The sequence below is a fragment of the Glycomyces tritici genome, assembly GCF_030403505.1.
Genome location: NZ_JAUEMJ010000006.1, coordinates 60,552 through 175,147, shown reverse-complemented (window position 1 = coordinate 175,147; position 114,596 = coordinate 60,552). Strand labels below are relative to the sequence as shown.

Genomic DNA, 114,596 nt, shown 5'->3' with positions numbered 1-114,596 from the left:
GCTCGCCGTCGAGGTCCCGCACATCGCAGACGAAGCCCTGGCGCTGCAGGGCGTCGGCCGCCCGGCGGCCCGACTTCAGCGAGACCTCGTGCTCGTACGACATGCCTCCGGCGAGGATGAGGACCCGGATGTCCGAGGCTGCGGCGCTCTCCTTCATGCGGCGCCTCCGGCGAAGGTGTCGCGCAGGTCGATGTCGCCGGCGACCACCCCGGCGAGGCGTCGCACGCCCTCGCGGATGGTCTCGGAGGTCTGGGTCGAGAAGTTCAAGCGCATCTCCCTGCGGCCGTTGCCGTCAGCGTAGAAACCGGTGCCCGGGACGTACGCCACGCGCTCTTGCAGCGCCCGCGGCAGCATCGCCTTCGAGTCGAGCCCTTCGGGCAGCGTGGCCCAGATGAACAGGCCGCCGCCCGGCCGCGTCCAGGTCATGCCCTCGGGCATGTAGTCGCCGAGCGCGCCGAGCAGCGCGTCGCGCCGCTCCCGGTACAGCGTGTTGAAGACCTTGACCTGCTGGCGCCACTCCATCTCGGTGAGGAAGCGGAGCGTGGCCTCCTGGGTGAGCCCGGACGGGCACAGGATCGAGGCCTCGATCGCCAGCAGCAGCTTGTCGCGCACCGCGGGCGGGGCGAGGACCCAGCCGAGGCGCAGGCCCGCCGCGAAGATCTTGGAGACCGTGCCGAGGTAGATGACGCCGCGTTCGGCGCGGGCGCGCAGCGGCGCGGGCGGGGCGCCCTCGAAGTTGATCATCGAGTACGGGTCGTCCTCGATGACGAGGAGGCCGTGCCGCTCGGCGATCCGAAGGATCTCCTCGCGCCGCTCCTCGGTGAGGGTGACGCCGGCCGGATTCTGGTACGTCGGGATCGTGTACAGGAACTTCGCCTGGCGCCCTTCGCGGGCGAGCGCGGCGATGCCCTCTTCGAGGCCGGCGGGGATGAGCCCGTCGTCGTCCATCGGCAGGTGCCGGACGTCGGCCTGCGCGGCCTGGAAGGCCCCGAGCGCGCCGACGTAGGTCGGGCCCTCGGCGAGGACGATGTCGCCCGGGTCGAGGAAGGTGCGGGCGAGCAGGTCGAGGCCCTGCTGGGCGCCCGTGGTGAGGACGAGGTCGTCGGCCGAGGCGCGGATGCCCGAGAGCTCCAGGACCCCGCAGAGCGCCTCGCGGAGCGCGACGCTGCCCTGCCCGGGGCAGTAGCCGAGCGCTTCGGCGCCGACCTGGGAGAGGAGGCGGGTGAACATCTCGCCGAGCTCGTCCATGGGAAGTGCGGCCGTGTACGGGTTCCCTCCGGCGAGGGAGACGACCTCAGGGCGCGATGCGACCGAGAACAGTGCGCGGATCTCCGACTGTGCCATCCCGTGAACCCGGGATGCGTAGCGACCGGTGTAATCGTCGAGTGTTGTACCGGACACGCGGAGACCTCCTCTGATGGTCCTCGTTGCCCGCGATCCGTGGTCGCGGGTCGGTGCGGCGGTGTCGCTCAAGAGTGAAGTCTCGGACGGCGCCCGCTCGCGCGGGATCTCGTATGGACACGTCCGGCCACCGTCCGCGGTTGACCCGCGGGGGCCGAAACGCTGTTCCGACCAGCGTACGGGACCTGGCACGTGATCGACCCACTCTACTAGCACGCAGAGCGAAGGCCCCGCGTGTTTTCCGTCATGTGGACGCTCGGACGACGTAGTGTGGACGGGTGCACAGGCGCATGGTCAACCTCACACTCGACTCCCTGGAAGCGATTCCGGGGCGTTGCCGCGCCTGCGTGTTCTGGGAGCTCTCACCCCTGTGCGCGGAGGCCGCCCGCGACGTCGGCGAACCCGCCCTCGAAAAGGAGGCGTGGCTGTCGCACACGCTGCTCGAGTGGGGCGGGTGCGGCCGGATCGCCTACGAGGGCGACGACGTGGCCGGGTACGTCACCTACGCGTCGCCGAAGTTCGTGCCGCGCTCGATGGAGTTCCCCTCAGGGCCGGTCTCGCCGGACGCGGCGCTCCTGATGACCGCGTTCGTGCACCCCACCTATGCGGGCACGGGCCTGGGCCGCCAGCTCGTGCAGACCGTCGCGGCCGACGTGGCGCGGCGGGGGATCTACGCGATCGAGACGTTCGGCGACGCCCGCGGTGAGGCCCGCGCGTGCCTGGTCCCGGCGGACTTCTACCGCTCGGTGGGCTTCAAGACCGTGCGCAGCGACCCGCGCTACCCGCGGCTGCGCCTCGAACTGCGCTCGGCGATCGACCGGAGCGTCGAAGCGGAGGAGTCGTCGGTGTTCACCGACTCGGTGGAGTGGTTCAAACTCGACGACATCGAGCTGGAGCAGTTCTTCGGCGAGCCGACGACCGGCGGCCGCTCCCGGATCGACCGCCCCGGGACGCAGCGCGGCGGCGAACCCTTCGACTGACACCCGATGACATGGCAAGGGGCGCGGCGCCATCGGCGCCGCGCCCCTCGCACTACCGGGCTACTGGCCCAGGAACTTGCGGATGGCGGCCTTGGGCTGCGCGCCGATGAGCTGCTTGGCGGGCTTGCCGCCCTCGAACAGGATCATCGTCGGGACGCTCATGACCTGGTACTCGCGGGTGATCTCGGGGTTCGCGTCCGTGTCGAGCTTGCGGATCTCGAACGCGTCGGTCTCCGCCGCCAGCTCCTCGAGGACGGGGGCGACCTTCTTGCAAGGCCCGCACCATTCGGCCCAGAAGTCGACGAGCACCGGCTTGTCGGCCTCCAGCACCTCAGCCTGGAACTCGGCCTGGCCGTTAACTGCTTTGATGGCGCCCATGGGCATCCTCCTGTGTGTCGATGAGAGAGCGGTGGGTCAGTCGTTCAGCGCGGTGAGGTAGCGCTCGGCGTCGAGCGCGGCCGCGCAACCGGTGCCGGCGGCCGTGACCGCCTGCTGGTAGGTGTGGTCGACGAGGTCGCCCGCGGCGAACACGCCCGTCAGGTTGGTCTTCGTCGAAGGGGCGGCCACCTTCACGTAGCCGGACTCGTCGAGCTCGACCTGGCCCTTGAACAGCTCCGAGCGCGGGTCGTGGCCGATCGCGATGAACAGGCCCGTCGCGGGCAGGACCCGGGCCTCGCCGGTCACGGTGTCGACCAGGTCGACGCTCGAGACCTTGCCGTCGGTGCCGTTCACCTGGGTGACCGCGGAGTTCCAGGCGACCTCGATCTTCGGGTTGGCCAAAGCGCGCTCGGCCATCACCTTGGAGGCGCGGAACTCGTCGCGGCGGTGCACGATGGTGACCTTCGCGGCGAACTTGGTGAGGAACGTGGCCTCCTCCATCGCCGTGTCGCCGCCGCCGACCACCGCGATGTGCTGGTCGCGGAAGAAGAAGCCGTCGCAGGTGGCGCATGCCGAGACGCCGCGTCCCATGAGCTCGTTCTCGCCGGGCACGTTGAGCGGGCGGAACGCCGAACCGGTCGCGAGGATCACGGCCTTGGCCTGGTACTCGCGGTCCTCGACCCAGACCTTCTTGATGTCGCCGGAGAGGTCGACGCGGGTGACGTCGTCCGAGACGAGCTCGGCGCCGAAGCGCTCGGCCTGCTTGCGCCAGGAGTCCATGAGCTCGGGGCCCATGATGCCCTCGGGGAAGCCGGGGTAGTTCTCGACCTCGGTGGTCTGCATGAGCGCGCCGCCGAACTGGAAGCCCTCGAACACGAGCGGGTGCAGATCGGCGCGGGCGGTGTACAGCGCGGCGGTGTAGCCGGCGGGGCCCGAGCCGATGATGATGACGTCGCGGATTTCGCTCACCGGGTTCGCTCCTGTGGATGGTTCGGCGCTCCAGGGACGGCTCCCTGAACTGACTGCTTCAACGCCATCTTATTGACCCGAAATTCCGCCCCCGGGAGCTGTGGCGGGCTTGTGACAGGCGAATATCCCGATGGTGGGGAACCTCACCCGTCCGCCGGCCGCGAACAGGGCGGCGGCGGTGCCCGAATCAGCGCCCGGACGTCAGGGCGACGCCGCCGGAGCGGCGCCGCTCAGGGCTGCTCGGCGAGCGGTTCGATGACGCCGTCCGCGCAGGCCGGGGTCAGGGCCACCGCGACGTCGCCGTCGTCGCCGGCCACGAGCACCATGATCGCCGGCTTCGAGTCGTAGCGGGCGAAGTCGACCGCCACGAGCAGGCCGGGGTAGTGCGTGGCGATGGCCTCTTCGCAGTGGTCCCAGAAGTCGCCGCCCGCGGCCAGTTCGGCCAGCTCGGGGGGGACCTCGCCTGTGAAACTGCCGGCGGCGAGCTCGTGCATGACCGCGATCAGGTCGGTGCTCTGGCTGTGGTTGCTGCCGCTCGCGTACGTCGCGATCTCACCGAGGCCGCTGACGCCGGCCTCGTCCTCACCGGACTCGTTCTGGCTCGCCTCGGTCTCGAGCGGCGACTCCGCCGCGCCGGGCGCGCCCTCTTCGTCGTTCCGGTCGTGCTGGTCCTCGGCGAGGACCTCGGCGGAGGACGCGCCGCCGTCCTGGTTCGCGCCGGTCGTGAACTGGATCGCGGTCGCGACGCCGCCGACGGTGACCAGCACGGCCGCCGCCGCACTGGCGATCGCGTACCGGACCCGCTTGGGCCGCAGGCGTTCCGCCCAGCGGTCGGCCCAGGTCTCGCGCGTGCCCGCGCTCCCGCCGGCGTGCAGCGTGTCGGCCGCGGGGAGGGAGTCGAGGACGCGGTCGAGGCGGTCCCCGACCTCCTCGGGAAGGTCGCCGTAGCCGCTGGACGCCTGCCACAGGATGCGGCTGACGTCGGCCTCGGCGCTCTGGGCGTCGTTCGGGCGCTGCGGGCTCACAGGTTCCCCTCCTCTCGACCGGTCTGGTACGTCGCTCCTGGTTCGACGCCCTGCTGCCGCGGCGGGTTCCCCGTCGCGGCGGCGGCACCGCCGCCGGGGGGCGTGTCGTCGCGCACGCCGTCCAAGGCGCTGTGACCGGTCGCGGGATCGAACTCGGGGAGCCGCGCGGCCAGGCGCTTGCGCGCCCGTGACGCCCGCGACTTCACGGTTCCGGGCCGCACCTTGAGGATCGCGGCGACCTCCTCGACCGGGTAGCCGAGCATGTCGACGTAGACGAGCACCGCCCGCTGGTCGAACGGCAGCTCCGCGAGCGCCCGGTGCACGGCCAGCCGGAGCCCGGCCTGCGCCGGGTCCTGGGCCGCGTCCGTGGCCGGCAGCGCGAGCGCGTCGTCGTCGGCGAGCGGCACCGTGGGGCGCCGCCCTGAAGCGCGGATGCGGTCGAGGCAGGCGTTCACCACGATGCGGTGCAGCCAGGTGGTCACCGCGGAGCCGCCGCGGAAGCCCCCGGCGCCCTGGTAGGCCTTGATCATCGCGTCCTGCACCGCCTCGGCGGCGTCCTCCGGATCGCCCAGGGTGCGCACCGCGACCGCCCACAGCCGCCCGCGGTGGCGGCGGAACAGCTCGCCGAACGCCTCCCGCTCGCCGCCCACATGGCGGCGCAGCAGGTCGGCGTCGGTCGCGCCGCCCAGGTCGGGGGCGGGGCCCGGTCCGACCGGGCCCCGGCCTGGCGGGAGAGGGGCGGGCATGACCGGTCCCGCTACCGGACGAAGACGTTGATGTCGCTGATGGTGATCTTGTAGCCGTCGGAGACCTGCGGCAGCTCGGTCACCCACACGACGATGTAGCGGACCTTCTCGCCGCTGGCCTTCAGCTCGATGTTGGTGTCCGCGTCCGGGACCTGTTCGGCCAGGACGGCGAAGTCGTCCACGATGGCCTGGTCGCCGTCGCTGGAGTCACCGGGGTCCTCGGCGCCGCCGAGCAGGCCCACGGTGGCGCCGGCGCTGGTCATCTGGACCCGCACGGACGCGACCTCCTGCTCTTCGCCGAGGTCGATGAGGATGCCCATGCCCGGCTTGAGGTTCCCGAAGTTGGCGTCGCCGCGGTACGTGTTCGTGGTCCAGCCGGTGGAGGCGTTGTCGTCGATGACGTTCTCGACGCCCTCGGTCTGGTCGCGGTCCCCGTCCGGCGGGTCGACCACGCGGACCGAGTCGCCCGTGAGCGCGACCTCGGTGGGCGCGGCGGCGTCCGGGGACTCCTCCGCGGCGTCGGAGGTGTCGGCCCCGGTGTCCTCGCCGGTGACCCGGTCCTCGGCGCCCACGGGGTCGTCGTCGCCGCCGAAGACGACGGCGCTGGTGACCACGCCCGCGAAGATGACCGCGGCGATGACGGCCGCGACCACCGCGAGCCGCTTCATCCCGGCGGGAGGCGCGTCGGCCGACCCGCCGCCGCTGCTGCGGCGGCCGAGGCTGATCGCGCCGAGGACGCTGGTGGGCGTCGCGGCCGCGGCGGCCGGTTCGGCCCCGCCGGTCTCGGCGAGGCGGCGCAGGTCGACCGCGAGTTCGGCCGCGGACGGCGGCGTCTGCGAGTGGTCGAGCAGGTCGGCGGTGAGTTTGGCGATCGCCGCGGGAAGGCCGGGGACGACCTTGTCGACGTCGAGGACGCGGCCCCACTCGTCGGTCGCGGCGTCGGGGAGGCCGGTGTTCTCCGCGGGGACGACTCGCGGCCATGTCCCGGTGAGGCAGGCGTAGAGCGTCGCGCCGAGGGCCCGCACGTCCTCGACCGGGGTGTTGCCGGGTTCGTTGCGCGGCTCGGTGACCATGACGCGGTCGTCCTCGGAGAGGAGGATCGTGCCCGGGTGCAGGTCCGCGTGGGTGACGCCGCCTTCGTGGAGGGCGGCGACCGCGTCGGCGACGGAGGCGACCAGTTCGAGGGCGTGCGCGGGATCGAGGTGGTGCTTCTCGAGGACGCCGCGCAGCGAGGAGCCGTTGACCCATTCGCGCACGACGTACGCGAAGCGCCCCTCGTCGACGGCGTCGTACACGTCGACCATCGAGTCGACGTGCGCGCGCGAGGCGGCGACGGCGGCGGTCATGGTGGGGGCGGCGTCTTCGCCGCCGGGGGAGCGGAGCACGACCGCTACGGAGCGGTGGAGCAGGACGTCGACGCCCCGCCACAGCTGGCGGTAGCCGTTCGCGCCTCCGACGTGCTCTTCGAGGCGGTACCGCTCGGCGAGCAGATCGCCCACGGACGGCACTTCGGCGGTGGTCATGATGCGGGGTCCTCCCCTCTCAACGCGACCCCGCGAGGGGGTCCCGGCCGGGGCCTTTGTGGGCCGGTTCGGTCATGGTGCGGTCCAAGTGGCTCTGCGGGATCCGGCCAGAGTGCACGTATGGATCGTACTTGCCTCATCGTCGCAGCTTTGCGCGCACCGTTGCCTGGAGCGACGCCGTCTCAGTGACGCGGAATACCAGGCAGGCCGCGAAGTACACGCCCAGCAGGAGCAGTCCGAGGACGATCGAGGAGGCGAACTGGCCCAGCTTCGCCATGCCGCCGTCGGCCGGCAGCTCGGGCCACAGCAGCCACCCGCCGTACGCGACCGCGCCCGCGATCGCGGCCGCCGCACCCGTGCGGACCAGGCCGTTCGCGGTCTTGCGCATGTCGAGCAGGCCGATCCGCTTGCGCAGCAAGCTCATCGAAAGGAGCAGGCTCACCAGGTAGGAGACGCCGTTGGAGGCGAACAGACCGACCACGACCCACTGGGCGGGCAGGAACGCGAAGGCCAGGAGGTACCCGCCGATGCGGATCGCGATCACCGGCAGGTTGAACATGGCCACCGTGCGGGTGTCCGTCTGCGCGTAGAACGCGTAGATCTGCAGCTGGCTGATCGAGAACGGCAGCAGCACGATCCCCGCCATGAGCAGCACCTGCCCGGTGGCGAGGGCCTCGGCGGGCGTGTACGCGCCCCACTGGAAGATCATCAGGCCGATCGGCTCGTGGAGCGCGATGAACGCGGCCGCGATGGGCACCAGCAGGAACGAGGCGAGGCGGATGCCGCTGGAGAGGTGGTCGGCCAGCTCGGGCCAGCGGCGGTCGTCGGCGGCGCGGGTCATCCGCGGCATGAGCGCGGTGATGACGGAGACCGCGACGATGCCGTGGGCCATCATCATCATCAGGTACGCGTTGTTGTAGACCGTGACGCCGGGCACGAACGGGGAGCCCTCGGGAAGGCGGTCCGGGTCGCTCGCGAGGTTGGCGACCTTGATGACGGCCATGACCGCGATCTGGTTGGCGGCCACGAACAGGAGCGTCCATGCGGCGAGGCGGCGGATGTCGCCCAGGGGCAGCCGCTTGAAGTCGAAGCGCAGCCGCCAGTGGAACCCGGCCTTGCGCAGGGCCGGGGCGAGGCACAGCACCTGGATGAGGACGCCGGCGGTGGTGCCCGCGCCGAGGAGCACGATCATGCCGGTGGTGACCTGGTCGGCGCTGTTGAAGAGGGCGCCGTCCGCATCGGGCACGGCGTCGCGCGTGTAGACCACGTAGAAGACCGCGCCGACGGTGATGACGACGAGGTTGTTGATGATCGGCACCCACATGGGGGCGCCGAAGTGCTCGCGGGAGTTGAGGACGCCGGAGAGGATCGCGAACAGCCCGTACAGGAGCAGGGCCGGGAGCATGTAGTAGGAGAACTCGGTGACGAGGTCGCGCTGGTCCGGGCTCGCCATGAACAGGGAGATGATCGGGGCGCAGGCGGTGACGAGGATCGCGGCGCCGCCGAGGACGAGGGCGGCGAGGGTGAGGAGGCGCTGGGCGAAGGCGTCGCCGCCGTCGGGGTCGTTCTTGTGGGCTTTCACGAACAGCGGCATGATGATGCTCGCGAACACGCCGCCGAGGACGAGCTCGTAGACCATCTGGGGGAAGTACTGCGCGGTCGTGTAGGAGTTGCCGAGGAGGCCGGCGCCGATCGCGGCGGAGATGACGACGGTGCGGCCGAACCCGGTCACCCGGGAGACGAGGGAGCCCGCGCCCATGAGGAGGCTGGAGCGGACGACGTTCTTGCCCTGGGGCCTCGGTGCGGCCGGTTGGGGGACCGGGGCGCCGATGGGGGTGTAGCCGTTGCCGGTCTGGGGTCCCGGCGGGGGGTACGCGTTCGGGGGGTTGCCGTGAGGGTTGCCATGGGGTCCTCGGACGGGCCCAGTCGGCGAGTGCCCGGGGCCCGGTCTCGCGCTAGGTTCGGCCATTCTCGCACTCTCCGCTAAGCTTGCCCGGCGATGTCTGACAACAGTAGCGGTAAGGAAATCACGGTCCCGCCCATAGCCGATGAACTGGGTCGGGTGTTCGCGGACGGCGGCTTCGAGCTGCATCTGGTCGGCGGCCCGGTCCGGGACGCGGTGCTGCGCCGGAGCGTGAGCGACCTCGATTTCACGACGGACGCGCGTCCGGAGGCGACCGAGGCGATCCTGCGGGCGCACTGCTCGACGGTGTGGACCACGGGGGCGGACTTCGGGACGATCGGGGGGTTGTTCCGGGGCGAGCAGGTCGAGGTGACGACCTTCCGCGCGGACGCCTACGACCGGGTGAGCCGCAATCCGATCGTCCGGTACGGGGACAACCTCGTCGACGATCTGGAGCGGCGCGACTTCACGGTGAACGCGATGGCGGTCTCGGTGCCGGGCCACGAGTTCACGGACCCCTTCGGGGGCCTGGCGGACATCGCCCGGCAGACGATCCGGACGCCGGCGTCGCCGGAGTCCTCGTTCGCCGACGACCCGCTGCGGATGCTGCGGGCGGCGCGGTTCGCCGCGCAGCTGGGGTTCGGGATCGACCCCCAGACGCTGGACGCGATGCGGCGCATGGCGCCCGAGCTCGGCCGGATCACCGCCGAGCGCATCCGCGACGAGTTCGTGAAGCTCTTGACGGCGCCCGACCCGGTGGTGGGCCTGCGCATCCTGGTCGACACGGGCCTGGCCGAGCATTTCCTGCCGGAGCTTCCGGCGCTGCGCATGGAGATCGACGAGCACGCCCAGCACAAGGACGTCTACGAGCATTCGCTGCAGGTGCTGCGCAACGCGATCGCGCTCGAGCAGGACGGCCCGGACCTGCTGCTGCGGCTCGCGGCCCTGCTGCACGACATCGGCAAGCCCGAGACCAAGGATGTGGCCGAAGGCGGCGGGGTCACCTTCCACCACCACGATGTGGCCGGGGCCCGCCTGGCGCGCAGGCGCATGCGGGAGCTGAAGTTCCCGAAGGCCGACGTGCAGGCCGTCTCGCTGCTCATCTCGCTGCACCTGCGCTTCTACGGCTACGGCGACGCCGGCTGGACCGACTCGGCCGTGCGCCGGTACGTGACCGACGCGGAGGCGCAGCTCGACCGGCTGCACCTGCTGGTGCGGTCGGACTGCACGACCCGCAACCGCCGCAAGGCCGAGCGGCTGCGCCGCGACTACGACGCGTTCGAGGACCGGATCGCGCGCATCCGCGCCGAGGAGGACCTGCGCGCGGTGCGCCCGGACCTCGACGGCAACGCGATCATGGAGCTCCTGGGCCTCCCGCCCGGCCCGCAGGTGGGCCGGGCGTGGGCCTATCTCAAGGAGCTGCGGCTGGAGCGGGGTCCGATGTCTCGCGAGGAGGCGGAGTCGCAGCTGCGGGCCTGGGCCGCGGCCGAAGGCCTCGCACCGAGTCCAGACGCGGGATGAGCACCTCCTGCACGATGAGGGCGCACATCACCGCGACCATGATCCAGCGTGAGGCGGCGGCGGTGAGGAACAGGAACTCGGGGATGCCCCGGTCCTCGCCGTCGGCGGAGACCTGCAGCATCTTGCCGTAGAACGAGAAGAAGTAGAACAGCTCGGCGGCCTGCCAGAGCAGGAACGCGCCCCACTTGGGGCGGGCGAGGACCGCGAGCGGCAGGAGCCACAGCACGTACTGCTGCGACCAGACCTTGCCGAAGAGCAGGAACGCGGCCACGACGAGGAAGCACAGCTGCGCGAGGCGCGGCATGAGGTCGTCGGCGGTCGCGATGCCGCGCAGGCCGGGGATGCCGGGCCTGCGGCCCGCGAAGAGCCCGAGCAGGGCGATCCCGATGCACGACAAGGCGAACAGCACCAGGTACAGGTCGTTGACGTACTCGGAGTCCCAGAGCTTCTCCCAGCCGGTGACGCCGCGCAGGACGTACCAGCCGGTGCCCCAGTCGACGGGGCGTTCGGAGTTGAGCTCGAAGAACCGCATCCACGAGTCGCGCCAGAAGTACGCGACGGGCGCGTTGATCACGGCCCACACGACGGCGGCGGTCGCGGTGGCCTGCAGCGCGGGCAGGAGCTTGCGCTGGCGGAACGCGAGGATGAGCAGCGGGCCGATGAACAGGAGCGCGTAGAACTTCGCGGCGACGGCGAGGCCGAGGAACAGCCCGGCCATGATCGGGCGGCTGCGCTGCCAGTACAGGAAGAACGGCATCGACAGGGCGATGGCGAACAGGTCCCAGTTGACGGTGGCGGTGACGAGGACGATCGGCGCGGCGGCGAGCATCATCGCGTCCCAGGGCCTCGAGGGCCGGGAGTGGACGAGCGCCGGGTCCGGGTTCGGGCCGGGGAGGTCGGTGCGGCGGTTGTCCTCGCGAATCCTGTGCAGGATCGCGATGGCGGCGGCGCCGCAGATGAAGAGCACGATCGCGTTGAGGTGGTAGAAGATCGGGCCGCCGTCGGTGCCGAAGATGTTGCCGAGGCGGAAGGCGATCTGCCCGAGGACGCCCATGAACCAGCCGGTCAGTACCGGGTATTCGACCGGATGGTCACGGTAGGGGATCGCGCCTTCGTTGAGCCGCTCGGCGCCCCACAGCGCGCGGATGTCGGTGTAGCAGGCGTTCGTGTACTGGGCCCAGTCGGTCCAGCCGCCCGATGCGCACGGGTACTTCTGCAGCCAGCTGATCGCGAAGGCGACGAGTCCGGTGAGGAGGACGACCCGCACGGGCGTCCAGTAGCGGCGCCGCGGCGGGTCGACGGCGTGGTCGCCGAAGGGTCCGCCGATCAGGCCGGAGGCGAAGCGGGCGAGGCGGTCGGTGCGGGTGGGGGCGACCGAGGGGCGCTCGTTCGAACGCGGTTGCTCAGTGAAAGACGGCGGCATGGGCCCTATTGTGGCCCATGCCGCCGTCCTGGCGCTATCGGTGGTTCGTCGCGTTCACGCGAGGTCAACCGTTGTCGTTGCGGTTCCCGTCCTCATCAGGAGTGGAGCTGGTCTCCTCCGTCGGCGGCGAGGAGGTCTCCTCTTCGCAGCTGGGGGGCGGGAAGAACCCGTCGCACTCGTCTTCGCTCGGGGTCTCCGTCGGGTCCGCGGTCGGCGACGTGCCCTCCTCAGGAGTGGTCTCGCACTCCTGGTCGTTGCCGTTGCCGTTCCCGTTGTTCCCGCCTTCGCCGTCCTCGCATTGCGGCTCTTCCTCTTCCTCCTGCTGGCCGGCGCACAGTTCGTTCTCGGGCTTGGCGGCGCAGAACTCACCGCCCTCGTTGGCCCCCGCGGCTTCGATGTCCCAGTAGGTCTCGTTGCCCGCGTTGGCCTTGCCCGCCCAGGACTCCTCTTCCCACCCGGTCTCATCGAGGATCCGCTCCATGGCCTTGAACCACACCGGGTAGGCGGTGTTGGAGCCGAACACGCTGTCCTTGTCGCCGCCGGGGGCGGCGATCGGCATGGACTCGGAGGTCACGTTGCCGACCCACGCGGCGATCGAGAGCTGCGGGATCGCGCCGACGTACCAGGCGTGGGCGTTCCAGCTGGACTCGCAGTCGTCGCAGGTCGCCTCCCAGGTGCCGGTCTTGCCGAAGTAGTCGCGGGGGAGCTGGTCGGTTTCGGACTCGCCGCCGATCTCCGAGCCGACCCACTGCAGGTCCTGGGCGACTTCCGTGTCGATGGCCTGGTCGCTTTCGAGCTTGCGGACCTCGGGGACCGGGTTGCCCTCGTTGTCGGTGACAGAGGCGACGAAGTGCGACTCGTTGTAGAGGCCGTCGTTGGCGATGGTGGCGTAGACGGAGGCCATGTCGCGCACGCTCGTGGGGTACTGGCCGAACGCGATGTGGTTGTAGAAGGGGTCGGTGTCGCCCTTGTCGCCGATCTTGCAGGGCACCGGCTTCTCGTCCTCGGTGACGAGGAACTGGCCTTCGGTGTTCACGATCGGGTTGCAGTCGCTGTCGACCTGGACCGGCGCCATCGGGTCCCAGTTGCCGGAGTCGTCGGTGACCGGGTCGCCCGCGGCGTCGACGGCCTGGCCGTACTGCGTGTAGGTCTCGTTGTCGTGGAACTGGTAGTTGACGCTGCGGCCGTCCCAGGTCTTGCCGGAGGAGTCCTCGAGCGTGCGGGCCTGGTTCATCATGCTCAGGCCCATCCTGTCGGCGTAGTCCAGGATGGTGTCGGCGCCGTACTTCTCGGCGATCGTGTACATCGGGGTGTTCTTCGAGTCGCGCACCGCGTCGGTGAGCGTCAGCTCGAGGTCCTTCTGCTGGCTGCCGTTGCGCAGCGTGCAGTTCGGCCATTCGCCGCCGCCGATGCAGGTCTCGCTCTCGTCGTCGGTGAGGCTGTCGAACTTCCGCGGCGAGTCCGCGTTGAACCAGGAGTCGATCGAGTCGCCCTCGGAGATCGCGGTGGCGGCGGTGATCATCTTGAACGTCGAGGACGACGGGTGCGGCGACTCGGGTCCGGCCTTGTCGACGCCGAAGCCGTTGTCACCGCCGTAGTAGCCGAGGATCGCGCCGGTCTCGGGATCGATGGCGACCATGGCCGTCATCATGTACTCCTCGTAGTCCTTCAGCGCGGCCTTGTCGTTGTCGTTCTCGAACTGGGCGTAGTCCTCCTCGGTGAGGTCCTTCTCGGCCTCTTCGATGGTCTGGACGACCTCGTCGTTCTCGTTGAGGTACTCGCCCTTGTCGTTCTTCTTGACCTTGATGTCGCCGCGCGAGCCGGTGAGGGCGAGCTGGTCCTGGATCGTCGGGTCGATCGTGAGGTTGACCGAGTACCCGCCGGTCTCCTCCTTGCCGCCGTACAGCTCGGTCTTGGTGAGGCCGTACCGGCTCTCGAGCTCGTCGAAGACGTACCCGTCGAGCTCGTTGATGATGAAGCCCACGTTGGTGTTGCCGCCCCACGAGCCCGCGGAGTTGAAGTCGTTGGTCGGTACGGGCAGCTCCTCGGCGTCGCGCTCCGCCTGGGAGATGTAGCCCTCTTCGAGCATGGCGTCCATCGAGTAGTCCCAGCGGGCCTGGGTGGCCTCCGCGTCGAACACGTCCCCGTTGCCCTCGCCGTAGTACGGGTCGTAGGTGCCGTCGGGGGACTTGACCTGCATGACGATGTAGGCCGCCTCGCCCGGTGTCAGGTCTTGGAGGCCCTTGTTGAAGTAGACCTTCGCCGCGGCCTCGACGCCGGTGGCGCCGCGTCCGTACCAGGCCAGGTTGAGGTAGGCCGAGATGATCTGGTCCTTGTCGTACTTCTGCTCGATCTTGAACGCCATGGCCGCTTCCTTGGCCTTGCGGTCGTAGGAGATCTCGTCGCGGATGGCCATGACCATGCCCGCGTACTGCTGGGTGATCGTCGAGGCGCCCTGCGTGTCGCCGCCGGAGATGTTGTTGACGACCGCGCGCATCGTGCCGGCGAAGTCGACGCCGCTGTGGTCGTAGAACTTGCGGTCCTCGGTCGCGACGAGCGCGTCCTTCACGATCTGGGGGATCTCGTCGTCCTCGGCCTGCAGGCGCAGTGTGTCGCCGTAGCCGCCCGCCTGGGTCCCGTCCGAGAAGTAGAAGCTGGTCGACTCGCCCGCGCGGGAGATGTCGCTGGGGTCGTCCACGGTGACGAAGAAGTAGGAGCCGACGATCGTCACACCGGTCACGAAGAGGACGCCGAGGGCGATCATGGCGGCGAGCATCTTGCGGCCGAGGCGCTTGCGCTTCTTCTTGCCGCCTTCGAGGTCGCTCTTGTCCTTCGGGCCCTTGCCGGCGCGGCGCGCGCCGGCGACGCTGGCGCGCCCGGTCCGGTCGCCGGGGCCGGCCGGGCTCACGGGCCGGACCGAGGCCGAACCGACTGAGGCCGATCCCACAGCGGCGGAGCCGACCGAAGCCGAACCGACGGAGGCCGAGCCGACGCTGGCGCGGCCGGTGCGGCCCGTGCCGGGCTGACCCCCGACCGAGGCGCTCCCGGAGGCGCCGCCCACAGAGGCCGAGCCGGTGGGGCGGCCGACCGAGGCGGAGCCGCGCGGCGGGACGGCGCCGCGGCCGACCGCGGCGCTGCCCGAGGCGGGGGTGCCGTACGGCTGCTGGCGCGGTCGCGGGGACTGGCCCGGGCCTTGGCCCGGACCTTGGCCCTGGCCTCCCTGCTGCTGGCCGCCCCAGCCGTAGTCGCCCTGGCGGTCCCCGGAGCCGCCGTTGCCGTTGGCACTGCCGTAGGCGCGGCCGTCCGGTCGTCCGCCGCGGCCCTGGGGCCTGCCGTCCTCAGGGGGCGGGGCGGGACGATAACCGTAGTCGCTCATGCTCAACCATCCACGTGCTGTGTAACCCGGGCATTTTTCCGGGTTTTGCCGGTCGGCCCGGTGCACCCGGCGTGCGGCGTTCCGAGGGGAACACGCGCCCGGCGGACCGGCGGTCGCAAAGGTCTACTCCCGGCATGGGGGGTGGCCGGTCGTCTCGCAGTTTCGCACATTGAATCTGCGAGAACTCTGCTAGATCGCTTGGTGGGCCAGCCTATCGGAACAAAGCCCCTCTGAACAGGGCGCGGACGTGCGCCTTGACGTGATTTGCGCCTGCCGCTATGGTTAACGCTGATGTATCGACCCGATACATCAAAGCGTTAGATCGCCGTGTGAGAGGAGGGACGCGATGCTCGAGCTGGCCATTCTGGGACTCCTGCACGAAACCCCCATGCACGGCTACGAGCTGCGCAAACGCCTCCTGGCCCTGCTCGGGGCCATCAGAGCCGCGTTCAGCTACGGCTCCCTCTACCCCACCCTCAAGCGCATGCGTCAACGCGGACTCATCGCCGAGGAGACCCCACGAGAGGGTGCGGCAGAGACACCGCTGCTCACCGGGCGCCGGGCCCGCAAGGTCTACCGGCTCACACCCGAAGGCAAAGAGCACTTCGCTCAGCTCATGGCCGACGCCGGCCCCGAATCGGCCGACGAGGCCCTCTTCGGCGTGCACTTCGCGTTCTTCTCCCGCACCGACCCGGCCACGCGACTGCGGATCCTCGAGGCCCGCCGCCGCCGCGTCGAAGAGCGGCGCGAACGCATGCGCGAGGCCCTCAGCCGCACCGCCGAGCGGCTCGACGCCTACGGGCTCGAGCTCCAGCGGCACGGACTGGAGACCGCCGAGCGGGAGGTGCGCTGGCTCAACGAGCTCATCGCCTCCGAGGAGAGCCGCCGCCCCGAGCAGCGCAACGACTTCGGCGAGCCATTCGCCGGACCGGGACGGCACCAGGCCGTCACGGAACAGGGAACACCCGATCCGGCTGCGAGCGCCGGTGACCCAAATAAACAAGGCAAAGGAGGCATGCGCGATGGGTAAGCTCCGCGTAGCCATTGTCGGCGTGGGCAACTGCGCCAACTCACTGGTCCAAGGCGTCGAGTACTACCGCGACGCCAAGCCCGAGGACCGGGTGCCCGGCCTCATGCACGTGCAGTTCGGCGACTATCACATCAGCGACATCGAGTTCGTCGCCGCGTTCGACGTGGATGCCAAGAAGGTCGGCCAAGACCTGGCCAGCGCGATCTTCTCCTCGGAGAACAACACCATCAAGTTCGCGGACGTGCCTCCCACGGGCGTGCAGGTGCTGCGCGGTCCGACGCACGACGGTTTGGGCGAGTACTACACCGAGATGGTCACCGAGTCCTCCGAGGAGCCGGTCGACGTCGTCGCCGCGCTCAAGGCGGCGAAGACGGACGTCGTGGTGTGCTACCTGCCGGTGGGCAGCGAGCAGGCCGCGAAGTTCTACGCGCAGGCCGCGATCGACGCGGGCGCCGCGTTCGTGAACGCCCTCCCCGTGTTCATCGCCTCCGACCCCGAATGGGCCAAGAAGTTCACCGATGCCGGTATCCCGATCGTGGGCGACGACATCAAGTCGCAGGTCGGCGCCACCATCGTGCACCGCGTGCTGGCGAAGCTGTTCGAAGACCGGGGCGTGCGGCTGGACCGCACGTACCAGCTGAACTTCGGCGGCAACATGGACTTCATGAACATGCTCGAGCGCACCCGCCTCAAGAGCAAGAAGATCTCCAAGACCCAGGCCGTGACCTCGCAGATCCCCCACGAGATGCTCGGTGCGGACGTGCACATCGGCCCGTCGGACCACGTCCCGTGGCTCACGGACCGCAAGTGGGCGTACATCCGCCTGGAGGGCACCACCTTCGGCGACGTGCCGCTCAACGCCGAGCTCAAGCTCGAGGTGTGGGACTCGCCGAACTCGGCGGGCGTCATCATCGACGCGGTCCGCGCGGCGAAGATCGCCCTCGACCGCGGCCAAGGCGGCCCGGTCGAATCGGCCTCCAGCTACTTCATGAAGTCGCCGGCCAAGCAGTTCTCCGACGAGGAAGCCCGCATCTCCGTCGAGAACTTCATCGCAGGCCAGTAAGGCACCGCAATCCCTCAAGGGGGACCCGGAGGCGAGGTCCGAGCCGTTCTGCGGTTCGGTGCTCCACCAGCTCGAGCCGGTCTACGGCTCGCAGGCTTCGCCTCATGGGTCCCCCTTGGCATTCACCGGAGTTATCCTCGGACAATGCGCACCGACGGGCACGTTCGGAACCTCGCGAGCAACCGCCGATTCCGGCACCTGCTGGCGGTGCGCCTGACGTCCCAGGCGGCCGACGGCATGTTCCAGGCCTCGCTCGCCCTCTCCGTCTTCTTCAATCCGGCCCTCGGCGAAGCGAGCGACCCGTTCCGCTACGCCGCCGGAGTCGCGATCCTCCTCGGCCCGTACTCGCTGCTCGGGCCCTATGTAGGCACCGTGCTGGACCGGTTCAGCCGGCGCAATCTCATCGGCGGCGCGAACCTCGTGCGGGCCGCGCTGATGATCGTCATCTGCCTGACCCTCCCCGGCGGTTTCAACTGGTCGTGGGTGCTGTGCGCGATGATCGTGCTGGCCGCGAACCGCTTCGTGCTCGCCGGGCTCGGCGCGGCCCACCCGCAGGTGGTGCCGGAGAAGGACCTGGTGACCGCGAACTCGCTGGCCTCGACGCTGGGCGCGCTCGCCTACGGGCTGGGCCTGGCGACGACGGGGATCGCGAAGCTCATGGACTCGGGCGTCTCGTACTCGATGCTGGCGCTGGCCGCCGGGTGCGGCTACCTGGTCTCGGCGTTCGTCGTCGGCGCCTCGTTCCGGCGGTCCGATCTGGGCCCGCCGGTGGACGACGACGCCGCGACGGGGTTGTGGCGGGGGATCGCCCAGACGAGCTCGGGCATGTGGGAGGGGTTCAAGCACCTGGGCCGCCGCAAGGGGCCGGCGCTGGTGATGGCGGTGCAGGGGCTGCACCGGTTCCTGTACGGGATCGTGTTCATCATCGCGATCGCGCTGTTCATGGGGTTCTTCTGGGATGTCGAGTCGGATCCGACTCGGACCACGACGATCTCGTGGCTGCTGGTGCTGGCGGTGCTGGGGAACGTGGGCGTGCTCGCGGCGGCGATCGCGACGCCGCGTGCGACGCGCGTGTGGGGCCCGAAGAACTGGATCGTGGTCCTCATGGCGCTGTGCGCGCTGGTGGTGGCCGCGCTCTCGGGCACGATGAAGCCGGTGATGTTCGCGGTCGCGGTCCTGCTGGTGAACATCGCGTCGCAGGGTCTGAAGATCACGGTGGACACGAGCATCCAGCGGGGGGTCGAGGACGCGTACCGGGGGCGGGTCTTCAGCGTCAACGACACGATCTACAACGTGGGGTATCTCGCGGGGCTGTTCGCGGCCGCGTTCGTGGTCCCAGAGAACGGTTACGCGCCGGGGACGCTGGTCGGCGTGGCGCTTTCCTACGGTCTGATCTGCGTCGGATACGCCTATCTCGCGCGAGACGAGGCACCGTACGATGCTCAGACATGGAGCCCCGCCGCGACCGAAGCGAGACCGACCACGAGCCAGTAGCGTCGAACCCCTACCGCGGTACGGCCCCTTGGCAGCGTGAAGGCACCGGCAGTTGGAGGCGCGGGCTCGCCGGGCTCGGCGCGGTGGCGCTCACGGCCGGTTCGATCGCCGCGGTCACGTGGCTGGCCTTCCGCGACGACGGCGGCGGTGACGGGGCGGCGGGCGAACTCATCGCAGAGCAGTGCACCATCACCGAAGCGGACGACGCCGGGCAGGGCGCCGATCCGATGGAGCCGGGCGCGCCCGCCGAGCGCTCCCTCGCCACGGTCCAGACCAACTACGGGGAGATCGTCGTGCTCCTGTGGGGCGACCTCGCGCCGTGCGGCGTGCAGGCCTTCACGCATCTCGCCCAGACCCAGTTCTACGCCTCGCACGAATGCGACCGGCTCACCACGCAGGCGATCGACCCGACCGCGATCCTGCGCTGCGGCAGCCCCGGCCTCGACCCGGAGACCGAGGAGTCGTACGGCCCGGGCTGGCGCTTCCAGGCCGAGACGGGCATGGCCGGGAACGACGTGGCCGACGTGCTGGCCCTCATCACCGACGACAAGGGCCGGGCGGGCAGTTCGTTCGCGCTCATCCGCGGCGCGGCCGTCCCGACCGCGGGTGTCAGCGTCATCGGCGGGATCGTCGACGGCTACGACGTGCTCGACCAGATCGCGGCCCTCACGGAGACCGTCGAGTTCGACGGGCCGCCGCCGGTGCCGGTCGAGATCTGGGGTGTGACGATCAGCGGCGTCGAAGGCCTGCCGATCGAGACCGCAACGCTCCCAACGGGAACCGCCACGCCGCCGTTGGGCACTGCGACGCCGACGACGCCGGCGACCACTCCGGGCGGCACCCCCACGGGCACGGCGACCCCTACCGGGACGGCGACGCCCACGGGCACCGCCGGCCCTACGGGGCCTTAGTCGTCGCCTTCGCCTTTGCCGGCGCCGTTGCGCTTGGCGTACTTGTCCACGTACTCCTGGCCGGTCAACCGGCGGATCGCGTCCATCACCTCGTCGGTGACGGCCCGGATCACCACTCGGTCGTTCTCCATGCCCTTGTACCGCGTGAAATCGAGCGGCTTGCCCACGCGCACGCCCACCGGCGCCACGCGCGGCCGCGACTCGCCGATCGGCAGCACCTTCTCCGTCCCGATCAGCCCGATCGGGATCACCGGCGCCCCTGAGGTGAGCGCCAGCCGCGCCACACCGGGCTTGCCGCGGTACAGGCGGCCGTCGGGCGAGCGCGTCCCCTCGGGGAAGATCGCGAACACGCGGCCCTCTTCGAGCACCTCCAGCGAGGGCTCCAGGGACGCGGCGCTCTTGCGCCCGCCCGAGCGGTCCACGGCCACCTGGCCGAGGGCCTTCACCGTCGACGAGATGAGCTTGCCCTTCAGGCCCGCACCGGTGAAGTACTCGATCTTCGCCATCGTCGCGATGTGCCGCTTGGTGGTCAGACCCAGGAAGTAGTGGTCGGCGACGGAGAGGTGGTTGGACGCCAGGATGACCGGACCGTCCTCCGGGATGTTCTCCTTCCCGTCGATCCAAGGCCTGTAGATGAGCTTGATGGTCGGCGCGGCCGTCCATTGCAACGTCTTGTACAGCACCGTGTTCAGCTCTCCAGTGGTCTCACCCCGGCTGCGGGAAGGTCGGGGCCGCGCTCATGCACGGTCGCAAGCTTCGCCGCGGCCGTGCTCGTTGACGGCTCGCAAGCTTCGCCGGCCGTGCTCATTCACGGCTCGCAAGCTTCGCCGTGGACCAATTATGGCTCGCGAACCGCACGGGCGAAACCCTCGAGCCACTCTGGCCCCCGCCGCGGGCGCGGCCGGGCCCCGCCGGGAAGGCAGGCACGAGTCTAAGGCATGAGGTGCGCCTACAGGTACTGCCCGGGATGGTGGTCGCGATCGTCACCGCGCGCCGCCCGCTCGGCCATCACGGCCCGGAGCTGCGGCGGAAGGTCTTCACCGGCGGGGAGCGCCTTCAACTCGCCCGAACGCATCTGGTCCAGCTGCAGGCGCGCGGCCATCTGCTGCGCCACGAGCGCCGCCTGGATGCCGTGGAACAGGCCCTCCAGCCAGCCCACCAGCTGGGCCTGCGCGATGCGCAGCTCCGCCTCGGTGGGGATCTCGTCGGCGCTGAACGGCAGCGAGAGCCGCTCGAGCTCGTCGCGCAGCTCCGGGGCCAGGCCGGACTCGAGCTCGGCGATGGAGCGGGCGTGGATGTCGCGCAGGCGCTGGCGGCCCTTGGCGTCGAGGTCGGCGGCGCGGACCTCTTCGAGGAGCTGCTTGATCATCGAACCGACGCGCATGACCTTGGCCGGTTCGGGAACGAGCTTGGTCGGGTCGGACTCGTACCGGTCCTCGGCGCCGACCTCCGCGGTCTCGGACTCGGCGGTCACCGGGTTGCCGTAGGCGTCGACGATGAACGGCTGGTCCTCGGGCTCGTGCTCGGCCGGCGTCGGCTTGCTGTTCGCTTCACTCATGGTTCGGTGTGGCCCCACTCGTCTCGATGCTGATCCGGTTCCTCTCCCCGAGCCTAACGCGCGGGGTCGGCGGGGTGTTCCCGCTCGCGGCAGGCCAGAGGAAAGCGAAAGGCCCGGAGGTCGGAACCTCCGGGCCGTATCTGTGCGCGAGGGGGGACTTGAACCCCCACGTCCTTACGGACACTGGCACCTGAAGCCAGCGCGTCTGCCATTCCGCCACTCGCGCGAGTGTCAGTACTTGCGACGCGACGATACTACCTTGCGGGGACCTGGTGCTTCAACGGGGTATTGGCCCCGTTGAGGTACGGGCCACTCACAAGAGGGTGCGCAGGCGCCCGACGGACTGGTCACCGCCGTGGACCTCGGGCCACATGAGCGCGTCGACCTCCGGCTTGGCGTCCTCGGGGACGGCGAGGCCGGCGGTCGTGATGAGGGCGCGCAGGGCGACGGGCGTGGAGGCCCGGCCGGCGCCGTCGTCGATCTTGACGGCGACCGCGCCGACGCCGGGCGCGGCGAGCACGTGGACGCCTTCGGCGCCGCCTTTGGCGAGCAGGCCGGGGAGGGCGGTCATCATGCGGTGGTCGGGGCCGCGGGTGCCGTCGATGAGTTTCGGGTTGGCGCGCATGGCGTCCGCGACGCGGCGCTCGTCGGAGCCGGCGGGGGCTTCGACGAGGCGCGAGAAGGCGCGGGCGATGCCGGCGAGGGAGACGGCGAGGACGGGGGCGCCGCAGCCGTCGACGCCGATGGTCTCGACGGCGTCGCCGGTGAGCTCCTCGACGGTGGTGGTCACGAGCCGCTGGAACGGGTGCTCGGGGTCGCGGTAGGTGGCGAGGTCCCAGCCGTTGGCGGCGCAGGCCGCGAGCATGCCGGCGTGCTTGCCGGAGCAGTTCATGTAGACGCGGCGGGGCTCGCCGCCCGCGGCGACGACCGCGTTGCGGGCGACGGGGTCGCTGGGGAGGTCGGCCGGGCACTGGAGGTGCTCCTCGCCGAGTCCGGCGCCGCCGAGCACGGAGGCGACCTGGGCGAGGTGGAACGGCTCGCCGCGGTGGCTCGCGGAGGCGATGGCGAGGTCGGCCTCGGTGCCGGGCGCCCAGCCGGCGCGGAGCATGGCGAGGGCCTGCATGGGCTTGTTGGAGGAGCGGGGGAAGACCGCGGAACCGGTGTCGCCGATCGAGGCGAGGAGGTTCCCGGACGGGTCGGTCACGGCGACGCTGCCCCGGTGGAGGCTCTCGGCGAATCCGGACCGGACGATCTCGGCGACGGGTCGGCCGCCGCGGTAGGAAGCACTCATACCGCGAGGCTAACCGCAGTGTCACTGGCGCGCTGCCTGATCGCCCACGATGAGACGCGCGTCAGTGTCGTCGGCGGTGTTCCGCTTGAGCAGGGCGAGCGCGATCTGGCCGAGCTCGTAGTGCTGCACGGCGGTGCCGATGACGCCGACCTGCTTGTCGCCCAGGGTGATCGGGGTGCCGGAGGCGGGCGGGTGCTCGTCGGAGCCGTCGAGGTGGAGCATGACGAGGCGGCGGGGCGGCTGCCCGAGGTGGTGGACCTTGGCGACGGTCTCCTGGCCGCGGTAGCAGCCCTTGTTGAAGTGGACGGCGCGCTCGAGCCAGTGGTGGACCTCGTGCGGGACGGTCTTCTCGTCGGTGTCGGTCCCGAAGGCGGGCAGGCCGGCCGCGACGCGGAGGGCGTTCCAGGCCCAGGTGCCGGCGGGGGCGGCATCGCCGCTGAGGAGGGACGACTCGATGTCCTCGCGGCGCACGCACAGGTCGAAGGTGGGGACGCCGAGGGCGTCGGTGCGGCGGGTCCAACCGTTCGTGGCGTCGAGCGCGTCGCCGGGGTAGACCGCGGTGGGGGTGAGCGGGATCTCGCGCTGCACGAACTTCGCGGCCGGGACCGGCTGCACGGCCGGGGTCGCTTCGTCGGCGTCCTTGGACGTGTAGGTGAACAGCGCCCACTCGCCGTTCTCGTCGCGGATGTCGACCTCGGTGCGGAACTTCATGAGTTCCAGGTACTTCAGGAGCGCCTCGCCGCGGCCGGGTTCGGTGTCGAGCCAGGTGCTGGTGCCGTCGTCGAAGACGTTCATGTGGTGCTCGACGCGGCCGGTGGGGGAGAGGATCAGCGCCTCGGTGCCCTCGTGCGGCTTGAGGGACTGGAGGTGCTGGGTGGTGAGCGAGTGCAGCCACTCGATGCGCGCGGCGCCGGTGACGGTGATGAGGTCGCGGTCGGAGCGGTCGAAGAGCGCGCCGGCGTCGATGGCCTTGCGCTGCTCGGTGAGCGGCCCGCCGTAGTGCCAGGCGGTGCGGCCGCTCTCGGTGGCGACGGCGCCGGGAAGGTCGAGCATGGGGGACGAGGTGGTCTCGGTCATCGTTCCTTCTCCAGGCATTCGGCGCAGGTCCCGAACACGGCGACGTGGCCGATGTCCATGACGAACCCGCAGGTGTCGGCGACTTCCTCGCGCGCGTTCGCGAACAGGGAGGGGTCGACCTCGGTGATCCGGCCGCAGCGGTGGCACACCAGGTGCGCGTGGCCGCGGTCGCCCGACAGATGGTACGTCGGCGCGCCGTGGGAGAGGTGGGTGTGCGAGACGAGCTGGAGCTCTTCGAGCAGGTCGAGGGTGCGGTACACCGTGGTGATGTTCACGCCTTCGACCTGGTCGCGGATGCGCTCGTGGATCCGCTCGGGGGTGGCGTGCCCGAGCGAGCGGACCGCTTCCAGCACGAGCTGGCGCTGCGCGGTCATGCGCAGGCCCTTGGAGCGCAGCACCGCGGCCAGTTCGGTCTCGGCCTCGGCTTCGGTGGGCATAGGTGCATCGTACTGCGCGCGCACGGGAACACGTTCGGGTGACAAGCGCGCGGGGAGGGGCGGATGCTGTCGTACCCCCGCGCGAGGCTGGACGATATCTTCCCCTCTCGTGGCGGGTGGGGGTTTGTGGACGGGCGACGGGCCGGGGATGCTCCGACACGGCCTCGCGACCGCAGCCGCTTCCCTCCCGAGGAGCAGAATGGGCGCATGGCACTAGTGACCGCAGTACTGCACCGCGGCGTCGTCGATTCCGACGCGCCACTCCTGTGCGCCGACGACCTCGGAGTCCTCCGTGGCGACGGCGTCTTCGAGACCGTCAACGTCCGGGCCGGGCAGGCGTTCCTGCTCTCCGAGCACCTCGACCGCATGGCGAACTCCGCGCGCCGCATGGAGTTCGAGCTGCCCGCGAAGGCGGCGATGGCCGAGCTCGCCGAGCAGGCCCTGGAGGCCTGGCGCGAGCGGGCCGACGGCGAGGGCGCGCTGCGCCTGGTCGCCACGCGCGGCCGCGAGCACGGCGGGCCGCCCACCGTCTACGCGACGGTGGACCCCGTGCCGCGCGAGCGCATCCTGCCGCGCCGGGACGGCCTGAAGATCGCCACGGCGACCCTGGGGGTGAATGCCGATGCGCGGGGCGAAGCCCCGTGGCTTCTAGGCGGCGTCAAAGCCCTCTCGTACGCGTCGATGATGGCGGTGACCCGCTGGGCGAAGACCCAGGGAGCCGATGACGCCCTGTGGGTCTCGGCCGACGGCTTCGCGCTGGAGGGCCCGACCTCCTCGCTCCTGTGGCTGGAGGGCGACACGCTCTGCACCACGCCGGCCTCGGCGGGCATCCTGCCGGGCACGACCAGCGCGTACCTGCTGGAGCAGGCGCCGAAGGCGGGCCTGAAGACCGTGGAGAAGCTGATCTCGGTGGGGGACTTGAAGAACGCCGAAGCGGCGTGGCTGAGCTCCTCCGTGCGAGGTGTGGCCTTCATCACCCAGATCGACGGCGAGCCGGTCGATCAGCGACCTGACATCACGGCTGAGCTGGACAAACTCGCGGGTTTCGAGGTCCCCGAGTAACGGTTTGACATCGTTTCCCAGGTTCTTCTCAGGCTCAGCACAGGCCACGCCCAGAGACGGTCCTCATAGTAATGAGTGTTCCGGTCACGCCGACAAGCCAAACGGACGGACATGGGCAGTCTTCCGGGAGGCACGGAACAATCCGGGGGCACGAAACCAGTAAGGGCAATCGGGCACAGCCCTACTGGTGCCAATGAAAAGTGGAGCTCCTCCACTTTATCGGGGCCGCAGCGAATGGGCAAGCGCTGCGGCCCCATTAACGTGTAACAGGAACGACACGAAACCGTATCGGCCGCACCGGAACTCTGAGTCCGTGCCGCTCAACCTGCGAGGACTTTGCCGGGGTTGAGGATGCCGAGCGGGTCGAGCGCGCTTTTGATGCGCCGCTGCACCGCGAGATTCACCGGGTCGAGTTCCTTTGCGAGCCAATCGCGTTTGAGCATTCCCACGCCGTGCTCGCCGGTTATGGTGCCGCCCATGGCGAGCGCCATCTCCAGGATCTCGTCGAACGCGGCGCGCCCGGCTTCGAGCGAGGCCGGGTCCTCGGGGTGCACGATGATGTTCGGGTGCAGGTTCCCGTCCCCCGCATGGGCGATGACGCCGATGACCACGCCGTGCCGCGCCGCCGCGGCCTGCACGCCGTCGAGCGCTTCGGCCAGGCGCGAGCGCGGGACCGCGATGTCGTCGACCAGGACCGTGCCCAGCCGCTCCATCGCGTGGTAGGCGCTGCGCCGCGACTCCAGCAGCGCGTCGGCCTCGGCGGCGTCGGTCGCGCGGTAGACCTCCGAGGCCCCGGCCGCGGTGCAGAGCGCCTCGATCGCGGCGAGCTCCTCGGCGGGGTTCGCGTCGGCGGCCACCAGCAGCATCGCGGCCGCTTCGGTCGGCAAGCCCATGGGGCGCAAGGCCTCCAGTGCCCGCAGGTGCACGTTGTCGATGAGTTCGAGCAGGCTCGGCTGGGCGCCCGCGGCCATGATCGCGGTGACCGCCCGGCCGGCGTCGGCCGTGGTGCCGAAGACCGCGGCGAGCGAGAGCCGCCCGGCCGGGACGGGCGAGAGCTTCACCGTCGCCTCGGTGATGACCCCGAGGGTCCCCTCGGAGCCGCAGAAGAGCCGCACCAGGTCGTACCCGGCCACGCCCTTCGCGGTCTCCCGCCCGCAGCGCATGACCTCGCCCGAGGCGAGCACGACCTCGAGGCCGAGCACGTACTCCGGGGTCGTCCCGTACTTGACGCAGCACATGCCGCCGGCCGCGGTCGCGATGTTCCCGCCGATCGTGGAGATCTGCCACGACCCCGGGTCGGGGCTGTAGCGCAGGCCGAACTCGCTTGCGGCGGCGGTGATCGCGGCGTTGAGGACACCGGGCTGGCAGACCGCGAGGCGGTTCACCGGGTCGATCGAGAGGATGCGGTCCATCGGCGAGACGTCGAGGAGGATCGCCCCGTCGACCGCCGTGGCCGCCCCGGCCAGACCCGTGCGGGCCCCCTGCGGCACGACGGGGGCGCCGAACTCGGCCGCGACCCGCAGGACCGCGCTGACCTCCTCGGTCGAACGGGCCCTGATGAGCGCGGCGGCCCGGCCCGGCGGCACGAGCGCCGCGTGGTCCACCGAATGCGCGGCCACGACATCGGCATCGGTCACGGGCTCCAGCCCGGCCCCGGTCAGCGCGGAGATCAGATCGGTCATGCCGCGAGGGTAGAGCCCCCGCGAAGGGCCGTCCACAAACCCCCACCCACCACTAGAGGGGAAAGCAGGGTCCGCCGCAACCATCCCGCCCGGGTCCGACAAGAACCGGCCCCCGCAGCGCACGTGTCACCCGAAAGAGTCAGGACCGCGTGACCACGGCCCCGCAGCGCACGTGTCACCCGAAAGACTCAGCGCCGCGTGACCGCGGCACGGTCCGCTCGCCTACGCGTACGGGTCGGTGTCCACGACCTCGCGGACGATCTCGGCGATCGCCTCGACCCGCTCGATGCCCTCCGCATCGGTGGCCGAGCCGCCGGTGAGGATCGCGATCTTGATCGGCTGCTCGGACTCGCCGTCGATGACGCCGATCGAGTTCACCACCCACTCGCCGCCCATCGCGTCGCGCGTGTCCCAGCCGTTCTTCATCCACACCGTCTCGTCCTCGGCCGCCGCGGCCGAGACGCCCCACTGCTGCGACTGCGACAGGTCGCCCATGAGCGAGCGCGCGAACTCGACCTGCTCGGCGTCCAGGACCTCCTCGTACAGCGCGAGTTCCAGCACCCGCAGCTGGTCCACCGCGGTCGTCTGGGTCTTCCCCCACTGCTCGGTCTCGTTCGGGTTCGTGTTCGCGAGCCCGTAGTCGATGTGCGCCTGCCGGATCGCGTCGTGCCCGTCGTCGAACGTGCCGCCGTACAGCATGTCGTTCGTCGCGTCGTTGCTCGAGTCCTTGATCATCGACTCGGCCCGGTCCAGCAGCCAGTCCGGCACCTCGTCGAGCGTCCCGTAGTGCTCCAGCACCATCGTCAGGATCTCGACCTTCACGACCGACGCCGTGTCGTGCTGCACCTCGCCCTCGTACGCGAGCTGGAACTCCGCGTCGTCCACCGCGACCGAGGCGTAGAAGTTCTCGTCCTCGAGCCCCGCCAGGTACTCGCCCACGGCCGCCTCCAGGTCGGCCTGGAGCCGCCCCTGCGCCGCCGCGTGCATCTCCTCCTCCGAGGGCTGCAGCGACGAGTCGCCCGCGGACTCCTGGGAGCCCGGCAGGGTCCCGTCCGCGGCCGAACCGCCGGCGCCGCCGTCGTCACCGGAAAGGTCGATCACGTAGATCGCGGCCGCGACGAGCACGGCGATGGCCGGGACGGCGAGGAAGGGCCAGAGCCGTCGCGAAGGGGCGTGCTTGGGCTGGGAGGTCACAACAGGAACCTGACTTCGGTGCGGGGGGCGCGAATGAATACTGCGGCCCACGCTAAAGCAGTCATCGAAGCGACCACAAGCAGGGTTGATTGAGAGTTCAGTAACGGTTGCACAACGCCGCCTGAATCACCGCGGTGATACTGCTCTCTCCATGGTTCCTCGCGCCCTCAGGCCCGGCAAACGGCGAAGCGCCCGCCGATCGGCGGGCGCTTCGCATCAAGCTTCAGTCGGCGGGCCGTGAGGCACTGGGACCGGCGTTCGCAGTGGGACCTGGGGAGGAAATGACCATCAACGACCGCCTGCACCTCAGTGCCTCACGGAGACTCCACCGCACCGCGCCGCGGCCTGGAGGCCCGCGAAACGCGGACCTGGTCGGGGCCGGTGAGGCACCGGGCCGCACGCTGCCGGTCGCGCCGGTTCCGCACCCGGCCCGACGGCACCCACGAGGCGGTTTGCGCGCCGTGGACCTGCCGGGTCGAATGGTGAACGGGAGCGGACGCGGCGGCCTGCGGCGCCGGGCTCGGGGCGGGGACCGGCGTCATGCCGTCACCCGCTGTTTCAGCAGGGTGCGCGCCACCGCGGCGGCCACACCCACCAGGCAGATGATCGCCAAGAGCGCGAGCAGACCGTTCGCGCCGTCGGCCACGGCCTCCGGGTCGACCGTCACGACCTCGTCCTCGACGGCAGGGGCGTCGCCGCCCGCGCCGGAGTCCTCCGCCGAAGGCGGCGGGCCGAACGCGTTCACTTCCTCGTCAGCCGCCGGCGCTTCCTCGACGGCGGCCGGGTCCTCGGCGGCCGGGCCCTGCTGGGCCTCGCCGCCGTCATCGGCCACACCGGAGTCCTCGCCCTGCGCATCGCCTTCGGGCGCATCGCCCTCGCCGCCGCCGGCCGGGGGCAGCTCGACGTCGCCGCCGGACTCGTCCTCGCCGGACTGCGACTCGTCGGCCTGCGCCTCGACCACGCGCACCTGCGCCGACTCGTACTCGGCGAACAGCCCGTGGCAGTTCGGCACCATCGCGACCTCGGCCGAGCGGTTCATCTCGAACACCTGGCTCGAACCCGGACCGATCTCGTACACCTCGTCGCCCACGTGCAGCTTCGCGTCAGTGCCCAGGTCGTTGCTGTACCGCACCTGCGAACCCTGGTCGACCGTCAACTCCGAGGCGTCCGGCGACGACGTCGCCGACATCAGGCCCAGCGTGCCGCAATCGCCGCTGAACACGACCTCGCTGCCGCTGCCCGACTCCGGCTCGTCCGCCGTCGCGATGCTCACTCCGGCCGCACCGCCGACCGCGAGCATCGACGCCGCCGAAATGGCGGCCAAGCGCGACTTCCGCCGATGCGCGCGCCGGTCCATCGCCTCCTGGATCGCGGGCGCGATCCGGCCGTCGTTCACCGGGTACGGCAGCGGAGGACGCGTCTGGGCCCGGGACTGCTTGCCGGGCTTCGTGGTGTGACTTCCCATGCGTGCGTCTCTCCAACTGCGTCTTTGTCCGGGTACCGACCTGATCATTAGTGGGAATCAGGTCTCACCAGCGTTCAACGAGCGGGCGCGGGAAAGGTGACGGCCCCGGCCGCCCCCAATCCGCCGCCACGCCCAGATCCGTCCTCATGCGCCCGTAAGGAGCGCCACGCCCGTCCGTAGGATGTGCGAGACAGCCCCGAGCGAGGACCGCGAGAACACCATGGCCACACCTGCGCCCGACACCGAGCCCGCGGCAGCCCGCGAGCCCGAGGCCCCCACCCCCGCGCGCGGCGGCGCCGAAGGCGACGCCCCCCGCACCGGCACCGGCGACAGCAGCATCAAAGAGCACGAGCGCTGGCAGCGCTTCGCCGGCGGCGAAGACCCGCCCGAGACCCACCGCCCCGGCCGCTGGCGAGCCCTCGGCCGCGCCCTGCGCCGCGCCGCCCGCAGCGAATGGACCCTCGCCGGACTCTGCAGCGTCCTCCTCGCCCTCGCCATGACCTGGCCCCTCGCGCAGCACCTCACCGACCGCATCCCCCACGACACCGGCGACCCGCTGCTGCTCACCTACATCCTCGGCTGGGTCGGCCACGCCCTCCGCGAGAACCCCGCCGGCATCTGGGACACCAACAGCTTCTGGCCCCTCGACGACGCCTACCTCTTCACCGACACCCTCATGGGCTACGCCCCCGCGGCCCTCCTCATCACCAGCCCCACCAGCGCGCTCGTCGTCTACAACGTCCTCTACATCGGCACGTTCGCCCTCGCGTTCCTCGGCGCCTACGCCCTCCTGCGCCAACTCGGCGCCCGCGTCGCCGGCTCCGCCGTCGCCGCCGCCGCATTCGCCTACGCCCCATGGAAACTCGGCCAGGCCGGACACCTCCAGGTGCTCTCCAGCGGCGGCATCGTCCTCGCCCTCGCCATGCTCGCCCGCGGCCACGGCTACTCGCTGCGCGGCGGCTTCAAACCCGAACGCCAGCGCCCCGGCTGGATCCTCGCCGGATGGCTCACCGCCCTCTGGCAGTTCTCGATCGGCGCCGGACTCGGCATCCCCTTCGTCTACCTGCTCCTCGGCATCGGCGTGGTCGTCGGCCTCCACTGGCTCGCCAAACGCCCCCGGCTGCGCTGGCAGACCCTGGCCGCCAACGGCGTCGGCGGCTCCGTCTTCACCCTCGGGGTGCTGTGGATCGCCGACAAGCACGCGGTCGTCGCCCGCGCCTACCCCGAGGCGCTGCGCGACGTGGAGTACATCAGCTGGTTCAGCCCGACCTGGCAGAGCTTCATCATCGCGCCGGAGGAGTCGCGGGTGTGGGGCGCGGCGCACGAGGCCGCGCGCACGGAGCTGACGTGGGCGCCCGAGCAGGCGCTGCTGGTCGGCTTCACGCTGGTCGCGCTGGCGGTCGCGGGGCTGATCTGGTCGTGCTGGACGGGCTGGCAGCGGGTCTGGCTGGCGCTCGGCGGCGCGCTCGTGTTCGCGGTCGCCATGGGCCCCAACTTCCTCGACGACGGCTCGTGGGCGTGGGCGCTGCTGTACGAATACGCGCCGGGCTGGGACGCGATCCGCACCCCGGGGCGCCTGGCGATCTACCTGACGCTGATCCTGGCGGCGCTGGCGGCGGGGACGCTGACGCGCATCGCCGACGAGGCGGACGACATGGCGCACCGCGCCCGGGTCGACAAGCGGCTGAAGGTGAAGGCGCCCAGGCGGGTGCATGCGCTGCTGTTCCTGCCGATCGGGCTGGTCCTGTGGGAGGGGCTCACGGTCGCGCCGTACGTGGAGGTGCCGGAGGCGCCGGTCGACATGTCCGCACTGGAGGGTCCGGTGCTGTTCCTGCCTGCGGGCGGGGGCGACACGCGGGTCCAGTACTGGAGCATCGACGGGTTCCCGGAGGTGGCCAACGGGGTCGCGGCGTTCACGCCCGACGAGCAGGCGGGGATCCGCTCGATGTCGATGGGCTTCCCGAGCGAGGACGCGATCGCGTCCCTGCGCGGGGCCGGCATCGAGACCGTCGTGGTCCTCCCCGGTTCGCTGCCCGGCAGCGACTGGGCGGGTCTGGACACCGAGGCCGAGCCGTTCGGCGTCGAGGTGGAGCGCACCGACACCGCGCTGATCTACGACCTCAACGCCGACTAGGACGGCACCCCTGCGGACCGGCTACCGGTCCAGGAGTCCGGTCGTGAGCCGGTGGAGCCGGTCGGCGGCGTCAGGGTCGAAGTCCTTGCCGGTCAACGGGAGCGGCTTGGCGCGCTTGAAGGCGCTGACCCGCTCGGCGGGCGGGTCGTCCATGAGGCCCGCCATCGGCGGGACCGCCTGCTCCACCCGCTGCGCCAGCAGCCAGGACATGGCCTTGGTGACCATCCGCTGGGGCTGCGGCAGCGGGTCGGCCATGCCGGTCTTGACGAACAGCGGGTTGTAGAGGACGTAGCGCGCCCGCGATCGCGGGTGGCGCCTGGGGAAGTCGACGCCGAGCAGGTCGTTGCAGCGCGAGGCCTGCATGGCGGCGCGCATCCCGGTGTAGCCGTCGCGCAGTTGCAGGTCGTCCCAGTGGATCGTGCCGGGCATGCCGCCGGGCCCGGCCAGGTTGAGCACGACCGGGGCCTCGGCGCGGTCGAGCAGCCCGGTCAGCGCGTGGCCGATCACGAAGCGGCTGAGGTAGGCCAGGGCGAAGGTGTGCTCGAACCCGTCGGGGGTCTCCTCGCGTTTCGGTTGAAAACGCTGGGTGGCGAAGACGAGGCCGTCGAGCCGGTCCGCGGTCTGCTCGACCTCGGCGACGACGGCCTGCATCCCTGCGAGCGTGCTGAGGTCGGCCCGCAGGAAGCCGGCGCGCTCGGCCGCGCCGAGCCGTTCGGCCTCGGCGAGGAACGCCCGCCCTTTGGCCGGGTTGGTGCCGACGGCGATCGCGCGGTCGCCGCGGGCCAGGAAATGCAGCCCCAGCCCTCTGCCCATGCCGTCGGTGCCGCCGGTGATCACGTAGGTGCGCATGGCTTTCGTGCCCTTCCAGTCAAGTCATCAGTCGATGACTAACGTAGCCGGACATCGCGATTAAGTCAACAACTGATGACTTATGATGACTTCATGAGCGAACCCAAACGCCGCGACCGCGACGCCACACGCGCCGCCCTGCTCGAAGCCGCCCGCCGCCGCTTCACCGAGCACGGCTTCGACGGCACCGGCGTGCGCGACATCGCCGCCGACGCCGGCGTCGACCCGACGCTGATCTTCCGCTACTTCGGCTCCAAACAGGCCCTGTTCACCGAGGCGGTCCACGTCGAGGTCCCCGAGGGCCTGGGCCGCGACCCGCGGCGCGGACTCGTGGAACTGGCCGACGCGCTCCTGGGCGAGGTCGTCTTCGCCGACCGCGGCGAGCCCGGAACCGAGCACCCGCTGCTCGTCATGCTCCGCTCGGCCGGTCGCCCCGAGGTCCGCGCCCAACTGCGCGACCAGGTCTGCGGCGAATACCTCGCCGACTTCGCGAAGCGAAGCGGCGGCGAGGACGCCGAACTGCGCGCCGAGATCCTGGGCGCGCTCCTCGTCGGCATGGGCCTCATGCGTTCGGTGATCGGCACACCGGCGCTCTCGGCGGCCTCGTACGACCAGACCAGGGCCATAGTCGCCGCCATGGTCGGCGCCCTGCAGGAGCGGCCGCGCGGGTTACCGCCGCGAACGGCCGGGCGCAGGACCGACCCGCCTCGCACCGGTCGCGAGACCGCTCACGCCGGACCCATCGGGGTCAGGAACGTCAGCGACCCGATCGCGTCGAGACGCGGCGGCGAGTGCAGCGGCGAGGCCGTCACATCGAAGGTCCGGTGCACGCCGCGATGCTCGATCCGCATGAGACTGCGCTCCAGCGAATCGGTCTGGAGCGTCTGGACGGGCGCGAGCCGGGCCAACTCCGAGTCGACCAGCGGATGCGCGCCCGCGGTGAAGTCCAGGAAGCGGATGCCCGCGTCCAGGAACCGCGGCATCGTGACCTCGATTTCGAGGCTGAACCCGAGCACATGCCGGGCGGCTCGGGAGATGGCGATGATCCGGGTGTCGGCCGCCAGGAGCATGCAGGCGTCCGCCGATGCGGACACGGCGGTGCGCCACGTGGCCAGCGCCGGATCCAGCCTCATGTCATCGGGTCCGGACGCATTGGTCCGAAGCGGGATGACGAGTTCGAGTTGCGTCAATTGGGCGTCCCGGGGGTAGTCGTAACGCTCAGTCTGTCCACGTTAACAGAGATAAGTTGATCTTCGTCCCCCGCGCGTCTACCCTCAGATCATGAGTGCCAACGACGCGCCCGCCTTCGGTGTCGATTCCGAGGTGGGGCGCCTGCGCAGTGTCATGCTCCACCGCCCCGGGGGCGAACTGCGCCGCCTGACCCCCCGCAACAACGGCGCGCTCCTGTTCGACGGCATCCCTTGGGTGGAACGGGCACAGGCCGAGCACGACCGGTTCGCGGGCACGCTCCTCGAGCACGGCGTCGAGGTCCTGTACGTCGGTGCGCTGCTTGCGGAATGCCTCGAACTGCCCGAAGCGCGCGAGGCGGTGAGCGTCTCGGTGACCGCCGACCCGCGCCTGGGCCAGACCCTCGGGCGCGAACTCGCGGCGTACCTGGCCGACCTGGAGCCGGAGCGGCTCGCGGCGGTCCTGGTGGAGGGCTTGACGAAAGAAGAGTTCGGCACTTCGGGATCGTTGCGGCACAAGATGATGCGCCCGACCGAGTTCGTCATCGACCCGCTGCCGAACATGATGTTCACGCGGGACTCGTCGGTGTGGATCGGCGACGCCGTGGCCGTGACCAGCCTCGCGATGCCCGCACGCCGGCGCGAGACCACCCTGACCGGCCTGATCTACCACCACCACCCCCGCTTCGCCGCGGTGCCGAAGCTGTACGACCCTTCGCTGGAGCACCTTGAGGGCGGCGACGTCCTGGCGCTGGCGCCGGGCGTCCTGGCCGTCGGCGTCGGCGAGCGCACCACCCCGGCGGGCGCGGAGCGCTTGGCGCGCAAGGCGTTCGAGCACGGGCGCATCCACACCGTGCTGGTCGTGCCGATCGCGCAGCGGCGGGCGACGATGCACCTGGACACGGTCTGCACGATGGTCGACCGCGACCGCATGGTCATGTACGCCCCGGCCGAGCAGCGTCTGGAGGCGTACACGCTCACCAGCGCCGACGGCGGCGCGAGCCTCTCCATCAAGGGCCCCAAGCGGTTCCTTGACGCGGCGGCCGACGCGATCGGCGTCGACCGCATCGAGATCATCCACACCGGCGAGCGCGATGTGGTGACGGCTGAGCGCGAGCAGTGGGACGACGGCAACAACACCCTCGCCCTCGCCCCCGGGATCGCGGTCGCCTACGAGCGCAACACGGTCACCAACGCCCGGCTCGAGCGCGCCGGCATCAAGGTCCTCACCATCCCCGGCTCCGAACTCGGCTCCGGCCGAGGCGGCCCGAGGTGCATGTCCTGCCCGTCGGCACGAGACGCCTTCGCCGACGCTTGATCCGGAGAGCCGACGACACCGTGACGGCGCACGACCGGCCGGAGCCGCCGTTCACCCTGGCCTACCGGAAACGCGACTGGGACGATTCTTGGGACCCGGGGGCATGGCCGAGTTCGAGGAGCTTGTCGAGCAGATCGTGGGCGACGCGTTCGCGCTGCTGTACGAGGCGCATCCGCAACTCGCCGGGAACCGGTACTTGAACCGTCTGCGCGAGCGCATCGGCCGCTGACCTGTTGAGGGGCGCCAGCGAGCCGCGAAGGGCTTGACCGGTGCCGCCGCGCGAATGCACGACGGCACCGGGGGAGTGTTCAGCCGTTGCAGTCGCGTCGCACCTCGGCCCAGATGCGGACCGCTTCGGCGATGATGGCTTCGCTGTTGGTCCCGGCCCATTCGACGTGCAGCGGCGCGGAGACGCACAGCCGTGGTTCATCGGTGTCGAGCCGGATCACGGACCCGAGCGGTTCGGGCCGGGTGCCGATGCCGCCGAAGGTGATCCGCAGGCGGGCTTGGAACGGCAGCGCCGTGTACCGCAGCAAGCGGCCGTCGACCCAGACGGTGTCGAGGTAGTGGGTGGCGTTCACAGGGCCACCGCCTCACCGAAGGACCGGTGCGCGTCGAACGCCCGCTCCCAGCGCGCGATGTACGGCATCGGTGAGGGGCGGGGGCGGTCCTCGCGAGGCCGGGCGCGCCAATGCGCGGAGGCGCGGTCGGACCGACCCTGCTGCGCCGCTGTGCGAGCCACTGCTTCGGGCGTCGCCTCCGCTGTACAAGTCGCAACGCCGGGCGGCGCCTCCGCGTCGCGGAGCGCTGCGGACTCCTCTGTCTCGCAGGCGGCTTCGGCCCACGCGGTCTGCGCGCCCGCGATCGCCTGCGCCAGTTGGGCACCGGGCCGGGTGCGTGCAGGTCGCGCCGATTGCGGCTGAGTCGGGATCGGCACCGGTTCGGGCTTCTCAAGCACAGCTGACCCCTTCATGAAGCCGACCCACTGGAAGAAGCGCAGGAACGCTGCGACCAGCCAGCGGTGCCGCGACTCCAGTGCCCGCCGGTTCGCCCAGTGGGCGGCGGCGAGCTCGGAGGACTTGATGATGAACCGGTCCCAGGCGTCCTCCTGGAGCTTGGAGAACCGGTGCGGCTCCTCGTCGCGCGGCACTTCGCCGTGTCCCCGATCATCGTCGTCATCCCGCCAGAACCGATTGCGCCGCTTGGGCTCAGGCGAAGCGCGGTCGGGAACGACCCAAAGCGGCCGGTCAGGTTCCTCAGGCAGCGTGGCGGCGCCCGGTCCGCGAGTCGTGCCGGTGCCGTCATCCTGCGAGGGGTCCGGATCGGGGAGCTCGGCGCGGCGGTGGCGGCCGGTGCGGGTGTCCGGTCGCCATCCGGCGGTGCCGAACGGTCCCGGGTCGTCGGGATCGTGGGGCTTGCCGCCGATCTCCCAGGTGTCGCCGGGGCGGTGGCGCAGGTGCGGCGGCTCGTAGCGGGGCGAGGCCGGGTCGGTCTCGCGTGCAGTGGGATCGCACAGGTCGGGGTGCGCTCGGTACCGGTGCGCGCCCGGGGTCAGCGGATCGGGGGAACCGTCGGTGAGGAACAGGCGGCGGCCCGCCCGGTCGTAGTAGCCGTCCACGCGCTCGGTCAGACCGAGCGACTCGGTGGACGGTTCGGCGGCGGGCGCGTTTCGAACTACCGGGTGCGACCCGTTTTCGCGTAGCCTGAGGTAGACCACAGGAGGGTTTCCTTCCTTGGTTGGGAAGGTGGGTCGCTTCAGGACGCCAATCGTGAGAGCGACCCACCGGTCCGTATGCAGTTGTGCTGTTGTCCGCCCACTGGGCGGCTCTTCCAGGCTGGCACACAGGTGCGATGGAATCCACCCGCGACACACCGAGTGTGCAAAAGCGTCTAGTTCCCCGCGTGCCCCTCCGCTTTCACTGCTGCCCTGCGTATCTCACCCGCTCCGAACGGCAGAAAGGCCGGACGCTTTGCGTCCGGCCCTTCGTTGTGCTTGTGTCGCTTAGATGTTCGCGGCGATGTCCTTGCGGAAGTAGCCGCCTTCGAGCTTGACGCCTTCGGCGAGCGAGTAGGCCTCCTGGCGGGCCTGCGCGATCGAGGCGCCGGTGCCGACGCAGTTGAGGACGCGGCCGCCGGTGGCGATGAGCTGACCGGAGGCGTCGAGCGCGGTCCCGGCGTGGAAGATGCCGGACTCGTCGGCGCCGTAGAGCGGGCGGCCGGTCACGGTGTCGCCCGGGTAGCCCTCGTTGGAGACGACGACGCACACGGCGGCGCCTTCGCGCCACCAGAGGTGGCCGAACTTGTCGAGCTTCCCGGTCGCGGCGGCGTGCAGGAGCCCGCCGAGCGGGGTCTCCAGGAGGGCGAGGATCGCCTGGATCTCCGGGTCGCCGAAGCGGGCGTTGAACTCGACGACCTTGAGGCCCTTCGAGGTCAGGGCCAGGCCGCAGTAGAGGGTGCCGACGAACGGGATGCCGCGGCCGGCGAGCTCGGCCAGGGTCGGTTCGGCGACGCGCTCCATGATCTCGGCGACGAGGTCGTCCGGGGCCCACGGCAGCGGCGTGTAAGCGCCCATGCCGCCGGTGTTGGGGCCGGTGCCGCCGTCGCCGATGCGCTTGAAGTCCTGGGCGGGGAGCAGCGCCTTGGCGTGCTGGCCGTCGCTCACGACGAAGAGGGAGACCTCGGGTCCGTCGAGGTACTCCTCGATGACGACGCGCTCGCAGCGGAGGGCGTGGGCGAGGGCCTGGGCGCGGTCGTCGGTGACGATGACGCCCTTGCCGGCGGCGAGGCCGTCGTCCTTGACGACGTAAGGCGCGCCGAACTCGTCGAGCGCGGCCTCGGCCTCGGCCTGGTTGCGGCAGACGCGCGCGGCGGCGGTCGGGACGCCCGCGGCGGCCATGACCTCCTTCGCGAAGGCCTTCGAGCCCTCGATGAGGGCGGCCTGGCCGCTCGGGCCGTACACCGGGATGCCCTTGGCGCGGACCGCGTCGGCGACGCCCGCGACCAGCGGGGCCTCGGGGCCGACGATGACGAGGTCGGCCGCGGAGGTCACCGCCAGGGAGGCCACGGCGGCCGGGTCGGTCTGGTTCACCGGCACGCAGTCGCCCAGAGCGGCCATGCCGGGGTTGCCCGGGGCGCAGATGAGCTTGGTGACGGATTCGTCCTCGGCCAGCGACGCCGCAAGGGCGTGCTCGCGGCCGCCGGAGCCGATCAGGAGTACTCGCACTCCGCCAGTTTACGTGGCGGAGACGTGCAGGTTAACCGCCACGCCGAGTGGTTCCCGGCACTCGGGACCCGAGCGTGCCCCGAGCGGGGCCGCGGGCGAGCGCGCTCAAGCGTGCGCGGACGGCCTCTTTCGGGTGACAGGACGGCCGCGAGGGCCGGTTCTTGTCGTACCCGGGCGGCATCGTGGGCACTACGGTCCCCAGGGTGGGTGGGGGTTTGGGATGGTTTTAACGGTGACCCACCCTTACTAGGGCGGGTATGCGCACACGCCCACAAGCCGCGATCGCGGCACCCGGGATCGGAAGCGCGGCGACCGTGACCGCACGCCGCGAGCGCCCGAACCCGTGCGCTGCCGGGCCGCGGCCCGGCGCGGGTCCGAGAGCGGGGCTGGGCGCGAGGCAGGCCGCGAAGCCGCCCCGGCCGCAGCGCGGGTCCGAGAGCGAGACAGGACGCGAAGCCGCCCCGGCCGCAGCGCGGGTCACGGTCGGGGAACGACCCTGCTCACGCGTGCGCGCGCAGTGCCATGATGGGCGCGTGACTGCGAATGTGCTCGCCGAGCGTTATGCCTCCGCCTCGATGCGCGACATCTGGGACCCCGTCGGCAAGATCAAGGCCGAGCGGCGCCTCTGGCTGGCCGTCCTCCAGGCCCAGCACGACCTGGGCGTCACCGTCCCCGACGGTGTGATCGCCGACTACGAGCGCGTGCTCGACCAGGTCGACCTCGCCTCCATCGCCGACCGCGAGCGCATCACGAAGCACGATGTGAAGGCCCGCATCGAGGAGTTCTCCGACCTCGCCGGGCACCAGCACATCCACAAGGGCATGACCAGCCGCGACCTCACCGAGAACGTCGAGCAGATGCAGGTCCGCCAGTCCCTCGAGCTGGTGCGCGACCGCCTCGTCGCCGCCCTCGTGCGCCTCGCGGCCCGCGCCGTGGAGCACCGCGACCTCGTCATGGCCGGGCGCAGCCACAACGTGCCCGCCCAGGCCACCACCCTCGGCAAGCGGTTCGCGACCTGGGCCGAAGAGCTCCTCGCCGCCCTCGACCGCATCGAGGACCTCCTCAAGCGCTACCCGCTGCGCGGCATCAAGGGCCCCGTGGGCACCGCGCAGGACATGCTCGACCTCTTCGACGGCGACACCGGCAAACTCGCCGAACTCGAGACCCGCGTCGCCCGCCACCTCGGCTTCGACCGCGTCATGGACTCGGTCGGCCAGGTCTACCCCCGCTCGCTCGACTACGAGGTCGGCTCCGCGCTCGTCCAGGCCGTCGCCGGGCCCTCGTCCGCGGCGCTCACCATCCGCCTCATGGCCGGCGCCGAACTCGCCACCGAGGGCTTCATGCCCGGCCAGGTCGGCTCCTCCGCCATGCCGCACAAGATGAACACCCGCTCCTCCGAGCGCGTGAACGGCCTCGCCGTCGTCGTGCGCGGGTACGCCGCGATGCTCGGCGAACTCGCGGGCGACCAGTGGAACGAAGGGGACGTCTCCTGCTCGGTGGTCCGCCGCGTCGCCCTCCCCGACCTCTTCTACGCCGTCGACGGATTGTTTGAGACCTTCCTCACGATCCTCGACAACTTCGGGGCCTACCCGGCCGTCGTCGGCACCGAGCTCGACCGCTACCTGCCGTTCCTGACCTCCACAAAGGTCCTCATGGCGGCCGTCAAGCAGGGCGGCGGCCGCGAGGACGCGCACGAGGCCATCAAGGAGCACGCCGTCGCCGTCGCCCGCGCCATGCGCGAGAGCGGCCAGCGGGAGAACGACCTGTTCGACCGCCTCGCCGCCGACCCCCGCCTGCCCCTCGACCGGGCCGGCCTCGACGCCCTCGTCGCGAATCCGGGTGAATTCATCGGCGCCGCAGGCGATCAGGTGGACCGTGTCGCCGAAAGGGTGGCCGGTGCGGCGAAAGCGCACCCTGAGGCCGCGTCCTACCGACCGGGAAACATCCTATGACTCGCTGTGACCTGGCACCGTCCTCGTAGCTCGGCACTGGCCCTGGTCAGGGCCGGTGAATATGCTTGCCCTGTTGTCCCGTCCATGTGACCGACAGGAGTGCGCCCGTGGCCCGTGTAGTGGTCGACGTGATGCTGAAGTCCGAAATCCTCGACCCCCAGGGCGAGGCCGTCCTCGGGGCGCTGCCCCGGCTGGGCGTCAACGACGTGTCGTCGGTTCGGATCGGCAAGCGCGTTGAAATCGAGTTCGACGAGAACGCCCAGAACGTCGAGGAGCAGTCGCGAGTGATCGCCGACCAGCTCCTGGCCAACCCGGTCATCGAGAGCTTCTCGCTGTCGATCGAGGGCGCATGAGCGCGCGCGTCGGGGTCGTGACCTTCCCCGGCTCGCTCGACGACCGGGACGCCGCCCGCGCGGTGCGCCTGGCCGGCGGCGAGCCGGTGGGGCTGTGGCACGACGACGCCGCGCTCGGCCGCGTCGACGCCGTATTCCTGCCCGGCGGGTTCTCCTACGGGGACGCGCTGCGCTGCGGCGCCATCGCCCGCTTCTCGCAGGTGATGGACACCGTCAAGGCCGCCGCGGCCCAGGGGATGCCCGTCCTCGGGGTCTGCAACGGCTTCCAGGTGCTGTGCGAATCGCACCTGCTGCCGGGAGCGCTCGTGCGCAACGCGCACCTGCGCTACCGCAACCGCCCCGCGCGCCTGCGCGTCGAGACCACCCGCACCGCGTGGACGCGTCTCTACGAGCCGGGCAGCGAAGTGGTCTTCCCCGCCAAGCACGGCGAGGGCCGGTACGTCGCCGACGAGGCCGTCCTCGACCAGCTCGAGGCCGACGGCCGCGTCGTCTTCCGGTACCTCGACAACCCGAACGGCTCGATGCGCGACATCGCCGGGGTGACCAACGAGGCCGGGAACGTCGTGGGCCTCATGCCCCACCCCGAGCACGCCGTCGACGAGCTGACCGGCCCGTCGAACGACGGGCTCGGCATCGTCGCCTCCGTCCTGGCCCACCTCACCGGGGCCGCCGACACCAGTGGAGTCAGCCGATGAGCCAGCTCAACGTCGCCATCGACACCGTCGGAGTCGCCGACGCGACCCCCGACGAGAAGCAGCCGTGGGCCGAACTGGGCCTGAAAGAGGACGAGTACCAGCGGATCCGCGAGATCCTCGGGCGCCGCCCCACCCAGTCCGAGCTCGCCATGTACTCGATCATGTGGTCCGAGCACTGCTCGTACAAGTCCAGCCGCGTGCACCTGCGCCAGTTCGGCGAGAAGAACCCGAAGACCCCGCGCCTCCTGGCCGGGATCGGGGAGAACGCGGGCGTCGTCGCCATCGACGAGAACATCGCGGTCACCTTCAAGGTCGAATCCCACAACCACCCGTCCTACGTGGAACCCAAGCAGGGGGCGGCCACCGGCGTCGGCGGCATCATCCGCGACATCATCGCCATGGGCGCCCGCCCGATCGCCGTCATGGACTCCCTCCGCTTCGGCGCCATCGACCACCCCGACACCGCCCGGGTCCTCCCGGGCGTCGTCGACGGCATCGGCCACTACGGCAACTGCGTGGGCCTGCCCAACATCGGCGGCGAGACCTACTTCGACGCCTGCTACCAGGGCAACCCGCTCGTCAACGCCCTCAGCGTCGGCGTCATGCCCCGCTCCCGCCTCCAGTCCATGCAGGCCAGCGGCGTCGGCAACACCGTGATCCTCATGGGCGCCAAGACCGGCCGCGACGGCATCGGCGGCGTCTCCGTCCTCGCCAGCGCCACCTTCTCCGAGACCGGCGAAGGCGACGCCCGCCCCAGCGTCCAGGTCGGCGACCCGTTCACCGAGAAGCTGCTCATCGAGGTCTGCCTCGAGCTCTTCGACGAAGGGCTCGTCGTCGGCGTCCAGGACCTCGGCGGCGCCGGCCTCACCTGCGCGCTCAGCGAGACCGCGGCCGCCGGCGACGGCGGCATGCACGTCGACCTCGAACGGGTCCCGCTGCGCGCCAAGGGCATGGAGCCGCAGGACATCCTCGCCTCGGAGTCGCAGGAGCGGATGCTCCTCATCGTCGACCCCGCCAAGGCCGAAGAAGTCCTCGCGCGCTCGCACCGCTGGGGCCTGCTCGCCACCGAGATCGGCACCGTCACCGACACCGGCCGCCTCGTCGTCGACTTCCACGGCCAGACCGTCGTCGACGTCCCGCCGAAGTCGCTCGCCGACGAGGGCCCGGTCTACCACCGGCCCATCGCCGAGCCGAACGACCTGGGGCTCATCGCGGTCGACCGGGCCGAGACGCTGCCGCGTCCGACCACCGACGAGGAGATCCGCCAGACCGTCCTCGACATGGCCGCCAGCCCCAACCTGTGCGACAAGTCCTGGATCACCGAGCAGTACGACTCCTCGGTCTTCGGCAACACCGTCCTCGGCACCCCGCACGACGCGGGCGTCGTCCGCCTGGACGAGCGCACCGGCGTGGGCATCGCGATCTCCCTGGACGGCAACGGCCGCTTCGCGCGGCTCGACCCGTACGTGGGCGCGCAGCTCTCGCTCGCCGAGGCCTACCGGAACGTCGCCGTCACCGGCGCGACCCCGATCGCCATCTCCGACTGCCTCAACTTCGGCTCGCCGGAGGACCCGCACGTCATGTGGCAGTTTGAGCGGGCCGTCACCGGCATCGCCGACGGCGCGCAGAAGCTCGGCATCCCCGTCACCGGCGGCAACGTCTCGTTCTACAACCAGACCGGCCGCGACGCGATCCACCCCACGCCCGTCATCGGCGTGCTCGGCGTGATCGACGACGTGGCCCGCCGCATCCCGCTCGGCCTGGGCAAGACCGGCGACACCATCGCGCTCATCGGCACCACCGAAGAGGAGCTCTCCGGCTCCGAGTGGGCGTCGGTCAAGCACGGCCACCTCGGCGGCGTGCCGCCGAAGGTCGACCTCGACCACGAGATGAAGCTCGCCGAGCTCCTCTCGCGCCTGGCCGAGACCGAGCAGCTCGCCGCCGCGCACGACCTCTCCGAGGGCGGGCTGGCGCAGGCCCTGGTGGAGGCGATCTGCCACTCCGGGCTCGGCGCGCAGATCCTCCTGCCCGAGGGCGCGGACCCGTTCACGTACCTGTTCTCGGAGTCGTCCGGGCGGGTGCTCGTGGTGATCCCGCGCGGCCAGGAGCTGGCCGTGCGCACCGCGTGCGAGCAGCGCGGGCTGCCGATCACGCCGCTGGGCGTGACCGACGCGAACACCGACGGCCTGCACCTGCGCGACCACTTCGACATCGGCCGCGAGGAGCTCGAGGCGTCCTGGAAGGGCCGCATCGGGGTCTACCTCGGCGAGTAAGGCCACAGCGAACGACGGCGGCCCCGGAGCTTCGGCTCCGGGGCCGCCGTCGTCAATCGTCAAAGAAAAGGAAGCGGCTACTCGTCGAGCGGTTCACCAGTGGGCGCGGCGAGCGGGAGCAGGTCGCTCAGGTCGGCGCGCTGGCCGGAGGCCGAGACCTTGCCGGATTTGAGCGCCTCCTGCCAGCCGGTGCGGCCGGTGGCGAGGAGGAGGAACACGAGCGGTTGACATTCGACGACGTTCGGGGGCGTGCCGCGGCGGTGCCGCGGGCCTTCGACGCACTGCACCGCACCGTACGGTGGGACGCGCACTTCCACAGTGTGACCAGGGGCTTTCGCGGCCAGGGCCTGGAGCAGCGCCCGGACGGCGCCCTTGAGGGACTCCCGGTCGGGTGCTTCATCGTTGTCGATCGCGGCCATGGCATCGACCACAGCGTCCACGGGGAGACCTCCGAACCACGTTAGACTGCCCGTTACGGCACGTCGCCGAACGGGCGTGCTCTTGCAATTGTGTGCCAGCCGCGTGCCTTGAAGACCGGGCTCACGGATGCCGCGCTGCCTGCACCCCGGTCCCGTGACCGAAATGAGACCAGGCATAGTGGCGACGACGGCCCGCTTCCGTGGGTTCGTCGTGCCTGCCCGTGGCAGATCGCCGCGAGTGGTGCTGGATGGCACATGCCCAGGAGGGGATGTAGATGACCGTAGCGGCCGTACCGAGCGGGGCCCAGACTAGCGTCCCGCGGTCCCGGCGCGGCGCACGGGGTGGCCTGCGCACTCGCCTGGCCGGCCTCGCCGCGGCGGCCGGTGTGCTCCTCGGCATCCTAGCGTTCCCGCAGGCGGCGGTCGCGCAGCAGGAGGTCGGCGGCTGGTTCAACGGGGCGTTCAACCCGAACCCGGTGAGCATCGGCGGACAGGCCACGGTCATCACCTTCACGGTGCAGAACTTCAACCCCGTGCAGCCCAAGAACATCACGATCAATGCGAAGGTGGACGGGCTCAACGACGTCATCGCCGCCGTCGACAACGACGGCGGAGCGGGCCTGTGCACCCGCGAGGACGCCGACAAGGTCAAGTGCGAGAACGTCGAGCCCAACGGGCAGCGGACCATCTCGTTCACCGTGACCACGGTCGTCGAAGCGGACCTGCCGAGCGGCGAGCAGCTCTCGGGGACCTTCACGGTCGATTTCGAGGGCCAGAGCCAGACGACCGGCGTCAACGTGCTCGGCACGTCGACCGTGTCGACGGTCTCGAAGATCAGCGGCGAGGTCACCTCGAACGCCGAGCCGGTGGCGGACGCCGACCTCGAGCTCACCGACGGTGAGGGCGAGACGCACGATGCGACCACCGACGAGGACGGCAAGTACGAGTTCACCGGCGACTCCTCGAACCCGATCGCGCCCGGCGAGATGACGCTGAAGATCACCGCGGACGGCTACGAGGAAAAGGAAGAGACGCTCAGCGTCCGTGAGGGCAGCGAGACCTACACGCTGAACATCACGCTCGCCGAGGAGGAGAAGGAGCCGACGGCCGAGACGACGTCCGCTGCGGAGGTGCCGACCTCCGAGTCGCCGCAGGCGACCGACAAGCCGGAGGAGGGCGGCATGTCGTCCACGCTGATCTTCCTCATCGTGATCGGTGCGCTGCTGGTCATCGGCGGCATCGTCGGCATCTTCTTCCTGCTGCGCGGCGGCAAGGACAAGGACGATGACGACGACGAGAGCTTCGCCCCGGACACCCCGCCGGACCACAAGCCGACCGCGGCCCAGGTCGGGACGCCCGGCGTCTACCAGGCCGCTCCCGGTCCCGAAGCGGACGCGCCGACGATGATCCACCCCGGCGGCCTCGTCGGCGGGGCCGCGGCCGCGCCGACCCAGTTCGGTCCCGCCTACGGCGGCGCCGACTCGACGCAGGTCATGCCGCAGGGCGGGTTCGGCGCCGCGCCCGGGATGCCGGGCGGCCAGGTCGGCCCGGACGGCACCACGCTCCTTCCGGTCGTCAAGCAGCCCGGCGGGCCCGGCGCTTCGGACGCCACGCAGATCATGCCGCAGGCGAACCTCGGTTCGCCGCCGCCGGCCGCACCGCCGAGCCCTTACGGCGACGCGGGCGCCACGCGGCCTTACTCGGCCCCGTCGGCACCGCCGAGCCCGTACAGCGACCCCGCCGCGACGCGCCCCCACCCGGGGCCGTCCCCGGCCGGCTCGCCGAGTCCTTACGGCGACCTCGGTTCGACGCGCCCCCACCCGGCGCCGACGCCGCCGCCGCCCGCGGCCGGTTCGATGTTCGAGCCGCAGCAGCCGGGAAGCGCGCCGCAGGACCGGGGTCACGGGGCGCCGAGCGCGCCCCAGGGCTACGGAGCGCCGAGCGCACCTCGCGATCAGGGTTACGGAGCGCCGAGCGCGCCCCGGGACCAGAGCTACGGGCCGCAGGGTTCGCCGAGCGCGCCGCAGTACGGTCCGGGCTCGCAGAGCTACGGGGCTCCGGGCGGCCAGCAGGGCTACGGCGCGCACGGTTCGCCGAGCGCCCCGCCCAGTGCGCCGAGGAGCGCCCCGCCGAGCAATGACGCGTACCCGAGCCAGTCCCTGCGCCGCGACCCGTACGCGCCGCAGGAGCAGCCGCAGCCGCCCGCCGGAGATTTCGGGGCGACGCGCGCGATGCCGCAGTACGGCGACCAGCCGCAGCCGCCGGCCGCGCCGTACGGCAACGAGCCGAACCGCGAGGACGAGGACCCGGACTCCAAGCGCAGCGACCGCCGCAACTGGGGCGAGTGGGACGACCGCCCCCGGTCCTGGTAGTCGGGCGCGAACGAGACGAGACACGGAACGCCGTGGCGGGCCCACCCCGCCCCCGGGCGGTGTCGGGGGGGCCCCACGGCCCCTCCCCCGGCACGCCCGTGCCGGGCAAAGCCCGGCACGGCGTTCCACTTCGAGGGGTCTGGCGGCGGGGACGCCGAAAGCGCTGTTGCGGCGTTCCGGTGAGCCCCCGATATTCAGCGTCGCATGGGGGTACGACACTGCGCTGTTCGAACAGCGGCGGTCCGGTCGAGGCTGGTGCGCCGCGGTCGAGTCCTGCGGCACGCGTCGGCGGGTTCGCGGTGCGCGTTCGGCGTTGCCCGCATGTCGGGCGCGGGCCGATGCTCCCTGAGGAGCGCTGCGGATTCGGCTTCCGTTCCCCCGCGCGGGCCGGCCGGGCAAGACGAACACGGCCACCACGCTCCTGCTTCCGCTCCCCCACGTGGGGCCGGCCGCTCCCGGGCACGGCCGCTCGCCGCACAGCGGCGGTCCGGTCGAAGCTGGTGCGACGCGGCCGAGCGCCGCGGCACGGCACTGACGGGTTCGCGGCGCGCGGTTCGGGGTTCCCCTGTGCGGGGACGGCCGCTCCCCGGGTTGGCCGCTCGTTGCGTGACCGCTTTCACGGTCGGGTGAGTGTGCGGGTCGGTTCTCGCCCCCTAGGCCGTTATGCGATGAGTTTCACCTCTTCATCGAGGGGTCCGGCCCACACCCGCCGTCGTTGGACGGTGGCGACTTCCCGCAGGTCCGATAGACTGAGGATGGCGGTTCCGCCAGATGGCGAAGCTTGCGGGCCATCGGTGTATGCGGATGGCGCAGCTCGTAAGCCATCGAAACAGCCCAGCAAACTGAGGAGTTGCAGTGGCCCGAGGTGACGGTCGACTCACCACGGAACTCGATCCCGACAATCCCGGCCCCCGCGACGCCTGCGGCGTCGTCGGCATCTGGGCCCCCGGGGAAGAGGTCTCGAAACTCACTTACTTCGGGCTCTACGCGCTCCAGCACCGCGGCCAGGAAGCCGCGGGCATCGCCGTCTCGGACGGTTCGCGCACTGTCGTCTACAAGGACCTCGGCCTCGTCGCCCAGGTCTTCGACGAGTCCACGCTCGCGCCCCTCCAGGGCCACCTGGCCATCGGCCACGCCCGCTACTCCACCACCGGCGCCCCCACCTGGGAGAACTCCCAGCCGACCATCCGGTCCACGTCCACGGGCACCGCGATCGCCTTGGCGCACAACGGCAACCTGGTGAACACCGCCGACCTCCTCAAAGAGGTCGACCGGCTGGGCATCGACATGGGCACCACCACCTCCGACACGCACCTCATCACCGCGCTCCTGGCCGCGCACCCGGACGAGTCCGTCGCCGCGGCCGCCGAGCGCGTGCTCCCGCAGCTGCGCGGCGCGTTCTGCCTGGTCTTCATGGACGAGAACACGCTGTACGCCGCCCGCGACCCGCAGGGCGTGCACCCGCTCGTCCTCGGCCGCCTCGCCTCCGGCTGGGCCGTCGCCTCCGAGACCGCCGCGCTCGACACGATCGGCGCCCACTTCGTGCGCGAGGTCGAGCCCGGCGAGCTGCTCACCATCGACGAGCACGGCCTGCGCTCCACCCGCTTCGCGAACCCCGAGCCCAAGGGCTGCCTGTTCGAGTACGTCTACCTCGCCCGCCCCGACACGAAGCTGGCCGGGCGCAACGTCTACGCCACCCGCGTCGAGGTCGGCCGCACCCTCGCCCGCGAGTACCCGGCCGAGGCGGACCTCGTCATCGGCGTCCCCGAGTCCGGCATCCCGGCCGCGATCGGCTTCGCGGAAGAGTCCGGGATCCCCTACGGCCAGGGCTTCACCAAGAACCAGTACGTGGGCCGCACCTTCATCCAGCCGTCGCAGTCCTTGCGGCAGTTGGGCATCCGCCTGAAACTCAACCCGCTCGTCGACCAGATCAAGGGCAAGCGCCTGGTCATCGTCGACGACACGATCGTGCGCGGCAACACCCAGCGCGCCCTCGTCCGGATGCTCCGCGAAGCGGGCGCGGTCGAGGTCCACATCCGCATCTCCGCGCCGCCGGTCAAGTGGCCGTGCTTCTACGGCATCGACTTCGCCACGCGCGCCGAGCTCATCGCCGGATCGCTCGACACCGACGGCATCCGCGCCCAGATCGGCGCCGACTCGCTCGGGTACGTCTCGATGGACGGCCTGGTCCGCGCCACCGAGCAGCCCGCGTCCCGGCTCTGCATGGCCTGCTTCGACGGCCACTACCCCATTGAACTGCCCGCTTCCGACCTCATCGGCAAGCACCTCATGGAACCGCCGCAGGCAGCGAAGCCGGGCGTTCAGCGATCGACCGAAGCGAGCACGCAAGTGCGGGAAGGGACCACAGCGTGAGCAGCGGCACCACCACTCCGAGGACCATCTCCTACCAGTCCGCGGGCGTCGACATCGACGCCGGCGACCGGGCCGTCGACGCCCTCAAGCCCTTGATCAAGAAGACCGTCCGGCCCGAGGTGGTCGGCGGGATCGGCGGGTTCGCCGGGCTGTTCGCGCTCGACACCGAGAAGTACAAGAAGCCGCTGCTCGCCTCCTCCACCGACGGGGTCGGCACGAAGCTCGTGATTGCCCAGAAGCTGGACATCCACGACACGGTCGGCATCGACCTCGTCGCGATGGTCGTCGACGACCTCGTCGTGTGCGGCGCCGAGCCGCTGTTCCTCCTCGACTACATCGCCACCGGCCAGGTCGTGCCCGAGAAGATCGCGGCCATCGGCGGCGGCATCGCGGACGGCTGCCGCTACGCCGGCTGCGCGCTCATCGGCGGCGAGATCGCCGAGCACCCGGGCGTCATGAAGCCCGACGACTACGACATCTCCGCCACGGGCGTGGGCGTCGTCGAAGCCGACCAGCTGCTCGGCCCCGAGCGCGTCAAGCCCGGCGACGTCGTGATCGCCATGCGCGCCTCCGGCGTGCACTCCAACGGCTTCTCGCTCGTGCGCGAGGCCCTGTTCGGCGTCGGCAAGATGGACCTGGGCACCGTCGTGCCCGAGTTCGGCAACCAGCGGACCCTCGGCGAGGAGCTGCTGACCCCGACCCACATCTACGCCAAGGACTGCCTCGAGCTGGCCAAGGAGTGCGACGTGCACGCCTTCGCGCACATCACCGGCGGCGGCATCGCCGGGAACCTCGTGCGTTCGGTCCCCGAAGGCCTCCAGATCGAGGTCGACCGCGGCACCTGGGCGCCGAACCCCGTGTTCGACGTCGTCCAGCGCATCGGCGGCATCGGCGACGAGGAGATGGAGCGGACCTTCAACATGGGCATCGGCATGGTCGCCATCGTCGCGCCCGACCAGGTCGACCGCTCGCTGGCGGTGCTCACCGCCCGCCACGTCGAGGCCTGGACCATCGGCGAGATCGCCGCGGGCGACGCCGGGGTCAAGCTCTCGGGCTCATATCTGACGGCTGGCTAGGGATCTCCGGGTCGCCTTCGGCGTCCCCGTCCGCTTGATCCGCGGCCGAGGCTTCGGCCTCGGCCGCTTCGAGCGCGTCCCGGTGCTGCTTCGCCTTGGTGCTGAGCCACAGCCAGATCAGGCCGAGCGTGGGCAGTACCGCGGCGCTGATGAGCGCCGGGACCAGGTGCAGGGTCGGCGTGAGCATGACGCCGAGGATGAGCAGCACTGAGATCAGGATCGTGCGCCGCGTCGCGGGGTCGAAGACCTGCAGCGGACCGAGCGGGATCGTATGCCACGGCACGCGCTTCGCGCTGCGGATGATGATGAGGCCCAGCAGGAACCCGGCCGGCTCGTCCGAGAACCAGTGCTGGCCCAGGAAGATCTGCGAGCTGAACACGATCGCGGGCGGGGCCAGCAGCAGCGTCCAGCGCGCCCAGGCCGGGATCACGTGGCCGATGAGCATCACGATGAGGCCGAACAGCAGGATCGAGTTCACGGCGTGCCCTGAGGGGAACGCGGTGGCGTCGGTGATGTTCGGCCCGCCGCCCTCGGGGTGGTACGTGAACAGCAGCGGACCGTCGGGCGAGACCTCCCGCAGCGCGAACGGGTGCTGCGAGAGCGGGCGGCCCAGCAGGTGCTTCATGCCGAGGATGCTCGCCAGGGTGATGAACGAGATGACGTACATCAGCAGCGGCCGGATCGACCGCGAGCGGAGCGCGCACCAGATGGCGATGAGCAGCGTGACCGTCGCGACCGTGCGCGCCTGGCCGAACTCGGCCCCGCCCTTGGCGAGGTTCCTGAGCCAGTCCACGTCGTTCGCGGTCGCGGCCCACACCCGGATGTCCCAGTCGAGCTGCACGAGCCACGACGGGTAGCTCACGAGGTACGCGAGCGCGAGGAACCCGAGGAACATGAAGAGGTCGGGCCACCAGCTCTTGGGGCGCTTCCCGTACGGCTCCCAGTCGAACCAGCCCACGGGGATGTATCGGCGCAGCGGTGTGATGATCTGTCCGACGAACGCATCGTCACGGACAGTCACACCTCGGTCCGTGATCCCCGCGCTCCTGCGCGCGGTCGCAGGCCGGTTCGATTCAGAAGGCATAGATGGATGTTCGCCTGCGAAAGTGAATTTTGATGCCGCCACACCCGAACTGGACCGAATTTGTTATCAGGTCGGTATATATGGTGTGGTTTGGGACGCAGCCTGATTGAGCTGCGCCGATACTCCGCGATACCGGTCACGTTCCGCCGAAACGCCTCCGCGCCCGTTGCCGTGACCGGCATCGCCTGCGGCTCAAGCCGAAACGGACCGCGTGTCGGAGGCGGAGATCACAGGATAGTCGGTGTAGCCTGCCGCGCCGCCGCCGTACAGCGGCAGGTCGGTGCGCAGTGGAGTGACCGGCGCGCCGGTGCGCAGCCGCTCGACCAGGTCCGGGTTGGCGATGAACGGACGGCCGAGGGCGACCAGGTCCGCGCCCGCGTCCAGGATGCGCTCCGCCGCGCCCAGGCCGCCGTCGGCGGGGAGCGGAGCCGACTCGGGCGCATCGGGATCCGAGGGGTTGGCGATGAGGGTCCCCTGCCAGTGCCGGCGCAGCGTCGCGAACAGCGGTGTGGGCGAGGCGTAGGCGAGGTGGAGGTAGGCCAGGCCGAGCGGCGCGAGAGCGTCGAGCAGGGCCGGGAACAGCTCGTCGGCGTCGTCCACGGTGATCCCGTTGTGCGGGTTGCCCGGTGAGAGGCGCAGACCGGTGCGCTCGGGGCCGATCGCGGCGGCCACGGCTTCGACGACCTCGACGACGAACCTGATGCGGTTCGCGACCGAGCCGCCGTACGCGTCGGTGCGGTGGTTGGTGCTGGTGGCGAGGAACTGGTTGAGCAGGTAGCCGTTGGCGGCGTGGACTTCCACGCCGTCGGCGCCGGCGCGGATCGCGTTCTGGGCGGCGGCGGTGAAGTCGGCGAGGGTGTCGCGGAGGTCGGCCTCGGTCATCTCGCGCGGGACGGGCGGTTCGCCGTGGCCGTTCGGGGTGTGGATGTACCCGGGCAGGGGGATCGCGGAGGGCGCCAACGGGATCAGGCCGCTGGTGTCGGGGTGGCCGATGCGGCCGCCGTGCTCGACCTGGAGGAAGATGCGGCCGCCCGCGGCGTGGACCGCATCGGTGACCTGTCGCCATCCGTCCACTTGGGACTCGGTGAAGAGGCCGGGGATGTCGGGGTAGGTGTAGCCGACCTGACTGGGGGAGCTGGCTTCGGCGACGATGAGGCCCGCTCCGGCGCGCTGCGCGTAGTACTCGGCCATGAGGGGCGTGGGGACGCCGCCGGCCGCGGCGCGGTTGCGGCTCATCGGGGGCATGACCACGCGGTTCGGCAGGTCGAGGTCGCCTAGGCGGGCGGGGGCGAGGAGGCGCTCTGCCGCGGCCTTCGAAGGCGCGGTCGGGGCGGTCGTCGTCTGCAGGGATGCGGTTTCGTTCGTCATGCCGGTACCGTAGAACCTGACACCAATGTCAGGTTCAAGGGATTGTGAGGTACGCCATGCGCATCGGTGAACTCGCCCGCCGCACGGGCGTCAGTGTCAGGTCGCTGCGGTACTACGAGGAGCAGGGACTGCTGGAGTCCGACCGTACCCCGGGCGGGCACCGCGAGTACGCCGAGCACGCGGTCGACCGGGTGATCCGGATCCAGGTGCTGTACGCCGCGGGGCTCAGCAGCCGCGTCATCGACAGCATCCTGCCGTGCATGCGCGACCACGACGGCGGCCCGAACGAGGCGGCCACGGCCACCCTCGCGGCGGACCTCACGGCCGAGCGCGAGCGCATCGATCAGGCCATCGCCGACCTGGAGCGGACCCGCGAGATCCTCGACGAGGTGATCGAGACCGCCTCCCTCCCGGCCTGACCGCGCCGCCCTGCGAAGGTTTTCGCAGGTCACAGGCTTTTGTCGGACCCTTGTGGGAGGGTGTCCTTTTCACTGGTAGTGGTGAAGGTGGGAACGGGTGGGTACCCGGGGCCGCCCGTATGGCCGCCGCGTCAGGTCACGACCGCCCGTCAGGTCAAGGGCCCCTTGAGGACCGCGAGGGCGGCGTTGCGGTCGCCGGTCCACTGGAACACGTCGTCGTTCGGGGTTCGCCTGCCGCGCAGCAGGAGCAGCAGATCGCCCGCGGTGCCCGCGATGTCCGCCACCGGTTCGCCGGGGCCGAAGACCCACCAGTCGCCGGTGTCGCTCGCCTCCAAGCGGATGCACACGTCCGGCGGCCAGGCCTTGCCGCGCCCGATCTGCCTGGGCGCCAGCACATCGAAGACCTCCGAGATCCCCGCGCACGCCAGCTCGGCGTCGAGCGGGCCCGATTCCCCCACGGCCCGTTCGGCATCCCACCGGTGCAGCATCATCGCCACCGACCGCGACCGCTGCCAGTACCCCGCGGTCGGCGGCGTGTAGTAGCCCCACGCGGGCGCCGACGGGTCGATGTCGAGCGCCATCAGCAGCACCTCGCCCGTGCCGTCGACCCAGCGGGTCAGCTCGTACGGGTCCTCGGGGACCTTCGGCGGGGCCTCGTCGGGCGGATCGCTCCGGCCGTCCCAGTCGGTGACGGCCGCGGCGGCGAACAGGTTCGCGGTGCCCACGTGCGCGGCGAGTTCGCCGAGGGTCCGGTCCTCGTCCCCGTGCTCGATCGGCGCGTCCAGGTCACCGCCGGCCAGGCAGGCGCCGAACGCGTCGAGCTCGCGCCGGAAATGGCGGAGAAACGACGCAGTATCCATGCTCCCAAGCCTATCCGCGAGTGTGACCCGGCGCTCCCTCCAGGTCCCTCGGGTTCGAACTGTGACCGACCCGGACTGCGCAGACGCCGCTTTCGGTCGCAATCCTCCTGCGGTGGAACGAGAACGGCTCCGGGAGACGAGGCGGCGGGGGCGGATGTCGGACCCGTCGCGGAGGATGGGGGCATGACCGACGCACCCGCCGCCCCCGATCCGATCATGGAGGCCATCGGCCGGGCCGTCATGGAGGGCCAGAACGGCGCCCGCGCGGCCGCCAGGACGCGGCTGACCGAACTCTGGGCCCGGATCGGCGTCACCGGCGACCCGCTGCACCGCTGCACGCTCGCCCACTCGATGGCCGACCTCTACGACGACGCCGCCCAGGCCCTCGCCTGGGACGTCCGCGCCCTCGACGCCGCCGATGCGGCCACCGACGAACGCGTGCAGGCCCACCACGCGGGCCTGCAGCTCGCGGGCTTCTACCCGTCCCTCCACCTCAACCTCGCCGACGACTACCGCCGACTGGCGTCCTTCGAGGCCGCGCAGGCCCACATCGACGCGGCCGAGCGGGCCGCCCCGGCGCTCCCCGAAGGCCCGTACGGCGACCTCATCCGCGGCGCCCTCAAGGAAGTCGCGGCGGCCGTCGCCGAGAAGGACACCGCCCCAAGGACATCGGCCCCCGGCTCCGGAGGCTGAGGCTCACTCGCCGAGGTGGCGGCGCAGCAGCGCCCGCTGGTACACGGCGACGGCCTCGCCGCGCGGGTCGTCGTCATCGTCCGCCTCATGGCGCCGGGAGTCGGCCTCGCGGCAGTGGTCGAGGATCGTGACGAGCCGGTCCGGCCGCAGCTCGGGCGCCAGGTCGTCGAAGCACAGATAGTAGCTGATGAGCAGGTCGAAACCGCCGGGTTCGCGCGGGTCCTGGAGGGACTCGTCCAGCTCGTCGATGAACCCGGGCGGTGCCGGGGCGATAGCCGCCCGGGCGTCGACCGCCGCGCGGACCGCGGCCGCCGCCCGCCGGGCCAGGTCGCGCGTGACCGGGTCCTCGAGCGGTGCGGCGAAGTTCGCGACGGTCCACTCCAGGTGCTCGGCGGCGAGCGCGAGCCGCTGCGGCGCGGGCAGGCGTCCGAACGCCGCCTCGAGCCGCTCGATCCGGTTGGGTGGCATGGTCGTCCCTCCTCTGCGCCGACGAGCGTGCCGGCCGCGCGTCGACGGTAGCGACGCGTCGCCACCGCTCGCGGTGGCGACCGCTACTTGAGGTCGGCGGCGGTGGGGACGACGACGCCGTAGGCGTCGGCGATGGTGGCCAGGGCGCTGTGGTGGAGCTGCTCGGCGCCGACCTCGGCGACGGCGGTGGCGAGTGGGCGGGTCGCGCAGGCGTCGGCGACGACCGTGGGGCGGTTGCCGCGCAGGGCCGCGCCCTCGGCGGTGAAGGTGACGCACATGTGGGTCATGAAGCCGACGACGATCACGTCGGTGTTCCCGGCGGCGTCGACGAGGTCGCCGAGTTCGGTGCCCACGAACGAGTTCGGGGCGCCCTTGACCACGACGGCCTCGCCTTCGGCGGGGGCGACCGAGGGGTGGATCGCGCCGTTGTCGGCCGTGACGTCGTAGTCGCTGCCCGGGCCGCCGTCGTGCTGCACGTGGATGATCGTTGTGCCGGCCTCGCGGGCGGCCGCGAGGAGCGCGGCGGCGTTGTCGAGTGCGGGGCGCCAGCCGGTCAGCTCCATCACGCCGCGCGTGTAGGTGTTCTGGTAGTCGACGAGGACCAGGGTCGATTCGGCGAGCGCGGCGGGGGTCTCGTCGGCGCCGCTGAGCCTGCGGATCGTGGATGAAGGCATGGTGGTGCTCCCTGCTTGTCGGTGTCGGTTCGGGCCGTCGGAGCGGCCCGGGCCAACGCTACGGCGATGCGCGGATGTCGGCAATGACAGGTAAGGTGCAGAAACCGACATGCCTTGTCGGTGTTCGAAGGAGGAGCCGTGGGTCCCGCCAAGCGCCTGGTCGTGGTCGTGCTCTTCGACCGCATCGACCTGCTCGACGTCACCGGACCGCCGGAGGTGTTCGCGCTGCTGCGCCGCGAGCTGGGCGCCGACAGCGGCTACGAGGTCGTGCTCGCCGCCGCGACGATGGACCCGGTGCGGACCTCGGCCGGGGTCCGGGTGCTGCCTGACGCCACGTTCGAGGAGGTCGCGCGGCGCTCCATCGACACGCTCATCGTGCCGGGCTCGGTCGAGCTGGACGATGCGAAGCGGGTCCGCGCGATCGCCGAGCCCGTGGTGGTCGCGTGGGTGCGGCGCCTGGCGGGGCGCACGCGCCGCCTCGCCTCGGTCTGCGTCGGCGCCCATGTGCTGGCCGCGGCGGGGCTGCTGGAGGGGCGCCGCGCGACGACGCACTGGTCGACCGCCGCGCAGCTCGCCGCCGAGCACCCGGAGGTCGAGGTCGACGCCGACCCGATCTTCATCCGCGACGGCGACGTGTGGACCGGTGCGGGGCTCACCGCCTGCCTGGACCTCTCGCTGGCGCTGGTCGCGGACGACTTCGGGGAGGAGCTGGCGCTCAGGGTGGCCCGGCAGCTCGTCATGTTCCTGAAGCGGCCGAGCGGCCAGAGCCAGTTCAGCGTCTCGCTGGCGCCGGTGTCGACGACGCGGCGCGTGGACGTGCTGCGCCACTTCATCACCCGGCACCTGGCCGAGCCGCTCACGGTGGAGCGCCTGGCCGCCGAGGCACATGTGAGCGAGCGCCAGTTGACGCGGATCTTCAAGTCCGAGTTGGGGATGACGCCGCGCGCCTACATCGAGTCGGCCCGTGTCGAGGCGGCGCGGAACCGGCTGGAGACGACGGACGACACGCTCGAGCGTGTCGCCTCCGCCTGCGGTTTCGGCACCACGGACACCCTGGTCCGGGCGTTCCGCCGCGTCCTGGACACGACGCCGACGGCTTACCGCGACCGCTTCCGCCTCACCTGAGCGGGCGCGCGACCGAACCCGCGCCCGAGTGCTTGCGGCCCTTAGCAGGCCGAGACGACGCGGATGCTCTCGATCCAGTTGTTGCGGCTCGGTTCGAGCCCGCTCAGGTTGCGGACGTCGGCGCCCGCGCCGAGGCAGAAGTAGGCCCCGGTGGCGCCGTCGTTCGCGTAGAGGCGGAGCGCCCTGCTCGACTCGTTCGAGATCGAGGAGATCGCGTTGTCGCCGCTGCGGCCGATCTCGTAGGTGGTGCCGACGCCGCCGACCCGCCAGTTGACGAGCTTGTCGCCGTCGTAGTCGGTGTCCTGCCAGCCGCAGACGTATCCCGAGGCGCAGCCGCCGGCCATGAACTCGGTCTCGAACTCGCCCTCGGCCTGCGCCGGGCCGGCGGTCAGTCCCAGGCCCGCGATCACCGCGGCACCGGCCATCGCCGCACCGGACTTGATACGGCGCTTCATCGAAGCGACCTTCCCGTTGTCCATGTGGATGCCTTTCGCCGTGCGGTGCCTGCGGCACCGCGCTCTCCCAGGTTCGGCACGGTCGCGACTGGCCGCCGCGGCCCGTATACATGGAAGACGCATCGAAGCGCGGGCGAGGATGTCACCGGTGAACCTCCTCCCTTTTCGACCGTCTCGGACAACCGATCGGCCGGCAGCGGTTCCGCATGACCCTGGCGCCGTGCCGGGGCCGCCGGCTAGCGGACGATCCGCAGCCCGGCGAGGCCGCCGTCCACGGCGAGGCTGGTGCCGGTGAGGGATTTGTTCTGCGGGTCGGCGAGGTAGACGATCGCGGCCGCGACCTCCTCGGGGGTGACGAGCCGGCCGGTCGGCTGGCGGGCCTCCAGCCGCGCGCGCTCGGCGGCCGGGTCGTCGGCCTGCTCGAGGAGGCGCTGCACCCACGGGGTGTCGGCGGTGCCGGGGCTGACGCAGTTGACGCGGATCCCTTCGGCCACATGGTCGGCGGCCATGGCGAGGGTCAGCGAGTGCACCGCGCCCTTCGACGCCGAGTACAGCGCGCGCTTCACGAGGCCGGTGAGGGCGGCGATCGAGGTGGTGTTCACGATCGCCGGGGCCGCGGACTCGCGCAGGTGCGGCAGGCAGGCGCGGGAGAGGCGCACCATGCCGAGGAGGTTCACGTCGAGCACGCGGAACCACTGCTTGTCGGAGTTCTCCTCGACGGTGCCCACGGCGCCGATCCCGGCGTTGTTCACCACGATGTCGACGCCCCCGAAGTGCTCCTTGACGGCGGCGACGGCCAGGCGGACCTGGTTGTCGTCGGACACGTCGCACTTGTGGGACCAGTGCTTGCCGCTCTCGTTGAGGTCGAGCACCGCGACGTTCGCGCCGCGGGCGGCGAACGCGTCCGCGGCGGCGGCGCCGATGCCGGAGGCGCCTCCGGAGATCACGGCGGTGAGGCCCTCGAAGCCGTTGGTACCGCTCATCAGTTGCTCCTCCATTCAGGACCGTGCGGGTAGGAGAACCGGACCAGGCTGTCGCGCCGCATCTCAGCGGAGAAGCCCGGTTCGGTCGGGGCCCGGTAGCGGCCCCGCTCGATCACGGTGGGCGCGGTGAAGTGCTCGTGCAGGTGGTCCACGTACTCGATCACGCGGTCCTCCATGGTCGCACTCACCGAGGTGTAGTCGAACATCGAGAGGTGGCAGACCAGCTCGCACAGGCCCACCCCGCCCGCGTGCGGGCACACCGGCACGTCGAACTTCCGGGCCAGCAAGAGGATCGCGAGGTTCTCGTTGACCCCGGCGACGCGCGCGGCGTCGAGCTGGAGGAAGTCGATCGCGCCCGCCTGCAGGAGCTGCTTGAACATGACCCGGTTGTGGACGTGCTCGCCGGTGGCGACCTTGATCGGCGCCAGCCGCTTCCGGATCGCGGCGTGGCCGAGCACGTCGTCCGGGCTCGTGGGCTCCTCGATCCACCAGGGGTCGAACTCGGCGAGGGCCTTCATCCACTCCACGGCCTGGTCGACGTCCCAGCGCTGGTTCGCGTCGACCGCGATCCGGACGCCGGGGCCGACGGCCGACCGCGCGGCGGCGAAGCGGCGGCGGTCGTCCTCGAGGTCGGCGCCCACTTTGAGTTTGATCTGCGTGTAGCCCGCGGCGACGGCCTCGCGGGCCAGGCGCACGACCTTCTCGTCGTCGTACCCGAGCCAGCCCGGCGAGGTGGTGTACGCCGGGTAGCCGTTCCGCTCGACCTCCTCGATCCGCTCGGCCTTGCCGGCCTCGGCTTCGCGCAGGAACGCCAGGGCCTCTTCGGGAGTGAGCGCGTCGGAGAGGTAGCGCCAGTCGATGCAGTCGACGACCTCCTCCGGGCTCAGACCGGAGAGGTACCGCCACAGGGGCAGTCCGGCGCGGCGCGCGGCGAGGTCCCAGGCCGCGTTCACCAGTGCGGCGGCCGCGAGGTGCATGACGCCCTTCTCGGGGCCGAGCCAGCGGATCTGCGAGTCGTGGGTGAGGCGCCGGTAGAGGTCGCCGAGTGCGGCCGGACCGTCCACATCGGTGCCCACCACGTACTCGCTGAGCGTCTCGATGGCGGCGCAGCAGATGTCGTTGCCGCGTCCGATCGTGAACGTGAACCCGTGCCCCTCATGGCCGTCGTCGGTGTGGAGCACGACGTAGGCCGCCGAGTAGTCCGGGTCCGGGTTCATCGCGTCCGAGCCGTCGAGGCTCCGCGAGGTGGGGAAGCGGACGTCGAGGACGTCCACGGCGGTGACGGTCACGCCTGGACCGTCGGGTTCTCGGTGTGCCCCAGGCCCTCGATGCCGACGGAGACGACGTCGCCGGCCGCGAGGTAGGGGAAGCGGCCGGAGAGCGCGACGCCCTCGGGGGTGCCGGTGAGCAGCAGGTCGCCCGGGTCGAAGGCCATGAACTGGGACATGTGGTGGATGATGCGGGCCACGGAGAAGATCATGTCCTTGGAGTTCGAGTCCTGGCGGATCTCGCCGTTCACCTTGGACCACATGCGCAGCGCCTGCGGGTCGGCGATCTCGTCGGGCGTGACCAGGTACGGGCCGAGCGGGGTGAAGGTGGGGCAGGCCTTGCCCTTCGAGAACTGGCCGCCGGAGCGCTCGATCTGGAACTCGCGCTCGGAGAGGTCGTTGGCGACCACGAACCCGGCGATGCAGTCGAGGGCCTGCGCCTCGGACTCCAGGTAGGACGCGCGCTTGCCGAAGACGACGCCGAGCTCGACCTCCCAGTCGGTGCGGGTCGAGGCGCGGGGGATCTCCACGTCGTCGTTCGGGCCGACGATCGTGTTGGGGTGCTTGTAGAACACGACGGGCTCGGCGGGCGGCTCGGCGCCGGACTCGGCGCAGTGCGCGGCGTAGTTCATGCCGATGCACACGATCGCGGAGGGCTTGGCGATCGGCGGGGCGATGCGCTCGCCCGCGATGTCGATCTCCGGGAAGCCGGCCGTGGTGCCGATGCCGCCGCGTGCGAGGAACTCGCCGTCGATGTCGCCGATGGGGCCCGAGAGGTCGTAGTACTTGCCGCCGGTGAGCGCCACGGGCGTCTCGTAGCCGGGCCGGCCGATGCGCAGGTACTTCATTGCTCTCCTAGCTGGTAGGTCCGGGCGGCGGTGCCGCCGAAGACGTCGGGGTCGGTGCGCCCCAGCACTTCGGTGAGGGCGTCCTTGACGCGGGTGTAGGTGGCGGCCAGTTCGCAGACGGGCCAGTCGGAGCCGAACATGAGGCGGTCGGGCCCGAACAGTTCGAGGGCGGCCTGCACGAACGGCCGCAGGTCCGCAGGTGTCCAGTGCCGCCAGTCGGCCTCGGTGACGAGGCCTGAGAGTTTCGCGGTCACGTTGGGCCGCTTGGCGAGCGGCGTCACGGCCTCGCGCCAGGCCTTGAGGCCGGCGTCGCCGTCGCGCACCTGGGGCTTGCCGAGGTGGTCGAGCACGAACTGCAGCTCGGGCACGGCCGCGGCGGCCTCGGCGGCGGCCGGGAGCTGGTCGACGCGCACGATCAGGTCGAACGTGGGGACCGTGCCGGCGATGCGCCTGAGCGCGGCGATGACCTCGGGCCGGGTGAGGAAGTCGGGTTCGGGGCGGCCCTGGACCTGGTCGCGCAGGCCCACCAGGTAGCGGGCGCGGGGGTGGTTCGCGTACCGCGCCAGCGTGCTCGGCAGGTGCGGGTCGAGGAGGTCGATGAAGCCGACGACCCCGGCGATCTCCTCCACGGCCCCGGCCAGGTGCATGAACTCGACGGTCTCGGAGGGGTGGCCCCAGTCGGCCTCGACGAGGACCGTGCGGTCGACCCCGGCGGCCTTGAGGTTGGCGCGGAGGTCGGCGACGCCGTAGTCGCGGCGGATCGGCTCCAGTTCGGGGGCGCCGGCGAGCCAGGGGTAGTCGGCGGTCCAGATGTGGTGGTGGGCGTCGATCACGTGCGGTGCGCTCATGACGGTACGGGTGCCTCCTCGGTCAGCAGCCCGGCTCGCTTGAGGTCGTGCCACAGCGCGCCGGGGATCGGGTGGGCGTACATGGCGAGGGCCTCGTCGACCTCTGCGGGGGTGCGCGCGCCGACGAGGATCGACGCGACGGCGGGGTGGGCGGCGGGGAACTGGAGCGCGGCGGCGCGCAGCGGCGTGTCGTACCGCTCGCAGATCGAGGCGATCGCCTGGACCCGGGCGAGGACCCGCGGGTCGGCCTCGGCGTAGTTGAAGTGGGCGCCCGGCTTGGGGTCGGCGAGGATGCCGGAGTTGAACACGCCCGCGGCGATCACCGAGACGCCGCGGGAGGTGCAGAGGGGGTAGAGCCGGTCCAGGGCGGACTGGTCGAGCAGGGTGTAGCGGCCGGCGATGAGGGCGACGTCGAAGTCGGCCTGCGCGAGGAGGTCGGCCGCGGCCTCGGTCGAGTTCATGCCGATGCCGACCGCGCCGATGCGCCCGGCGGCCTTGAGCTCGGTGAGGGCCTTGTGGGTCCCGGCGAGGGCTTCGGCCCGGTGGTCGTCGGGGTCGTGGATGAGGCCGATCTCGACTCGTGGGGTGCCCAGGCGCTCGAGGCTGCCGAGGTAGGCGTCGTGCGCGCCGCGGTAGGAGAAGTCGAAGACGGCGGCCTTGCCGTTGGGCTCGCCCCAGATGTCCCAGGGGCCCTCGTGGTCGACCAGGACGCGGCCCATCTTGGTGGACAAGGTGAACGCGTCGCGGTCCCGGCCGGCGAGCGCGCTGCCGAGCCGCTCTTCGGAGAGCCCGGCGCCGTAGTGCGGGGCGGTGTCGAAGTGCCGGATGCCGCCGTCCCACGCGGCGTCCACGGTGGCGGCGGCGACCATCGGGTCGACGGGCGCGAACAGCCCCGCGAGCGGCGCGCAGCCGAGCCCGACGGCGGTCACGGCGACGGCGGTGTCGCCGAGCGTGCGCGAGGGGAGCGAATGCGGGTCTGCGACCACGGGAGCCTCCAATGGGAGCGGCAGGGGCGCGGCGGTGGCCCGTGTCGAGCTGAGCCCTGCCGCCGCGAGATTATCCTATAGGATCGTGCGCATGACGGCTAGATCAGCGACCCCCGGGAAGCGCACGCTCGCGGACGACGCCTACACGGAGCTCAAGTCCCGCATCATGCGCTCCGAGCTGGTCCCCGGCGCGAAACTCAGCATCGACGGGCTCGCCAAGCAGCTCGCGTTCTCCCAGACTCCGATCCGGGAGGCGCTGGCGCGCCTGGAGTCCGAGGGCCTGCTCGCGCGGCGGCCCTTGAGCGGGTACACCGTGGAGCCGCTGCTCTCCGCCGCCGAGTTCGACGACCTCTTCGAGATCCGCATGATGCTGGAGCCGCGGGCGGCGAGGCGGGCCGCGGAGCGGGGGCTCGCGGCCGATCCGGCCGCGGCGGAGGCGGACACGCTGCTGACCGCCGCGCGCACCCCCGACGCGGGGGCCGACAAGCTCCTGTTCACCGAGGCGGACGCGCACTTCCACAACGCGGTCGCCGAGCTGAGCGGCAGCGCGCAGCTCGCGAAGGCGATCCGGCGCCTGGACGCGCACCTGCACCTCCACCGCGCCTACATCGAGCCCGAGTCGATCGAGGAGACCGAGGTCGAGCACCTGGCGGTCGCGGACGCTATCATTGCCGAGCAACCGCTTGCCGCCGAGGAGGCGATGCGCCGCCACCTCGAACGCTCCCGCATCCGGCACCGCGCCGCCTTCGAAGCGGCCCGCACCACCGAACCCGCCCCCAAACCCAAGCGCGCCAAGGCGACACGATGAACCACACCGCAGCACGACCCGACCGTCCCGGCCCCGCCGCCACCGCAGAGACCCGGCCGCCATGCCCCGCGTAGGCCTGTTCATCACCTGCGTCAACGACGCCCTCTTCCCCGGGACCCCCAAGGCCGTCGTCCAGATCCTCGAACGCCTCGGCTACGACGTCGACTTCCCCGAAGCCCAGACCTGCTGCGGGCAGATGCACGCCAACTCCGGCTACAAGAAGGACGCCGCGACGCTCGCCGGCGCCTTCGAAGCCGTCTTCGGCGAGTACGACGCGATCGTCACCCCCTCCGGATCCTGCGCCGCCATGGCCCGCGACCAGTACCCGCACCTCACCGGATCCGACATCGGCGACCGCGTGCACGAACTCTCCGAGTTCCTCCTGGACGTCGCCGGCGTCGAAGACGTCGGCGCCCGCTTCCCGCACACCGTCACCTACCACCCCACCTGCCACGGCACCCGCGCACTCGGCCTGGGCGACAAGCCGATGCGGCTCCTGCGCGCCGTCCGCGACATCGAACTGGTCGACCTGCCCGCCGCCGACCAGTGCTGCGGCTTCGGCGGCACCTTCGCCCTGAAGAACAGCGAGGTCTCCTCCGCGATGCTCGCCGACAAATGCCGCCACGCCGCCGGCACCGGCGCCGAGTACCTCGCCGCGGCCGACAACTCGTGCCTCACCCACATCGGCGGCGGCATCAGCCGCGCAGGCGGCCCGCGCCCCATCCACTACGCCGAGATCCTCGCGAGCACCGCATGACCACCGAGCCCTCGTTCGTCCCGGCCGCCTCGCTCATCCCCGCCGACGCGCCGTTCCCCAAGGCCGCCAAGGTCGCCCTCGGCATGCCGCAGCTGCGCAAGAACCTCGCCCACGCCACCGGCACCATCCGCGCCAAGCGCGCAGGCGTCGCCGGGGAGCTCGACGACTGGGAGCCCCTGCGCGACGCCGCCGCCGCGATCAAAGCGGACGTGCAGCACCGCCTCCCCGAACTCGCCGTCGAGTTCGAACGCAACGCCACCGCCGCCGGAGCCCAGGTCCACTGGGCCCGGGACGCCAAGGAGGCCAACGAGATCGCCGCACGCCTGGTGCGCGAGGCCGGGGCCGGCGAAGTCGTCAAGGTCAAGTCCATGGCCACCCAGGAGATCGAGCTCAACGAGCACTTCGAAAACGTCGGCCTCAAGGCCTACGAGACCGACCTGGCCGAACTCATCGTGCAGCTCGCCGAGGACAAGCCGAGCCACATCCTCGTGCCCGCGATCCACTACAACCGCACCCAGATCCGCGACATCTTCGACCAGCGGATGGGGGACGCGCCGAGCGGGCTGACGGACGAGCCGGCCGCGCTGGCCGAGGCCGCGAGGCTCCACCTGCGACGCCGGTTCCTCTCGGCGAAGGTGGCCGTCTCGGGCGCGAACTTCGCCGTCGCCGAGACCGGGTCGCTGGTCGTCGTGGAGTCCGAGGGCAACGGCCGCATGTGCCTCACGATGCCGGAGACGCTGATCAGCATCGTGGGCATCGAGAAGCTGCTGCCGCGCTTCGCGGACCTCGAGGTCTTCATGCAGCTCCTCCCGCGCTCCTCCACAGGGGAGCGGATGAACCCGTACACCTCCGTGTGGACGGGCGCGCGTGAGGGCGACGGGCCGAAGGACGTGCACGTGATCCTCCTCGACAACGGGCGCACCGGCGTGCTCGCCGACGAGGTCGGGCGCCAGGCGCTCTCGTGCATCCGCTGCTCGGCCTGCCTCAACGTGTGCCCGGTGTACGAGCGCACGGGCGGGCACGCGTACGGCCACGTCTACCCGGGCCCGATCGGCGCGATCCTAGCGCCCCAGCTCGAACCGGGGCGGCACGACGACCTGCCGTACGCCTCGAGCCTGTGCGGGGCCTGCTACGAGGTCTGCCCGGTCAAGATCAACATCCCCGAAGTGCTCGTCCACCTGCGCCAGCAGGGCCCGCACCAGGCGGGGGAGCAGGCCGCGATGCGCGCGGCCGCGGCGGTGATGTCCCGGCCGGGACTCTGGCGGGCCGCGCTGCGCGCCGCGCGCCTGGGGTCGACGCCCTGGCGCCGCAAGGGCTTCCTGCGCCGGCTCCCGTGGCCGGGCTCGCGGTGGACGGTGAGCCGGGACCTGCCGGTGCCGCCGAAGGAGGACTTCCGGGACTGGTGGAAGGAGCGGGGCCGATGACCACGAGACCCACGGCGCGCGAGGAGATCCTGGCGCGGATGCGCAAGGCCCTGGACGGCGCGGGCGAGGCCCCCGAGCCGCCGCGCGAGTACCGGCGGGCGCTGGAGGCGGACACCGACACCACCGCGATGCTCATCGACCGGCTGGTCGACTACAAGGCCAACGTCCACCACGGCCTCGCCGCGATCAGTGCGGCCCTGGGCGACGCGAAGCGGGTCGTCGTGCCCGCCGACCTCCCCGCGGACTGGCGGCTCGGCGGGGCCGAGTTCGTCCCCGACACCGGTCTGTCCACAGCGGACCTCGACGGCATGGACGCGGTCCTCACCGGCTGCGCCGCGGCCGTCGCCGTTTCCGGCACGATCATGCTCGACACCGGTGCGGCCCAGGGCCGCAGGGCGATCACGCTGGTGCCGGACCACCATGTGGTGGTGGTCCGGCGCGAGCAGATCCGGGGCCACCTCGCCGAGGCGCTGCCGATGCTCGACCCCACGGCCCCGCAGACCTGGATCTCGGGGCCCTCGGCGACGAGCGACATCGAGCTGCAGCGCGTCGAGGGCGTGCACGGCCCGCGCCGCCTCGACGTCGTCCTGCTCTGAGGCTCAACGCGACCGCAGGACCGCGGTCGGCCCGATGCGCGGGAAGTACGCGAACGCGTCGAACCAGGCGGCGAACGACGGCGCGACCACGTGGTGCTTCTCGTCCTCGGCGGGGTCGTAGACCCCGGGGACGACCCGCACCTTGCGGCTGCCCCGCAGCCACGCCGCGGCCTCCTCGGGCGCGGTGCGCAGGTCGAGGACGAACGGCTCGTCGCCCCGCAGGACCGCCTCGACGTAGTCGGCCGGCGGCGCGGGCACCTTGACGCCCTCGTGGATCTCGCCCTCGCCGAACCCGATCATGACCGGCAGGTACTTCGCGCCGAGGCGCTCGCGCAGGTGGCCGCCCACGGACGTGAACGGCTCGCCGGACCCGATCCCGACCGACATCGCGTCGGAGGCGGCGACGGCGGCGATGCCGTCCCAGAACACGGTCTTGGCGCCGGTGCGCTCGTGCTGCCGCAGGATCTCCCCGGCGACCCGCTTCATGGCCGCGCCGAAGTCGACGCCCGCCGCCACGGTGGACGAATGGTGCTCCCAGATGGTCCGGGCGTAGCGCAGCACGTGGTCGCGCTCGGGGTCGGCGGGCAGGGACGCGACGAGGTCGTGGGCCTCGCGGGCGGACTCGGCGAACGGCTTGCCCGGGTGGACGCCGCGGAAGCGCTGCACGTGCTCGTCGATCCTGTGGGCGCTGCGCGGGGGAGCGAGATGGGCCTTGAGCTCGTCGAGGCGGCCCGGGGCCGCGCGGCGCACGTAGTCGACGACCGCGTCGTAGTGATACGCCTGCGCCCCGGCCGCGTTGGTGCCGAAGAGCCGCACCGGGTCCGCGGGGTGCTCCCGGTTGTAGGCGCGCATCCACTCCAGGACCGCGACGGTCTCCTCGGTGCGCCAGGGCGGCCAGGCCGCGCCGAGCGCCTCGGCCGGGTCGTCGTCGCCGCGGCGCACGTAGTCGTCGAGGCGTTCGGCCACGATCGCGTCGTCGTTGACGGCGAGCGCCCGGAAGCCGAGCTCCTCGACCAGGAACCGGAAGGCCTGCAGTCGGTAGTGGTCGATCTCGTGGGCGGCGCGGGTGGTCTCCCCGAAGGCGACGACCTCGGCGTCGCCGATGATGCCGCGCAGCGCCGCGAAGTCGTCCACGGGCCGGGCCGCGGCCTCGAGCCACTGCCGCACGCCGTTCGCGCTCTCGTTCATGGTGGTGCCCCCTCGTCCGGGCCGCCGGTGCGGCGGCCCGTCCCAGGCCACGCTACGAACCGAACGACGGTAGCCGCATCCGTCAGCCGACCGGTCACGCTCGGCAGGCCTCGTGCGAACTGCGCGTAGTGGCCGGAGGCGGTCATAATCGGCGCCATGCTCCTCACGAGACCCGGTGTGCTGCTTGGCAGCCGCTACCTCCTCCAGCAACGGATCGGCGCCGGGGGGATGGGTGAGGTCTGGCGGGCCGAGGACACCATGCTCCGCCGGACCGTCGCGCTGAAAGTCCTGCACGCGGCGCTCTCGGACGACGAGCGCTTCGGGCGGCGCTTCGTCGAGGAGGCCCGCACCGTCGCGGCCCTGCACGCGCCCGGCGTGGTCGATGTCTTCGACGTCCGCGCCGAACGCGACGAGCACGGCGAGGCCGTCACCTACCTGGTCATGCAGTACCTGGAGGGCCCGTCGCTGCACGCGGTCATCGAGCGGCACGCGCCGCTGCCCGCCCACTGGGCGCTGCCCCTGCTCGCGCAGATCGCGGACGCGCTCGAGGCCGCGCATCGGGCCGGGATCGTGCACCGGGACGTCAAGCCCGCCAACATCATCGTCGACGCCAAGGGCGCGCCCACGGTGCTGGACTTCGGGATCGCGATGCGCCGCGACGGCGCCGCACTGACCGCCGCGGGGACCGCGCTCGGCACCGTCGGCTACGCCTCGCCCGAGCAGCTGCGCGGCGAAGCGCCGACGGCGGCGTCGGACCTGTACGCGCTCGGCGTCATCGCCTACGAATGCCTCTCCGGAGCCAGGCCGTTCACGCGGGACTCGCCCGCGGCCGTGATCGCCGGGCACCTGCACGAGGCCCCGCCGCCGCTGCCCGCGCACGTGCCGACCGCGGTGGCCGAACTCGTCGACTGGGCGCTCGCGAAGGACCCCGAGGACCGCCCGGCCTCCGCGGCGATGTTCGCCCAGGAGTGCAGAGTGGCCGCCGCGCACGCGAAACCGGTCGCCCCGCCGCCCGAACCCAACCGCACCACAGTGGACCTGCTGGTGTCGTCGTCACCGTCGCGCCCGCCCGCGCCCGTGCCGGCCGCCGCCCTGCCGCCGTCGCCTCCGCCTCCGCCTCCGCCGCCCCAGCGGCGGCGCGGGCGGGGCGTCCTGCTCGGGCTCGCGGCCGTGGTCGCCGCCGTCGCCCTGACCTTGGGCGCCATGCAGTTCTTCGACGAGGACGAACCGGAAGGGCAGGGCGCGAGCGCGGACCCGACCGGCGGGGACCCCTCATCGGCGGGGGCCCCGCATGAGGAGGCGCCTGGCGATGCGGCGACCAGTGAGGCGGCCGCCGCGACGCCGCCCGCGGCCCCGGGCACCGGGCCGCTCGTGAACGCCGCGAGCGGCGACTGCCTGCTCGGCTACGCCGACGAGGCCGCGCCGAGCACCGCGATGGGGGCGTGCGGCGAGGACGGGATCGACGAGTTCGTGTTCGCCGCCGAAGGCGAGGCGCTGCGCATCAGCGCCGCCGACGCGGAGGGCGAGCCGCTCGGCTGCATCGAATGGGACGCCGAGCAGCTCGGCTTCGCAGCGGCGTGCGAGGGCACGACCTGGCAGTTCACATACGTGCGCACCGACTTTGCGGGCACTGGCGAGACGGAGCAGGCCGACTTCTGGACGGTCCGCGCCGAAGGCGACGGGAACCACTGCCTGACCGCCCTCGAGGGCACGCCGACGCTCAGCCCCTGCACCGAAGGCGACGAGCACCAGGAATGGCGCACCGCCGCCGCGTGAGGGGCGGCTAGCGCTTGGAGCGGCGGACGCGCTCGCGGCCGAGGAGCCAGAGGGCCTGCACGCCGTCCGTCCAGGTGATCTTCTTGCCCTCCTCGCGGCTGCGCGCCGTGTAGGAGATCGGCACCTCATAGGGGCGGATGCCCATTTTGAGGAGCTTCGCGGTCAGTTCGGCCTCCATGCCGAAGCCGCCCGAGCGGATGTTCAAGTCCAGGTACATCTGGCGCGGCAGGAGCTTGTAGCAGGTCTCCAGGTCCGAGATGTACGAGTTGAACAGGATGTTCGCGGCCAGGGTGATGCCCTTGTTGCCCATCACGTACCAGAACGAGTAGGCCGAGTGCGAGCCGAACGAGCGCGACCCGTACACCACCTCGGCCTTGCCGTCGAGGACCGGCGTGAGCAGCCGGGGCAGGTCGTTGGCGTCGTACTCGCCGTCCGCGTCGAACACGACGACGTGGTCGCCGTGGGCGGCCTTGGCCGCCGTGCGGATCGCCGCGCCCTTTCCTCTGTTGCGGTCGTGGCGGATCAACCGCACCCGTGGATTGTCCTCAAAGGTCTGGAGGACCTCCCAGGAACGATCGCGGGAGCCGTCATCGACGGCAACGATCTCGGTCTCGCAGGGGAACTCCACTGCGAGCAGCTCTTTCAACGTTCCGGCAGCGAGGCGTTCCTCATTGAAGACCGGAACGAGAATCGACAACAGCATTGCTGCCCCATCCCGCGGATCGAACAAGATTGCACAACCATAACGCGCTCATGCCAGGACGGCATCGGCCGGACGGGTCGTGTTGAATGAAGCAGTGCTGCTCGTCCTGTGGCTCCTGCTCCTGCTTCCGGCGCTCGCCTACGCCCTCCGCCCCCGCGACGGGGCCGTCCTCGCCCCCGCGCGGCTCGCCGTCGTGCGGGCATCGATCCTGTTGGGGGCGTACGCGGTCGGTGTCGTCGAGGCCGCCTCCGCGTTCACCGCGCTGACCACCTTCACGGTGCTCGCCGCGTGGATCGCGGCCACCGTCGCCGTCGTCGCCGCCGTGCTCGCGCGCGCTGTTCGGGACGTAACCCCGGACGACGGCTCCGGCGGCCGCGGCCAGGCCTTCGGCGCCCTCCGCGAGGAACTGCGCTCGCGCCGCGGCGCCACCCGCCGCACCTGGCGGCGCACCAAGTCCGCCGCCGCCGCGGCCCCCGCCTGGCAGTGGGCCCTCGGCTGCGTCATCGCGATCCTCGCCATCAGCGTCGCCGTCCTCGCGATCAGCTCGTCACCCAACAACTTCGACTCCCAGACCTACCACCTGCCGCGCATCGAGCACTGGATCCAGAACGCCTCCGTCGCCGTCTACCCCACGGACATCCACCGGCAGGTCGACATCGGGCCCGGCTCCGAATACCTCCTCACCCACCTGCGGCTCGTCTCCGGCGGCGACGGCGCCTACAACCTCCTCCAGCTCCTCGCCGGCGTCGGCGCGGCCCTCGCCGCCTCCCGGATCGCCGCGCAGCTCGGCGGCGGACCCGTCGCCCAGCTCGCCACCGTCTTCATCCTCACCACCACCCCCGAAGTGCTCCTCCAGGCCTCCAGCACCCAGGTCGACCTCGTCGCCGCCGCCTGGGTCGCGTGCCTCGCCACGGTCGTCCTCGACGAGTTCACCCGGCCCGGCGACGCGCTCCTGCGCGTCACCGCCCCCCGCTCCGACGCGCTCTACCTCGGACTCGCCCTCGGGCTCATCGCCGTCACCAAGAGCACCGGGCTCCTCGCCGCCGCCCCGCTCCTGCTCATCTGGGGCATCGGCCGGCTCGTGCGCGACGGCCGGCGGCGCCGCCCCTGCCTCTGCGGGCGCAGCCCCCAGCGGTGCTCCCGCGCCGACGCCTCACGGGCCGCCACCGCCCGCGCCGGCACCGTCGCCGCGTCCCTCGCCGTCCTCGCCATCGCCCTCGTCCTGGTCGGGCCCTTCCTCCTGCGCATGCACCAGGCCTTCGGGCACCCCCTCGGCCCCGAGGTCCTGCGCGAATCCATCGGCGTCCAGACCCTCGACCCGCGCCTGCTCCTCGTCAACGGCCTCCGCATCGCGCAGACCAACCTCGACACGCCCCTGTTCCCCCTCTCCGACGGGTTCGCCGCCTTGATCAACGGCCTCGCGAACCTCATGGGCGTCGACCCCAACGACCCCCGGATCACCTTCGGCACCACCACGTTCCCCGTGCGCGCCTGGTACCCCGACGAAGACCGCGCCGCGTTCCCCGTCACCGGCCTCGCCGCCCTCGCCGGCCTCGTCTGGTTCGCCGTCAAAGGCCCCGCCCTGCGCCGCGCCTACGCCGCCGCACTCGCCGTCGCCTTCATCGGCGTCGTCTGCACCGTCTCCTGGCAGCCCTGGGTGAACCGGCTCGTCATGTTCCTCGTCGTCCTCGGCGCCCCCGCCGCCGGACTCCTCGCCGCCGCCCTGGTCAAAGGCTTCGCCGCGACCGCCCGCGAACGGGGCCGCCGCCGGGCCGCCTGCGTCCTCGTCACCGTGGTCGCCGTCGTCGCCTCGCTCGCCGGCATCCTCACCGTCGCCTACGGCTACCCGCGCCGCCTCGCCGGCACCTGGTCCGTCTTCAGCGTCACCGACCTCGAAGAGCGCTTCGTGCGCCGCCAGGAATGGCTGCCCCAGTACGAGGAGGCCGCCGCCGCGGTCGCCGCGGTCGACCCCGAACGCGTCGGCATCGTCCAAGGCAACGACTCCTGGGAGTACGCCTGGTGGATCCTCCTCCCCGAGGACACCGAGCTCTACGCCCTCCAGTCGATCGTCCCCGGCCAGACCCCGCCCCCACCGGAGACCATGGACGCCATCGTCTGCGCCGAAGACCTCGACGAGTGCGCGGACCTCGTCCCCGCCGGCTGGGAGTACCACGACCTCGGCACCGTCGCCTACGCCGTCCCGCCCGCCGCACCGTGAGCCGCGCACGCATCCTCGGGCCCGTTGAGCTGCGCCTACAGGCCGACCATTAACCTGGGCGCATGCTGCTTAGCGACCGCGACATCCTCGATGCCGTCAAGAACGACCGCCTCGGCATCCAGCCGTTCGAAGACGAGCTCGTGCAGCCCTCCAGCATCGACGTCCGCCTCGACCGGCGCTTCCGGGTGTTCAACAACCAGAAGTACACCCACATCGACCCCTCCAAGCAGCAGGACGACCTCACCGCGGAGGTCGAGGTCGGCCACGACGAGCCGTTCGTCCTCCACCCCGGCGAGTTCGTGCTCGCCTCCACCCTCGAGGTCTTCACCCTCCCCGACGACCTCGCCGCGCGCCTCGAAGGCAAGTCCAGCCTCGGCCGCCTCGGCCTGCTCACCCACTCCACCGCCGGGTTCATCGACCCGGGCTTCTCCGGGCACGTCACGCTCGAGCTCTCCAACGTCGCGAACCTCCCCATCACGCTGTGGCCCGGCATGAAGATCGGCCAGCTGTGCGTCTTCCGGCTCACCAGCCCCGCCGAGAACCCGTACGGCGCCGGCGCCAACTTCTCCCGCTACCAGGACCAGCGCGGCCCGACCCCCTCGAAGTCGTGGATGCACTGGCGGACTTGGCCCACCTAGGGCGCAATGTCCGGGGTGACCGTTTCGAGTTACCCCGGTGTCGGGTGTTTCTTATGCAAACCGCCCGAATAGCGGCGGTAACCGGCTTAGCCTGCGGAGATGGACATCTCGCAGAGCTTCCAGAACATGATGGACAGCGTCGTAGCATTTCTGCCCCGCGCGCTGGCGTTCCTGGCGATCCTCATCGTCGGCTGGATCGTCAGCAAGTGGATAGGCAAACTCGTCGGCAAGCTGCTTCACAAGGTCGGCCTCGACAAGGTCGGCGCGAAATCGGGCCTGCGCCGCTTCACCGGCAAGTTCGAGCTGAGCGACCTGCTCGGCAAGCTCGTGTACTTCGCGCTGCTGCTGTTCACACTGCAGCTCGCGTTCGGCGCGTTCGGGAACAACCCCGTGTCGACCCTCATCAACCAGCTCGTGGGCTGGCTGCCGCAGCTGTTCGTCGCGCTCGTCATCGTCGTGGTGGCGTTCGCGATCGCCAATGCCGTGTACGGCCTGGTCAGCGGCACCCTCGAGGAGACCAGCTACGGGAAGACCGTGGCGCGGATCTGCCAGGTCGCGATCGTGTTCTTCGGCGCGGTCGCCGCGTTCGGGCAGGTCGGGATCGCCACCACGGTCACCACGCCGATCATGTGGACCGTCCTCGCGATGGTCGCGGGCGTCGTCATCGTCGGCGTCGGCGGCGGGCTCGTCGGCCCCATGCGTGCTCGCTGGGAGCGGATGCTCGACAGCGCCGAGGACGAGGCCGGGAAGATGAAGACCGCCACCGGCAGGAGCGGCGACGCGACCTCGTCGATGTCGCAGACGTACAGCTCGGACCGGTACGGGACGAGCACCGACACCCAGGCCCCGGCGACGGGCGCGATGGGCGAGGCGGGCACCATGGGCGGCGCGATGGCCGAGGGCGCCCGGCCGCGCGGCACCGGCACCGGTCGCGGGACCGACCGCGGGACCGATCGCGGGACCGACCGCCCGATGCCGCCGAACGAGCCCTAGGCGGCGCGCCGCGGGAGGCGATGTGTCCGGTCTCCCGCAGCGGCTCACCTGGAGCGGCACAACCACAACTGCACTGCTCGACACGTCGGCCGCATTCCCGCCTTCACCGGCTGGGGTGCGGCCGGCCCGCGTACGGGACCGATGCTTTCCTGATCGTCGCGCGCGGCGCCGTGCGGCGGGTCCGCGTACGGGACCGATGCTTTCCTGATCGTCGCGCGCGGCGGCGTGCGGCGGGTCCGCCTACGGGCCCATGGCCTCCTGGCCTGATCGTCGCGCGTGCCGGGGTGCGGCGAGTCCGCGTACGGGCCGATTCACGACCTGCGCCCTGGCGAAAGTGGGCTTTTGCTCCCTGCTCGGGCGAGTACGCACGAGTAGCCTCATCGAGGTGGAGATGAATGCCGATAGCCGGGGCGGCTCCAAACGCCGCCGCGAGATCCTCGATGTCGCCGTCAGACTGCTCGCCAAGCACGGATACCACGGCGTGTCGATGGACGACATCGGCGCGGCGGCCTCCATCACCGGGCCGGCGCTGTACCACCACTTCAAGGGCGGCAAGGAGCAGATGCTCGCCGACGCGCTCATCCCCGTCTCGGAGCGGCTCCTGGCGGGCGGGCGGCACTGGGCGTCGCTGCACTCGGAGGACCCGCAGGCCGCGCTCGAGGCGCTGGTGGACTTCCACCTCGAGGTCGTGATCGACTCGCCGGAGATCGTCATCCTGCACCTGCACGAGCTGGACCGGCTCCCGGAGGAGCCGCGGCGGCAGGTGCGCAAGCTGCAGCGCGTGTACGTCGAGGAGTGGGTGGGCGTCCTGTGCCGCCTGCGCCCCGGCCTCCAACCGGAGCAGGCCCGCGTGCTCGCCCACGGCGCCTTCGGCCTCATGAACTCGACCCCGTACCTGTCCCTGGGCGACGAGGTCAGTGCCGACGAGACCGCGGCCCTCCTGCGAGCGGCGGCCCTGAGAGCCCTCGACCCGGGCTAGCCCGAGGGGCGAGAAGCGGCCGCTTCGGGGGCCTCCCCCCCCGCCCCCCCGCCCCGCCCACCCGCCACACCACCCTTATGCGAGCCCGCGTCACCGCCCCGCGCTTACGCGAGTTTGCCGCTGCATTCGGCGCGCGTCCGCGCCGTTTGGTCGATTGCGCCAGTCCTGGCTGTAGCGATGGCGGGGACCAGGCGCGCTTCCAGCGCTCGCGCTGCGGGCGTCCAGTTCCTTGCCCGTTGCGCTGGTCGTCGCTCAGCGACCAGTCGCCTCCGGCTTTCGTTGCTCGTTGATCGTGAAAGCGACTCCTTTCCTCTTCGCGTCCGTCCCGTATTTCGGGATCGGGGGTTAGCATGGGCGGGTGGGCCGCAACGGGTCGCGGCCGCGGGGAGGCGGACATGCACCAGCCCGATCGGGTCTCATTGCGCGAGGTCGCTCCTCGCGACGGCCTGCAGAACGAACCCCCTGTGCCGACCGCGGACAAGATCCGGCTCATCGACGCGCTCTCGCGCACCGGACTCTCCCGCATCGAGGCCGTGAGCTTCGTGAGCCCCAAGGCCGTGCCGCAGATGGCCGACGCCGCCGAGGTGTGGGCGGCCGTCGAGAAGCACTCCGGCATCCGCTACAGCGCCCTCGCCCCGAACGCCCGCGGCGTGCAGCGGGCCCTCGACGCCGGGTTCACCGCCGTCGAGCTGGTCGTCTCGGCCTCGGAGACCCACAACCGCGCCAACATCGGGCGCAGCGTCGCCGAATCGCTCGCCGAGCTGCCCGACATCTGCGCCTTGGCCCGCGAGAACCTGGCTTCGGTCGAGGTCATCATCGCCACGAGCTTCGGCTGCCCCTTCGAGGGCGACATCGCGCCCGCGAAGGTCGCCCGGATCGTGGAGGCGGCCGAGGCCGCGGGGGCCGGTCGAGTCGCCTTCGGCGACACCACCGGCATGGGGACCCCTCGCCGTGTCACGGACCTGCTCGACGCCGTTCAAGGGGGCGTCGGCACCGAACTGCCGATGCTCATGCACTTCCATGACACCCGGGGGACCGCCCTGGCCAACCTCCTCACTGCGCTCGATCGCGGCGTCGTGGAGTTCGACGCCAGTGTGGGCGGGATCGGCGGCTGCCCGTTCGCTCCGGGCGCCTCCGGCAATGTGGCGACCGAGGAAGTGGTCCACATGCTCCACGACATGGGTGTGGAGACCGGTGTGGACCTTGACGCCCTCATCCGCACTGCCGAACTCGCCCAGGAGATCGTGGGTCGTCCGCTCGAATCCGGCGTCCTCCGCGCCGGGCCCCGCTCGATGAAACATGCGAGCCGAATCTCGACTCAGGACGAGTCTGGCGCGGGGAACCTGAAGCCACGCTGAAGACGCCTGAAGGCGGCTTCAGGAAGCGGGAGGCGGAACGGCCGAACTGCTCGGAGCGGCATGTGCCGAGACGCATCGGCGCGCACCGGCACGCATCGGCACGATCGGCCGGGAACCGCAGGCGGACATGGCGAAGGCCCCGGGGTCTCGAACCTCCCCAGGGCCTTCTCCGGACACCGCCACAGGACGGCCGGTGCCCGCGTGCCGGGTAAAACCTCCGAATACCCGGACGACCTCATCGTGACATCGAAACCCCAGAGTGCCCATGGAACTCAGGCGAATCTCACGTCACATTTCCTTAACGCGGCGTCATCATCCGGGACATATTCCGCGAACTTCCACGCCGCCAGCACCGCCGCGACCACCACGAGACCGAACACGCCCCGCCAGCCGTACAGCGGCACCGCGAACAGCGACCCCACACCCGCCGCGATCCCGGCCAGGAGCGCCCCGGAGGCGAGCGCGACCGAGGCGGAGCCGTCGCCGATCTCCGCGGCGGCCAGCACCCGCCCCGACAGCGCGATCGCGCTCCCGGCGCTGACGCCGAACGCACCGGCCGCGCCGACGGCGAAGCCGAAGTGCGGCGCGAGCGCCAATGCGAGTGCGCCGAGCGCCAACGCCCCCAACGCGATCGCCCCGGTGAAGCGGGCGTGTCCGAGTGCGCCGTTGCGGCGGGTCGCGTTGGCCGCGACGACCAGGCCGAGCGCGAAGGCGCCGAGCGGCCACAGCCGCGTCCCCGGCGAAGCGTGGAACTCGGCGGCGATGTCGGTGACCAGGAACGCGGTCACTGCGGCTGCCGCGAAGGCCACGGCCTGCGCGTAAGCCGCCCACAGCGCCGGCGCCCAGCGGAGGGCGCGCCGTGCAGGCGCTGTGTCCCTTGCCATCTGCGTCTCTGTCGGTGCGGTCATGCCGTCGACGCTAGGCCCGGACGGGCGCGTGCGCCCCGGTCGGACGACTGGGCTCGGCGACTGGGACCCGAACCCGGTCGGTGCGGGCGTTCGACCCGGTGGCGGGCGCCCCAGTCGACCCCAGTCGAATGACAGATGCGAGTAGGCGGTGCTCGTGGCTACGCTGGAGGCGTCCCCGGTCGTCCTGAGGATGGAGCCGCCGTGAAACCCATCGCCCACCCCACGCGCGCGCGCTCGGGCGTCGCCGAACACGGCGCCCCCTCGTTCTCGGACGAGTCCGACCACGCCGACCGGCCGGTGCTGTACGGCCGCGACGTGGAGCTCGACTCGATCCAGGCCCTGCTCGACGGCGCCCGCGTCGGCCACGGCGGCGCGCTCGTCGTTCGCGGCGAGCCGGGGATCGGCAAGTCCGCGATCGTCGACGCGGTCATCCCGCGCGCCGAGGGGTTCACCGTCCTGCGGACCCTCGGCGTCGAAGCCGAGCACACATGGTCGTATGCGGGGCTGCAGATGCTGCTGCACCCGTTGCTGGACCGGATCGACCGCCTCCCCGCAGCCCAGTCCGAGGCCTTGCGGACCGCGCTCGGCATGGGCGACGGCACCGGCCGCGCCCACTCGCTGCAGGTGGGGCTCGCCCTGCTGAACCTGCTCGTGGACGCCTCCGCGAAGCAGCCGGTGTACGTGGTCATCGACGACGCGCACTGGCTCGACCGCGACTCCACCAACGCACTGCTGTTCGCCGCCCGGCGCCTCTCGACCGAGTCCATCACGATGGTCCTGGTCGTGCGGGACGGGTTCGCCCCGGACTTCCCGGCCCCGGGCATTCCGGAGCTGACGCTCGGCCCGCTGGACCTCGATGCGTCGCAGGCGATCCTGGACATGCGCGCCGACGAGATCCCGTTCACCGGCCGCGACTGGATCCTGCGCATGGCCGAGGGCAACCCGTTGGCGCTCTTGGAGCTTCCGGCCGCCGACAACGAGGAGTCGCTGCTGCGCGCCGACACCTCCAACAGCCGCTACTCCACGACGTCCCGAATCAAGCAGGCGTTCACGGAACGCATCATCGCCCTCCCCGAGGGCACGCGCACGATCATGCTCCTCGCGGCCGCCGAGGAGACCGGCGAGACCGCCGTGATCGCCGAGGCCGCCGCGAAACTGGACGCGAGCCTGGACGACCTCGAACCGGCCGAAGTGGACGATCTGCTGCGGTACCACCGCGGCCGCATCGAGTTCGTGCACCCGCTGATCCGTTCCACCGCCTACCATTCGGCGCCGCGGGCCCGCCGCATCGAAGCGCACCGGGCCCTCTCCGAGGCGTTCGGCGACGGCGACATCCGCGCCGCCCGCCACCTCGCCGCCGCTACCACGGGCCTGGACGAGAAGGCCGCCGCCGCACTCGAAGCCATTGCGTCCTATGAGGCCGAACGCGGCGGCTGCGTCGCCGAGATGGCCGCCCTCGAGCGCGCCGCGAGCTTCACCCCTGACCCCTGCCGCCGGGCTCGCCGCCTCACCGAGGCCGCCCAATGCGCCTACGTCGCAGGCATGACCGGCAAGGCCGTCGAACTCGCCGAGGCCGCCGAGCGGCTCACCGACGACCACGTGCTCCTGGCCCGCACCGCGCTCATCCGCGCCACGATCCTCTCCTGGGCCGGGAACTCCAAGGGCTTCGACGTGTGGATGGACTCGGCCGAGCACTACGCCGCGACCGGCCACGAGAACACCGGCTACCCGTTGCTGCGGGGCGTCTGGAACGCCTGGGAGACCGGCGATTTCACGAAGGTGAAGTACGCGTCCGGGCTCGCCTCGAAGTACGGCGGTTCCAACAACGCCTGGGTGCGCCGCCTCGCCCGCGCCGCGGCCGGCCTGAACCGCCAGCCCGACGACACCGCCGGGGAGGCGGTCGACGCGCTGCGCTCCCTCTACGACTACTACCAGCCGCTCCACGAGGACTTCCAGGCCTTCGACCAGGTGCTGGCGGCGCGCTGGCGGTTCCTCGCCGGTGACGTGCCGGCCGCGTACCAGGCCGCGGCCGAGCAGGTGCGGGCATGCCGTGAGCGCGGCGCGATGAGCCCGCTCGTGCAGGCGCTGCTCGTACAGGCGCAGACGCAGTTCCACTATGGACGATATGCGGACGCGCAGGCGTCCGCCTCCAGCGCGATCGAGCTGGCGCACGAGCAGAACGACCGCCGGGCGCTCATGCAGGGCCGCATCTGGGTCCTACTGCCGATCGCCGCCATCCGCGGCGAAGAGCGGCGCTGCCGCGAACTCGTGGCCGCCGCGATCCAGGACGCGCCCGAGGACTCGGTGATCCCCGCCGACACCGCCCTGGGGCTCCTGGAACTCGGGCTCGGCCGCTACGAGGCCGCGTTCGAGCGGCTCCTGCGGATCGCCGAGGGCGTCACGCCCATGGAGGTCCTGATGCAGGTGCCCACACTCGTGGAGGCCGCGTTCCGCTCCGGGCGGCTCCCCGAGGTCAAGGAGGCGTTCGACTGGTTCGCCGACTGGGCCGACGCGACGGGCCGCTCCTACTGGGAGGCGCTCGTGGAGCGCTGCCGGGCGCTGTTCGCGACCGAGGCCGAGGCCGGGACGCACTTCGCACGGGCCGTGGAGCTGCACCGCGCCGACGACATCGACCCGTTCGAGCGGGCCCGCACCGAGCTCCTGTACGGCGAGTGGCTGCGGCGCGTGCGCCGCATCAACGAGGCCCGCGCGCACCTGCGCGAGGCCACCGAGGTCTTCGAGCGGCTCGGCACGGTCCCGTGGACGCAACGCGCCCAAGGGGAACTGCGCGCGGCGGGCGACTCGACGGCCGTCGAGTCCAAACCCGACCTCGCCGAACTCCTGACACCGCAGGAACTCCAGGTGGTGCGCCTCGCCGCCGACGGCCTCACCAACCGCCAGATCGGCGAGCAGCTGTTCGTCAGCCCCCGCACGGTGGGCTACCACCTGTACAACGCCTACCCGAAGCTCGGCGTCTCCTCGCGCACGGAACTGGCGAAGCTGGACCTGTAGCCGTGACGGAGCGGCCCCATGCCCCGGTCACGCCGCCGCCGGGGCCGGGGTCCGCCACGGCTTCGTCGTCACCTGCAGCGCCGCCCCCAGCAGCAGGAGCGCCGCGATCGTCCACGCCGACAGCCGGTAGCCGTCCACCGCCGTCGAACCCAGCCCCCACGCCAGCGCCGCCAGCACCGGTCCCAGCGACGTGCCGATCGTGCGGGTCGTCGCCATGAACGCCCCCGCCGTCCCCGACTGCTCCGGCGGCGCCGAGTTCAGCAGGTACGCGTTCATCGGGCTGTTGAAGACCCCGAACGCCAAGCCCAGCAAGCCGATCCGCGCACCCAGGTCCACCAGGCCCGTCCCCGCCTCCACGAACAGCAGCGGCACCACCGCCACGATCACCAGCCCCGCACCGGCCAGCGAGACCCTTCCCGGCCCGAACCGGTCCGCGAGCCACCCGGCCACCGGGGTCATCAGCGCGACACCGCCGATGAACGTCAGCATCACCGTCGACACCAGCTCCGGGCGCACCCGCTGCACATCCGTGAGCAGGAACGGCAGGCTGAAGTTCAGCAGGCCGCCCACCCCCGACATCAGCGTCAGGCTCAGCAGCGCCCCGCTCACCTGCGGCGACCGCAGCAGCGCCACGGTCGGCGCCGACGTCTTCTGCCGCACCCACACCGCGCCCAGCACCACGCTCGACACCATCGCCCCCAAAGCGATCCACGGATCGGAGTCGACGTACTCGAACGCCAGCAGGAACGCCGCGATCGCCGAACCCGAGGTCGCCACGTCCACCAGGAGCGCCCGGTCCGGCCGCGGCAGGCCCGTCCCGTTGCTCGGCACCGTCACCGCCATCGCCACCAGCGCGATCGCCGACATGACCGCGAGCACCCAGAACAGGCCCCGCCAGTCGAACGCCGCGATGAGGAACCCGCCCACGCCGACCATGCCCATGCCGCCGATCGTCATCATCAGCGCGATCGCCGACATGGCCCGGCCCCGCTGCGTCGGCGCCGCCGACGTGACGATGATGCGCCCGGTCATCCCGAACAGCACCCCGCCGAGCAGGCCGCCGAACGCCCGCGCCGCCAGCAGCAGCCCGAACGAGGGCGCGAGCGCCGCCGCCACTGAGCCGATCGTCAACGCCGCCATGGCGAACACGGCGACGGCCCGCAGGTCGGCCCGGTCGGCGAGGCGCCCCGCGGCGATCGCGACCGCGCCCACCGGGAGCGCGTAGGAGAGCAGGACCCAGGCCGTCGCGGCCTCGGTCACGGTGAAGTCGGTGCGGATCGCCGGGAGCGCCACCGCGAGGGTGGACATGCCGCCGGCGACGACGAGCTGCGCGAAGCCGACGGCGAGGATCGCCCCCCATCGGGTGGCAGTGGCCTCCGTGGCCGCGGTGTTTGCCGTAGTAGTAGTCATGGCGGCCACGCTAAGCGGCGGTCGACCTGCCCCGCATCCGTCGCTCGACGGGCATCCGCGACCGGTCACTGCGCCGCGGGCCGCAGCACCCCGCCGGCGGCGACGTGCCCGGCGGTTCCAGTCGCCGCCCAGTCGGTCGACGGATGTCCCCCCGGTCGGTCCGTCCGTAGCTTCGTCCTCACCAGCCCGAAGCCACGAAGGAACGGAACCACCATGAGCGACAAGCTGAACCTCGCCGTCATCATCGGCTCGACCCGCGAGGGCCGCTGGGCCCCCGCCCCCGCCAAGTGGATCGCCGGCGTCGCCGAGCAGCACGGCGGATTCGACGTCGACCTCATCGACCTGCTCGACGCCGATCTGCCCCAGCACCTGGTCGAGGACGACATGTGGTCGACCGAGGCCGACCCGTCCGCGCCCGTCGCGGCCCTCTCCGAGCGGCTCCACCGCGCCGACGCGTTCGTGGTCGTCTCAGGCGAGTACAACATGTCGATCCCCGCGTCCCTGAAGCACGCGATCGACTACTACATGAACGAGTGGGCCGCCAAGCCCGTCGGCATGGTCACCTACGGCGGCAAGATCACCGGCGGCCAGAACGCCGCCCAGCACCTGCGCCAGATCTTCCCCGAGCTGCGCACCATGACGATCCGCAACACCATCGCGTTCCCGCGCTTCTACCAGCACTTCGACGACCGGGGCGAGTTCACCAAGTTCGGCGAGACCGAGTCGGCGGCCAAGACCCTCCTCGACGAGCTGCACTGGTGGGCGCTGGCACTGGCCAACGCCCGCAAGGCGACGCCGCTGCCGAACCCGTTCTAGCCCCCGCCGGGCCGGGTCTGGGCAAATCGTCCTAAGACCCGGTCCGGGGTCCTGACGGGAGGCGGAAGCGCAGGTACCGTTGCTGGCGTGCTGTACGGACGCGATTCTGAGACCGCCGCTCTCGCCGACCACCTCGCCGCCGCCCGCGAGGGCCGGGGCTCGGCGCTGGTGGTGCGCGGCGAAGCGGGCATCGGCAAGTCGAGTCTGGTCGCCGCCGCCGCCGCCGCCGAGAGCGCCGCCGATATGACCGTGCTGCGCTGCACCGGCGTCGAGTCCGAGCACGCCTGGTCCTTCGCGGGCCTCCAGGCGCTCCTGCTGCCCCTCGCCGGGCACCTCGAGGCGATACCCGAGCACCACGCGTGCGTCCTCTCCCGCGTCCTCGGCCTCTCGGCCGCTCCCGAGAAGGACGCGCCGCCCGGGGACCTGCGGTTCACCGTCGGCCTGGCCGCCCTGAGCCTGCTCACCGAGGCGTCCGGGCACCGGCCCGTGCTGTGCGTCGTGGAGGACGCCCACTGGCTCGACCCCGACTCCGCGGACGTCCTGCTGTTCATCGCCAAACGCCTTGCGGCCGAAGCGGCGCTGATGGTCTTCACCGTCCGGGAGGGGTACGCCCCCGAGTTCCCGGCGCCCGGCCTCGACGAGCTGCGCCTGGGCCCGCTCGACGACGAGGCCGCCGCAGCCCTCCTCGCCGAGCGCCTCGGCACCCACGGCTTCACCGACCGCGGCCAGCTCCTCCATGCGGCCGAAGGGAACCCGCTCGCGCTCCTGGAACTCCCGCTGGTCGACTCCGACGCGCGCCTGGCCGCGGACTGGACCGGCCGCCGCTCCACGACCAGCCGCCTCAAGCAGGTGTTCGGCGACCGCATCGACCGCCTCCCCGAGCCCACCCGCACGCTGCTGCTCGTCATCAGCGCCGACGACTCGGCGGACACCGGCCTCGTCATCGACGTCGCCGGGAAGCTCGGTGCCCAGCTCACTGACCTGGCGCCCGCCGAAGCGGACGAGCTGGTGCACTTCCACGGCGACCGCTTCACGTTCGGCCACCCGCTCATCCGCTCCGCGGCCTACCAGGGCGCGCCGGTGTTCCGCCGCCTGGAGGTCCACCGCGTCTACGCGGAGGTGATGGGCGCGGCCGACTTCCGTCGCGTGTACCACCTGGCCGCTGCCGCCACCGGCCCGGACGAGGACGTCGCCGCGGCCCTGGAGGCCTCCGCCGAGTGCGGCTCCTCCTGCGGCGGCCACGGCTACGAGTACACGGTGTTCGAGCGCGCCGCCGCGTTCACGCCCGACCCGCATGAGCGCGGCCGCAGGCTCCTGCGCGCCGCCGAAGCCGCGGTCGCGGCCGGCAACGGCCCCAAGGCCCGCGCCCTCACCGCCCAGATCGGACGGTTCACCGAGGACCGTGCGATCCTCGCCCGCGCCACCCTCATGGCCGCGATGATCGCCGCGTGGGACAACGACGTCCGCGAGTCCTACCGCCTGTACATGGAGGCCGCCGACCACTACGTGGCCGCCGACATCACCTCGACCGGCTACCCGCTGTTCCGGGCGGTCGAACTCGCCTGGCAGGCAGGGGACTTCTCGCGCGCGGAGGTCGCCGCCGAGTACGCCGAGCGGCTCGGCATCGACCACGCGCCGTGGGTGCGCGACCTCGCGAACGCCACGGCCGGCCTGAACCGCTCCTGCACGGTCACCGTCGCCGAAGCGGTCGCCTCACTGCGGAACCTCATCGGCATCCACACCGGTTTCGGCGAGTCCGTCTCGCCCGAGAACCGGACGATGGTCGCCTGGTGGCAGACCCTCATCGGCGACGTCGACGCCGCCGAGCAGACCGCTTCGGGCACTGTGAGCGCCGCCCGCACCTCGGGCGCGGCAGGGGCACTACCGAGGGCGCTGACGCTCAACGCGTTCACCGAGTTCCACAGGGGCCGTTGGAACGACGCCGAGGCGCTGGCGTGGAACGCGGTGGAGCTCTCGATCGAGCTCGGTCAGCGGATCGGGCCCGTGAAGGCGCGCGCGCACGTGCTCGCCCCGATCGCGGCCCTGCGCGGCGACGAGGAGCGGGTGCGCGAACTCCTGGACTCGGCGTGCGCCGACTCTCCGGGCGAGACGGTCGTGGCCATCGACAACGCGCAGGCGCTGCTCGACTTCTCCATGGGCCGCAATGAGGAAGCACTGGACCGGCTCATGGCGCACCTCGACTCGAACGCCCCGGGGGAGGTGCTCGCGCTCGTCCCGGTCGCCGTCGAGGCGGCCGTGCGCACGGGCGGCCCGGAGCGGACGGCGGACGCGTTCGACTGGTTCACCCAGTGGGCCGAAGCGAGCGGGCAGCCGCACCTGATGGCGCAGGTCGAACGCTGCCGGGGCCTGCTCGCGGCGGAGCGCGAGGCGGGCGCGCACTACGAGCGCGCCGCCGAACTGCACAAAGAGGACGACGGCTTCCCGTTCGAGAGCGCCCGCACCGATCTGATCCTCGGCGAGTGGCTGCGCCGGGCCCGGCGCGTCAACGAGGCGAAGAGCCGGTTGCGCGCCGCCGCAGCGGTGTTCGAGCGGCTCGGCGCGGAGCCGTGGAGCGAACGCGTCCGCCGCGAACTGCGCGCCGCCGGGGACGCCGGCCCGATCGAGGCCGCCCCGGACCTCGCGGACAAGCTCACTCCCCAAGAGCTGCAAGTGGTCCGCCTCGCCGCCGCCGGGCTGAGCAACCGCGAGATCGGCGAGCAGCTGTTCCTCAGCCCCCGCACGGCCGGGTACCACCTGTACAAGGCCTACCCGAAGCTCGGCGTGGCCTCCCGCAACGACCTGACCAGACTGGGCCTGTAGGCGACGGATGGCGACCGGGGCGGCGTCCGCGGCAGTGCGGACGCCAACCGTCTCGACGCGCGGCGGGCGGCGCCGGACCGCGGTGTCCGGCGTCGGCCGGGCGCCGCCCCGGCCGTCTCAGAGGCCGTGCCGGTCGAGGAAGCCGAGCACCAGGCCGTGCCAGGCGTCCGGCTGTTCGGCCATGAGCACGTGCCCGGCTTCGACCTCGGCGAACTCCGCGCCCGGGATGCGTTCGGCGAGGTAGCGGTGGTTCGCCGGGTCCACCAGGAGGTCGGCGGTCGCGCTGATGACGAGCGTCGGCACGGCGATGCCGGCCAGGTCGCCCGTGGTGTCGACCGCGGCGATCAGGGCCGCCTGCGCGGCCGTGCCGCCGGGGATGTTCGCCGCGAGCTGGTCGACAGCGGCGGCCACGTCGGCGGCGGCCATCCCGTTCACGAAATCGGCGCTGAACGCCGAACCGAGCACGAACCGCGCGAACGAGTCCCGGTCCCCGGAGGCGAGCAGCGAGCGCCACAGGTCGAGGGCCAGCCGCAGCCGGTTGTCGGCGCGGGCGATCCCGGCCGCGAGGACGAGCCCCTGCACGCGCTCGGGGTGGCGGGCGGCGGCGCGCACCGCGACGGCGGTGCCGAGCGAGAACCCGATGATCGTGAACCGCTCGGTCGCCGCCGCCGCGACCAGGGCGTCGGCGAGCGAGTCGAGGTCCAGAACCGTGTCGTCCGCCGGGTAGGAGGAGGCGGTGACCGTGTGGCCCTCGGCCAGGAGCGGCATGAGCGTTCCGAAGTTGGACTCGATCCGGCCCCCGCCGCCGTGGGCGAGGACGATGCCCGGACCGGAGCCGTGGATCTCGGTAGTGAGCGCGGGGCGCTGTGCGGAAATGTTCGTCATGCCCGCGACGTTATGGCTTCACATCAGTGTGAAGGCCACACACTTGTGCCGGAGGTCACCATGTTGATCGGCGAGCTGTCGCGCCGCACCGGAGTCAGCACCCGGCTCCTGCGCTACTACGAGGAGCAGGAGCTCCTGCTGCCCGAACGGGACGCCCACGGCTACCGCACCTACCCCGAGGACGCCCTGATGCGGGTCGAGCAGATCCGAAGGCTTCTCGAAGCCGGTGTGTCGACCGCCGAGATCCGGCACCTCATCCCCTGCGCCACCAAGGAAGGGCTGCTGCACTGCGACCATTCGCACGCGGTCATGCGCGGGGCCCTCGATCGGCTCGACGACCAGATCGCCGACCTGAACCGCAAACGCGGCCTCCTGGCGGACCAGGCCGAGACGGTGGCCGCACGCCCCTACGACCCGATCGGGCCGCGACGGGCCTGAACGCGGGCCGAGTAAGTCCACTGCGGAGCGTCGTGGCCGGACCGCGCGGTCCCGCGGCGGACCGTTCCGGCGCCCGCGCTCAGCCGCGGCGGGCCCACGTGCGCGCCGCCGCCTGCTTCGCGTCGTTGATCGTCTCGACCTCCACGACCTCGATCCCGCGGTGCCGCTCGGCGACCGAACCCTTCGGCACGATCGCCGTCTTGAAACCGAGCCGCGCCGCCTCGCCGATGCGCCGGTCCGCGTTCACCGTGCGCCGCACTTGACCCGTGAGGCTCACCTCGCCGATCGCCACCAGGTCCGCGCTCACCGCGATCTCCTGCTCGGCGCTCACCAGCGCCAGTGCCAGCGCCAGGTCCGACGCGGGCTCGCGCACCCGGATGCCGCCGATCGTGGTCGCGTACACCTCGCGGTCGAGCAGGCGCATCCCGCCGCGGCGGGTGAGCACCGCCAGGACCATGTTCAGTCGGGCCTGGTCGAGCCCCGACACGGTGTGCCGCGGGATCCCCCCGTCCTTCACGGACTTGCCGAGCAGCGCCTGCACCTCGACGGGCACTGCGCGGCGGCCTTCCATCGTGACCGTGACGCACGTGCCGGGGGTGGGCTCGGTGGGGGCGTCGTCCAGGAACAGGCCCGAGGGGTCGGCGAGGGACACGATGCCGTCCTCGGTCATCTCGAAGCACCCGACCTCGTCGGCCGGGCCGAAGCGGTTCTTGACGCCGCGCAGGAGCCGCAGCATCGAGTGCTTGTCGCCTTCGAAGTGGACGACCGTGTCGACCAGGTGCTCGAGCGCGCGCGGGCCGGCGATGCCGCCGTCCTTGGTGACGTGCCCGACGAGGATCACGGCCATGTTGCGGGACTTGGCCTCCGCGGTGACGGCGGTCGCGACGGCCTTGACCTGGGTGACGCCGCCGGGCACGCCGTCGGTGTCGGGGGCGATGACGGTCTGCACGGAGTCGAGGATGAGCAGGCCGGGCTTGACGTCTTCGACGTGGCCGAGGACGGCGCCCAGGTCGGTCTCGGCGGCGAGGTAGAGCTCCTCGGAGAGGCAGCCGGTGCGGTCGGCGCGGCGGCGGACCTGCGCGGCCGACTCCTCGCCGGTGGCGACGAGCGCCTTGCCGTACCCGGCTTCGGCGAAGCGGTGGGCGACTTCGAGCAGCAGTGTGGACTTGCCGACGCCGGGCTCGCCGGAGATGAGGGTGACGCCGCCGGGGACGAGGCCGCCGCCCATGACGCGGTCGAACTCGCCGATGCCGGTGGGCAGGCTCGCGGCCTGCGCGGCCGAGACGGTGCCGATGCGCATGGCGGGCTTGGCGGGCCGGCGCGCGGCGGGCAGGGCCGAGGAGCCGGTGCCGATGCTCTGGCGGGGCGGGGCCGCGGTCTCCTCCATCGAGCCCCATTCGCCGCAGTCGGGGCACTGCCCGACCCATTTGGGGACGCGCACTCCGCACGCGCCGCACGCGTAGGCGATTCGCTGGCTCTTCGACATGGCGCCAGCCTACGTTCCGGCCCTGACAGGGCCCTGTTCGAACATGCCGGCCGGGTCCCGCGGTGCCGCGCCGGGCCGGTCCGACCTGCGGCGACGGGGCCGTGTTCGAAAAATCGGGGGCAGGGCTGTCGGACCCGTATGGGAGGGTGTCCTTTTCACTGGTAGTGGTGAAGGTGGGAATGGGCGGGTATCCCGGGGCACCCGGTACGGCGGCGGGAGCCGCCGCGACACTCTCACGCCCGGGGACAAGTGATCGAAACCGGGTTGTACGGCTGTTTAGACTTGCGGCATGAACGCAGCGGAGACGAGCAACGGCTCATCGGCACTCTCGCTCGAACCGGTAGCGGCGCCTGGCCGCACGCGCCCCGGCGCGGCCTTCTTCGACCTCGACAAGACGGTGATCGCGAAGGCGAGCAGCCTCGCCTTCTCCCGTCCGCTCTACCAGGGCGGGCTCCTCGCCCGCCGCGACGTCCTCAAAGTCGCGTACTCGCACCTGCTCTTCCGTCTCGGCGGCTCCGGCGACGAGGTGCAGATGGCGCGCACCCGCGACCAGATCGCGGCGCTCTCGCGCGGCTGGCCCGCCGAGGAGGTCCGGTCGATCGTGAACGAGACGCTCGAGGAGCTCATCGCCCCGTCCGTCTACGCCGAGGCCGCCGCCCTCATTGAAGCGCACCGGTCCGCCGGCCGCGCCGTGGTCCTGGTGAGCGCCTCCGGCGAGGAGATGGTCGCCCCCATCGGGCGGATGCTCGGCGCCACCGATGTCATCGCCTCCCGCATGAAGATCGATGATGACGGCCGGTACACCGGTGAGATCGACTTCTACGCCGCCGGGCCCGCGAAGGCCGAGGCCGTCACGAAGTTCGCCGCCGCGCGCGGGATCGACCTCGACGCGTCCTTCGCGTACTCCGACTCGATCACCGACGAGCCGATGCTGCGCACCGTCGGCTTCCCGCGCGCGGTCAACCCCGACCGCGGCCTGCGCCGACTCGCCCAGGAGGAGGGTTGGCCGCAGCTGACGTTCCGCCGCCCCGTGGCCCTGCGCCAGCCCCTCTCCGGCCCGAATCCGCTCAAGGCCGCGGCCGTCGGCGTCGGCGTTGCGGCTGTTGCGTATGTGGTCTGGCGAGTGTGGAGGGAACGGCGTTTCCGGACCGCTTGAGCAGCGCTTTCCGCAGATGGGTAGCCTCAGCGAGATGGAACGCAAACAACCGGCCCGACTGGCCGACGTCGCCCGAGCCGCCGGCGTCTCGGTGGCCACCGCCTCTCGCGTGCTCAACGGCTCGCCCCACCGGGTGAGCGATCAGCTGAGCGAGCGGGTGCGCGAGGCGGCACGCCGGTTGCGATACGCCCCCAACGTCGGCGCGCAGGTCCTCGCCCGCGCGACCTCGCAGACCGTGGCCCTGCTCCTGCACGACGTGACCGACCCGTACTTCGGGCAGATCGCCGGCGGCGTCCTCGCCGAGGCCGCCCGCCGGAACGTGCGCGTGCTCATCGCCGACACCGGCATCGACCCCGACTCCGAAGTGCAGCACCTGGACTCGCTGCGCGGCTACCGCCCGCGCGCGGTGATCGTCGCCGGTTCGCGGACCACCGACAAGGCCGCGGAGCAGCGCCTCGCCGAGCACCTCTCGGACCTCTTGGAACTGGGCGCCACCGTGGTCAGCGTGGGTCAGCCGGGCCTGCCCGGGCGCGTGGTGCGCCCGGCGAACCGCGAGGGCGCGGCCGCCCTGGCGCGGTTCCTCTCCCAGCAGGGCCACCGCCGCTTCGCGGTGGTCGCCGGCCCCGAGCAGCTGCAGGTCGTGCGCGAGCGGCGCGAAGGGTTCCTCTCGGCGCTGCCCGAGGACGCCGAGGTCGTGCACGTCTCCGCCGAGTTCAGCCGGGACGGCGGCTACCAGGCCGGGCGGGCGCTCCTCGAGGGCGAGCCGCTGCCCACGGCCGTGTTCGTGACGAGCGACGTGCAGGCCACGGGCCTGTGCACGGCGCTGCGCGAGGGCGGCGTGAGCATTCCCGACCAGGTCTCGGTGGCCGGGTTCGACGACATCCCGATCGTGCGCGACCTCACTCCCTCGCTCACGACGGTGGCGCTCCCGCTGCACGACATGGGCGTGAAGGCCCTGGAGGCGGCCCTGGTCGAGGACGCCGAATACCCCGACGAGCTGCTGGTCGCAGCCGAGCTCATCGAGCGCGACTCGACGGCCCGGCCGCGCCCCTGAGTCCGCCTGCGTGAAGCGATTGCAGGGCGGGGCCGATCGGCCCCGCCCTTCGCTTTGCGCACAGATGTGCGCTTTCTCAAGCCCATGTAACGGACCTGAAACATAAGCGGGCTGCGCGAGTGGCGGTATCGCGCTACGCTCGAAATCAAGATGTTCTATATATTGGGACGTCGATCCGAAGGAATCGCGTGAACCGGATCTCAATCACGAGACGGCAACCGCTTAAATATTGGTAGATTTAGATATAACTCCAGGTAGTGCGACATTAACTGAATAACCGTCGCTGTGGCCTGCAAACTGATCTTGTGTCAACGGTAGATCCGCTGGCAAGGCAGGCGTAATCTCGGCGGTGGATCCGGTCAGGGACTTGGTGCAGCCCGAACGAGATCCGAAGGAACCGAAACCCTTTGCGAGCCGGAAGCGTCGTCGTTACCGCCCGGCCACACCGCGAGGGCATATTTAGGGTTGGAACTGGATTAATGGCAGTGCGGCTGAATCCGGTACCGACTGGGACCAATCCGGAAGGAACACGATCATGGTGCGAGTCACCGTCGAGGCTGAGACGCCCGTCTCGCCGGTTAGCGGCGAAACGCTTTCCAAATCCGACGCCGAACGAATCGCGGGTGTCCTCAAAGCACTCGCCGATCCGAACCGTCTCCAGCTCATCAGCTTGATCCAGGCCGCTCCCGAGCAAGAGGCCTGCGTGGCCGAGCTGACCGAGCCCCTCGGGCTCTCTCAGCCCACGGTCAGCCACCACCTGCGCATCCTGGCCGAGGCCGGGGTCGTCGAGCGCGACAAGCGCGGTGTGTGGGCGTACTTCCGCCTCGTCCCCGAGACGATGCGGATCGTCGCCGATCTGCTGACCCCGCCGAAGCGCCGTCCGCGGCGCCGATAAGGGACATGGACGAGCACGGCCGGCCCGCCGGCGTACCGGGTCGGCCGCGAGCGCTCCATCCTGGGGCCGGAAGTGCACGCCGCGCGCAATGCGCGTGTGCGGCACGGACAGTCAACATCGGATAACTGAAAAACGCGAGCTCGACTGAGCTTGCGTCAGGTCATACACTCGTCACATGACCGGTGTGCATCGCAGACGCGGGCGCCTCTCCAAGGAGGGCCGCCGCCTCTTGGGCGGCCTCGCGCTGCTCGCCGTCTTCGCCCCGGTCACCGCGTACACCCTCAACGCCGCGATCGCCCACGTCCAGTCCTGCGGGACGGAAGTGGACCTGCACGTGGCCGCCGCCCCCGAGATGGCCGCGGCACTCGAGGACTTCGTCGCCGCCGGCGGCGGGGCGCCCTCCCGCGGCTCCGACGTGTGCGCCCGCATCACCGTCGAAGCCGTCACCGGCAACGCCGTCGCCGGGACCGAGGCCGACGTGTGGATCCCCGAGACCGTGCTCTGGCGCAACTTCCCCGACGCGGAGGGCGCCGACCTCGCCGGCCAGTGGGACGTCCTCCAGGAGTCGACCGCCAGCGCCGCCGTCGGCCTGGCCCTGCCCGCGGGCGAGAGCAGTGACGGGGTGCTCCTCGACGAGGCCGACGTCGCGCTCCGGGATCCGCGCGGGCACGCCGCGAGTCTCATGTGGATCATCATGTTCGGGGTCGACGAGCACACCCGTGAAGGCGGCGACGGCGCGGCCGTGATGTCCGCGCCCGAGGTCATGGCCGCCGGGGACCCGGATCTGCAGGCGCCCGCGGGCGCGGCGCAGGCCGGGCAGTTCGAGTACCCGATGCTGTCCCGCGCCGATCTGGGCGAGGCCGAGCGGGAGGCCGCGCAGAACCTGCTGCGCTCCTACAAGAGCGAGTCGTACGGCCAGGTGCTGGCCGAGCACGCGCTCGGTCCGGCGGTCTCGCAGTCGGCGCCGTCGTCGGCGGAGATCATCGAGGCGGCGCTGCGGAGCTGGGACGAGCGCGAGGGCGCCTGACCGCTATTCGGCGGCTTTCGACAGGGCCTGGCTGAGGACGTCGTTGAAGACGTGCCAGCCTTCGTCCTCGCGTTCGGACGCGATGTCGGCGGTGGCCCAGGCCTGGAAGGTGCCGTGGGGGTCGGTCACGAACACGCTCAGCGAGCCGCGCCAGCGCCCGTACACCTCGTCGCGCTCGGCGTAGGCGATGCCGCCGTCCATCTCTTCGAGTGGCTGGTAGGGGAGCGCTTCGCGCATCATCTTGCGCGCCGAGCGCGGGCAGTCGCCCGCGCAGGGGAGCCAGCCGACGGTGATCTCGGATTCGCCGTCGGCGGCGGTGCAGACGGCGCTGGCGCCGTCTTCGGCGCAGGTGAAGTCGTCGGGGACCTTGAAGGCGAAGGGCCAGTTCGCGGCGGCGAACGTGGCGGTGGCGGCGTCGTCGGCGTAGGCGCTGCCGCCCACGCGTTCGGCCGGTGCCTCGGGGTCCCATTGGGGCACTTCGTTGCCGGCGGTGCCTTCGGTGGGCTCGGCGGCGGGGCCCTGGGAGACGCCGTCGACCGCGGCGGTCGTGGGGGCGTCGGCCGAACTGTCGGCGCCGTCGCCGGCGGGGTCGGAGAGGACGGCCCAGACGCCGATGACGAGGGCGAGGACGACCACGACGGAGCCGATGCCGATGAGGATCGGTTTGAGCTGCGAGGGCCTCTTGGGGGCGGCGATCATGACCACCGGCGGGGACATCGGCGGGGGCGGGGGCGACGGCTGCCCGGAGAAGCCCGCGGGTGAGGCGGGGGCGGCGGAGCGCTGGGCGGCGGCCATCTGGTGGGCGGCGCGCTGGGCCGCGGCGGCGGGGCCGACGGGGAGGGGTCCGGTGGCGGGGCCGAGGGACAGGAGCCGGTCCATGATGCGGTCGGCGCCGCGCAGGCGCGTGTCGCGCAGGACGACGACGTAGGGCTGCTCGGCTTCGAGGTCGGCGACGAGGATGGGGGCGTCCTCGGGTCCGGCGGTGGCGTAGGCCCAGGCGACGGTGTCGGAGAGGAGGCCGCGGCGGGCGGGGTCCTTGGAGGAGGTGGTGCCGAGGGTGAGGATCTGCACGGGCCGGGCGCTCTCGTCGAGGCCTTCGCAGAGCTCGTAGGCGCCTTCGACGCGCGCGGTCGTGACATCGGTGTACGGCCCGACCGTGCGACTCATCGAAGCCCCCCTCAACTGCGATCCGCGTGCGCTGAACGGGCCGTCACCGGGCGTGCGAGCCGTAAGAAGCGCGGAATTACCACTAAGTATGGCCCGGCTCCGCACGCCTTGCGACACCTGGCCGCGCGGAGTCCGCCGAACGGCCCCCGAGCGCGGGGCGATGTCGGTCAGACGACCGAGGCGGGGGCGAAAGTGAGCCGGTTACGCTGGCGGCGTGACCAACTTCCTCAGCCAAGGCCTGGCACTGGCCACCGCGTCGACTGAGATCCCTGAGGCCGAGGGGCAGGGCGACCTGATCCAGTGGGTGCTCGGCCTCATCGAGACCCTCGGCGAGGTCGGGGTCGGCATCGCCCTCGCGATCGAGTCGGTGTTCCCCCCCATCCCGTCCGAGCTGATCCTGCCGGTGGCCGGGTACCTCGCCTACGACAACAAGATGAACGTCTGGTTGGCGATGTTCTTCGCCGCGCTCGGTTCGATGGCGGGCGCGTACATCCTCTACTACGTCGGGTACGCGTTCGGGCGCGAGCGCACGCGGTGGATCTTCGAGAAGTTCCCGCTGCTGGAGCTCAAGGACTTCGAGCGTTCGGAGAAGGTGTTCGCCCGGTGGGGCGGGGTGGCGGTCCTGGCGGGCCGGTGCCTGCCGCTGGTGCGCAGTGCGATCTCGGTGCCGGCGGGGATCGAGAAGATGCCGTTCTGGAAGTTCACGGGCTACACCCTGGTGGGTTCGGTGATCTGGAACGGGATCTGGATCGGGCTGGGGTTCTGGTTCGGTCCGGCGATCAAGCCGGTGATCGAGGAGTACTCGGGGCTGCTGAGCAAGATCGTGGTCGGGGTCATCGGCCTCTTGTTCCTGTGGTTCGTGGTCGCGCGCACCATCAAGATCATCCGCAGGAAGCGGGGCGGCGGCGACGGCGAGAACGGGAGCGCGGGGCATTCGGACACGATGATCCTGCGCCGCGTGCAGTAGTCGGTTTCACGCTTTCGGGTTGCGGCCCTTCACCTTTGGCAGAGCCGGAGGTGGAGGGCCGCTTCGCGTGCCGGGGCAGACATATGAGTCATCCACATCTTTGTGGTGCGCAACGACGCAATGTTTTCGAATTTCTTCGCGTCTGGGCGTAACCGCACCCGAGCCTCTCCAGTTAGTCAGTGTGGCCGCGTCACAGCGGCCGGGCCGCAGTGTCACCGGCCCATTGAACAGCGAGCGCGGTCCTCGACTCGCCGGCGATCCAGCCGGCCAGGTCGCGGCTGAGGTCCGCAATCGGCAGCAGCGACGCCTCTAAGGCGTCCGCACTGCCTCGAGCCGCTGGTCACCCATTGACAATTCAGCGATCTTGCACCGCACGGCGGTCGATTCGCGCTGCTTCCCCAGCCGTCGACCAGTGTCCGTGAGGTACGGAGAAAGGCAACGAAGCAGATGAAAATGCGCACTTTGCGTACGGCGGGCCTCGTCGGAGGACTCGCTACGGGGGCTCTGCTGCTCGCCGGCACGGCGGCCCAGGCTGCCGACACCGAGGTTCCGGAATCGACCGGCGACCTCGTCACCACGACTCCGGAAGCCCTCGGGGGGCTTCCGGTGTCTCCCGACGCAGTGACCGGTCTGGCCGGTGGCGTCACCGACAAGGTGACCGACAAGGTCCCCGGCCTGGACGCGGTGGACTCGATCCCCGGCGTGAACGCCCTGCTGCCTTCCGGTCCCGACGCGGAAGCCAAGGGCGGCAACGCCGCTGACAAGGTCGCCGACCAGGTCAAAGACCAGGTCAAGGACCAGAACGACCAGGACGAGCCCGCGGGCAACCCGGTCACCGACCTGCTCTCGGGCCTCGGCGGCGGCCTTCCGGTCCCGCTGCCCTTCTAAGGCGGCGAACCACACCGCATACCTGCGGCGCGCGCTTCTCCAGGCGCGCTGTGGATCACGGTCGAAGGGCCCGCCCGGGTCAGACGCGAACGGCTCGAGGAGTCCCGCGGCGGTGCACAGCCGCGGCTCGCGAGCGGTCCGCTCGGCACCCTCAGGTGCCGACCGCCCGGGCGGCCCTACCGGCCGAGCAAGGCAGTACCAGGAATAGAAGCAGCCAGACAAAACTCTCCCGGTCTCAAAAAGCACCCCGTCCAACCGCAGGACCCAGCCTGCCGGACGCGAACAAGCTTTCGAGGCCACGGAGCTTCACGGGGGATACGTGATGGAACAGCAAGAACCATTTCCCTGAAAGGTGAGACTTCGTGAACAACTCATGGGCACGCAAGACCGCGCAGACCGGCCTCGTCGCAACGGGGGTCGTCCTCGTCGCCGGCGTCGGCACCGCCCAGGCCTCGGGCCCTGACGTCACCACGCAGGACCAGGTCGGCGCCGTGTCGGGCAACCAGGTCGTCGCGCCGATCCAGGCGCCCATCAACATCTGCGGCGTCGCCGCGGCCGTCCTCGGCACCGCCTCGGCGGGCTGCGAAGGCGGCGCCACCGCCGACTACGACGGTGCGGGCGACCTGACCACGCAGAACAACACCGGTCTCGGCAACGGCAACCAGGCGTTCGCCCCGGTGCAGGCCCCCACCGACATCAGCGGCATCGCCGCCGCCGTCGGCGGCGTCGCCGGCGGCTGGTCCACCGGCGGCTCGCACGCCGACATCGAATCCGGCACCGCCGAGTCCGGCAAGGCCGAGTCCGACACGCTGACCCAGGGCAACTACGGCGCCCTGTCCGGCAACCAGCTGCTCGCGCCGATCCAGGCGCCGATCAACGCCTGCGGCAACGCGGTCGCCGTCGGCGGTGCGTCCGACGCCGGCTGCGAGGGCGGCGCCGACGCCGACTACTCCGGCGCGGGCAACCTGACCACCCAGGACAACATCGGCCTCGGCAACGGCAACCAGATCTTCGCCCCGATCCAGGCCCCGGTCAACGTGTGCGGCAACGCCATCGCGATCCTCGGCCACGCCACCGCCTCGTGCGAGGGCGGCTCGGACGCCGAGATCCCCGGCGGCCACGACCACCACCACAGCCACAAGGAGCTCTCGACCACCGAGGCCTCCAACGTGGACCTCAACGAAGAGGCCCTCCCGGCCGTCCCCGGTCTCGACGCGGTGAGCGGCGCGACCGGCGGGCTCCCCGTGGTCGGCGGCCTGGTCGGCAACACCACCTCCGAAGGTGTTGCGGACTCGGTCGCGGGCCTCACCGAGCTCGCGGGTGCGGGCGTTCTCTAACGCACGACGGGCGGCCCGCTCCATGACGGCGCGGGCCCGCTACTGATATCGATTCTGAACGGCGGTCCGCATCGAGCGGGCCGCCGTTCAGTCGTCGAGGGTCTTCAGGCGCCCTTCGAGCGCGGCGTTCATCGAGTCGAAGCCCTGCTCGGTGTCGGCCAGGAGCGACTTCATGAGCGGCACGAGGACCCCGGTGAACCGCTCCCCGTGGGTGAGCCTGGTGGTGCCGTCCGTCTGCGGTTCGAGCACGAGGTAGTGCTCGCCGTCGAAGAGCCCGCCGGGGCCGAGCTTGCCGAGCCAGCGGATCTGCCGGGCCGGGGAGACGCGCAGGACGCGCGGCTTGAACCGGTCGACCTTGCCGTTCGGCTGCGTCAGCGTCACCTGGAGGCGGTCGTCCTCGGCCAGGACCCCGGAGATCTCGGTGATGAACGGGTTCCACCGCCCGTACGCCGGGAAGTCGGTCAGGACCGCCCACACCTCGTTCGCGCGCGCGTCCAGGTGCACCGTGGTCTCGATCCGGTGCTCCTGGCCGAGCGCCCACAGGCTGTACGCGGTGGCGGCGGCGACGATCGCGGCCGCGATGATGAAGAAGATCAATTCCCCAGACTCCAGAATCGGATGTTGCCCTCGCTGTCGCCGGTGACCGCGAACTGGCGGTCGTCGATCGTGACCTGCACCAGTTCGGTCGGCACTCCGGAGGTTTCGAAGCGAACGGTATCCGATGTGTCGAGACTGACGGCCTGAGCGACGCCCTCCGAATCGATCGACATCAGCGCGGTGCCGTACACGCTCTCCACGAACTCGAAGTGGTACTCCGCGCCGAGGTCCGAGTAGGGGGTGGGCGCGTACGACTCGGCCTGTTCTTCCAGGTCCCAGAAGTGCAGCATGTTGTCCGAGCCGTAGGCCATCGCGTGCGGCGAGCCCCAGTCGTAGACGATGCCGAACGCCTCGACGATGTTGCCCTCCCAGCCCTCGGAGCTGTACGGGAGGCCGTCGGCGACCCCGCCGAACATGTCGATGTTGTCCAGGCGCTGCTCCGAGTCGAACGCGACGATGGCCGTGTAGTCCACGTCCGCGGACGTGAAGAACCGCGCGTAGGCGTAGCCGTCGGGGATCGGATTGTGCGCGATCGTGTCCTGGCTCTCGAGGTCGTAGACCTCGTACTCCGTGTCGTTCACCAGGGTCAGCACCGGGGTGCCGCCGTCGGTCCCGGGACGGAAGTAGGCGACCTCCGCGCCGTCCGCCACCATCTCGGGCGTCCCGGCCGGCTCGAATTCCTGCGTCAGCGTGGTCCACACGTACGGCCGGCCGTCAGCGCCGATCGCGATCATGATCGGCTCGCCGTCGGAGCCCCAGGCGGCCCACAGGTCGGTGGCGTCCCAGTCCTCAGGCCAGTACTCGTCGACCAGCACTCCTTCGGTCAAGTCCCACAGGTCGATGGAGCCGTCCGCGCCGTTGGAGAACAGCAGCGGCCCGTTCGGGGCGTCGAGGAACGCCAAGGACTCGACGGTGCCGTTGTGCGTGCCTTCGATGTTGCTGACCAGCGCGCCCGGGAAGTTCTCCGACCAGTCGGCGTCGAAGCTCCGGACGGTGCCGTCGCCTTCGCCGCCATCGTCGTAGGCGCCGTCGAACGGGTCGCTGCCGTAGTTGAAGTACCAGGCCAGGCCCGCGATGATGAGGATGTCGACGAGGATGAACGCCACGATCCCGCGCCGGCCGACCTTCTTGGCGCGCTGGCGCTGCTCCTCGGTGCGCGGCGGCTCGTCCTCGTCGTCGTCGCGGTCGACCGACACGGGCGGTGTGAACTGCGGGGTGCGCGTCTGCGGCGGCAGGTTGCGGTGGACCGGGCTCGGCTCCGCCGCTCCCGACTCCGCCGTCACCGGCTCCGCCGGCCGCAACTCGGGCGGGGTCTGCTCCTGCCGCGGCGACGGCGTGTACGACGGCACGGGCTGGTACGTCGGCGCCGTCTGCGGCGGCGCCTGCATCGCGGGCGCGGTCTGCGGTGAAGGCGGTGCGAGGTTCGCCACCGCCGGGGTGAACGGGGCGGGGACGAAACCGCCCTGCTGCGCGGGGCGCGTGAGCGGGAACGTGGTCGAGTACTGCCCAGCCTGCGTCCACAGCACGCTGCCCTCGGCGACGACCACCTCGGGCTGGTCGAGCACCGTCGGCGCCAGCCCGAGCGAGCGGTGGAGCATGGTGCCCACCAGCGGCATCCGGCTCGCCCCGCCCACCAGGAACACGCCGGCGCTGGCGGCCACGTCGAGCCCGGCGGCGCGGATGACCGCCTGGGTGACGCGGATGGTCTGCTCGAGGTGCGGGTGGGCGATCTGCTCGAGCTCGGTGCGGGTCAGGTGCGCCTCGACGTCGAGGATCGGGATCGCGATGTCCGACTGCTGGTGGCGCGAGAGGCGCTCCTTGGCGCCGCGCACCTCCTCCTGGAACTCCCGGAAATGCCGCCTATCCTCCACAGTGGAGGGGTTGACGAGTCGCTTCCAGCCCTCGCGGTCGCCGTAGGTGGTGCCGAGGTGCTCGATGAGCGCCGCGTCGATGTCCAGGCCGCCCAGGTCGCTGCGCCCGTCCAGGGCGACGGTGGAGAAGCCGTGCTCGGTGCGGCGCACCACGCTCGCGTCGAAGGTGCCCGCGCCGAGGTCGTAGACCACGATCGAGGCGCCCACGGCCATGCGGTGCTTGAGCGCCTCCGCGTAGTAGGTCGCGGCGGCCACGGGCTCGGGCACGAGCCGCACCTGGCCGAGGCCGGAGCGGGCGGCGGCGTCCTCGATCACCTGGCGGCGCGCGGGGCCCCACTCGGCCGGCACGGTGAGCGTCACCTGCGAGGGCTGGCCGACGACGCGGCGGCATTCGGCGGCGACGGCGTCCAGGACCGCCCCGATGAGCGCGGAGATCGGGTACTCGCGCGCGCCCAGGAGGGTCGAGGGGCGGTCGATGAGCCGCTTGGGGTTGGGTTCGAAGCGCTCGGGGTGGCGGCGGCCCGCGTGGACGGCGTCGCGGCCCACGAGGATGCCGCCGTCGGCGTCGGCGCACACCGCCGAGGGCATCAGCGGCGCGCCGTCGAACAGGAGGGGCCGGAGGCTCCCGTCGGCGCGGCGGACGACCGCGATCGTGTGCGAGGTGCCGAAATCGACGCCGAGCGAAGTTCCTTGGGGGCCGGGGCTCATGAGAGGAATCGTAACGAACGGGAGAGTGCGCGGTCGGCCAGCAAGGTTTCGACCGCGTACCGGGATACTGATTTGGATTTGTCTGGTCGTCCGTCGTAATGTCGTGGGGACTGACACCGACCGATAGGACGAGCATGACCGCTCCCGTGTACCTCGACCCGACCACGCCTGTCGCCGAACGCGTGGAGGCGATCCTCGCCCTCATGACGGACGAGCAGAAGCTCGCGTGCCTCAACGGCGTGCCCGAGACCGTCCTCGCCGACGGCTTCACCCTGCCCTCGCGCGGCAATGCCTTCAACGAAGTCCTGCACTCCTCCGGCAAGAAGCCCGACGCGACCTTCTTCCCGCAGGCCATCGGCCTCGGCGCGACCTGGGACACCGAGCTCATGGAGGCCGTCGGCGCGGCCGTCGCCCACGAGGTGCGCGCCCGCGACACCGACGTCTTCGCCTCCTTCGGACCCGTCGCCGACATCCGCTCCAACCCCCTCGCCGGGCGGTTCGAGGAGGGCTTCGGCGAGGACCCCCTCCACGTCGGCGCCATGACCACCGCGTACGCCTGGGGCCTGCGCGGGCGCCACCCCGAGTACGTCAAGACCTTCACCCAGATGAAGCACTTCCTCGGCTACAACCACGAGTGGCACCGCTCGCAGAGCTCCGCGTCCATGGGCGTGCGGGCGTACCACGAGTACCAGGTCGTCCCGTACCGGATGCCCGTCGAAGCGGGCGCGGTGATGGGCGCGATGACCGCGTACAACAACGTCAACGGCGTGCCCTCGATCATCGCCCCGATCCTGCAGACCCTCCGCGACGAGTGGACGAAGGACGGCGTGTTCTTCTTCCTGCCCGACGGCTGGGACGGCGTCAACCTCCACACCACCAAGGGCGAGCCGTGGGACACCTGGCAGGTCGACCCGCGCGGCGACGTGCCCTACCCGCAGGGCGTCGCCGCCGAAGCGGGCCAGGCGATCGACGGCATCGACGAGATCGGCGTCTGGGCCTCGGCGCTCATGCTCCACGCCGGCGTCTCCCACTTCCACGACGGCTCCGAGCTGCCCTTCGTCCCGAACGCGGGCGAGGCCGTGCGCCGCGGGCTCCTCGGCGTCACCATGGCCCATGTGGAGCGGTCGGTGCGCGACTGGCTCCACTTCCTCGTCCGCACCGGCCAACTCGACGGCGACGCCTGCGAGTACAACCTGATCCCGGCCGACCCCCACCCGCAGGACCGGCCCGAGCACATCGCGCTCGCCCACCGCGCCGCGCAGGAGCAGCTCGTGCTCCTCAAGAACACCGACGCGGCCCTGCCGATCCCCGAGACCGCGAGCATCGCCGTCGTCGGCCCGCTCGCCGACCTCAACCTCCGCGACTTCTACAGCCCCACCGTCCCCGCCGAGCGCCGCCCCAGCCCGCTCCAGGCCCTGCGGGAGCGGTTCGGTCAGGTCACCCACCACAGCGGCAACGACACCGTCGCATGGCAGGCCGGCGGCCAGTACGTGACCGTCGCCGAGAACGGGGCGCTCGTCGCCGCCGCCACCGCCGTGGGCGACACCGAGACCTTCGAGGTCTGGGACTGGGCGCACGAGCAGCACATGTTCCGCCACAACGCGACCGGGAAGTTCGTCCAGGCGAACCTCCTGCAGCAGGACGACGGCCCGGCCACCTTCGAGAACCAGGCCGGCGCCTCCGGCGGCGGCGGACCGCTCCTCGTCGCCGTCGAGACCGAGATGGAGGACGGCGACGCCTGGTTCACCCACCAGAACCTCCACTACGTCCGCACCGGGGACGGCGCCGTCGAGCTGTTCGGCGTGAACCACGTTCCCGCCGAAGCGGACGGCCCGTTCCACGTGCGCCTCGCCGAGGACGGCTCACTGCCGCTCACCAAGGGCCCCGCCGACCCGGTCCTCACCGAGACGCTCTGGGAGAACGGCCCCGAAGCCGCCGCAGCCGTTGCGGCCGAAGCGGACTGGGCCGTCGTGTTCGTCGGCAACCACCCGATGGTCAACGCCCGCGAATGCTTCGACCGCCCCGGCCTCGACCTCGGCCCGCGCCAGGCCGACCTCGTCCGCGAAGTCGCCGCCGCCAAGCCCGGCCGCACCGTCGTCGTCGTGGTCTCGGCCTACCCCTTGGCGGTCGGCGACATCGCCGCCGACCCCAACGTGGCCGCGATCCTCTACACCTCCCACGCCGGACAGGCCGTCGGCGCCGCCCTGGCCGAGGCGCTGGCCGGCGACTACTCGCCCGCCGGGCGGCTCACCTCGACCTGGCTGCCGGACACGTCCTCGCTCCCGAAGGCCGGCCCGCGCGCGGAACCGTACCGAGTCAGCGACGTCGACATGCTCGAGTACGACGTGATCGCGGCCGAGCTGACCTACCGCTACTCCAAGGCCGAGGCGGTCTACGGCTTCGGACACGGCCTGAGCTACACCGACTTCGCGTACGGCGACCTCCGAGTGCCCTCCACTGCGGACGCCGCAGAGCGGTTCACCGCCACTGTGGACGTCACCAATGCGGGGGAGCGGACCTCCGACGAGGTCGTGCTCCTCTTCGCGAACATCACCGCGTCGGCCTACGGCGACCGCATCCCGCAGCGCCAGCTCGCGGGCTTCACCCGCGCCCGCGACATCGCGCCCGGCGAGACCCGCCGCGTCGAGATCGAGGTCGACCCGCAGACCCTGTTCGTATGGGACGTGGTGCGCGGCAAGCGGATCGTGGAGACCGGCGACTACCGGTTCACGATCGGCGACGAAGGCCCCCAGGCGCAGGTCCGCATCGAGGGCGAGGCCATCGCCGAACTCGACCTCTCCGAGACGGCCAACGTCTGGGAGAAGGCCACGATCGCCGAAGGCCTCACCTACTGGGAGGTCGCGAAGCTCAACACCCTCAAGCGCGAGGGCGGCTACCACTCGACCGGCTCCCGCCGGGCCGGCAGCCACGTGGGCTTCACCAGAGCGATGCTCGACGGCGCCACCGGCATCGAGCTGCGCACCGCCACCACCACCGCCGACTGGGCCGACCTCGCCGACCCCGTGATCGAGGTCCGCGCCGCCGCCCCGGACGGCCCCCTCCTCGCCGAGGTCGAGGTCCCCAAGACGGCCGGCTTCCAGTCGTTCACCGACGTCACCGCGCCGCTCGACAACGCCGAAGGCACCCAGGACCTCTACCTGGTCTTCCGCAGCGGAGGCATCTACATCGACACGATCCGCCTGACCCGCTAGACGCAAGCGAAAGGGGGGAGCCGGGCAATCGACCCGGCTCCCCCCTTCAAGCTGTTCGGCTACGCCTCGAACAGGCCCGCTGCCGAACCGGAGGCGATGAACTTCGTGATCCAGGCTTCGAGCTCCTGGCGGTCGGTCGAGGCCTCGATGCGCTGACGCTGCTCGGCCGTGATGCCCGTCTGCGTGGCTTCGAGCATGCTGACGAGGATGCGGCGCGATTGCAGGAGGGCGCCTTCCTCGCGGCCTTGCTCGCGACCTTCCTCGCGGCCTTCCTCGCGACCTTCGAAGCGCAGCCGGTCGCTGTATTCGGAGTGGTACGGGCGGGTCTGCGTGCGCATGAGTTCCTCCAGCATTCGGGCGGGCTCGTCTTCCAGGATCGTGAGCAGAGTCTTGATGTAATCGGCCGCTCGCCCTGGTTCGATGGTACCGAGGCGGCGGTCGAGTGTCGATATGAACAGTTCGGCTTTGCGCCCTTTCGGGGCCTTGCCGTATGCAGCGGTCACGACGGCTGCCGCAGTCGTGGGCAGTAGCTCTGCGTCGATCGCGTCGGGGAAGTCCGACGGTCCGACCGAGTGCACCGTGATGATGTTGTCAGGGCCGAGCTGAATGCCCTTCAGATACTTCCGGGCCACCTTGTCGCTGGGGCAGACGAGCACCAGTTCGATCGGCAACCTGTGATCCTCGAAAGCGCGAGTCATGTAACCCGGCAGCCGGAAGTGCTTCTCGTCCTTCCATTCGGTCTGGACTTCCACTATGACGATCCTGTCGTCCTCGTTCGGGAACGACAGGCTCACCATGACATCGGCCCGCCGCTCGGTCCTTCCGATGGAGCCGACCGAGGTCGAACGCGTCTGCGCGCCGGTGCATACCGATATCCGCCGGTCCTTGTCGGCGAGGTCCATCAGCCAAGCCGCCGTGAGCGGCTCGTCTTGAATGGCCTGGATTATGAGTTCGTGTGCCTCTCCTGGCATCGGGGGGATTCCCTTCGTTTCGCGGTACTCCCGTGAAACGAGTGCGGGCCCTTCGAAGACGTGCGTCTGTCGGAAAACCGACAGACTGTTCGAACTAGTTGTGGTGCTCGGTCGCCACCAGTTCGCCGCCGGCGGTGTGGAAGACCACGAAGGCGCCCTTCTCCAAGGGGTCCAGCAGGGTCGGGGAGCCCAGGCGGCCGCTCACGTAGGTGATCATCTCGTCGATGTGCTCGCCGTGGCCGCAGACGACCGCGGGCTTGCCGGCGGCGATGATCTCGTCCAGGCGGGCGGCGACCTCGGCGGGCTTGCTCGTTCCCAGGGTGAAGTCGGGCAGGCCCGTCACCGGGACGGCCTCGGCGGCGCAGTACGGCAGCAGGGTCTCCAGGCACCGGGCGCTCGTGGAGCTGTAGGCGGCGCCGGCCGGATACGCGGCCAGGAGCACCTCGAGCTGCTGCGCCCGCTCGCGGCCCCGCTGGTTCAAGGGCCGCAGCTCGTCCTGGTCGAACCAGTCTGCTTTGGACATTGCGATGGCATGCCGCACGAACACGAGCGGCACGGTCTCGCGCGCGTTGAGGCGCGTGAAGTCCGCCAGCACCGGCTGGTCGCGCTCATAGGTGAGCCGGCCGGCGACGTCCGCGAGCGGGACCCATGCGAGGTCGTCGACCTCGCGCGGGTCGACCGCCTCGTCCACGGCGTCGTCCGACGCCGGTGTGGCGCACCAGTAGTCGACGCGCTTGAGCTTGCCCTCCTTGTCGTAGAAGGAGGGCGCGAGCGGGCGGCCGAGCACCGGCCGGATGCCCGTCTCCTCGAAGACCTCCCGCTGCGCGGCCGCGAGCAGGTGCTCGCCGCGCTTCAGCTTGCCTTTGGGGAAGGTCCAGTCGCCGTACTTGGGCCGGTGGATGAGGGCCAGCTCGGGCCCCTCATCGCCCTGGCGCCACAGGACGGCGCCGGCGGCGAAGATCTCGGGTTGCATCAACGGTGCTCCTGCATGAGTTGTTCCTGGAGGTCGCCCCCGCTGCGCTGGCGGGTCCACAGCCCCAGCGGGCCGAGCCGCCACGTCCGGATGTCGGCGTCCATGCCTCGGTCGAGCAGCGAGGTCAGCTGCGCGCGGTGGGCGTCCCCCTCGACCCGGACGAGCACCTCGACGCGGCGGTCGAGGTTGCGGTGCATGAGGTCCGCGCTGCCCAACCATACTTCCGGGTCGCCGCCGTTCTCGAACACGTACACCCGGGAGTGTTCCAGGAAGCGCCCCAGGACGCTCCTGACCCGGATGGTCTCCGAGAGGCCCGGCACGCCGGGCCGCAGCGCGCAGATGCCGCGGATGTACAGGTCGACTGGGACGCCGGCCCGCGAGGCCCGGTAGAGGGCGTCGATGATGCCCTCGTCGGTGAGCGAGTTGCACTTGAACCGCAGCCGCGCGGGCAGGCCCTTGCGGTGGTTCTCGATCTCGCGGTCGATCCGCTCGATGAGGCCGGGCCGCAGCGAGTGCGGGGCGACGAGGAGCCGGTGGAAGTCCTCGTCGCGCGAGAAGCCGGTGAGGTGGTTGAAGATCGCGTTCACGTCCTCGCCGACCTCGGGGTCGGTGGTGAGGATGCCGACGTCCTCGTAGAGCCGGGCGGTGGTCGGGTGGTAGTTCCCGGTCCCGACATGGCTGTAGCGCAGCAGCGTCCCGTCGGTCTCCTGCCGCACGACCAGCGCGAGCTTGCAGTGCGTCTTGAGGCCCACTATGCCGTACATGACGTGGCAGCCGGCCTGCTCGAGCTTCTGCGCCCAGTCGATGTTGGCCTGCTCGTCGAAGCGGGCCTTGATCTCCACGACGACGACGACCTGCTTGCCGGCGTCGGCGGCGCTGATGAGCGCGTCGACGATGGGGGACTTGCCGCTCGTGCGGTACAGGGTCTGCTTGATCGCCAGGACCTTCGGGTCCGCGGCGGCCTCCTCGATGAGCCGCTCGACCGAGGCGGTGAACGAGTCGTAGGGGTGATGCACGAGCACGTCCCGGTCGCGCATGACGGCGAACAGGTCGGCGTCCGGCGGCAGCACCTTCTCGGACGGCCGGAAGCGGGGGTACTTCAGCTCGGTCCGGTCGAGGTCGGCGATCGCGTCGAGCCCGGCGAGGTCGAGCGGGCCGGGCAGCTTGTAGACGACCTGCTCGTCGACCCCGAGTTCGGCGATGAGCCGGTCGAGGACCTTCCCGTCGATGGTGTCCTCCACTTCGAGGCGCACGACGGGCCCGAAGCGGCGTCGCAGCAGCTCGCGCTCGAGGGTCTGGAGGAGGTTCTCGGTGATGTCCTCGTCGATCTCGAGGTCCTGGTTGCGGGTGACGCGGAACGTGTGGTGCCCGAGCACGTCCATGCCGGGGAACAGCTGCGCGAGGTGGGCGGCGATGACGTCCTCGAGCGGCGTGAACCGGCCGGGCGCGACGGCCATGAACCGCGAGAGCAGCGGCGGGACCTTGACGCGCGCGAAGCGGGTGGTGCCGTTGCGGGGGTCGTGCACCTGGACGGCGAGGTTGAGGGAGTTCCCGGAGATGTACGGGAAGGGGTGGGCGGGGTCGACGACGAGCGGGGTGAGCACCGGGTAGATGCGGGTGCGGAACAGCTCATGCATGCGGGCCTGTTCGACCTCTTCGAGGTCGGCCCAGCGCACGATCGCGATGTCCTTCTCGGCCAGGAGCGGGGCGATCTCGTCGCGGAAGTATTCGGCGTGCTCGATGCTCATCTGGTGGGCGAGGCCGGCGATGCGGGTGAGGACGGCGTGGGGCGAGCGGCCCGAGGAGGTGCGCACGGGCAGGCCGGTGGCGAGGCGGCGGATGAGCCCGGCGACGCGGACCATGAAGAACTCGTCGAGGTTGTTGGAGAAGATCGAGAGGAACCTGACCCGTTCGAGCAGGGGCAGTTCGGGGGACTGCGCGAGTCGCAGCACCCGGCCGTTGAACCGCAGCCAGCTCTCTTCCCGGTCGAGATACCGGTCAGGCGGCAAACCGGTGTCAACGAGGGGAACAGGGTCACTATTCGTCATACATCACAAGGTTAACGAAGAAAATGAACCCGCGGTGAACGCGCTCTGAAATCCGCTCACGATCACGGGATCACCATCGGCCGCCGCGGGGACCGAAGCGCGACCGATGCGCAGACAGGCCCGGGCGAACCGGTCCGGCGCGCCTCCCGCCGTCCCAAGTGTCCACCAGGTTGCCGAGCGCCCGCGCGCGCCGCGCCGGAGCCCGCTTCCACTCCGGCCGGGTCCGGTCCCTGATGCAGTACCCCCGCGCGGTACGGCTGAACCCTCGACCGCCGTGTCTACCGCGCGCCCGGCCACCTGGGCGCCATGTCCATGAGACAACGAAAAAGCCCGCCGACGAATCGGCGGGCTTTCCCTTCACTGCGGTCCCGACGGGATTTGAACCCGCGACCTCCACCTTGACAGGGTGGCGAGCACTCCTAGCTGCTCTACGGGACCTTGGTCGAACACTTGCGTGTCCTACAAGGTCGCAAGACCTCTTTATTTATACCAGGCGCTCTCCGTGTGACCGGAACCGCGTCTGGGCCGTACCCCCAACGGGATTCGAACCCGTGTTACCGCCTTGAAAGGGCGGCGTCCTAGGCCCCTAGACGATGGGGGCGCTCAGTGATCCTGGCATACGAACCCGAGGGCCGCATTCCGATTTCCCTGTGCTTACCACCGCGGAATTCCGCTTGGGCTCGACAAGCATACGGGACAGCGGGAAGTCCGTCCACGGCGGGGCGCCGATGAGATCGCCGTCTCATCCGCGCCGCGACCCGCCCGGGCAGAAGGCCAGCTCGCGGCCCCTGCCCGGCCCCGCTTGCTAGCGTTGGCCCATGGAGTTCGCCTATCTGGGGCCGCGCGGGACCTTCACCGAGGCCGCGCTCCGCCGACTGCCCGCCGCCAAGACCGCCACCGCCACACCGATGTCCTCGATCTTCGAGATCCTCGACGCCGTGCGCCGCGGCGAGGTCGACGCGGGCTTCGTGCCGATCGAGAACTCCCAGGAGGGCACGGTCACTGTCACGGTGGACGAGCTCGTGGGCGGCGACCCGCTCGTCATCGTCGGCGAGGTCGTCCTGCCGGTCACCTTCGTGCTCGCCTCCGAGAAGCCCGTCGGCGAGATCACCACCGTCGCCTCCATGCCCGTCGCCCTCGCCCAGGTCCGCAAGTACCTGCGCCGCGAACTGCCGAACGCCGTCGTCCACCAGGCCCTCTCGACCGCCCAGGCCGCCCAGCGCGCCGCCGACGGCGAGTTCGACGCCGCCGTGTGCCCGCCGTTCGCCGCCGAAGCCGTCGGACTTCCCGTGCAGGCCTTCGACATCGGCGACAACCCGAACGCCGCGACCCGCTTCGTCCACGTCGTGCGCCCCACCAGCCCGCCCGAGCCGAGCGGGAACGACATCACCTCCCTGGTCGTCTACATCGACTACGACCGGGTCGGCGCGCTCCTCGGCGTCCTCACCGAGTTCGCGATCCGCGGCATCAACCTCACCCGCATCGAGTCCCGCCCCACCGGCGAGGGCCTGGGCCGGTACGCGTTCTTCCTCGACTGCACGGGCCACCTCGCCGACGCCCGCATGGGCGAGGCCCTCATGGGCCTGCGCCGCATCTGCGCCGACGTCCGCTACCTCGGCTCCTACCCGCGCGACCACTCCGACAAGCCCGTCCCGCCCCCGGCCGGACTGAGCGACGCCGACTTCGCCGACGCCGCCGCCTGGCTCGACCGCCTCCGCACCGGGGGCGCGTGAACCGCGCCGCGAGCGCACCGGGCCTACGCTGAAAGGCATGTCGACACTGCCCGAAGAGCTGGCGCTGCTCTCGCACGAAGCCGCGAACGGCCGCGCCGGCGGCTACCTCGACCTCGGCCTCGGCGGCGCGGTCCTGTTCGAACTCACGCTCGCCGGACGCATCGGCTTGGACGGCAAGAAGGTCCGCGTCCTCGACCCGACCCCCACCGGCGACCCCGTCGTCGACTCCCGCCTCGCCGCCATCGCCGCCGACAAGCCGCGCGCACCCCACAGCGTCCTTGAGCGGGCCTCCAAAGGCCTCGTTCCCGCGCTGCGCGAGCGCCTCGTCGCCACCGGCGAGCTGCGCCACGAGCGCGGCAAGGCCCTCGGGATCTTCCCCGTCAACCGGTACCACCCGCGCGACCGGCACGCGACGGCCGACGCCCGCACCCGGCTCACCTCCGCCGTCCGGACCGGGCGTGCCTTCGACGAGCGCACGCAGGCGCTCCTGTCGCTCATGGCCGCCATCCGCCTGGAGAAGGCGATCTTCCCCGACCGCCAGACCCGCCCGTCCCGCAAGGAGCTCAAGGCCCTCGCCGAAGCGCACTGGGTCGGGGCGGCGACGCGCAAGGCGGTGACCAACCGCGAGGGCGCCAACGCCGCCGCGTCGTCATCGGGCTAGGCCTTCCCCAGCGGTCGTCGCCGCGGCCCGCGCCCGGCCGTGGTTAGCTTGTCCCATGTCTGAAACACCTGCTTCGCGTCCCGAAGGCGCCGTGCCGGGCGCGACGGCGGGGCCCGCGGTGCCGGTCCCGCCGACACCGCCGCTGCCGCCCACGCCGCCGGGCAAGCCGCGGTTCATGGGCAAGGAGCACGTGAAGATCACCGACCCCGAGCGGATGAAGGCGCTCGCCCACCCGGCGCGCATGGCGGTCTTCGACTTCCTCGCCGGGCACCGGGTCGCGGGGTTCGAAGGGGCCACGGCCACCGAGATCGCCGAGGTCGCGGGCATGACGCCGAGCGCGATGAGCTACCACCTGCGGACCCTCGCGAAGGCCGGCTTCATCGAGGAGGCGCCGAGCCGGGGCGACGCGCGCGAGCGCTTGTGGCGCATGAAGATCCAGAGCTTCTCGATCCGCGCGGAGGACGACGCCCCCGAGAGTGCCAAGGTCATCGAGCGGACCATGGGCGAGATGTTCATGGAGCAGCACGACCGCAACTTCTCGCGCTGGCTCGACCAGCGGTTCGAGGCCGACCCGGCGCTGCGCGAGGCCGCGCTGACCCAGCAGGCGCACCTGCGGCTCACGATCGAGGAGGCGACGGAGTTCAGCCGCCGCTACCAGGAGCTGGAGCAGGAGTACGCCGACCGCACGTCGGAGCGGGCGGAGCGGGGTGTCGACGAGGAGGACGGCACGTACGTGTTCAACACGCTGTTCCGGTTCTTCCCGAAGGTCTGAGGCGCCCCGGGTCCGCTTGGGCGGCAGCGGGAGCAGGGCGCTCGAAGATGTAAAAGAAATCCTTCGAAAAATCTGAAAAACCTCTTTCGCGTCCAACTGTGAAAGAGTATCTTCGAAATATGTCTTTCACATCCTTCCTGGACGGGACCCGCTGGTCCGACGTCTACACCGCCGCGATCTGCGCGTTCCTCGCCGGAACCGCCATGTTCACGGCCGACTTCGCCCTCACCCTCCGCCTCCAGACGGAGGGCTACGGCGGCCTCGCCATCGCCGCGCTCATCATCTGCGCGACCCTGCCGCTGTTCCTCCTCGCGCCGTTCACCGGGCGCATGGCCGACCGGTTCGACAGCCGCGCGCTCATGGCCGCCTCGGGCCTCGTCCAGGCCGCCGCGATCGTCGCCATGGCGTTCACCGACAACCTGTACGGCCTGTACGGGCTGGTCATCGTGAACGCGGCCGGAACGGCGGTCCTGCAACCGGTCGTGAGCGCGCTCGTCCCGTCCATGTCGAGCCGCGAGGACCTGCCGCGGGCGGTCGCCCTGGTCCAGACCGGCACGCTCGTCGGCCTCGCCGCCGGGCCCGCCGCCGCCGGATTCCTCATCGGCGCCAACGGCGTCGGTGCGGCGCTCGCCCTCGCGGCGGCCTGCGCGACGGCGCGGGTCCTGCTGTGCTGCGACATCCGCACGCGGCGAGGCGGCGTGCGCCGGCCCGTCAAGGCGGACGAGGCGACCGCGGGCCCGGGCTGGCGACTGGGCGGCGACCGGCTGCTCACGGTGGTCGTCATCGCCTTCAGCTCGGTCATCGCGGCGCTGTGCGCGGTGAACGTGCTCAGCGTCTTCCTGGTGCGCGAGGTGTACGACGCGAGCGAGAGCATGTACGGGCTCATCAAGGCCTGCTGGACCGCCGGCATGGTCGTCGGTGCATGGGTCGCGGCCGCGGTCATCCGCCGCCTGGACCGCGATGTGCAGCTGGCGTGGATGGTCATGGCGTGCCTGGCCGGGGTCGGGCTGGTGTGCTTCGGGCAGGGGATGCCGCTGTTCACGGTGCTGCTCATGGTGCCGCTCAACCTGCTCGGCGGGATGTTCAACGCGGGGGAGAACTCGGCGCTGGGCATCGCGGTGGCCCGGCGCGTGCCGGAGGCGTTCCTGGGCCGCGCGAACGCGGCGGTGCACGGCCGGTTGAGCGCCGCTCAGCTCATCGGGTTCCTGCTCGGCGGGGCGATGTCGATGGTGATGGAGGTACAGGTCGCCTTCGCGGCGGTCGGCCTCCTGTCGATCGCGATCGTGCTCGCCTGCCTGCCGGCCATCCGCCGCGCGGCCCGCGACGACGGAGCCGGGACTCCGGCGGCACCGACCGCCGGGCGCGAACTCGCCGCGGCCGCGGCTTGAGCGCCGATCGCGTTGCGGTGGTGAGCGATTCGGGTGGGGGGCGGCGTTTTTGAAGCCGGAGAATACGGCCGTCCCCAGCCCCCACCCACCACTAGAGGGGAAGGACGGTAGGCCGATCCTCCCGCTCGGGTCCGACAAAACGAAGGGTTCCAGGCCACGTTGTCGCCCGATCGAGTGAACGAGCGCGAGCCGGGGTCGGCAGGCGTGCACATCGGCCTGATCAGGCGATCAGAGGCGAGGACGACGGCCGGGCTCAGGCCGGGTAGGTGCGGATCTCCGAGGCCTTCACCGTCGCCCAGACGCCGCGGCCCGGCTCGAGGCGGAGCTGGGCGGCCGCCGCGGGCGTCACGTCCGCAGCGGCCTTGAGCGGACCGTCGAGCTGGACGCGCACATTGTCGCCATGGCGGTGCACTCCCGAAACGGTCGCCCGCCAAGTGTTCCGGGGGCTGCCCTCAGGCCGCTCCGGGTACAGCGCGACGGCACTCGGCGGGAATGCGGCGAACGCCGGGCCGCTCAGCGGATCGGCCGCGACGAGGACCATCGGGCCTTCGGCCGGACCGGCCGCCACCGCGGTAGCGGGCCCGGAACCATCGTCGCCCCGGCCCGGCCCGGCCGCGGCGGCTACCGAGAGCCCGCCGTCGAGGACGACCTGGTTGCCTTCCGCCACTCCGCGATAGAGGTTCAGGCCGACCAGGCGCGCGATGTAGTCCGTGCGCGGGCGGGCGGTGACCGATTCGGCGTCGCCCTCCTGGACGGCCCGGCCGTCCTCGACCACGACGAGCCGGTCCGCGAGCATCAGCGCGTCCACCGGATCGTGCGTCACCACGATCGCCGGGCCCGTGTGGCCCGTCAGGTGCCTGTGGAGCTCCGCCCGGGTGTCGAGCCGGGTCCGGGCGTCCAGAGCCGCCAGCGGCTCGTCGAGGAGCAGCAGCGCGGGTTCGGACGCGAGCGCCCGGGCCAGCGCCACCCGCTGCGCCTGCCCGCCCGAGAGCTGCTTCGGGCGGCGCTTCCCGAACTCCTGCAAGCCGACCCGTTCGAGCCATTCGGCCGCGATCGCACGCGACTCGGCCCTGCCGAGCCCGCGCCTGCGGGGCCCGAACGCGATGTTGTCGGCCGCCGTCAGGTGGGGGAACAGCAGGTAGTCCTGGAAGACCACCCCGATCCGCCGCTCCTCCGGCGGCACCCACCGATCGCCCCGCCGGCCGCCGGCGACTCCGTCCGCCCTGCCCTGTTCGAACGCGTCCGAAAAGGGCTGTCGTACCCCCGTGTCAGGGTTGTCGTTCGGGGGCCCATCGATCTGCGACCCGCTTCGCGCTGCCCGCATCCGGCCCGGCTGCGATCCCGGCCGGTCCAGAACCTCGCCGTTCAACGCGATGTGGCCGTCCGACAGCTGCTCGAGTCCGGCCAGTGCCCGCAGGGCCGTGGTCTTGCCCGCGCCATTGGGCCCCAGCAGGGCCACGGTCTCACCGGGGGCGACGTGCAGCCGCAGGTCGAGCCGGAAGCCTCCGCGGTCCACGACCAGGTGCGCGTCCAGGCCCGCGGCCTGCCCGCCGGGGTCCGCCGCGGCGTTCACGGGGCCGCCGTCCAGCGGTCGCGCAGTGACGCCAGCACGATCACGGACACGGCCAGCAGGATCAGGCTGAGCACGATCGCGGCCTCCGGATCTGTCTGCAGCGCAAGGTAGACGGCGAGCGGCATCGTCTGGGTGCGGCCCGGGAAGTTCCCGGCGAACGTGATCGTCGCCCCGAATTCGCCGAGCGCGCGCGCCCAGCACAGCACCGCCCCGGCGAGCACGCCCGGCGCGACCATCGGCAGGGTCACGTGCGTGAACACGGTCCACCGCCCCGCGCCGAGGGTCGCGGCGGCCTCCTCGAAGCGGATGTCGGCCCCGCGCAGCGCGCCTTCGACCGAGACCACGAGGAACGGCATCGACACGAAGGTCATCGCCAGTACGACCGCGGTGGTCGTGAACGGGATCGTGACGTCGAACCGCTCGTGCAGCCACGACCCGAGGATCCCGTTGCGGCCGAACACGAGCAGCAGTGCCACGCCGCCGACCACGGGCGGGAGCACGAGCGGCACGGTCACCAGGGCGCGCAGGACGCTGCGGCCGGGGAACTCGCCGCGGGCGAGCAGCCAGGCGATCGGGATGCCGAAGCACAGCGAGAGCGCGGTCGCGGCGGTCGCGGTGAGCAGTGAGAGCCGCAGGGCCGCGAGCATTTCGGGTTCGGCGAGGCGGGCCGGGAGTTCGGTCCAGGGGGCGCGGGCGAGCAGGCCGAGGAGCGGAAGGATCAGGAACACCAGGCCGGCGATGGCGGGCGCCAGCAGCGCGGCCGGGACGCGGCGTCGGCGGGTTCGCTTGGCGGGCATGGTGTTCCCCGTCGCTACCGGTCGCCGTCGGGCGCTTGGAACCCGGCGGTCTCGAGCACCGCCTGGCCGGCGTCGGACTGGACGTAGGCGATGAACTCGGCCGCGAGGTCGGGGTTGTCGGCCTCGTCCAGCACCGCGATCGGGTAGGAGTTGACGGCCGAGTCGGACTCGGGGAACTCGACGCCGTCGACGCCGCCCCGGGCGGCGATGACATCGGTGCGGTAGACCAGCGCGGCGTCGACTTCGCCCATCGCGAGCTTCGCCAGCGTCGCCTTGACGTCGGGCTCGTAGGTGGACGGGTCGATCGATGCGCCGGAGGCCGCGATCGCGGTCTGGGCGGCGGCGCCGCAGGGCACCTCCTCGGCGCAGACGGCGACCGAGAGGCCGGCGAGGTCCTGGAGGCCGGTGACGCCGTCCGGATTGCCCTCGGGGACGGCGATGACGAGCTGGTTGCGGGCGAAGACCTCGGGCTCCGCGACGGTGCCCGCGTCGACCGCGGCGGCCATCGTGGTCGCATCGGCGGCGGCGAAGACGTCGCCTGGTGCGCCTTCGTTGATCTGGACGGCGAGCGCGGCGCTCCCGCCGAAGTTGAACAGGATGCCGTTGTCGGGGTGCTCCTCCTCGAACTCGTCGGCGATCAGGTTGAAGGCCTTGGTGAGCGAGGCGGCGGCGAAGACGGTGAGGACGTTGTTCTTGTCCTCTTCCGGGCTGCACGCGGTGAGGGTGAGGAGCGCAGTGGCGAGCGCCGCGACGGCGGCGAGGGGGCGGCGGACGGTGGCGGTGCGCAATCGGACTCCCGGGGGGCTCAATGGTCGGGTCGTTCGACGACCACGTTCGTGGACTTGACGACGGCGGTTCCCAGCGAGCCGACCTCGAGCCCGAGTTCGTCGACCGCCTCGCGGCTCATCAGCGAGACCACGCGGAACGGCCCGACCTGCAGGTCGACTTGTGCCATGACCTGGTCTTTGGTGATCGCGGTGACGATGCCGCGCAGGCGGTTCCGGGCCGAGGACGATCCGGCTCCCGTGTCGGGGGCGCTGGCCCGTTCGCGCGCGAATGCGGCGAGGTCGGCGCCCGGGATCGACCGCTGCCCCTGCTCGTCGCGGGAGGCGGCGAGGCGCCCGGAGTCGATCCAGCGCCTGACCGTGTCGGCGGAGACCCCGAGCAGTTCGGCGGCCTCTCCGATGCGAAACGTCGTCACGAAGTCAGTCTAACCTCGCGGGTGCGAGGCACAACAGCCTTCTGGGCTCGTATTTACGCGGCCGTTACGGGGTGGATCGACGCAGATGCGGTGCTAACCCCAGCCGAGTTCGTGGAGGCGGTGCTCCTCGATCCCGAAGTGGTGGGCGATCTCGTGCACCACGGTCACGGCCACCTCGTCGACCACTTCCTTCACGGTCGCGCACATCCGCAGCGTCGGCCCCCGGTAGATCGTGATCGTGTCGGGCAGGACCCCGCCGTACTCCCAGCCGCGGTCCGTCAGCGCCGTTCCCTGATACAGGCCCAGCAGGTCCTTCTCGGGCCCCTCGGGCTCCTCCTCCACGAGGATCACGACGTTGTCGAGCATCGCCATCAGCTCCTGCGGCACCGCGTCCAGCGCGTCGGACACCGCCGCCTCGAATTCCGCCTCGCCCATATCGACCGCCACACGCCCACAATATGCGCTCGGGGCCGAGGTGGACCGGCCGGTAATCTGGTCACGTGATTGATCTGCGTGCACTGCGAGACAACCCGGACGCCTACCGCGACAGCCAGCGCAAGAGGGGTGCCTCCGTC

At 71.3% G+C, this 114,596-nt stretch carries 99 protein-coding genes and 3 tRNA genes (2 of these 102 cut by a window edge); 48 read left to right on the top strand and 54 right to left on the bottom strand.

Translation table 11 applies throughout. From position 1 onward, the window contains the following. Positions 1-157, bottom strand: the 5' portion of a protein-coding gene (locus tag QWI33_RS19745; protein WP_289958870.1) for a D-alanine--D-alanine ligase family protein. Its footprint begins 809 nt before the window's first position; only the first 157 of its 966 coding nucleotides appear in the window; it begins with the start codon at positions 155-157; the stop codon falls past the left edge of the window. Then, positions 154-1,401 (bottom strand): aminotransferase-like domain-containing protein, encoded by a 1,248-nt coding sequence (locus tag QWI33_RS19740; protein WP_353895521.1) that lies wholly within the window; start codon positions 1,399-1,401, stop codon positions 154-156. The genes QWI33_RS19745 and QWI33_RS19740 overlap by 4 nt, the downstream gene beginning before the upstream one ends. A 278-nt stretch (positions 1,402-1,679) precedes the next feature. Between QWI33_RS19740 and QWI33_RS19735 the strand changes: the two genes are divergently transcribed. Beyond that, positions 1,680-2,381: a GNAT family N-acetyltransferase gene (locus tag QWI33_RS19735; protein WP_353895520.1), complete on the top strand. Its 702-nt coding sequence runs from the start codon at positions 1,680-1,682 to the stop codon at positions 2,379-2,381. A 60-nt stretch (positions 2,382-2,441) separates the two neighbouring features. On the opposite strand, the gene trxA is transcribed toward QWI33_RS19735, so the two are convergent. From trxA to murJ, 6 genes are all read right to left on the bottom strand, one after another. Further along, positions 2,442-2,759 carry a thioredoxin gene (gene trxA / locus QWI33_RS19730; RefSeq protein WP_289958867.1) on the bottom strand — a complete coding sequence of 106 codons (318 nt, stop codon included), beginning with the start codon at positions 2,757-2,759 and terminating at the stop codon, positions 2,442-2,444. Between the two features lie 36 nt (positions 2,760-2,795). Then, positions 2,796-3,728 carry a thioredoxin-disulfide reductase gene (trxB, locus tag QWI33_RS19725; RefSeq protein ID WP_289958866.1) on the bottom strand — a complete coding sequence of 311 codons (933 nt, stop codon included), beginning with the start codon at positions 3,726-3,728 and terminating at the stop codon, positions 2,796-2,798. 230 nt (positions 3,729-3,958) lie between these two features. Next, positions 3,959-4,753 carry a hypothetical protein gene (locus tag QWI33_RS19720; protein ID WP_289958865.1) on the bottom strand — a complete coding sequence of 265 codons (795 nt, stop codon included), beginning with the start codon at positions 4,751-4,753 and terminating at the stop codon, positions 3,959-3,961. Continuing rightward, positions 4,750-5,499 carry an RNA polymerase sigma factor SigM gene (sigM, locus tag QWI33_RS19715; protein ID WP_289958864.1) on the bottom strand — a complete coding sequence of 250 codons (750 nt, stop codon included), beginning with the start codon at positions 5,497-5,499 and terminating at the stop codon, positions 4,750-4,752. The genes QWI33_RS19720 and sigM overlap by 4 nt, the downstream gene beginning before the upstream one ends. 11 nt (positions 5,500-5,510) lie before the next feature. Further along, positions 5,511-7,022 carry a protein kinase family protein gene (locus tag QWI33_RS19710; RefSeq protein WP_289958863.1) on the bottom strand — a complete coding sequence of 504 codons (1,512 nt, stop codon included), beginning with the start codon at positions 7,020-7,022 and terminating at the stop codon, positions 5,511-5,513. A 136-nt stretch (positions 7,023-7,158) separates the two neighbouring features. Beyond that, entirely contained in the window at positions 7,159-8,991 is a 1,833-nt protein-coding gene (murJ, locus tag QWI33_RS19705) for a murein biosynthesis integral membrane protein MurJ (protein ID WP_289958862.1), read from the bottom strand. A 30-nt stretch (positions 8,992-9,021) separates the two neighbouring features. Between murJ and QWI33_RS19700 the strand changes: the two genes are divergently transcribed. Further along, positions 9,022-10,446 carry a CCA tRNA nucleotidyltransferase gene (locus QWI33_RS19700; RefSeq protein WP_289958861.1) on the top strand — a complete coding sequence of 475 codons (1,425 nt, stop codon included), beginning with the start codon at positions 9,022-9,024 and terminating at the stop codon, positions 10,444-10,446. Here QWI33_RS19700 and QWI33_RS19695 read toward each other — a convergent pair. Continuing rightward, positions 10,337-11,869, bottom strand: coding sequence for a glycosyltransferase family 87 protein (locus QWI33_RS19695; RefSeq protein WP_289958860.1), 1,533 nt, complete (start codon positions 11,867-11,869; stop codon positions 10,337-10,339). The two genes, QWI33_RS19700 and QWI33_RS19695, sit on opposite strands and share 110 nt — an antisense overlap. 64 nt (positions 11,870-11,933) lie before the next feature. Further along, the gene (locus QWI33_RS19690) at positions 11,934-15,245 is read right to left on the bottom strand and encodes a transglycosylase domain-containing protein (RefSeq protein ID WP_289958859.1); all 3,312 of its coding nucleotides are present in this window, start codon (positions 15,243-15,245) and stop codon (positions 11,934-11,936) included. Positions 15,246-15,591: 346 nt separating this feature from the next. Here QWI33_RS19690 and QWI33_RS19685 point away from each other — a divergent pair, with 346 nt between their 5' ends. The 4 genes from QWI33_RS19685 (at position 15,592) to QWI33_RS19670 (ending at position 19,743) form a co-directional block, all read left to right on the top strand. After that, positions 15,592-16,275: a PadR family transcriptional regulator gene (locus tag QWI33_RS19685; RefSeq protein WP_289958858.1), complete on the top strand. Its 684-nt coding sequence runs from the start codon at positions 15,592-15,594 to the stop codon at positions 16,273-16,275. Then, a complete protein-coding gene (locus tag QWI33_RS19680) occupies positions 16,268-17,338 on the top strand; it encodes an inositol-3-phosphate synthase (RefSeq protein WP_289958857.1) in 1,071 nt (356 codons plus the stop codon). Before QWI33_RS19685 ends, QWI33_RS19680 begins: the two co-directional genes overlap by 8 nt. Positions 17,339-17,482: 144 nt before the next feature. Further along, entirely contained in the window at positions 17,483-18,832 is a 1,350-nt protein-coding gene (locus QWI33_RS19675; protein WP_289958856.1) for an MFS transporter, read from the top strand. Then, positions 18,787-19,743: a peptidylprolyl isomerase gene (locus QWI33_RS19670; RefSeq protein ID WP_289958855.1), complete on the top strand. Its 957-nt coding sequence runs from the start codon at positions 18,787-18,789 to the stop codon at positions 19,741-19,743. Before QWI33_RS19675 ends, QWI33_RS19670 begins: the two co-directional genes overlap by 46 nt. Here QWI33_RS19670 and QWI33_RS19665 read toward each other — a convergent pair. The 6 genes from QWI33_RS19665 to QWI33_RS19640 all read right to left on the bottom strand — a co-directional run bounded on the left by QWI33_RS19665 (position 19,740) and on the right by QWI33_RS19640 (position 24,106). After that, positions 19,740-20,426, bottom strand: a complete 687-nt coding sequence (locus QWI33_RS19665; RefSeq protein ID WP_289958854.1) for a lysophospholipid acyltransferase family protein — start codon at positions 20,424-20,426, stop codon at positions 19,740-19,742. The genes QWI33_RS19670 and QWI33_RS19665 overlap by 4 nt on opposite strands. A 266-nt stretch (positions 20,427-20,692) precedes the next feature. Next, entirely contained in the window at positions 20,693-21,301 is a 609-nt protein-coding gene (locus QWI33_RS19660; protein WP_289958853.1) for a bacterial proteasome activator family protein, read from the bottom strand. A 143-nt stretch (positions 21,302-21,444) separates the two neighbouring features. Beyond that, a tRNA-Leu gene (locus tag QWI33_RS19655) sits at positions 21,445-21,527 on the bottom strand. A gap of 87 nt (positions 21,528-21,614) precedes the next feature. After that, complete coding sequence (locus QWI33_RS19650) at positions 21,615-22,592, bottom strand: asparaginase (protein WP_289958852.1); 978 nt, start codon at positions 22,590-22,592, stop codon at positions 21,615-21,617. A gap of 21 nt (positions 22,593-22,613) precedes the next feature. Further along, complete coding sequence (gene ygfZ / locus QWI33_RS19645) at positions 22,614-23,669, bottom strand: CAF17-like 4Fe-4S cluster assembly/insertion protein YgfZ (protein ID WP_289958851.1); 1,056 nt, start codon at positions 23,667-23,669, stop codon at positions 22,614-22,616. Then, positions 23,666-24,106, bottom strand: a complete 441-nt coding sequence (locus tag QWI33_RS19640) for a Fur family transcriptional regulator (protein ID WP_289958850.1) — start codon at positions 24,104-24,106, stop codon at positions 23,666-23,668. Before QWI33_RS19640 ends, ygfZ begins: the two co-directional genes overlap by 4 nt. 207 nt (positions 24,107-24,313) lie before the next feature. Between QWI33_RS19640 and QWI33_RS19635 the strand changes: the two genes are divergently transcribed. Next, a complete protein-coding gene (locus QWI33_RS19635; protein ID WP_289958849.1) occupies positions 24,314-25,168 on the top strand; it encodes an aminotransferase class IV in 855 nt (284 codons plus the stop codon). A 320-nt stretch (positions 25,169-25,488) separates the two neighbouring features. On the opposite strand, the gene QWI33_RS19630 is transcribed toward QWI33_RS19635, so the two are convergent. The 3 genes from QWI33_RS19630 to QWI33_RS19620 form a co-directional block, all read right to left on the bottom strand. After that, positions 25,489-26,850: an FAD-binding oxidoreductase gene (locus QWI33_RS19630; protein ID WP_289958848.1), complete on the bottom strand. Its 1,362-nt coding sequence runs from the start codon at positions 26,848-26,850 to the stop codon at positions 25,489-25,491. A 222-nt stretch (positions 26,851-27,072) separates the two neighbouring features. Further along, the gene (locus QWI33_RS19625; protein ID WP_289958847.1) at positions 27,073-28,044 is read right to left on the bottom strand and encodes a serine hydrolase; all 972 of its coding nucleotides are present in this window, start codon (positions 28,042-28,044) and stop codon (positions 27,073-27,075) included. Between the two features lie 538 nt (positions 28,045-28,582). Continuing rightward, positions 28,583-29,509, bottom strand: a complete 927-nt coding sequence (locus QWI33_RS19620; protein WP_289958846.1) for a hypothetical protein — start codon at positions 29,507-29,509, stop codon at positions 28,583-28,585. 181 nt (positions 29,510-29,690) lie between these two features. Here QWI33_RS19620 and QWI33_RS19615 point away from each other — a divergent pair, with 181 nt between their 5' ends. Further along, positions 29,691-31,643, top strand: coding sequence for a hypothetical protein (locus QWI33_RS19615; RefSeq protein WP_289958845.1), 1,953 nt, complete (start codon positions 29,691-29,693; stop codon positions 31,641-31,643). 21 nt (positions 31,644-31,664) lie between these two features. On the opposite strand, the gene QWI33_RS19610 is transcribed toward QWI33_RS19615, so the two are convergent. Beyond that, positions 31,665-32,492: an SDR family NAD(P)-dependent oxidoreductase gene (locus tag QWI33_RS19610; RefSeq protein WP_289958844.1), complete on the bottom strand. Its 828-nt coding sequence runs from the start codon at positions 32,490-32,492 to the stop codon at positions 31,665-31,667. 93 nt (positions 32,493-32,585) lie between these two features. Between QWI33_RS19610 and QWI33_RS19605 the strand changes: the two genes are divergently transcribed. The 3 genes from QWI33_RS19605 (at position 32,586) to QWI33_RS19595 (ending at position 35,226) form a co-directional block, all read left to right on the top strand. Continuing rightward, positions 32,586-33,701, top strand: coding sequence for a TetR/AcrR family transcriptional regulator (locus QWI33_RS19605; RefSeq protein WP_289958843.1), 1,116 nt, complete (start codon positions 32,586-32,588; stop codon positions 33,699-33,701). A 72-nt stretch (positions 33,702-33,773) separates the two neighbouring features. Continuing rightward, complete coding sequence (locus QWI33_RS19600) at positions 33,774-34,997, top strand: arginine deiminase (RefSeq protein ID WP_289958842.1); 1,224 nt, start codon at positions 33,774-33,776, stop codon at positions 34,995-34,997. A 103-nt stretch (positions 34,998-35,100) separates the two neighbouring features. Beyond that, positions 35,101-35,226 carry a hypothetical protein gene (locus QWI33_RS19595; protein WP_289958841.1) on the top strand — a complete coding sequence of 42 codons (126 nt, stop codon included), beginning with the start codon at positions 35,101-35,103 and terminating at the stop codon, positions 35,224-35,226. A gap of 79 nt (positions 35,227-35,305) precedes the next feature. On the opposite strand, the gene QWI33_RS19590 is transcribed toward QWI33_RS19595, so the two are convergent. The 3 genes from QWI33_RS19590 to purD form a co-directional block, all read right to left on the bottom strand. Continuing rightward, on the bottom strand, positions 35,306-35,578 hold the full coding sequence (locus QWI33_RS19590; protein ID WP_289958840.1) for a hypothetical protein: 273 nt from the start codon (positions 35,576-35,578) through the stop codon (positions 35,306-35,308). Beyond that, positions 35,575-36,714: a hypothetical protein gene (locus QWI33_RS19585; protein WP_289958839.1), complete on the bottom strand. Its 1,140-nt coding sequence runs from the start codon at positions 36,712-36,714 to the stop codon at positions 35,575-35,577. Before QWI33_RS19585 ends, QWI33_RS19590 begins: the two co-directional genes overlap by 4 nt. A 285-nt stretch (positions 36,715-36,999) precedes the next feature. Beyond that, a complete protein-coding gene (gene purD, locus QWI33_RS19580; protein ID WP_289958838.1) occupies positions 37,000-38,220 on the bottom strand; it encodes a phosphoribosylamine--glycine ligase in 1,221 nt (406 codons plus the stop codon). 533 nt (positions 38,221-38,753) lie between these two features. Between purD and purB the strand changes: the two genes are divergently transcribed. The 4 genes from purB (at position 38,754) to purL (ending at position 43,493) form a co-directional block, all read left to right on the top strand. Then, the gene (gene purB, locus QWI33_RS19575) at positions 38,754-40,172 is read left to right on the top strand and encodes an adenylosuccinate lyase (protein ID WP_289958837.1); all 1,419 of its coding nucleotides are present in this window, start codon (positions 38,754-38,756) and stop codon (positions 40,170-40,172) included. 107 nt (positions 40,173-40,279) lie between these two features. Further along, on the top strand, positions 40,280-40,525 hold the full coding sequence (purS, locus tag QWI33_RS19570) for a phosphoribosylformylglycinamidine synthase subunit PurS (RefSeq protein ID WP_205324642.1): 246 nt from the start codon (positions 40,280-40,282) through the stop codon (positions 40,523-40,525). After that, on the top strand, positions 40,522-41,220 hold the full coding sequence (gene purQ / locus QWI33_RS19565) for a phosphoribosylformylglycinamidine synthase subunit PurQ (RefSeq protein WP_289958836.1): 699 nt from the start codon (positions 40,522-40,524) through the stop codon (positions 41,218-41,220). Before purS ends, purQ begins: the two co-directional genes overlap by 4 nt. Then, complete coding sequence (gene purL / locus QWI33_RS19560) at positions 41,217-43,493, top strand: phosphoribosylformylglycinamidine synthase subunit PurL (protein WP_289958835.1); 2,277 nt, start codon at positions 41,217-41,219, stop codon at positions 43,491-43,493. Before purQ ends, purL begins: the two co-directional genes overlap by 4 nt. Positions 43,494-43,570: 77 nt before the next feature. Here the strand turns inward: purL and QWI33_RS19555 are convergent, their stop codons facing one another. Further along, positions 43,571-43,912: a sterol carrier family protein gene (locus tag QWI33_RS19555; protein WP_353895531.1), complete on the bottom strand. Its 342-nt coding sequence runs from the start codon at positions 43,910-43,912 to the stop codon at positions 43,571-43,573. 275 nt (positions 43,913-44,187) lie between these two features. Here QWI33_RS19555 and QWI33_RS19550 point away from each other — a divergent pair, with 275 nt between their 5' ends. The 3 genes from QWI33_RS19550 to purM all read left to right on the top strand — a co-directional run bounded on the left by QWI33_RS19550 (position 44,188) and on the right by purM (position 49,733). After that, positions 44,188-46,284: a carboxypeptidase regulatory-like domain-containing protein gene (locus QWI33_RS19550; RefSeq protein WP_289958833.1), complete on the top strand. Its 2,097-nt coding sequence runs from the start codon at positions 44,188-44,190 to the stop codon at positions 46,282-46,284. Between the two features lie 855 nt (positions 46,285-47,139). Next, a complete protein-coding gene (gene purF / locus QWI33_RS19545) occupies positions 47,140-48,657 on the top strand; it encodes an amidophosphoribosyltransferase (RefSeq protein WP_289958832.1) in 1,518 nt (505 codons plus the stop codon). Next, positions 48,612-49,733 carry a phosphoribosylformylglycinamidine cyclo-ligase gene (purM, locus tag QWI33_RS19540; protein WP_435367596.1) on the top strand — a complete coding sequence of 374 codons (1,122 nt, stop codon included), beginning with the start codon at positions 48,612-48,614 and terminating at the stop codon, positions 49,731-49,733. The genes purF and purM overlap by 46 nt, the downstream gene beginning before the upstream one ends. Here purM and QWI33_RS19535 read toward each other — a convergent pair. Together QWI33_RS19535 and QWI33_RS19530 are read right to left on the bottom strand one after the other, a co-directional pair. Continuing rightward, positions 49,699-50,754, bottom strand: a complete 1,056-nt coding sequence (locus QWI33_RS19535; protein WP_289958830.1) for a phosphatase PAP2 family protein — start codon at positions 50,752-50,754, stop codon at positions 49,699-49,701. The genes purM and QWI33_RS19535 overlap by 35 nt on opposite strands. Positions 50,755-51,009: 255 nt before the next feature. Next, positions 51,010-52,185 carry an alkene reductase gene (locus tag QWI33_RS19530; RefSeq protein ID WP_289958829.1) on the bottom strand — a complete coding sequence of 392 codons (1,176 nt, stop codon included), beginning with the start codon at positions 52,183-52,185 and terminating at the stop codon, positions 51,010-51,012. A 56-nt stretch (positions 52,186-52,241) separates the two neighbouring features. Here QWI33_RS19530 and QWI33_RS19525 point away from each other — a divergent pair, with 56 nt between their 5' ends. Beyond that, positions 52,242-52,604: a MerR family transcriptional regulator gene (locus tag QWI33_RS19525; protein ID WP_289958828.1), complete on the top strand. Its 363-nt coding sequence runs from the start codon at positions 52,242-52,244 to the stop codon at positions 52,602-52,604. Between the two features lie 149 nt (positions 52,605-52,753). Here QWI33_RS19525 and QWI33_RS19520 read toward each other — a convergent pair whose 3' ends face one another. Next, complete coding sequence (locus QWI33_RS19520; RefSeq protein WP_289958827.1) at positions 52,754-53,464, bottom strand: maleylpyruvate isomerase family mycothiol-dependent enzyme; 711 nt, start codon at positions 53,462-53,464, stop codon at positions 52,754-52,756. Between the two features lie 183 nt (positions 53,465-53,647). Between QWI33_RS19520 and QWI33_RS19515 the strand changes: the two genes are divergently transcribed. Continuing rightward, entirely contained in the window at positions 53,648-54,157 is a 510-nt protein-coding gene (locus tag QWI33_RS19515) for a hypothetical protein (protein ID WP_289958826.1), read from the top strand. 3 nt (positions 54,158-54,160) lie between these two features. Here QWI33_RS19515 and QWI33_RS19510 read toward each other — a convergent pair whose 3' ends face one another. Both QWI33_RS19510 and QWI33_RS19505 read right to left on the bottom strand, forming a co-directional pair. Further along, the gene (locus QWI33_RS19510; protein WP_289958825.1) at positions 54,161-54,625 is read right to left on the bottom strand and encodes a hypothetical protein; all 465 of its coding nucleotides are present in this window, start codon (positions 54,623-54,625) and stop codon (positions 54,161-54,163) included. An 83-nt stretch (positions 54,626-54,708) separates the two neighbouring features. Next, entirely contained in the window at positions 54,709-55,299 is a 591-nt protein-coding gene (locus QWI33_RS19505) for an isochorismatase family protein (protein WP_289958824.1), read from the bottom strand. A gap of 138 nt (positions 55,300-55,437) precedes the next feature. Here QWI33_RS19505 and QWI33_RS19500 point away from each other — a divergent pair, with 138 nt between their 5' ends. Beyond that, positions 55,438-56,424, top strand: a complete 987-nt coding sequence (locus tag QWI33_RS19500; protein WP_289958823.1) for a GlxA family transcriptional regulator — start codon at positions 55,438-55,440, stop codon at positions 56,422-56,424. A gap of 41 nt (positions 56,425-56,465) precedes the next feature. On the opposite strand, the gene QWI33_RS19495 is transcribed toward QWI33_RS19500, so the two are convergent. From QWI33_RS19495 to QWI33_RS19470, 6 genes are all read right to left on the bottom strand, one after another. Next, positions 56,466-56,879 (bottom strand): peptidase inhibitor family I36 protein, encoded by a 414-nt coding sequence (locus QWI33_RS19495; protein WP_289958822.1) that lies wholly within the window; start codon positions 56,877-56,879, stop codon positions 56,466-56,468. 236 nt (positions 56,880-57,115) lie between these two features. Continuing rightward, the gene (locus tag QWI33_RS19490) at positions 57,116-57,862 is read right to left on the bottom strand and encodes an SDR family NAD(P)-dependent oxidoreductase (protein WP_289958821.1); all 747 of its coding nucleotides are present in this window, start codon (positions 57,860-57,862) and stop codon (positions 57,116-57,118) included. Beyond that, the gene (locus QWI33_RS19485; RefSeq protein ID WP_289958820.1) at positions 57,862-59,151 is read right to left on the bottom strand and encodes an enolase C-terminal domain-like protein; all 1,290 of its coding nucleotides are present in this window, start codon (positions 59,149-59,151) and stop codon (positions 57,862-57,864) included. The genes QWI33_RS19490 and QWI33_RS19485 overlap by 1 nt, the downstream gene beginning before the upstream one ends. After that, positions 59,148-59,978, bottom strand: a complete 831-nt coding sequence (locus tag QWI33_RS19480) for a fumarylacetoacetate hydrolase family protein (protein WP_289958819.1) — start codon at positions 59,976-59,978, stop codon at positions 59,148-59,150. The genes QWI33_RS19485 and QWI33_RS19480 overlap by 4 nt, the downstream gene beginning before the upstream one ends. Then, positions 59,975-60,826 (bottom strand): amidohydrolase family protein, encoded by an 852-nt coding sequence (locus tag QWI33_RS19475; protein ID WP_289958818.1) that lies wholly within the window; start codon positions 60,824-60,826, stop codon positions 59,975-59,977. Before QWI33_RS19475 ends, QWI33_RS19480 begins: the two co-directional genes overlap by 4 nt. Continuing rightward, positions 60,823-61,812, bottom strand: a complete 990-nt coding sequence (locus tag QWI33_RS19470; RefSeq protein ID WP_289958817.1) for an aldo/keto reductase — start codon at positions 61,810-61,812, stop codon at positions 60,823-60,825. Before QWI33_RS19470 ends, QWI33_RS19475 begins: the two co-directional genes overlap by 4 nt. Before the next feature lie 91 nt (positions 61,813-61,903). Between QWI33_RS19470 and QWI33_RS19465 the strand changes: the two genes are divergently transcribed. The 4 genes from QWI33_RS19465 (at position 61,904) to QWI33_RS19450 (ending at position 65,397) form a co-directional block, all read left to right on the top strand. Continuing rightward, positions 61,904-62,620 carry a GntR family transcriptional regulator gene (locus QWI33_RS19465; protein WP_289958816.1) on the top strand — a complete coding sequence of 239 codons (717 nt, stop codon included), beginning with the start codon at positions 61,904-61,906 and terminating at the stop codon, positions 62,618-62,620. 61 nt (positions 62,621-62,681) lie between these two features. Further along, on the top strand, positions 62,682-63,377 hold the full coding sequence (locus QWI33_RS19460; RefSeq protein ID WP_289958815.1) for a (Fe-S)-binding protein: 696 nt from the start codon (positions 62,682-62,684) through the stop codon (positions 63,375-63,377). Further along, entirely contained in the window at positions 63,374-64,801 is a 1,428-nt protein-coding gene (locus QWI33_RS19455) for a LutB/LldF family L-lactate oxidation iron-sulfur protein (protein ID WP_289958814.1), read from the top strand. Before QWI33_RS19460 ends, QWI33_RS19455 begins: the two co-directional genes overlap by 4 nt. Beyond that, the gene (locus QWI33_RS19450) at positions 64,798-65,397 is read left to right on the top strand and encodes a LutC/YkgG family protein (RefSeq protein WP_289958813.1); all 600 of its coding nucleotides are present in this window, start codon (positions 64,798-64,800) and stop codon (positions 65,395-65,397) included. The genes QWI33_RS19455 and QWI33_RS19450 overlap by 4 nt, the downstream gene beginning before the upstream one ends. Before the next feature lie 3 nt (positions 65,398-65,400). Here QWI33_RS19450 and QWI33_RS19445 read toward each other — a convergent pair whose 3' ends face one another. After that, on the bottom strand, positions 65,401-66,585 hold the full coding sequence (locus QWI33_RS19445; RefSeq protein WP_289958812.1) for an erythromycin esterase family protein: 1,185 nt from the start codon (positions 66,583-66,585) through the stop codon (positions 65,401-65,403). Between the two features lie 156 nt (positions 66,586-66,741). Here QWI33_RS19445 and QWI33_RS19440 point away from each other — a divergent pair, with 156 nt between their 5' ends. Beyond that, positions 66,742-68,361: a serine/threonine-protein kinase gene (locus QWI33_RS19440; RefSeq protein WP_289958811.1), complete on the top strand. Its 1,620-nt coding sequence runs from the start codon at positions 66,742-66,744 to the stop codon at positions 68,359-68,361. Positions 68,362-68,368: 7 nt separating this feature from the next. Here the strand turns inward: QWI33_RS19440 and QWI33_RS19435 are convergent, their stop codons facing one another. Then, positions 68,369-69,064, bottom strand: coding sequence for a glycosyltransferase family 2 protein (locus tag QWI33_RS19435; protein WP_289958810.1), 696 nt, complete (start codon positions 69,062-69,064; stop codon positions 68,369-68,371). A gap of 79 nt (positions 69,065-69,143) precedes the next feature. Here QWI33_RS19435 and QWI33_RS19430 point away from each other — a divergent pair, with 79 nt between their 5' ends. From QWI33_RS19430 to QWI33_RS19410, 5 genes are all read left to right on the top strand, one after another. Then, complete coding sequence (locus QWI33_RS19430; protein WP_289958809.1) at positions 69,144-71,282, top strand: hypothetical protein; 2,139 nt, start codon at positions 69,144-69,146, stop codon at positions 71,280-71,282. 62 nt (positions 71,283-71,344) lie between these two features. Next, positions 71,345-71,920 carry a dCTP deaminase gene (dcd, locus tag QWI33_RS19425; protein ID WP_289958808.1) on the top strand — a complete coding sequence of 192 codons (576 nt, stop codon included), beginning with the start codon at positions 71,345-71,347 and terminating at the stop codon, positions 71,918-71,920. 99 nt (positions 71,921-72,019) lie between these two features. Continuing rightward, entirely contained in the window at positions 72,020-72,913 is an 894-nt protein-coding gene (locus QWI33_RS19420; RefSeq protein ID WP_289958807.1) for a mechanosensitive ion channel family protein, read from the top strand. Between the two features lie 391 nt (positions 72,914-73,304). Then, positions 73,305-73,892 carry a TetR/AcrR family transcriptional regulator gene (locus QWI33_RS19415; RefSeq protein WP_270118844.1) on the top strand — a complete coding sequence of 196 codons (588 nt, stop codon included), beginning with the start codon at positions 73,305-73,307 and terminating at the stop codon, positions 73,890-73,892. A 395-nt stretch (positions 73,893-74,287) separates the two neighbouring features. After that, positions 74,288-75,250 (top strand): hydroxymethylglutaryl-CoA lyase, encoded by a 963-nt coding sequence (locus tag QWI33_RS19410; RefSeq protein WP_289958806.1) that lies wholly within the window; start codon positions 74,288-74,290, stop codon positions 75,248-75,250. Between the two features lie 272 nt (positions 75,251-75,522). On the opposite strand, the gene QWI33_RS19405 is transcribed toward QWI33_RS19410, so the two are convergent. Next, complete coding sequence (locus QWI33_RS19405) at positions 75,523-76,158, bottom strand: hypothetical protein (RefSeq protein ID WP_289958805.1); 636 nt, start codon at positions 76,156-76,158, stop codon at positions 75,523-75,525. 201 nt (positions 76,159-76,359) lie between these two features. On the opposite strand from QWI33_RS19405, the gene QWI33_RS19400 reads away from it, so the two are divergent. Continuing rightward, the gene (locus tag QWI33_RS19400) at positions 76,360-79,170 is read left to right on the top strand and encodes a helix-turn-helix transcriptional regulator (RefSeq protein ID WP_289958804.1); all 2,811 of its coding nucleotides are present in this window, start codon (positions 76,360-76,362) and stop codon (positions 79,168-79,170) included. 27 nt (positions 79,171-79,197) lie between these two features. Here QWI33_RS19400 and QWI33_RS19395 read toward each other — a convergent pair whose 3' ends face one another. Next, the gene (locus QWI33_RS19395) at positions 79,198-80,580 is read right to left on the bottom strand and encodes an MFS transporter (RefSeq protein WP_289958803.1); all 1,383 of its coding nucleotides are present in this window, start codon (positions 80,578-80,580) and stop codon (positions 79,198-79,200) included. A gap of 213 nt (positions 80,581-80,793) precedes the next feature. Between QWI33_RS19395 and QWI33_RS19390 the strand changes: the two genes are divergently transcribed. Further along, complete coding sequence (locus QWI33_RS19390; RefSeq protein ID WP_289958802.1) at positions 80,794-81,396, top strand: NADPH-dependent FMN reductase; 603 nt, start codon at positions 80,794-80,796, stop codon at positions 81,394-81,396. An 87-nt stretch (positions 81,397-81,483) separates the two neighbouring features. Continuing rightward, on the top strand, positions 81,484-84,216 hold the full coding sequence (locus QWI33_RS19385) for a helix-turn-helix transcriptional regulator (RefSeq protein WP_289958801.1): 2,733 nt from the start codon (positions 81,484-81,486) through the stop codon (positions 84,214-84,216). Positions 84,217-84,333: 117 nt separating this feature from the next. Here QWI33_RS19385 and QWI33_RS19380 read toward each other — a convergent pair whose 3' ends face one another. Beyond that, entirely contained in the window at positions 84,334-85,101 is a 768-nt protein-coding gene (locus QWI33_RS19380; protein ID WP_289958800.1) for an alpha/beta fold hydrolase, read from the bottom strand. A gap of 60 nt (positions 85,102-85,161) precedes the next feature. Here QWI33_RS19380 and QWI33_RS19375 point away from each other — a divergent pair, with 60 nt between their 5' ends. Next, positions 85,162-85,539: a MerR family transcriptional regulator gene (locus tag QWI33_RS19375; protein ID WP_289958799.1), complete on the top strand. Its 378-nt coding sequence runs from the start codon at positions 85,162-85,164 to the stop codon at positions 85,537-85,539. Between the two features lie 79 nt (positions 85,540-85,618). Here the strand turns inward: QWI33_RS19375 and radA are convergent, their stop codons facing one another. Continuing rightward, a complete protein-coding gene (gene radA, locus QWI33_RS19370; RefSeq protein ID WP_289958798.1) occupies positions 85,619-87,025 on the bottom strand; it encodes a DNA repair protein RadA in 1,407 nt (468 codons plus the stop codon). A gap of 289 nt (positions 87,026-87,314) precedes the next feature. Here radA and QWI33_RS19365 point away from each other — a divergent pair, with 289 nt between their 5' ends. From QWI33_RS19365 to QWI33_RS19350, 4 genes are all read left to right on the top strand, one after another. Next, positions 87,315-88,181, top strand: a complete 867-nt coding sequence (locus QWI33_RS19365; RefSeq protein WP_289958797.1) for an HAD family hydrolase — start codon at positions 87,315-87,317, stop codon at positions 88,179-88,181. A 34-nt stretch (positions 88,182-88,215) separates the two neighbouring features. Beyond that, positions 88,216-89,235, top strand: coding sequence for a LacI family DNA-binding transcriptional regulator (locus tag QWI33_RS19360; RefSeq protein ID WP_289958796.1), 1,020 nt, complete (start codon positions 88,216-88,218; stop codon positions 89,233-89,235). Positions 89,236-89,770: 535 nt separating this feature from the next. Continuing rightward, the gene (locus QWI33_RS19355) at positions 89,771-90,130 is read left to right on the top strand and encodes an ArsR/SmtB family transcription factor (protein ID WP_208497819.1); all 360 of its coding nucleotides are present in this window, start codon (positions 89,771-89,773) and stop codon (positions 90,128-90,130) included. Positions 90,131-90,305: 175 nt separating this feature from the next. Next, on the top strand, positions 90,306-91,157 hold the full coding sequence (locus QWI33_RS19350) for a hypothetical protein (RefSeq protein ID WP_289958795.1): 852 nt from the start codon (positions 90,306-90,308) through the stop codon (positions 91,155-91,157). A 3-nt stretch (positions 91,158-91,160) separates the two neighbouring features. Here the strand turns inward: QWI33_RS19350 and QWI33_RS19345 are convergent, their stop codons facing one another. Continuing rightward, the gene (locus QWI33_RS19345; protein ID WP_289958794.1) at positions 91,161-92,324 is read right to left on the bottom strand and encodes a hypothetical protein; all 1,164 of its coding nucleotides are present in this window, start codon (positions 92,322-92,324) and stop codon (positions 91,161-91,163) included. Positions 92,325-92,538: 214 nt separating this feature from the next. Between QWI33_RS19345 and QWI33_RS19340 the strand changes: the two genes are divergently transcribed. The 3 genes from QWI33_RS19340 to QWI33_RS19330 all read left to right on the top strand — a co-directional run bounded on the left by QWI33_RS19340 (position 92,539) and on the right by QWI33_RS19330 (position 95,516). Continuing rightward, complete coding sequence (locus tag QWI33_RS19340) at positions 92,539-93,291, top strand: DedA family protein (protein ID WP_289958793.1); 753 nt, start codon at positions 92,539-92,541, stop codon at positions 93,289-93,291. A 453-nt stretch (positions 93,292-93,744) separates the two neighbouring features. After that, positions 93,745-94,179, top strand: a complete 435-nt coding sequence (locus QWI33_RS19335) for a hypothetical protein (RefSeq protein WP_289958792.1) — start codon at positions 93,745-93,747, stop codon at positions 94,177-94,179. A gap of 362 nt (positions 94,180-94,541) precedes the next feature. Then, positions 94,542-95,516: a chaplin family protein gene (locus QWI33_RS19330; RefSeq protein ID WP_289958791.1), complete on the top strand. Its 975-nt coding sequence runs from the start codon at positions 94,542-94,544 to the stop codon at positions 95,514-95,516. An 87-nt stretch (positions 95,517-95,603) separates the two neighbouring features. On the opposite strand, the gene QWI33_RS19325 is transcribed toward QWI33_RS19330, so the two are convergent. Together QWI33_RS19325 and QWI33_RS19320 are read right to left on the bottom strand one after the other, a co-directional pair. After that, entirely contained in the window at positions 95,604-96,113 is a 510-nt protein-coding gene (locus QWI33_RS19325; RefSeq protein ID WP_289958790.1) for an SRPBCC domain-containing protein, read from the bottom strand. Beyond that, entirely contained in the window at positions 96,110-98,692 is a 2,583-nt protein-coding gene (locus QWI33_RS19320; RefSeq protein ID WP_289958789.1) for an Hsp70 family protein, read from the bottom strand. The genes QWI33_RS19325 and QWI33_RS19320 overlap by 4 nt, the downstream gene beginning before the upstream one ends. 134 nt (positions 98,693-98,826) lie before the next feature. Here QWI33_RS19320 and QWI33_RS19315 point away from each other — a divergent pair, with 134 nt between their 5' ends. Further along, the gene (locus tag QWI33_RS19315) at positions 98,827-101,904 is read left to right on the top strand and encodes a glycoside hydrolase family 3 C-terminal domain-containing protein (RefSeq protein ID WP_289958788.1); all 3,078 of its coding nucleotides are present in this window, start codon (positions 98,827-98,829) and stop codon (positions 101,902-101,904) included. A gap of 59 nt (positions 101,905-101,963) precedes the next feature. Here the strand turns inward: QWI33_RS19315 and QWI33_RS19310 are convergent, their stop codons facing one another. The 5 genes from QWI33_RS19310 to QWI33_RS19290 all read right to left on the bottom strand — a co-directional run bounded on the left by QWI33_RS19310 (position 101,964) and on the right by QWI33_RS19290 (position 106,497). Further along, complete coding sequence (locus tag QWI33_RS19310; RefSeq protein WP_289958787.1) at positions 101,964-102,806, bottom strand: RpnC/YadD family protein; 843 nt, start codon at positions 102,804-102,806, stop codon at positions 101,964-101,966. A 163-nt stretch (positions 102,807-102,969) separates the two neighbouring features. Next, positions 102,970-103,848, bottom strand: a complete 879-nt coding sequence (locus tag QWI33_RS19305; protein WP_289958786.1) for an NUDIX hydrolase — start codon at positions 103,846-103,848, stop codon at positions 102,970-102,972. Further along, a complete protein-coding gene (locus tag QWI33_RS19300) occupies positions 103,848-105,896 on the bottom strand; it encodes an RNA degradosome polyphosphate kinase (RefSeq protein ID WP_289958785.1) in 2,049 nt (682 codons plus the stop codon). The genes QWI33_RS19305 and QWI33_RS19300 overlap by 1 nt, the downstream gene beginning before the upstream one ends. Before the next feature lie 363 nt (positions 105,897-106,259). After that, positions 106,260-106,334 (bottom strand) — tRNA-Asp (locus QWI33_RS19295). Between the two features lie 90 nt (positions 106,335-106,424). After that, positions 106,425-106,497: transfer RNA gene (locus QWI33_RS19290), tRNA-Glu, on the bottom strand. Between the two features lie 217 nt (positions 106,498-106,714). On the opposite strand from QWI33_RS19290, the gene pheA reads away from it, so the two are divergent. The 4 genes from pheA (at position 106,715) to QWI33_RS19270 (ending at position 110,450) form a co-directional block, all read left to right on the top strand. Then, positions 106,715-107,629, top strand: coding sequence for a prephenate dehydratase (pheA, locus tag QWI33_RS19285; protein WP_289958784.1), 915 nt, complete (start codon positions 106,715-106,717; stop codon positions 107,627-107,629). A 37-nt stretch (positions 107,630-107,666) separates the two neighbouring features. Further along, positions 107,667-108,290, top strand: a complete 624-nt coding sequence (locus QWI33_RS19280) for a GOLPH3/VPS74 family protein (RefSeq protein WP_289958783.1) — start codon at positions 107,667-107,669, stop codon at positions 108,288-108,290. Between the two features lie 55 nt (positions 108,291-108,345). Then, positions 108,346-109,062: an ArsR/SmtB family transcription factor gene (locus QWI33_RS19275; protein WP_289958782.1), complete on the top strand. Its 717-nt coding sequence runs from the start codon at positions 108,346-108,348 to the stop codon at positions 109,060-109,062. Positions 109,063-109,181: 119 nt separating this feature from the next. Beyond that, complete coding sequence (locus QWI33_RS19270; RefSeq protein WP_289958781.1) at positions 109,182-110,450, top strand: MFS transporter; 1,269 nt, start codon at positions 109,182-109,184, stop codon at positions 110,448-110,450. 253 nt (positions 110,451-110,703) lie between these two features. On the opposite strand, the gene QWI33_RS19265 is transcribed toward QWI33_RS19270, so the two are convergent. The 5 genes from QWI33_RS19265 to QWI33_RS19245 form a co-directional block, all read right to left on the bottom strand. Continuing rightward, positions 110,704-112,023, bottom strand: coding sequence for an ABC transporter ATP-binding protein (locus QWI33_RS19265; RefSeq protein WP_289958780.1), 1,320 nt, complete (start codon positions 112,021-112,023; stop codon positions 110,704-110,706). Next, positions 112,020-112,820 carry an ABC transporter permease gene (locus tag QWI33_RS19260; protein ID WP_289958779.1) on the bottom strand — a complete coding sequence of 267 codons (801 nt, stop codon included), beginning with the start codon at positions 112,818-112,820 and terminating at the stop codon, positions 112,020-112,022. Before QWI33_RS19260 ends, QWI33_RS19265 begins: the two co-directional genes overlap by 4 nt. 14 nt (positions 112,821-112,834) lie before the next feature. Beyond that, a complete protein-coding gene (gene modA, locus QWI33_RS19255; RefSeq protein WP_289958778.1) occupies positions 112,835-113,608 on the bottom strand; it encodes a molybdate ABC transporter substrate-binding protein in 774 nt (257 codons plus the stop codon). Positions 113,609-113,625: 17 nt separating this feature from the next. Continuing rightward, positions 113,626-114,021 (bottom strand): TOBE domain-containing protein, encoded by a 396-nt coding sequence (locus QWI33_RS19250; protein ID WP_289958777.1) that lies wholly within the window; start codon positions 114,019-114,021, stop codon positions 113,626-113,628. 93 nt (positions 114,022-114,114) lie between these two features. Then, positions 114,115-114,468, bottom strand: coding sequence for a metallopeptidase family protein (locus QWI33_RS19245; protein WP_289958776.1), 354 nt, complete (start codon positions 114,466-114,468; stop codon positions 114,115-114,117). A gap of 53 nt (positions 114,469-114,521) precedes the next feature. Here QWI33_RS19245 and serS point away from each other — a divergent pair, with 53 nt between their 5' ends. Beyond that, positions 114,522-114,596: the beginning of a serine--tRNA ligase gene (gene serS / locus QWI33_RS19240; protein ID WP_289958775.1), read on the top strand. Its footprint extends 1,185 nt past the window's final position; 75 of the gene's 1,260 nt are visible here — the first part of the coding sequence; its start codon is at positions 114,522-114,524; its stop codon lies off the right edge, out of view.

Bases quoted from the DNA above. Each gene is read 5' to 3' on its own strand.
- trxA (WP_289958867.1), bottom strand. From the start codon at position 2,759: ATGGGCGCCATCAAAGCAGTTAACGGCCAGGCCGAGTTCCAGGCTGAG.
- sigM (WP_289958864.1), bottom strand. From the start codon at position 5,499: ATGCCCGCCCCTCTCCCGCCAGGCCGGGGCCCGGTCGGACCGGGCCCC.
- QWI33_RS19710 (WP_289958863.1), bottom strand. From the start codon at position 7,022: ATGACCACCGCCGAAGTGCCGTCCGTGGGCGATCTGCTCGCCGAGCGG.
- murJ (WP_289958862.1), bottom strand. From the start codon at position 8,991: ATGGCCGAACCTAGCGCGAGACCGGGCCCCGGGCACTCGCCGACTGGG.
- QWI33_RS19700 (WP_289958861.1), top strand. From the start codon at position 9,022: ATGTCTGACAACAGTAGCGGTAAGGAAATCACGGTCCCGCCCATAGCC.
- QWI33_RS19695 (WP_289958860.1), bottom strand. From the start codon at position 11,869: ATGCCGCCGTCTTTCACTGAGCAACCGCGTTCGAACGAGCGCCCCTCG.
- QWI33_RS19690 (WP_289958859.1), bottom strand. From the start codon at position 15,245: ATGAGCGACTACGGTTATCGTCCCGCCCCGCCCCCTGAGGACGGCAGG.
- QWI33_RS19685 (WP_289958858.1), top strand. From the start codon at position 15,592: ATGCTCGAGCTGGCCATTCTGGGACTCCTGCACGAAACCCCCATGCAC.
- QWI33_RS19680 (WP_289958857.1), top strand. From the start codon at position 16,268: ATGGGTAAGCTCCGCGTAGCCATTGTCGGCGTGGGCAACTGCGCCAAC.
- QWI33_RS19675 (WP_289958856.1), top strand. From the start codon at position 17,483: ATGCGCACCGACGGGCACGTTCGGAACCTCGCGAGCAACCGCCGATTC.
- QWI33_RS19670 (WP_289958855.1), top strand. From the start codon at position 18,787: ATGGAGCCCCGCCGCGACCGAAGCGAGACCGACCACGAGCCAGTAGCG.
- QWI33_RS19660 (WP_289958853.1), bottom strand. From the start codon at position 21,301: ATGAGTGAAGCGAACAGCAAGCCGACGCCGGCCGAGCACGAGCCCGAG.
- QWI33_RS19650 (WP_289958852.1), bottom strand. From the start codon at position 22,592: ATGAGTGCTTCCTACCGCGGCGGCCGACCCGTCGCCGAGATCGTCCGG.
- ygfZ (WP_289958851.1), bottom strand. From the start codon at position 23,669: ATGACCGAGACCACCTCGTCCCCCATGCTCGACCTTCCCGGCGCCGTC.
- QWI33_RS19640 (WP_289958850.1), bottom strand. From the start codon at position 24,106: ATGCCCACCGAAGCCGAGGCCGAGACCGAACTGGCCGCGGTGCTGCGC.
- QWI33_RS19635 (WP_289958849.1), top strand. From the start codon at position 24,314: ATGGCACTAGTGACCGCAGTACTGCACCGCGGCGTCGTCGATTCCGAC.
- QWI33_RS19630 (WP_289958848.1), bottom strand. From the start codon at position 26,850: ATGACCGATCTGATCTCCGCGCTGACCGGGGCCGGGCTGGAGCCCGTG.
- QWI33_RS19620 (WP_289958846.1), bottom strand. From the start codon at position 29,509: ATGGGAAGTCACACCACGAAGCCCGGCAAGCAGTCCCGGGCCCAGACG.
- QWI33_RS19615 (WP_289958845.1), top strand. From the start codon at position 29,691: ATGTGCGAGACAGCCCCGAGCGAGGACCGCGAGAACACCATGGCCACA.
- QWI33_RS19610 (WP_289958844.1), bottom strand. From the start codon at position 32,492: ATGCGCACCTACGTGATCACCGGCGGCACCGACGGCATGGGCAGAGGG.
- QWI33_RS19605 (WP_289958843.1), top strand. From the start codon at position 32,586: ATGAGCGAACCCAAACGCCGCGACCGCGACGCCACACGCGCCGCCCTG.
- QWI33_RS19600 (WP_289958842.1), top strand. From the start codon at position 33,774: ATGAGTGCCAACGACGCGCCCGCCTTCGGTGTCGATTCCGAGGTGGGG.
- QWI33_RS19595 (WP_289958841.1), top strand. From the start codon at position 35,101: ATGGCCGAGTTCGAGGAGCTTGTCGAGCAGATCGTGGGCGACGCGTTC.
- purQ (WP_289958836.1), top strand. From the start codon at position 40,522: ATGAGCGCGCGCGTCGGGGTCGTGACCTTCCCCGGCTCGCTCGACGAC.
- purL (WP_289958835.1), top strand. From the start codon at position 41,217: ATGAGCCAGCTCAACGTCGCCATCGACACCGTCGGAGTCGCCGACGCG.
- QWI33_RS19555 (WP_353895531.1), bottom strand. From the start codon at position 43,912: ATGGCCGCGATCGACAACGATGAAGCACCCGACCGGGAGTCCCTCAAG.
- QWI33_RS19550 (WP_289958833.1), top strand. From the start codon at position 44,188: ATGACCGTAGCGGCCGTACCGAGCGGGGCCCAGACTAGCGTCCCGCGG.
- QWI33_RS19530 (WP_289958829.1), bottom strand. From the start codon at position 52,185: ATGACGAACGAAACCGCATCCCTGCAGACGACGACCGCCCCGACCGCG.
- QWI33_RS19525 (WP_289958828.1), top strand. From the start codon at position 52,242: ATGCGCATCGGTGAACTCGCCCGCCGCACGGGCGTCAGTGTCAGGTCG.
- QWI33_RS19520 (WP_289958827.1), bottom strand. From the start codon at position 53,464: ATGGATACTGCGTCGTTTCTCCGCCATTTCCGGCGCGAGCTCGACGCG.
- QWI33_RS19515 (WP_289958826.1), top strand. From the start codon at position 53,648: ATGACCGACGCACCCGCCGCCCCCGATCCGATCATGGAGGCCATCGGC.
- QWI33_RS19510 (WP_289958825.1), bottom strand. From the start codon at position 54,625: ATGCCACCCAACCGGATCGAGCGGCTCGAGGCGGCGTTCGGACGCCTG.
- QWI33_RS19505 (WP_289958824.1), bottom strand. From the start codon at position 55,299: ATGCCTTCATCCACGATCCGCAGGCTCAGCGGCGCCGACGAGACCCCC.
- QWI33_RS19495 (WP_289958822.1), bottom strand. From the start codon at position 56,879: ATGAAGCGCCGTATCAAGTCCGGTGCGGCGATGGCCGGTGCCGCGGTG.
- QWI33_RS19490 (WP_289958821.1), bottom strand. From the start codon at position 57,862: ATGAGCGGTACCAACGGCTTCGAGGGCCTCACCGCCGTGATCTCCGGA.
- QWI33_RS19480 (WP_289958819.1), bottom strand. From the start codon at position 59,978: ATGAAGTACCTGCGCATCGGCCGGCCCGGCTACGAGACGCCCGTGGCG.
- QWI33_RS19475 (WP_289958818.1), bottom strand. From the start codon at position 60,826: ATGAGCGCACCGCACGTGATCGACGCCCACCACCACATCTGGACCGCC.
- QWI33_RS19465 (WP_289958816.1), top strand. From the start codon at position 61,904: ATGACGGCTAGATCAGCGACCCCCGGGAAGCGCACGCTCGCGGACGAC.
- QWI33_RS19460 (WP_289958815.1), top strand. From the start codon at position 62,682: ATGCCCCGCGTAGGCCTGTTCATCACCTGCGTCAACGACGCCCTCTTC.
- QWI33_RS19455 (WP_289958814.1), top strand. From the start codon at position 63,374: ATGACCACCGAGCCCTCGTTCGTCCCGGCCGCCTCGCTCATCCCCGCC.
- QWI33_RS19450 (WP_289958813.1), top strand. From the start codon at position 64,798: ATGACCACGAGACCCACGGCGCGCGAGGAGATCCTGGCGCGGATGCGC.
- QWI33_RS19445 (WP_289958812.1), bottom strand. From the start codon at position 66,585: ATGAACGAGAGCGCGAACGGCGTGCGGCAGTGGCTCGAGGCCGCGGCC.
- QWI33_RS19440 (WP_289958811.1), top strand. From the start codon at position 66,742: ATGCTCCTCACGAGACCCGGTGTGCTGCTTGGCAGCCGCTACCTCCTC.
- QWI33_RS19435 (WP_289958810.1), bottom strand. From the start codon at position 69,064: ATGCTGTTGTCGATTCTCGTTCCGGTCTTCAATGAGGAACGCCTCGCT.
- dcd (WP_289958808.1), top strand. From the start codon at position 71,345: ATGCTGCTTAGCGACCGCGACATCCTCGATGCCGTCAAGAACGACCGC.
- QWI33_RS19420 (WP_289958807.1), top strand. From the start codon at position 72,020: ATGGACATCTCGCAGAGCTTCCAGAACATGATGGACAGCGTCGTAGCA.
- QWI33_RS19415 (WP_270118844.1), top strand. From the start codon at position 73,305: ATGAATGCCGATAGCCGGGGCGGCTCCAAACGCCGCCGCGAGATCCTC.
- QWI33_RS19410 (WP_289958806.1), top strand. From the start codon at position 74,288: ATGCACCAGCCCGATCGGGTCTCATTGCGCGAGGTCGCTCCTCGCGAC.
- QWI33_RS19405 (WP_289958805.1), bottom strand. From the start codon at position 76,158: ATGACCGCACCGACAGAGACGCAGATGGCAAGGGACACAGCGCCTGCA.
- QWI33_RS19395 (WP_289958803.1), bottom strand. From the start codon at position 80,580: ATGACTACTACTACGGCAAACACCGCGGCCACGGAGGCCACTGCCACC.
- QWI33_RS19390 (WP_289958802.1), top strand. From the start codon at position 80,794: ATGAGCGACAAGCTGAACCTCGCCGTCATCATCGGCTCGACCCGCGAG.
- QWI33_RS19380 (WP_289958800.1), bottom strand. From the start codon at position 85,101: ATGACGAACATTTCCGCACAGCGCCCCGCGCTCACTACCGAGATCCAC.
- QWI33_RS19375 (WP_289958799.1), top strand. From the start codon at position 85,162: ATGTTGATCGGCGAGCTGTCGCGCCGCACCGGAGTCAGCACCCGGCTC.
- radA (WP_289958798.1), bottom strand. From the start codon at position 87,025: ATGTCGAAGAGCCAGCGAATCGCCTACGCGTGCGGCGCGTGCGGAGTG.
- QWI33_RS19365 (WP_289958797.1), top strand. From the start codon at position 87,315: ATGAACGCAGCGGAGACGAGCAACGGCTCATCGGCACTCTCGCTCGAA.
- QWI33_RS19360 (WP_289958796.1), top strand. From the start codon at position 88,216: ATGGAACGCAAACAACCGGCCCGACTGGCCGACGTCGCCCGAGCCGCC.
- QWI33_RS19355 (WP_208497819.1), top strand. From the start codon at position 89,771: ATGGTGCGAGTCACCGTCGAGGCTGAGACGCCCGTCTCGCCGGTTAGC.
- QWI33_RS19350 (WP_289958795.1), top strand. From the start codon at position 90,306: ATGACCGGTGTGCATCGCAGACGCGGGCGCCTCTCCAAGGAGGGCCGC.
- QWI33_RS19345 (WP_289958794.1), bottom strand. From the start codon at position 92,324: ATGAGTCGCACGGTCGGGCCGTACACCGATGTCACGACCGCGCGCGTC.
- QWI33_RS19335 (WP_289958792.1), top strand. From the start codon at position 93,745: ATGCGCACTTTGCGTACGGCGGGCCTCGTCGGAGGACTCGCTACGGGG.
- QWI33_RS19320 (WP_289958789.1), bottom strand. From the start codon at position 98,692: ATGAGCCCCGGCCCCCAAGGAACTTCGCTCGGCGTCGATTTCGGCACC.
- QWI33_RS19315 (WP_289958788.1), top strand. From the start codon at position 98,827: ATGACCGCTCCCGTGTACCTCGACCCGACCACGCCTGTCGCCGAACGC.
- QWI33_RS19310 (WP_289958787.1), bottom strand. From the start codon at position 102,806: ATGGACCTCGCCGACAAGGACCGGCGGATATCGGTATGCACCGGCGCG.
- QWI33_RS19305 (WP_289958786.1), bottom strand. From the start codon at position 103,848: ATGCAACCCGAGATCTTCGCCGCCGGCGCCGTCCTGTGGCGCCAGGGC.
- QWI33_RS19300 (WP_289958785.1), bottom strand. From the start codon at position 105,896: ATGACGAATAGTGACCCTGTTCCCCTCGTTGACACCGGTTTGCCGCCT.
- pheA (WP_289958784.1), top strand. From the start codon at position 106,715: ATGGAGTTCGCCTATCTGGGGCCGCGCGGGACCTTCACCGAGGCCGCG.
- QWI33_RS19280 (WP_289958783.1), top strand. From the start codon at position 107,667: ATGTCGACACTGCCCGAAGAGCTGGCGCTGCTCTCGCACGAAGCCGCG.
- QWI33_RS19275 (WP_289958782.1), top strand. From the start codon at position 108,346: ATGTCTGAAACACCTGCTTCGCGTCCCGAAGGCGCCGTGCCGGGCGCG.
- QWI33_RS19270 (WP_289958781.1), top strand. From the start codon at position 109,182: ATGTCTTTCACATCCTTCCTGGACGGGACCCGCTGGTCCGACGTCTAC.
- QWI33_RS19260 (WP_289958779.1), bottom strand. From the start codon at position 112,820: ATGCCCGCCAAGCGAACCCGCCGACGCCGCGTCCCGGCCGCGCTGCTG.